This window comes from Devosia soli, assembly GCF_000970455.1.
GTDB lineage: Bacteria > Pseudomonadota > Alphaproteobacteria > Rhizobiales > Devosiaceae > Devosia > Devosia soli.
Map to the genome: position 1 here is coordinate 1 of NZ_LAJG01000025.1, position 112,686 is coordinate 112,686.

A 112,686-nucleotide genomic window follows, 5' to 3' on the forward strand; every position below is an offset into this window, starting at 1 on the left:
TGGTCTCATCGGGCCAATTCCGCCGCGATACCGCAGGACTGCTGTCCATCCGGCCCGGCACCACCTCCAGCAATTGGAAACTTCTATCACTGGGCATAGGAGCAGACATAGAAACTCACACCGTCATAAAATCAGACGTGCAAATAATCCAACTCAAGCCAAAGCGTCAGACGGGGGCGCCTTGGCGCTTACCGCCGGACAGGGTAATCAAGCAGACGAGCGAAACGGCGGGGTATTGGCACGATTGGGCTCGGGGGCTGGGCTCATAGCCAAAACCCCTTGAGCGCCCGGGCGTGATCGGGCTAAGAGGCGGCTTCCTATCCCGCAGTCAGGACAGATCGCCATGAGCCGCAAGGAATTCGACGCTTCGCGCATGCGGCGCATGAAACGTATCGCTGGACGTCATGGCCTCACCATTCTGACCAGCGAAAAGATGAAAGTTCTCGGCCAGCCGGGCGGTCACGCTCTACGCGACGACAAGACTTTTTCAATTGTCTTCGGGGACATACCCAAGCCGTTCTCGGCGAGTCTCGACGATATCGAGGCCTACATTGAAAAGCTTGAGGCGGGGGAAGAGTAAGCGAGCCTGACCTTTCTGGCAACCGCTTCAATGTCCCGGCCTGGGCCATTCCGTTATTTATTCCGTAACGGGAATCGGCACACACTGGTTACGTAGGCACTCGAGAGACGTTCATGGTTCTCTGAAACGCTGAACGGCCATTGATTGCTTGGATCGCGTTTTCGAACCGGGAAGGTGGTTATCACGTTCCCCGGAAACGCTCTAATGGAGGCGCGTACCGTGTTTACCCTGATCAACGCCGACGCCGACGAAGACGACGCTGAAATCACCGATCCCCAAGAAATCGCAGAATTGTTCGCAGCCATCGCTGCTGTAGCAATTGAGACCATTGGTGCCGCCAATGTCCGCGAGCTTTTTGATGCGGTCGTCGAGCAGGAGGGTCGTGATCCCAATTAGAGATTTGATTTTCAAACGACGTGCCGGATTGACGATCTGACACCACCATTCGGCCAAGCGCCGAACCTGCTTCCCGCCTTGACGGAGTGTGTGTGCGCACTTCGCCAGGGCGGCAATGGACGGAAGGCAGATTTGACCGGTCAAGCTCATATCTCGCCCGAACGGCCCATGCTGCAGCCCCTTGGCGATAGCGCACTTCTCGTCCGCTTCGGCAGCCATCTCGATGAAGCTGCCAACAGCCGGGCGATAGCCTTCGCGAAAGCTGCTCAAGCTAAGCCCATCGACGGTGTCGTCGAAATCGTCCCAAGTCTTGTGTCGGTTCTCATCCGATACGACCCAATCATCTCGCGCTATCAGGACATCGCCGGCACGGTTCGGCTGCTTCTCGGCCGCAACCAATCTAGCGCTGATGGTCGCGAGTGGCGGCTCCCAATCCGCTTTGGCGGCGAGAACGGCCCCGATCTTGATGAAGTCGCAGGTCTCCTCAAAATGTCACCCGCGGCTTTCATCAGCCATCATAACGCAACCCCGCTTCGCGTCCTGGCGACCAGCTTCGCGCCGGGCTTTGTCTATTGCGGATTTCATCCAGAGGCGCTGGTGCTGCCGCGTCGCAACTCTGTGCGGCCACTGGTTAAGGCGGGGAGCGTTCTCTTCGCCGCTGGACAAACCGCGATTGCCGCCACCGATATTCCAACCGGCTGGCACGTGATCGGCCACACCGCCTTCAGCAATTTTGACCCCACGGCGGTCCCGCCTACACAGCTCAAAGCTGGCGATCGGCTGATCTTCGAGGCCGTGTGATGGTCGCCAGCATTACCATCGAGCGGGCAGGGCCGCTCACGAGTATCCAGGATGCCGGCCGGTTTGGCCATCTGGCAGACGGCATCAGTGCTTCCGGCCCGATGGATCTTGCAGCGTTCCATCGTGCCGGATTGCTGGCGGGTAGCGGAGGCCAGGCGGGGATCGAATTTTCGATGCTGGGCCTCGATCTCCGCGTGGACGACGGCACGCTCAGCGCCGGCTGGGACGGTGGCCACTTCGATGTTTTTCTCAACGACACGCCGCTTATCTGGCCTGGTCACGCCGACCTGCACCCCGGAGACAGGCTGCGTATTAGTCCGGCCAAGGCAGGCAATTATGGCTATCTCCGCTTCGGCGGCGAGATCGATGTGCCCGAGATCATGGGGAGCCGGTCGACGAGCTTGAGAGCAAAGCTTGGCGGGCTGGATGGACGCGCACTGACCGCTGGCGATCGGCTGCAGATTTTTGGCTCCTGCGCCGAGCCGCAACTGTTGGCGCCAATAATTCGAGAGGATGGCCCGATCCGTTTCATCTGGGGGCTGCACGCCGAACTGTTCCCTTTGGATCTGCGACAGAAATTCGTAACCGAAGCGTTCCGAATTACCTCGATGATGGACCGCATGGGCGTGCGGCTGAAGGACGAGGCCGGCGTCTTCGCCAATAGCCAAATTCTCTCTCTGGTCTCCGATCCGGTTATCTGCGGCGATATCCAGATTCTCGGCGATGGCACGCCGATCGTTCTCGGCCGCGATCATCAGCCGACCGGCGGCTATCCGCGCATCGGCACCATAATTTGGGCTGATCTTGACCGTTTCTTCCAGCTCAGGCCCAATGCACAAGTCATGTTCCAATCGGTTGGACTTGACCATGCGCAGGCGCTGTTGCGGAGCGGAACGCAATGATCACCGTGGATCTCAACGCCGATCTCGGCGAAGGCATGGGTACAGACGATGACCTGCTCGAACTCGTCTCGAGCGCCTCGATCGCCTGTGGCGGTCATGCCGGCGATGCGGCGACCATCCGGCACGTGCTCAAACTGTGCAAGGCGCGCGGCATTCAGGCTGGCGCACATCCGGGATATCCCGATAAGCCGCGCTTCGGTCGCTTTCGTCTTGTTATGCCGCTCGACCAGCTGATCGGTCAGGTTCGTAACCAGATTTTCCTCGTGCGCCATATCGCGAGCGAGGTGGACATGCCGCTGTCCTATGTGAAGCTGCATGGGGCCTTGGCCAATCAAACCGCTGAAGAATTGGCCATGGCCGTCGCGATTTTCGCCGGCATCCAGGCCATGGACCCCAAGCTTGCTGTGCTGGCACTCGACAATTCCGAACAGGTCCGCGCGGCGAAGGCCGTTGGCGTGCCGCTGATCCGCGAGGCCTACGCCGATCGCGCCTACACGGCCAAGGGCCTGCTCGTTCCGCGAAGCGAGGACGGCGCAGTCATTCATGATGTCGACGCTGTGGTCGAGCGCTGCCTGCGGCTGGCTAAAGCCGGAGAGATCGTTGCGATCGATGGGACTGTGCTGAGGTCCGGCGCTCGCTCGATCTGTCTTCATGGCGATACGCCGGGAGCGGTCGAAATGGCGCGTGAGGTGCGCGAGGCGCTTGAAGGTGAGGGGATCGGCATCGCGCCGGCGCCGCTCGAAATGGAGTTACCCTGGGCCTCTCGGGAGGGAGAGGGTGAAATCGGCATCATGCCTTTGGGACCGAAAGACCCAGGGTAATTTTTTGGGCGTTCAGGCCCGTTGTTTGCTCCGGTCGTCACCACCGGGCTTGTCCCGGAGGTCCATTGGATGGCGAGATGGATTATCCGGACAAGCCGGGCAATGACGGCGGTCGGGCAAGGCCGAAGGCCTTAAATTGCCAGATACTCATGCCGTAGTTCGGCGTTATCGAGCACCTCCTTGGCCGTGCCGGCAAAAACCACTTCGCCGGTGTCGAGAATGACGGCCCGATCTGCCAGCTTTAGCGCCGCAACTGCATTTTGTTCGACGATGATTGTCGTGATCCCTAGCGGCTTGATCGAGTGGAGGATGCGCTCGATTTCCTGCACGATGACCGGGGCCAATCCTTCGTAGGGCTCATCGAGCAGCAGCAGCTTGAGGTCCCGCGCCAGAGCACGGGCGATCGCCAGCATCTGCTGCTCGCCGCCCGAAAGGGTGACACCCTCCTGCGTGCGACGCTCGGCAAGGCGCGGAAAACTCTGGTAGATCTGCTCAAGGCTCCAGCCGTTGCCCGGCGCAACCTTGGCGAGCGTCAGGTTTTCCTCGACCGTCAGGCCCTGAATGATCCGGCGATCCTCAGGTACGAGCTGAATACCGGCGCGCGCCGCCTCAAAGCTCTTCATCTGGTGGACCGGCGCGCCATCGAGCCAGATTTCGCCTTGCCGCATTTGCGGGTTATCGGTCCGGGCAATGGTGCGCAGAGTGGACGTTTTGCCCGCGCCGTTGCGGCCGAGCAAAGCGAGGATCTCTCCCCGCCGCACATCGAGCGATACGCCTTGGACGATATAGCTCTCGCCATAATAGGCGTGCATGTCGCGTACCGAAAAGAACGGGCGGGTGGTTTCGATCTCGCTCGCCTGGCGGATGGTCGTATTTGCGGTCATGGCAATAGCGCTCATCAGTGGGCTCCCCCGAGATAGGCTTCCTGCACTTTGGGATTGCCTCGCACCTGATCCGGAGTACCATCGGCGATGATGCGACCCTGCGCGAGAACGGAGATCTTGTCAGCGAGAGAGAAGACGACATGCATGTCGTGCTCGATGATGACCTTGGTCATGCCGCGCGCCTTGATCTTCTTTAAGAGTTCGATCGTCGTATTGGTATCGTGGCGGCTCATGCCGGCCGTCGGCTCGTCGAGCAGCAGCAGGCGCGGATGTTGGATCAGGCACATGGCCAATTCCATGCGCCGCTTGTCGCCACGGCTGAGGCTACCGGCCAGCATGCCACGCCGATTGAGCATGCCGACGTCTTCGAGCATGTGTTCGGCCTCGGCGCGGATGCCAGTTTCGCTCTCGAGCGAGCGCATCATGTTGAGCGTAAACATGCCGTCGCGCTTGGCGAGCGCGGGGATCATCACATTGTGCAGTACCGAAAGGTCGGCAAAGATTTCCGGGGTCTGGAACACGCGGGCAATGCCGAGCTGGTTGATCTGATAGGGCTTTTTGCCTGTAAGAACGTTGCCGTCGAACACCACCTGGCCGCTTGATGGCGCGAGCTTGCCGATGATGACATTGAGCAGTGTCGATTTGCCGGCTCCGTTAGGACCGATGATCGCGTGGGTCTTGCCTTCCTCGATCTGGAGATCAATGTCCGAGAGGGCATGGAGGCCGCCGAAGCGCTTGTGGACGTCGGCAACGTGAAGAACGACGTTTGGATTGGCCATGGTGCGATCCTACTCTGCCGGTTGGGTTTGCGGGGCGGTCTTGGCGCCCGATGAGCCGGAGCGGCGGAAGAGGGCCGCGACACGCCGTACGCCCTCCATGATGCCGCCGGGCAGGAAGATCACGACGATGACGAAGGCGAGCCCCAGCGTCAGGTGCCAGCCATCGCCGACGAACTTGCTCGTGACTTTGACGAGGACGTCGGCAACGCCTTCGGGCAGGAAGCTCCAAAAGCGGGCGAGGATGTTGTCGTTGAGGGCAGACAGGATGTTTTCAAAATATTTGATGATCCAGGCGCCGATGACGGGCCCGACCAGCGTGCCGACGCCGCCGAGAATGGTCATGAGGACGACTTCGCCCGAGGCTGTCCATTGCATGCGCTCGGCGCCTGCCAGTGGATCGGTGACGGCGAGGAGGGCACCGGCTAGACCGGCATACATGCCCGAGATGACGAAGGCCGACAGCGCGTAAGGACGGGTGTTGAAGCCGGTAAACTGCATGCGCGTCTGGTTTGATTTGATGGCCTTGAGCATCATGCCAAAGGGCGAGCCGGCAATGCGCTGGGCGATGAAGAAGCCGAGGATCAGGAAGCTGGCGCAGAAGTAGAAACCGGCATAGCCGGAGAGCTGCTGACCAAGAAGATTGGGCACAGGCTGACCGACAAACCCTTGACCCACGGCTGCGTCGAGCACGCGCGGATCGTTGAGCGTAAGCTGCAGCCCGGTTTCGCCATTGGTGATCGGCGTCAGCACCGAATAGGCGAGATTATAGCTCATCTGCGCAAAGGCGAGCGTGAGGATGGAAAAGTAGATGCCCGAGCGCCGAAGGCACAGAAAGCCGATGACGAGGGCGAAGAGGCCGGAGATTACGACCGCGAAGATCATGGCCGGGATAGCATCGAGCGTCAAAAGCTTGAAGGACCACACGGCGGCATAGGACCCGACGCCGAAGAATGCGGCGTGGCCGAAACTGAGATAGCCGGTGAGCCCAAAAAGGATATTGAAGCCGACGGCAAATATCCCAAAAATCATGAAGCGCTGCAGCAAATCGGGATAGCCGGCGCCAAAAGGCGCCAGCCAGATCGGCATGGCGAGGACGACAAGGGAAAAACCGGCGAAAAGCAGAAGGTCGTTGCGGGACATGAATTTTGGCATGTCAGGCCTCCATTACGCCGCGCCGGCCAAAGAGGCCGCGGGGGCGAACGAGTAGAATGATGACCGCCACTAGGTAGATGATGATCTGGTCGATGCCGGGAAACACGGCTTTCACCTGGTTCATCGAGGCGGAGGACTGGAGAATGCCGAGCAGGAACCCCGCGGCAACGGCGCCGGGCAGGGAGCCCATGCCGCCCACGACGACGACCACGAAGGAGAGGACGAGGAAGTCCATGCCGAGGTGATAATTGGGTGGGAGGAGCGGCGTATACATGACGCCTGCCATGCCTGCGACGACGGCGGCCAACCCGAACATGATGGTGAAGCGCCGGTCGATATTGATGCCGAGAAGCCCGACCGTTTCGCGATCCGCCATTCCGGCACGGACCACCATGCCGAAGGTGGTGAATTGCAGGAAAGCGAAGACCCCGCCGATGACGACCGCGGCGAAGACGAAGTAGACCAGCCTCCAGATCGGATAGGTGATGATATTAGCCTGCATGCCGAGAAAGGCGCCGATATCGGCAGCGCCGCGGAGATCCGTCGGCATCGGTTGCGGGATGGGGTTGGGCCCGTAAACGGACTTGATGACTTCCTGCGCGACGATGGCGAGGCCGAAGGTGACGAGGATCTGCTCGGCATGGCTGCGCTTGTAAAAGTGCTTGATGATGCCGCGCTCAAGCGCGATGCCGACGACCAGCATGATCGGAATGGTGATGATGATCGAGAGCGGCACGGAGTAATTCACCAGCACCGCACCAAAATCGCCGAACCAGGCCTGGACCAGCGGCTCGCGTATTTCGAGCGGCGAGCCCCAAGGCGAGAGCTTTTCGGGATCGACCGTCACGGTTTCCATGGTGAGGAACATGCGCACAGTGACGGCGCAGAAGGCGCCGAGCATGAAGAGCGCGCCATGGGCAAAATTGACGACGCCCAACGTGCCAAACACCAGCGTCAGGCCAAGAGCGATCAGCGCATAAGCTGCGCCCTTATCGAGGCCGTTTAGAAATTGAAGAAAGATGACTTCGAACATCGGATGCTCCAGGTCGACCGATAGGCACTAAATCTCCCGACGTCGTCACCGCCGGGCTTGTCCCGGCGGTCCATGGTCGCGGCGGCATCCCGTGGATTGCCGGGACAAGCCCGGCAATGACGATAGTTGAGAGTGGCTATTGTCTTATGCGCACATCGGTACCGGTTCGGCTTCGCCAAGCTCGCCGCCGAAGATCGCCGGATCATAGGCCACCGTATCCCGATCGATTTCCTGGAACACGTTGAGCACGTCGAACTCGCTCGTCGGGCTTTCATTGCCCTGAACGACCAGCACCGATTTGATGCATTGGTGATCGTCCGCGCGATAAACCGTCGGGCCATTGCCCATGCCGTCGAATTCAAAACCTTCGAGCGCCTTGATGACTTCAGGCGGATAGAAAGTGCCGGCGCGTTCGACGGCATCTGCGTAGAGCAGCGCTTGCACATAGGCCGTGTGCGCGGCCTGCGATGGCGGGGAGCCATATTTGGCGCCGAAGCTTTTGGTGAAGGCGATCGAGCCGGGGTCCTGCAGGTTCCAGTGCCAGTTCGAAGTGCCGAAAATGCCCTTGACGCTTTCGCCGGCGCCTTTTGCCATCAGCTCGGAAATGAGCGGCGTGACGATCTGGAAATCCTTGCCGTTGGCCTGGCGGTCGCGCATGCCGAACTGCACGGCCTGGGTGAGCGAATTCACCATGTCGAGGCCGTAGTGGTTGAGGATGAGGACGTCGGCACCGGAATTGAGGATCGGCGTCAGATATTGCGAATAGTCGGTTGCGCCGAGCGGCGTGCGGACGGCAGCGACGGTTTCCCAGCCGAGACCCTCAGTGGCGTTCTTGATCGATTCTTCCTGCGTCCAACCCCAGGTGTAGTCGGCAGTCAGGTGATAGGCGCGGCGGTCCTTGCCGTAGGCATCCCCGAGAACGGGCGCGAGGCCGATACCGGACTGGTAAGCGTTGAAGAAGTGACGGAAGCCGTAGCGTCGCTTGTCCTTGCCGGTCGTGTCGTTTGAATGGGTGAGGCCCGCCATGAAGATGACGCCCATTTCCTGGCAAAGGCCCTGCACGGCGATTGCTTCGCCCGAGGACGAACCACCGGTAATCATGATGGCGCCATCGCGCTCGATCATGCGGGTGGCGCCGGCGCGGGCCACATCGGACTTGGTCTGGCTGTCGGAAGACACATAGGTGACCTTCTTGCCCAAAATGCCATTGCCCTTGAGCGCCGAAGGCTGGAGCACGTTCAAGAGCCCGCCATCGCCTTCGCCGTTGAGATGGGCGATCGCCAGTTCATAGGCCTTCTGCTCGTCGGCGCCTTCTTCTGCATAGGTGCCAGTCAGCGGCAGGTTGAGCCCGAAGACGACGGTGTCGCCGGTGGGGTTGTTGCAGAACTCCTGGGCCCAGGCGCCCTTGGTGAAAACGAGAGGGGCGACGCCGGAACCGATGATGCCGGCCATGCCGGTCTGCAAGACACGGCGACGGGACAAGCCACGCTTCAAAATAGTCATTGATCTCCTCCTTACGCGCGGGCCACCGGTACATTGCCGGAGCCTCAGCGCTGCCCGATATTGCCCCATTTGAAAACGCTCGCAATATCCCATTGTAATCATTCGATTATTCTGTAAATACTTGTTCTAGATTGACTGTCTTTCAGTCAATTCGTTTGCAAATCGCAGTTTCGGGGAGGGAACAGCGATGCGGGCGCCGATTGGTTTCCGGATATCCAACCGCAGGAAATCGCTGGGCATTTCCCAGGCGGCGCTGGCGCGTCTTGCTGGCATTTCGCCGAGCTATCTCAACCTGATCGAAAACAACAAACGCGACGTCGGCGGCATCTTGCTGCAGCGGATCGCTCAGCAATTGCGCATTGAGCTTTCCGATCTCACGGGCGATGACGAACAAAAGCTGCTGCAGGATCTGGAGGAGGCCTATGCCGATCCGGTGGTCGAGTCGCTGCGCTTCCAGCCCGAGGAACGCCGCCATCTCGTCGCGCAGTATCCGGCGAGTGCAGCTGCTATCGCGCGGCTACACCGAGCCTATACCGGCGCCGTCGCCAATGCCGATACCTATGCCGATCGCTTGCGGTCCGACCCGCTGCTCAGCCAATTGCTGCACCAAATCCTGTCCGGCATCACGGCCGTTCGCTCGAGTGCAGAAATTCTAGAGGACGTTCCCGATCTCGACGATGCCGAGCGCAAACGCTTTGTCGACGCTATTGGCCGTGAGGCACGGGCCTTAAGCGATGTGGCGCGGAGCCTCATCGGACAGTTCGAAAGCAGCAGCAAGGTAATGGGCAAGGCATCAGCCTTGCGGGAGATCGATGATCTCATCATCGAGCAGGAGAACTATTTTCCGATGCTTGAAGCTGTTGCGGCGGACCTGCGGCGGGAGCTGGAGAGCGAAGGTGCATTTGGTCCGGCGCTGTTCGTCGAAACGCTGGAACGCCGTTTTGGCGTCACCACACGGATTGGCGGCGATAGCGGTGTCACCGAATTTCCGGGTCAATATCGCTTCGATGCCAGCGCTCGCGTCATGTGGTTTCAGGGCTCGACCACGCTCGCGACGCGCCAGTTCCAACTTGCTCGACTGCTCGGCGAACTCAGTGCCGCCGACGTGCTGCGCGAAACCCTCGATGCGGCCATGCTCACCCGACCGACCACACGACGCTTGGCGGCGCGGGCGCTGGGCTCCTATCTCGCCGGGGCCATCGTTTTTCCCTATGGCGCGTTCCACGAGGCCGCCGAAACGCTGGCCTACGACATCGACCAGCTGCGCCAGACGTTTAACGGCAGCTTCGAACAGGTCGCCCATCGGCTGGTTTCCTTGCGCAAGCCTGGCCAGGAGGGCGTTCCCTTTGGATTCCTGCGGTCCGATCCCGCGGGGCGCCTCACCAAGCACTTTCCGTTGCCGGGCCTCTTGCTGCCGAACTCGGGCCACGCCTGTCCGCTCTGGCCGATCTACAGTGCCTTCCGTCACCCCGAGACGCTCCAGCGCCAGGTGGTTCAATTCACCGATCGCTCGCGCTATCTCTTTCTCGCGCGCTCTCTGCAGCGCCGCGCGGGCGCATTCCAGGAACCGGCGACGCATATCTCGATCATGCTCGCCTGCGATGTGCTCCACGCCGATCGCACGGTCTATGCGCGTGGCCTCGATCTCGCCGACCAATCAGCCGATTTGCCCGTTGGCCCGACCTGCCGGCTCTGCACGCGAAAGAGCTGTCCGGCGCGGCAGGAGGAAATGCTGACGCCGGGAGAACAGCGCTCAGCTACGCGCCAGCCGTTGATCCCGCAAGAATTCGGCCTTGGCGATTCCGGCTGATTGCGCTTTAGTGACGCAGCTTACGGAGGGGAGGCCGCAGGCGAGGGGGGAGATTTGGCTATCGATATCCTGATTGCCGAGGATGAACCGTCGATTCTCGAATCGCTGGATTTCATCCTGCGTCGTGCCGGATGGAGCATCAGTTCTGTCACCGATGGCGACGCCGTGCTCGATGTCGTGCGGCGGCTGCAGCCACGCATGCTGGTGCTCGATGTGATGCTGCCCAAGCGCAGCGGTTTTGACATTCTGAAGCATCTGCGCGCCGATGCGGATACTGCAAACTTGCCCGTCCTTATCCTGACTGCAAAGGGCCAGCAGCAGGATCGACGCACTGCCGAAGAACTCGGCGCCAATGGTTTTGTGACAAAACCCTATTCCAATGCCGAGGTGGTGGGCGCAGTGCGCAGCCTTCTGGGTGAAGATGCCCGACCGGCATAGGATCGTCGGCGGCATGTTCCTGCTGACGGCAGGCGGGCTGTTGTTGCTCGTGCCGCCGCTGGTGCATGTCTTCAATCACGACATTGCCGTCTTCGGAGTGCCGCAGATCGTTTTCTACCTTTTCGGCGTCTGGTTGGCGCTGATCGCCGGCACTGCCTGGCTGACCAACCGCATCCCCGTTGAGCCGCGGCAAGAGGAGGGCGAGGGGTAATGCTGTCGGCCGATTTCGTCATTGCCACCGCCATCGGCTATGTCTGTCTGCTCTTCGTTCTCGCCTATATCGGCGACCGCCGCGCCCGCATCAATCAGCGCTCCTGGCTTCATTCGCCCGCGGTCTATACGCTCTCGATTTCGGTCTATTGCACCAGTTGGACCTTTTACGGTGCCGTGGGAAATGCTGCCCGTAGCGGCTTGGAATTCCTCACGATTTATCTAGGCCCGACTATCGTCTTTGTCGGCTGGTATTTTCTCCTGCGCCGCCTTGTCCGTATCGGTCATCTCTATCGCATCACCTCGGTCGCGGACCTCTTGTCGTCCCGTTTCGGCAAGTCGAGCCGGCTCGGCGTGCTCGTTACCTGTATCGCGGTTATCGGCATCGCGCCCTATATTGCGCTGCAGTTGAAAGCGGTCACATCGTCGATCCAGGCCGTCGCCGGCTCCTCCGAGTTCGGCCAGGGTAGCCTCCGCGGCATCGACGATGTCGGCCTCGCGCTCGGCGTCGCCGCCGGCATGGCGCTCTTCACCATCCTTTTCGGAACGCGCCACGTCGACGCTAAGGAGCAGCACCATGGCGTCGTCGCCGCCATCGCTTTCGAGGCGGTCGTGAAACTGGCGGCGCTTGTCGCCGTTGGCATTTTCGTCCTCTATATCGGCGGCGGGTTTGAAGGCATTTTCAGCCAGGCGGCAGCGCGTGGCGTCGTGGTTGACACTTCAGCAAGCTTCGACAGTCGCTGGATCACGACGCTGGTCCTCTCCATCGCGGCCATCGTCTGCCTGCCACGCCAGTTTCAGGTCACGGTCGTCGAGAACTCGAACGAAAACCACCTCCGCGTCGCCGGTTGGGCCTTTCCCGCCTACATGTTCCTCATGAGCATCTTTATCCTGCCGATCGCCATCTTTGGGCTCACGGTGATGCCGGCCAACGCCAATCCCGACATGTTCGCGCTGACCCTGCCGCTGGCCGCAGGCCAGAACGGTCTTGCGCTCTTTGCCTTCATCGGCGGTTTTTCCTCGGCCACGTCGATGATCATCCTCGAATCCATCGCTCTATCGATCATGGTCTCAAACCACATCATCATGCCGCTGGTGCTGCGCTTCAGCCGCCCGCAATTCGGCGAGGGGCAGGGCATGAGCCGGACGCTTCTTGTGGCGCGGCGCTTCTCGATCATGCTGATCCTCTCGCTTGGATTTTTCTATTTCTTCTTCACCCGCGATTCCAACGCGCTGGCGCCGATCGGCCTCATCTCCTTCACTGCCATCGCCCAATTCTTCCCCGCGCTCCTCGCCGCCATCTTCTGGCGCGAGGCATCGCTGAAAGCGGTTACGGCCGCTATCCTTGCCGGTTTCGTCACCTGGGCCTGGTGCTGCTTTTTGCCGTCGTTCGAATCCGTTTCGCCCGCCGTCTCCCAGCTTCTCGCCGAGGGTCCCGCAGGCATTTCCTGGCTGCGGCCCGAGGCCATGTTTGGCCTAGACGGTTGGGACCCGCTGGCCCACGCCGCCTTTTGGAGCCTTTCGCTGAATGTGCTGACGCTGACCTTGGGCTCGCTGCTGACGACACCCTCCGCCCTCGAGCGCATCCAGGCCGCCGCCTTTGTGGATGTGTTCAAGCGCCCGAGCCTTGCTTTGCGCGGCGTTGCGCCCGGCTCGGCTACCGCGACCGATCTCTATTTTGTCGCGGAGCGTGTTCTCGGCGAGCGCCGCGCCGCCGCGCTCTTTGAAGTCGCCGCGCGCGAACGTGGTATCGACCCGGTCCTCCTTGAACCAACGCCAGAATTCGTCGGCCGCCTCGAGCGCGAACTGGCCGGTTCGATCGGCGCTGCCTCGGCCCATGTCATGCTCTCAAAAGTCGTCGCGGGTGCCGACGTGTCGCTCGAAGAGATGATGCAGATGGCCGACGAAACTCAACAGGCCATCGAATATTCCCAGGAGTTGGAGCGCACCTCGGCCGAGCTTCGGCTAACCGCCCAAAAACTTGAAGACGCCAACCAGCAACTCCGCCAGCTCGATAGCCAGAAGGATGAGTTTTTGAGCCAGGTGAGCCACGAGGTGCGTACGCCGATGACCTCCATCCGCTCCTTTTCGGAGATCCTGCTCGATGGCGATCAACTCGACGAAACTCAGCGCCAGCGCTTCGTCTCGACGATCCATCAAGAAAGCCTGCGCCTCACAAAGCTCCTCGATGAAATCCTTGATCTCTCGGCGCTTGAGCGCGGGGAAAAGAACTGGACGAGCGAGGCACTGGATGCCGACGCCGTGCTCGATCGCGCGATCTCCGTTTGCGATGCGCTTCTGCGCCAAAATGCTATCAGGCTAGATCATGGCGAGCGGGCGGGCCGGACCATGATCGAGGGCGATCCCGATCGGCTCTGCCAAGTTTTCATCAACCTGATTTCGAACGCTGTGAAATACAATACTTCGCCCGATCCCATGGTTCGCATCACCTCGGCCGTGCGCGCCGGAAATTTTGTCGCGGAAGTGGCTGACAACGGTCCCGGCATCGCCAAGGGCGAGCGCAAGCTGATCTTTGAAAAATTCTCGCGCGGCCGGCGTGGTGCCGCCGATCAGTCAGGAGCGGGCCTTGGTCTCGCTATCAGCCGGCAGATCGTCAAGCGCATGAATGGCACGCTCGATCTCGCCCCTAGCACATTGCCCGGCGCCTGCTTCCGCCTTCGGCTGCCGGTCATCAAGGGCTAGATCACGCGCCGCCCTCGTCAGGGATGTTGAGGATGTGGCCGCAGGCTTTGCAGTGAACCGCGTCGGGCTCGTGTTTCGAAAGGCCGCATTGCGGGCAGGGGAAATGCACTTTGGCGGGCCGGAAGATCAGTTGCGCCAGGCGAACGAAAAGCGAAATGCCCATCAGCATAACCGCGATCGAAACGATTTTGCCGAATGTGCCCGGGAGGGTGATGTCGCCGAAACCGGTCGTCGTCATCGTCGTGACCGTAAAATAAAGCGCATCGACATAGCCCTCTATGCCCGACTCGTCGCTGACGAAGGCGGTGTAGACGAAGCCGGTGACGACGAAGATGAAGACGAGCAGATTGATGACGGCTTGAACCGTGTCCCTATATGCGCCGAGGTGATGCTTGTTGAGCGGACGCCAGACGATTGGCGATTTGCTGAGTGTCCAGAGCCGAAGGATGCGCAAAAAGCCGAGGTTGAACAGCCAGGCAGGCGCCAGAAGCGTTACCAGGATGAAGATGTCGATGATGACCGGGAGTTGCTGCAGCCAGCGCAAGACATGAGTTGACGCCAGAGCCCGCGCGACAAGCTCAAGAAACACCAGCGCCGCGATCGAATAGTCGAGCCACAAGAAGTAGTCGCGATCTTTAAGCAGCGGACTGGCGATAAAGAAGACGATGATGGCGAGATCGACAATCAGCACCGTTGCCTGGAAGCGCAGGGCCCCGGGCTGCTGGCTGTGATAGAGAATGCGAAGGCGTTTGCGCAATCTAGCAAGCCATGCCGGCTGCCTGGTGGTCTCAGGAGGATCGATGGGCGTGGTCGTCAGGGCCGGTACCTCATTGGCCAGGTTAGGCCGCCAGTGCTAATTGCGCGTTGGAGGGCGGATTACAAGCTCATTGCCGCCGCCATTCGTCGGGCTGAGCTGTTGTGCAACGCCTGAATCTTGCGCCGGTTGCGTGCACTGCGACGTGCCGTTCACCCGGAAATTGGGGAAGAGCGGCGATTGAAAACGGGCATAGCGAAACTTCTGGCTGAGCGCCTGGTGTTTTGGGTCAGCTTGATCGATGACGATGCTGTCGCCGCGCTCGGCGATGCCGAGTTCGCAGCGGACGGTGATGTCCGTGTAATTTGAGCCGGCACAGAGACGCACGGCGCCTTCGTAGAGGAGAAGCTCCGTGCGCTGGGGCTGGACGTTGAAATCGAATTTGGTGCCGCGCACGGCGATCGGAGCAGTTGGTGTCTTGATCGAATAGGCAGGCTTGGGGCTTCTGCCGGTGTTGAACCGGAAATTGTGGGCCCAGGCGTTGAGGGCAAACTTATCGGTTGTAGTGCCGATGATCAGTGCGTTGCCCGGCCCGACGACAAGTCGCGTTCTATCGGAGAAAATAATCTGAACCTGACCGGAAGGGCCTGTCACGATCTGCTCGCCAAGCGAGACACCGGCGCCGACAGCGAGAATACGGTCAGTGCCAGAGAAGCGCGCAATCGCGTCTGAATCGACTCCGACAGCCTGGCCATGGGCCGCGCTCGCAGCACCCGACAGGACGAAGCTGACCCCGAAATGCAGAAGTGCCGCAAACCCACGTCGCCGCATGACCCTCTCCCAACAGCTATTTGTGGCGCCAAGCCGGCTGCTTTTACGTGGCCTAGAAAATGGACGAGTCGTTGGAAATGTGCTGCTTCGGCCCTGAACCGGGGCTACAGGTTGCCCGAAAAGTTCTGTCGCGCTATGAGCAGCGCCACCACGCACCCCCGCCGCGATCGGCAGAAGGAGCTCCATGAAGCTGGCATTCGTCATCCCCGCCTATAACGAGGAAGCGCTGATCGGCATGTGCCTGGAATCCGTTCTTGCCGAAATCAATCGCTCGGGCGTCCCTGCCGATATTATTGTGGTCAACAACGCATCGACTGATCGGACCGGGGAGATCGCGCGCAGCTATCCGGGCGTGCGCGTCGTCGATGAGCCCAAGAAGGGTCTTGTAAACGCGCGCGACGCCGGGTTCGCGGCCAGCGAGGGCTATGATCTCATTGCCAATATCGACAGTGATACGATCGTGCCGGAAGGCTGGCTGACGACGGTGATGCGAGAATTCGGCAATGATCCAAAGCTTGTCTGCCTGAGCGGGCCCTACATCTACTATGACATGGCGCCGCACAATCGGTTGCTGATCGACATGTTCTACGGTCTGACCTATCTGATTTACCTCCTCAACCGTTTTGTGCTGCGGGTCGGCTCTGTGGTGCAGGGCGGCAATTTTGTCTTCAAGCGCGATGCGTGGGTCAAGGTCGGTGGCTATGACCGGTCCATCGAGTTCTTTGGCGAAGATACAGACGTCGCCGTGCGTCTGTCGCGGGTTGGCGGCGTCAAGTGGACTTACGGCCTGAAGATGAAGACCTCTGGCCGGCGCCTCGAAAAGGAAGGTGTCTTCCGCACGGCGGCGACCTATACGCTGAACTTCTTCTGGGTCACCTTCCGCGGCAAGCCAGCAACCATGGAATACAAGGACGTCCGTAAGGATTGATCGCCGTTCGTCAGCGTTTTCGTTCGCTTTTTGCGCAATTGCTCCTAGGATAAGTCTTGGCCGCAAGGGGGCGGCCAGAGGCGCGACGGATGACAATCACCTCGCATCTGCCTGTGGTCTCGCCAGCGCACTCGGCGGCAACGCTGCGGGCGCTTGCGCTGTTGCCGGGGCAAACGATTCAGGGCCGCGTGCTTGGACCAGGCCTTGATGGCGCGACGCTGGTCCAAGTTGGCCTGCAGACCATGTCGCTATCTCTTCCCATGACCGCAGCTGACGGCGCTACGCTTACTCTATCGGTACAACAATCCGAGGGGCAGTTGAGGCTGGCTCTTCTAGATGTTCGCCAGCCACCGGTAGGGGTCCAGCAGGCGGCAACGAGCGTTGAGATCTCGCAGCGACCAGCGGTAGCTCAGGGGCCTCTAACCTATGCTCCGCCTGGCGGCTTCTCTAGTGCGGCCCAGGCCGCAACAGGACCGCAGGTAATAGCTGGGCTAGGTGCTGGCGCAACAACGCCTGGTACCGGATTCTCCACTCCAGCGCTTCCTGCCGGCACGCAGGTGACGCCAGCGCTTGCCGCTGCTTCTCCATCAGGCGGTGCTGCGCAACGACCCGGTCTATCGCCATATGGCATGCCTTCGATGCCATTACCGTCGATCAGTTCGCCTCAGTCCCAGGTCAATGCTTTGATGCAAATGGTGCAACAGGCCTTGCCAACGCAATCCAGTATTGGTTCTGTGATGGGAATGCTGAATGCCCTCTCTGCCCAGGCTTTGCCGGAGCCGGTGATGCGCGCCGCGAAGCAGCTCTTCGAAAATCAACTGGTCGCCAAAGATGGCAAGATCAACGCGGCTGCGCTGAAGACCGCCATCGGGATATCCGGGATCTTTCAGGAGGCGAAACTAGGGCAGGGCAAGCCAGAAGCAGCGACGGCTGATACGAAATCCGCGCTGCTCGCCATGCGACAGGGATTGGCCCAGTGGCTTGGCGATCAAACGCCCATTGCCCAAATAAAGCAGCCCCTACCGCCGCTCAAGCATGCCTCTCCGCGGGCTAAACTTCCAGAATTGGCTTTGGAAGAAATGCCAGCCGATGCCGAGGAGTTCGGCCGCCTGCTCCTTGATCGAACCGAAGGTGCGCTAGCGCGATTGCGGCTCCACCAGCACGCTTCGCTGCCCGATGCCAACAAGCCCGGCGACCAGCAGTGGAATCTGGACCTTCCTTTAGCCTATGGCTCGCAGCAGACAGTCCTTTCCCTCCAGATCGAGCATGACGGTGGCGGGGATCCGTCACGAACGGATGATCGGGGCTGGCAAGTGCGCTTTGCCGTTAACCTGAAGGGTCTTGGGGAGATCGGCGCACAGGTTTCGCTGCGCGGCCAGAATGCCGGCGTTCTCCTCTGGGCAGAAGAAGGCGCGACAGCCACCCAGCTCTCCTCAGCTATCGACGAGCTGCGCACCGATCTCGAACGAGCGGGTTTGACGCCTGGCGCTCTTGTGGTCAGGCATGGCGCGCCAGGCGACGCCATGAGGCCTGGTTCGACCGGTCAGTTTCTGGACGCTTCACGATGACTGAAAATCCCAATCCGAACCAGCTCGCGGTCGCACTGCAATACGATCAGGCGCAAGACAGAGCGCCGCGCATTGTCGCCAAAGGCCGGGGGCTGATAGCCGAGCAGATCGTGGCAATCGCCGAGCAAAACGGCATCGTCATCGAAGCTAACCCAGTGCTTGCCGGAGCTTTGAGCCATATTGAACTGGACGACACCATTCCGGTCGAGCTCTACGAGACCGTCGCCGCGGTCATTGGTTTCGTCCTGCGGCAGAGCAGAGCTGCCGGTTGGACAGCAACCGAAAGCGAAACAGACTGAAGCAACTTCCATTGCTTAAGGATGTTGCTTTTCCCATGTCCACTAAGGGCACGGGAGATCATCATGCTAAGGCAGGAAGACCAACAGGCGATCGAGGATCTGTTCGAGCGCTTGCGCAACGTTGAAGGGCAGGGTGGCCCGCGCGACGCGGACGCTGAAGCGCTGATCCGGCAGCGGCTCGAAGAAAACCCTGCAGCGGCCTATTACATGGCGCAGACCGTCGTCGTGCAGGAGGCCGCTTTGCGGCAAGCGCAGGCGCGCATCGAGGCACTCGAAAGCCAGCGGCAACGCAACCACGGCGGGTTTCTCGGTGGCATTTTCGGCAGCGACCGGCCTGCTGCGCAGAGACAGCAAGCACAGCGTGGGCCTTGGGACAGTGGCCCAGATGAGCGCCGACGTGGCAATGAGGGCGGGTTTCTTGCTGGCGCCGCGCAAACTGCGCTCGGCGTAACCAGCGGGGTTCTGCTCGGTAGCGCCATCGCAGGGATGTTCAGCGGCGAAGCAAATGCTGCCGACACCGCAGCGCCGTCAGAGCAAGATCCAGAAGATGCTGGCGACGACACCGGTGGAGATGATTGGGGTGGTGACGATCCCGATGTAGGCGGCGACTTCTAAAGCAGTCGCCCAGTCCTCGGATCGCGCTTTTCGTAAAATTCGTTGCCGCCCGCTTCAAGCACATAATACATGTTGTTGTAGGGGAAGCGCATGCCAGCCGTGTGGAAATGCTGCGCATTCTGCACGCCGGGATGCCGCGCACCGCGCAGCACCTGATCGGCAACCTGTGCAGCCAAAACTGCACCGCTGTCGGTCATAGGCTTGGTCAGCACGCCTTGAGCGAACTGATTTTTCTGTCCGACGACGCCGCAGACGTTTTTGGGATAGCGCGGGTCGTTGAGACGGTTCATGACGACCGTTCCGACCGCCAGCATGCCTTCCGAGCTCGATCGATTGGACTCGAAATACATGGCGCGCATCATGCATTCTTTTTCGCTCATCTGGGCCATGCCAAAGTTGATGCCCAAAAAGCTGCAGCCGCCAAGGTTGGAAGCCAGGACGGCAAGCGCGGTCACTTGAATTGCGAGACGGCCAAGTCGGGCCATGATGCATCTCCGGAGTGTTGCCAAAAAACGGCTCACCCCGAAAATGCACTTTCAGGCTTAAGGAACGCCTGAGAGACTAGGTAAAGAATGTCTTAGCGACGACGGGTCAGCAGGCTGCCGAGCAAAAGTGCGGTTCCGAGGACGGCTATCACCGGGATCGGATCGCGTTGGATTGCCTGAGCGCTGCGCACAGCCTTTCGGCTTGCAACGCCAGCCAGCCAGGCGCCCTGCTTGGCCGCTTCACGGCTCCAGTCGGACACGGCATCGCCAAATTCTTCCGCGATGTCGTTCGCGCCATGGGATACGGCGCGGTTGAGGTGTCGACTCTGCCGACGTAGCTCATGGAGCTGAGCAGCGATCGCTTCAAGGGGGTCTTGGCGGCGGCGCGACACAAAGAGGTCTTCAAGGTGCATGACGGTCTCCCTATTTGTGGAGCGCAACGCCATTGCACAGGCCCAGGTTCCGTGCAGACTGCGGTGCTGCGGGCGGTGGAAAGCCGCAGGATATCAGGGAGAAGGTGAGTACTGCATGAGCAAAAGCGCCCAACGTCTCAACCGGCTGTTTGACAAGCTCGAACGCAAGATCCCGCCAAAGGCCGCGGGACTATTGTCGCGCATCAGACGCCCGGAGGCTCGCTGGATCCGCATTCCGCTTGGCATTTTACTGGTGCTTGGCGGTATTTTCAGCTTCCTGCCGGTGCTCGGGATCTGGATGCTGCCACTCGGCCTGTTGCTGCTCGCAGTCGATCTCATCTTCCTGCAAAGCCCGGTCAATTTCTCGATTCTGCGTGGCAGCCGGTACTGGACGACGTGGCAGCGCAAACGGCGAGACCGCAAGAACGCGCCTAAGTCGTGAGATCGACCTCGCCTCGGGCGAGCAACGTTTCGACGCAATCCACCGCTTGCGCGAGCCGTTCGTCGATGATGTGAAGATACCGCGTCCAGTCCTCGATGCGGCTGACGGCGTCCCGGCCGTCCGAGATGCCACGGAGTCCGAGGAGCGGAACCCCGAAGGCCTGGCAGGCGCGTTTGACCGCGAACGTCTCCATGTCGACCATGTCTTCGACGATCTGATCGAATTGCGGTCCGGTGACGACGTTTCCGCCTGTCGAGAGAGTGGCGGGCGTAAGGCCATTGATAGCGGGCACAAGAGGCAACGTTGGCGGCAAATCGAGAAACGGTGTAGTGCCTCGGGGGAAGCCCAGGGCTGAGGCATCCATGTCTCTATAGGAGACTGATATTGCCTGATAGACGCCGCACTGTTCGAGCCGGTTCGACCCAGCCGAGCCAAGGCATACGACCATTTGCGGCATTGCATCGCGACGCTCTGCGAGCGCCTTGGTTGTGGCAATCGCCGCCTCGACGGGACCGACGCCGATGAAGACCGGATCGATGCGCTGCTTGAGGTGAGCGCCGTACTCTGCGGGTGCGGCCATCAAATATAAAACCGACATGGGTATCCACACATTCTCGCGAGAACGCCGATCGGCATGGCAGCTATGCCGGCTGAACGCTGGTCGTTACCCTTTGCGTAACAGAATGATGACACATTGAGCCAGACCTACAGCTAGAAAAGGCAGGCACGAAAGTGCGGTTCGCGGTGATTCAAGGGTCCAAGGATTGGACCGATGCAAAGCCCTCAAGCTACGCTCCGGTTCGGGGCGTCGATGTCGAAGACGTTCACGCCGAGGCGCGTCGACGCCTCAAGGCGTTGAAGATCGACGAGTGGAAGATGCGAGAGTTCGTCACCGGCGTGTCGATCCCGGACGATATCCGCCATGTGGCTCTCCAGATCGAATTTGCGTCACAGGCGATTTCGCGCTTGTCCCCCATCCCATCGGATTATGCAGACGACATTTACTGGCCGCGCGTCTGGTAAAAGGAAAAAGGGAGCGGCGAGGCGCTCCCAAATGCAGAAATCCCGACCGATCAGGCTGCAATCGCCTTCTTGGCGCGCGGTGCGCGCTTGCGTGACGGGGACTTGATGGTTTTGGCGGCCTCGGCTGCCAGCTGCGAGGCGGCCTTGAACCAGTAAGCCTGATCCTGGCCCTCCGGTCGACCGTCGGCTTCCCACAGTTGATAGGCACGCTGCTGAATTTCTTCCTGCACGACACTCTCCATTGAACTCGAACCGTGCCGGAAGCCTCGCCCTATAAGGTTAAGGTCCTGTTACGGACTGCATCCCGCCGCCAAGGCCGCCTGCAAGTGCGGTCCAGTTGTCATCACTCACTTGGCGCTGCAGCAGGACGCGAAACTGGGCTTCCGGCATCGGGCGGCCGAAGTAATATCCTTGGGCCTCCGTGCAGTTGGCGCCGGCGATGATATCGAGCTGCGCCTTGGTTTCGACGCCCTCTGCCGTCGTCACCATGCGCAGATTGCGGCCAAGCGTGGCGATAGACTGGACGATCGAGAGGCTGTCCGGGCGCGATTCCAGCTCGCGGACGAAGCTCTGGTCAATCTTGAGTTTGTCGAAGGGGAAGCGCTGCAGATAGCTTAACGAGGAGTAGCCGGTGCCAAAATCGTCGAGCGCGATCGTCAGCCCTAGGGCGCGAAGCTGGTGCAATGCCTCGAGATTGACGGCGTTATTCTGTAACAACACGGATTCAGTTATCTCGAGCTCAAGCCGGCGCGGATTGAGCTCGCTCGTTGCGAGCACTGCTTTGACGATGTCGACGAGCCCAGGCTTTCTAAACTGAACAGGCGAGAGGTTGACTGAAACGCGAACATCCTCTGGCCAGCCCAGGGCATCGAGGCAGGCGCGTTGCAGCGCCCATTCTCCGAGCGTTTCGATTGCACCTGTCTCCTCGGCAAGCGGGATGAATTCTCCGGGCGAAATCATACCGTGGTCGGGATGAGTCCAGCGCATCAGTGCTTCGCCAGCCACGATCAAGCCAGTATCGAGACGTACGAGCGGCTGATAGTAAAGTTCGAACTGTCCGAGTTTTATGCCGCGGCGCAGGTCGGTTTCGAGATGACGTCTGTTCTGTAGCGCCTTTTCCATTTGCGGCGAGAAGAAGCGGAACGTGCCTGCGCCATCAGCCTTGGCACTATAAAGCGCAAGGTCAGCATTCTTCATCAACTGGTCGGTGTCGGTGCCATCAGTCGGCGCGAGGGCGATACCAACGCTGGTGCTGATGACGATCTCGTTGCCTTCGATGGAGTAGGGCCGTTCAATGCTATCGATCAGGCGCTGAGCGAGAGCTTGGGAATTATCGATGCTGTCTTCGCCGCCATAATGGAGCAACGCAAATTCGTCGCCTCCGAGCCGGGCGACGATATCGCGCGGCGAGGCTGTCTCGCGCAGGCGTTCCGCGACCTGGCGCAGAAGCGCATCGCCAATCGGGTGGCCGAGCGTATCGTTGACCTCCTTGAAGCGGTCGAGATCGAGGTACAGAACGGCAAAGCGTTCGTTACGGGTCAGGAGGCCACGGACCGCTTGCGCGATGTTCTCCCAAAACAAAAGACGGTTCGGCATGCCGGTCAGTGTGTCATGATGCGCCATGTGGACGACGCGACTTTGAGCACGATGACGCTCTGTCACATCCTCGAATGTGCAGACCCAGCCGCCTTCCGCCATCGGCTCCCGCGAAACCATCAGCACCGTGCCATCCGGCAGGCGATGTATGCGATTGTTGAGAAGCGCGATGTCGCTGCCACCGGTTGTCGGGGACGCGTCGCCAAGGCCATCGGCGAGGAGTTCATCGCCGATCAGATCGAAGATCGAGGTGCCCGGCGCCGCGGAGGCGTGGTCGAGCCTGAAAATTTCGAGGAAGCGCGGATTGCTGACGATCAAACGATGTTGGGCATCGAGCAGGCAGAGCCCAAGCGACATGGCTTCAAGGGCCGCATCGAACCGCGCATTCTGCGTTTCAAGATCACGCTCGTTTTCTTCGAGAACCCGATAGGCGCGGCCGAGAAGGCCGTTATGTATGACGAGCAGTGCGATCAGCGCGCAACCGCAGGCGATCATGCCCAGGGCAACATAGGTAAAAGCCCATTGGAGCGTGATCAGTCCCTGCCGATCGGCATCGATCCGGCCAACGTTCCAGACATTGGCATCAGTCGAGAGGCGGACGAGTTTGGGATAGACCGGCTCGAGGATGTCGATGATTTGGGGCGGGACGTTCGGATCCCAGAGTTGATCGAGCAATGGACGGGCGCGATTGAGCGCGGCTTCGACGTCATTGAGAATCTGCGCAATGCGAGGATCGGACTGGACGAACTTTTCGACCGACTGGCTGCGGAGTGTCTTGATCCGATTGACGACGATATCGAAGCGGAGCCGCACTTCGTCCGGGGTCACCTTGCCGTCGTTCAAGCCAAGCGCGCTGACACGGTGCTGTAGCCGAGCGAATTCGCTCGGCGCCTGCGCCACCATCCAGGTGACGTTGCCGAGACCGACGCTTTCAAGCGCCTGCTGCCGCTGGTAAACCAAAGCGCTGATGTAGACCGCCGAGGCTATGAAGCCCAGGATCACGACGGTCAGCGCTATTCGTAGGAACCGCATGGCGACGGCCGCATCCTGTGCTTCGCCGGCCTGCCCTGTCCCCGGGCAGGATCAGCCTATTGAACGGTGATTTGTTTGACCTGCCAGACGGCGCGCCCATAGTAGGGCTGGCCCTGTAGTACCGGATCGGAATCGAAGGGGTAAATGACGAAGAAAGGGCCTTGGTCGTCGACCGGCATGTAGTCGCCATTCCGCTTGACCGCGAGGATAGTTCCGAATTCGGCAAAGTCCGACGTGGGGATATCGACGCTATAGTCGTTGAGCGCGATGACGGTAACCGTTTTACCTGTGGCGTCTGCTTTTTCGAGCAGAGTTGCAAGCGGGACGCCTTCGAAGTCGATCAGACCTTCGTTCCATGGCGTATGGGTTTTGATCGACACTAGTCCCATCGCTTCGAGCTGATCTCGATCGAAAGTAACCGAGCCGGAAGGACTGGTAATCGTGACGGCCGGCACGTCCTGTGCGAAAGCGGGAGCGACGATGAGAGCCCCTGCTAGTAATAAGACGGAAGTTAGGACGCGCTTGGCAATCATTGGAGTGCTCCATTGTCGCCGTTACTTTGCACCTCTAATTCTTAAGTGGTGTTAACGCACTAGCCGATTATCGCAGGACACTTAACGTACGGTGAGCCGCGAAGATCGCATTTGTGCGAGAGCGTTGGCTAGAGGCTGGCATTTCGGGCGGCGGCACGGAACTCAAGTGGAGCCATATCCCGGCGACGGCGGAACACTTTGGCAAGATAATTGGCGTCGGAAAATCCAGTCGCCTGAGCAATTTCGGCGACGCGCATCTCCGTTGCGAGTAGCAGCCTTTCGGCTCGTTCCAAGCGCTTTTCCAGTACGAAATCGGACGGAGCGGAGCCCGTCGCGCTGGTAAAAATTCGAACGAAGTGGGCTCGGCTGAGATCCGCAACTGCGGCGAGCCGATCGACAGGAAGTGGCGCGGCTATATTGGTTTCAATATGAGCAACAACACGGCCAATGTTAGCGGGGATAAGATTGTCTGACACTTGCCGGCTGGCGAAGGCAGTGTCGTGGAGACATGCCATTGCAGCATAAGCGGAGGTTGATGCCCTGCCCGGGGATAGATTTAACTCAAGCATTTCCAGGCACGCCGCAGCGAGGCGATCGACCTGATCTGTGGTTGGCTCCAGCACAGGGCCAGCACTATCGAGAATTTCACGAGCCAGCCGCAAAGCCTCCCGGCCATTGAGCAGCAGCCAGAAATATTCCCATTCGCCGCCTCGCTCCAACCAATACCGGTGAGCGTGAGGAATGGTGATTATCATTGTTTTTCCGGGGGTTAGCCGGTATCGCGTCCCTGCATAATCGAGCCGGCCTTCGCCCAGCGTCGTGTGCTGGATGACGAGGAAGGGCGCCGTGCCGCGCTTGGTGCCATCCCAAGAATAGACTTCGTTTCGCCGTTGCTCATAGCCGGCGCTGACGCCCATGCAATGGAGTGGCGCGACGCTTCTGGGAAGAGCCAGGCTACGGACGTCGTGACCATGTTCGAGAAGCTGAGAAAGCACAAAATTACCCACGATGGCACAAGCTTTCTCTACACCACCGTCCGGCCAACAGCTAGCTAGTGGTAACATTACGTTACCGTTGAGCGGTGCACGGGAGGGAATATGTCATTCAAGGTTGCTGTGATCGGCGCTGGGTCGGTCGGCTTCACCAAAACGCTGATCTCGGACTTGTTGAAAGTGCCGGAATTCGTCAATTGCGAATTTGCGCTGACCGACATCAATCCGCACAACCTCGACATGGTCAAACAGATCATCGAGACGATCGTGTCGGTAAACAAATTGCCGGCCAAGGTGACGGCGACGACCGATCGCCGCGCGGCGCTGACTGGCGCGCGCTACATCATGTCCTGCGTTCGCGTCGGTGGGCTTGAAGCTTTTGCGACCGACATCTCCATTCCGCTCAAGTATGGTGTTGATCAGTGCGTGGGTGACACCATCTGTGCGGGTGGCATTCTTTATGGCCAACGCAATATTCCGGTGATCCTCGAGTTCTGCAAGGATATCCGCGAAGTCGCTGAGCCCGGCGCGCTGTTCCTCAACTATGCAAACCCGATGGCAATGAACACGTGGGCGGCCGACATGTATGGCGGCGTCAATGTGGTCGGCCTTTGCCACGGCGTGCAGCACGGGGCGCACCAGATCGCGCAGGTGCTTGGCGTTAGCGATGATGAGCTCGACTATGTCTGCTCGGGGATCAATCACCAGACCTGGTATATCGACATCCGTGCCAAGGGCCGGAAGATCGAGAAGGAAGAGCTGATCGAGGGCTTTGAGCTGCATCCGATCTATTCCAAGACGGAGAAGGTGCGCATCGACGTGCTGAAGCGGTTTGGCGTCTATTCGACGGAGTCGAACGGGCACCTTTCCGAATACCTGCCGTGGTACCGGAAGCGTCCGGACGAGATCAATCGCTGGATCGACATGAGCGACTGGATCCATGGCGAGACCGGCGGGTATCTGCGCTATTCGACCGAGCGCCGGAACTGGTTCGAGACCGACTTCCCGATGTTCAAGGAGCAGGCCAACAAGCCGCTTTCCGAACACAAGCGGACGAGCGAACACGCCAGCTATATCATCGAGGCTTTTGAAACCGGCCGCCCCTATCGTGGACACTTCAACCGCCGCAACAATGGCATCATCACCAACCTGCCTGACGATGCGATCATCGAAAGCCCGGGCTATGTCGACCGCTTCGGCATCAACATGATCGAGGGGATCACACTGCCGACGGCCTGTGCGGCGACGTGCTCGGTTTCGGTTTCGGTGCAGCGGCTTTCGGTCGAGGCAGCCATGACTGGCAATATCGATACGCTGAAACTCGCCGTGCTGCATGACCCGCTGGTCGGCGCCATCTGTACGCCGGACGAAGTCTGGGCGATGGTCGACGAGATGGTCGTCGCACAGGCAAAGTGGCTGCCGCAATATGCCGATGCCGTGCCGGCGGCCAAGGAGCGGATTGCCAAGTCGACGGTGAAAACCCGCGACTGGGAAGGCGCTGCGCGCAAGAAGGTTCGCTCGGTTGAAGAACTCCGCGAAATGAGCGGCGCGCACCACTGAGTTTTCGAGTTCGACGCGCCCTCCCAAGCGTCAAGTTGGCCCCGGCGAAAGCTGGGGTCATTTTTGTTTTCGGGAATAGCAGGATATACTATCGTGTCGCGAATGCACTCGCGATGCGATAGTATCTTGCAATGATCATGTCGTTTGGCAACGAAGCTGCGCAATCAGCATGGGAACGTCGCTTTCGGAAGGGCGTCCCCAATGACATCATGAAGGTTGCCAACCGCGAGCTTACCCAGCTGAACGCTGCGGTGGCGCTGGACGACTTGCGCATCCCGCCCGGCAATAGGCTTGAGAGTCTCGCAGGAGATCGGGTGGGCCAACATAGCATCCGGATCAACGATCAATGGCGGCTCTGTTTCGTCTGGCGGGACGGCAATGCCTTCGACGTGGAACTGGTGGATTATCACTGAGGTGGGAAATGGCTGACTTTAATCCGACACATCCCGGCGAGGTTTTGCTTGAGGATTTCATGAAGCCTCTGGGATTGACGCAATATGCCCTCGCCAAGGCTTTGGGTGTCACACAGATGCGTATTGGCGAAATCGTGCAAGGCAAGCGATCGGTTTCGCCCGATACGTCACTGCGACTGGCCCGCTATTTCGGTACCAGCGCCGAATTCTGGATGAACATGCAAGCGACCTATGACCTAGAGCGCGCGCGCGAGAAGTCGGAGGCGGCGATTGCTGATCAGGTATCGCCTCGCGCTACCTGATCCTTTGCTTCTCCAGACATTTATTCCGGTTTTCACAGGAGTGCTTGCCGCCAGTCCTCCGGACAAATAGCCTTCTTGCAGGGGAGGACTAACGCATGGGAAAGCCAGCACATTTTGTCATTGTGGGTGGGGGGACGGCCGGGTGGATCGCGGCTTTTATCATTCAGGATGAGGCGCGGCGGCGCGGGTTTGATTTCAAGATTTCGGTGGTCGAGAGTTCGAAGGTGCCGACGGTTGGGGTGGGCGAGGCGACGACCGCAGCGTTTCGAGTGCTGCTGAAGCATTTTGGGATCGATGAGTTCGAATTTTTCCGCAAGACCGATGCCAGCTTTAAGCTCGGCATTCGGCACGAGGACTGGCGGCGGAAGGGTTTTACCTATTATGGGCCGATCGATGATCCGCATCAGGTGATCCAGGCGCCGCCGGGGGCGCCCTCGGACTATCTTAATGTCTATGCGGTGGCGGCGGGCAGGGCGGTGCAGGAGATGCATATGTTCCAGCCGCTGCTCGAGCAGAAAAAAGCGCCTTATGCGCGCAAGGCCGATGGCTCGCTGATTCCGCTCGGGCCTTTTCACTATGCCTTTCATTTCGACCAGGCGCTGGTCGGCAAGTTTTTTGCCAGCAAGTCCAAGGGTGTCGATAAGGTCGATGCACTGGTCGCCGGGGTTGAGCGGGATGGTGAGACCGGGCATATCACCGCTCTGGTCCTCGACGACAATTCGCGCCTAGAGGGCGATTTCTTCATCGATGCGACGGGCTTTCGCAAGCAGATCATCGTCAAGGCGCTGGAGGCGCCGTGGAAATCCTATGCGCACGAGCTTCCGGTCAATCGGGCACTGCCGTTCTGGATAGAGCTGAAGGACGGGGAGGAACTGGCCAATTACACGCGGGCCTGGGCGCAGAGTTCGGGTTGGATGTGGCAAATTCCGACACGGCAGCGCTATGGCTGCGGTTACGTCTATTCGGATGAGTTCCTGACGCCGGAGCAGGCGAAGGACGAAATCGAGCGCGTACTTGGACACGAGATTGAGGTCAGGAGCGATATCCGCTTTCAGATCGGGCGGCTCGAAAAAGCCTGGATCGGGAATTGCGTGGCGGTGGGGCTCTCATCAAGCTTTCTGGAGCCGCTTGAATCGACCTCGATCCACGGCACCATTGTGCAGATGATGCTGTTTGCGCAGCGGTACATGGATGAGCCAGGCAAGATCACCGACAATGCGCGGGACGATTACAATGCGCGAATAGGGCGGCAGGTCGATGATTTCCGGACTTTCGTCAACACGCACTATATGACCGAGCGGGATGACACGCCATTCTGGCGGGAAGTGCGGGCCAACCGCATTCATCCCGAAACGAAAGAGCGGTTGGCGCGCTGGCAAAAGCGGATGCCGCGGCAGGAGGATTTTCCGAATTATCTGGGCGGGCTCCCGCACATCGAAACGCAGCTCCATTATCCGGTGCTGAATGGATTGGGGCTACTGGACCAGAACCTGGCGCGCAAGGAAATGGAGGCCGACCCGAAACTTCGGCGCTTCGCCCAACAGACGTTCGACAGCCTTGTAAAGGAATATCGAGCGGCGGCCAGCCAAGCGCTGGGGCACCGGGAATTTCTCGACATCGTACAGGGCATAGCGTGAACGACTGGACGGCATTTGTGCTTGCGGTGCTGGGGCTGCTGGCAACGCCCGGACCCACGAACACGCTCATGGCCGCGAGCGGCGCGCAGCGCGGGGTACGGAATTCGCTGCATCTTCTGGCGGGCGAGCTTGGTGGTTATGCGATCGCCATCACGGTTTGGATCGAGATCGTCGGGGCGGTGGCTGCGCGGGAGCCGATGGTCGCGACTGTCGCCAAGCTCGTGGCGGCGGCTTTTCTTTATTGGTCGGCCTGGAAGCTCTGGCGCACTGCGGGGACTGCTGATCTCGGCCAGCGCGGCATTACGCTCAGCCGGGTTTTCGTGACTACGCTGCTCAATCCCAAGGCGCTGGTTTTTGCCTTCGCCATCTTCCCTCAACTTGGCTCCGTTGAACGCTTGCCCTACGACGCGGTCTTCGCGCTGCTCGTCATCGCCACGGCCATCGGCTGGATGATCCTGGGCGCCCTGGCGCAACGCGGCTCGGCTGGGCTCCTTACCTCGGCGCGAGTAGAGCAGATAACTGCGATGGCGCTCACGGTGTTTGCGACGGTGTTGATGGTGCAGACGCTTCAGAGTCTGAGTTGGGACTAGCCCGGAAGACCGCCGGACTTCAGTCCTTCCACACCGAGACAAAAGAAGGCATTGGAGTTTGCCGGAGCTTTGATCTCGCTCGCATCGCATGCTCGATCCAGCCCGGTACGCATTGACATCCACTCCAAACCGACCCAATTGAAACCCAACGATTTCCCGGAGTTTCCCATGGGCTTTAAGATGGGCATCGTCGGCCTGCCGAATGTCGGCAAGTCGACGCTTTTCAATGCGCTGACCCGTACCGCCGCCGCACAGGCGGCGAATTTCCCGTTTTGCACGATCGAGCCCAATGTCGGCGAAGTTTCGGTTCCGGACGCGCGGCTGGAAAAGCTCGCGGCAATCGGCAAATCGGCGACGATCCTGCCGGCGCGCATGAGCTTTGTGGATATCGCGGGCCTTGTGAAGGGCGCTTCGCAGGGCGAAGGACTGGGCAATCAGTTCCTCGCCAATATCCGCGAGACGGACGCGATCGCCTATGTGCTGCGTTGCTTTGAAGACCCCAATGTCATCCACGTGTCCAACCGCGTTGACCCGCTTGCCGACGCCGAGGTCGTCGAAACCGAGCTGATGCTCGCCGATCTCGAAAGCCTCGAAAAGCGTCGCGCTGGCGTCGAGAAGAAGGCCAAGGGCAACGATAAGGACGCCAAGCTGACGCTCGAGCTGATCGACCGCGCGCTCGTACTGCTGCGCGATGGCAAATCGGCGCGGTTCGTCAAGCGCGATCCGGAAGAGGAAAAGGCTTTCAACGAGCTCCAACTGCTGACGAGCAAGCCTGTCCTCTACGTCTGCAATGTCGACGAGGCTTCGGCGGCGACGGGCAATGCGCTTTCCAAGAAGGTCGAAGACTATGCCAAGGCGCATGACGCAGGCATGGTGATCATCTCGGCGGAGATCGAATCGCAGCTGGCGCAGTTGCCTGATGACGAGCAGGCCGAATATCTCTCTTCGCTCGGGCTCGATCAGCCGGGCCTCAATAGGTTGATCCGCGCCGCCTATGATCTTCTCAACCTCCAGACCTACTTCACCGTGGGCCCGAAGGAAACGCGCGCCTGGACGATCCACAAGGGCGACAAGGCTCCGCAGGCGGCAGGCGTGATCCACACCGACTTCGAGCGCGGGTTCATTCGTGCGCAGACGATTGGCTATGATGATTTCGTGACGCTGGGCGGCGAAGTGCCGGCCAAGGAAGCGGGTAAGGCGCGCGACGAAGGCAAGGAATATGTCGTCAAGGATGGCGACGTGATGCTGTTCAAGTTCAATACTTGAGGCTGCTGGAAACGATGAATTCGTTCGGACGCTGTATTAGCTTTGCCGCATCCGGTGTGGATGCGGCTGGCGATCTTGCAAGTCGGGCGCTCGGCTGGTAGGTCCAAGTTTGGCTGGTCTCGTAGCTCAGCAGGATAGAGCACCGGATTCCTAATCCGGGGGTCATGGGTTCGAATCCCGTCGAGATCACCAGCCAAATGTCCTCTTCCGGTCCTTTCATTCGCTATCCCGATCCGCGCTTCGGCGCCGTGGCGACCACCCAAACGGTCGACCCGGCACTGCGTGCTGTTGGCTCGCAGCTGGTGGCGGCGGCGGAGAGTGTTCAGGCTTATGGGCTGGCGGCTGTGCATGTCGGTGTGGTGGCGCCGATTGTCGTTGTCAGTGTGAGCGAACCGGATCGGCGGGATTATCGGGTGTTTTATAACCCTCGCGTGATCTCGGCGGGTTCGGAGACCGCGCTTGGGCGTGAGGGGTCTGTTTCCATGCCGGGGGTGGAGGTGGACATTGCCCGGGCAACGGGCGTGGTCGTGGGCTTTGACGACGAGAACGGGCAGGGGCGGGAGGTGGCGCTGACCGGCTTTGTGGCCCGGGTGGCGCAGCACGAGATCGACCAGGTCAATGGCATCTTCTTTCTCGACCGTCTATCGCGGCTCAAGCGCGAGGCGGCATTGCGGCGTTTTGCTAAACTTGAGCGCCGTTCGGGTTGATCCTTGGCCCCTCGTTCGCTACATGGGGCGCTCAAACAAGGATAATGCAATGCGCACGGAAATCGAAAAGACCGTCGCCGAAATCGAGCAGGTTCTGACCCTGCTGAGGAGGCATCTTTGACTGGGATACAGCACAACTCCGTCTCGACGCGCTGACCGCGCAAACCGAATCTCCCGATTTCTGGAACGACCCGGAAAAGGCCCGCGTCACCATGCGCGAGCGCGATGAACTCGATGTGGCCGTGAAGGCTGTGCGCGAGCTCGAAACCGGGATTGCCGACAATGTCGAACTGATCGAGCTCGGCGAGGCCGAGGGCGACGCCGATATCGTGCGCGACGCCGAGAACGCGCTGCTTGAACTCAAGCAGACCGCGCGCCGCCAGCAGATCGAAACGCTGCTTTCGGGCGAAGTCGACAGCAACGACTGCTATGTCGAAATCCACTCCGGCGCTGGCGGCACCGAGAGCCAGGATTGGGCAAACATGCTTTTGCGCATGTATACCCGCTGGGCCGAGCGACGGAAGATGAAGGTCGAAGTGCTCGAAATGCACGACGGCGAAGAGGCCGGCATCAAATCGGCGACCATCCAGATCAAGGGCCACAATGCCTATGGCTGGCTCAAGACCGAAAGCGGCGTGCATCGCCTGGTGCGCATCAGCCCCTATGACTCGGCCGCGCGCCGGCATACGAGCTTTTCGAGCTGCTGGGTCTATCCGGTGATCGACGATTCCATCGAGATCGAAATCCGCGAGGCCGATCTCAAGGTCGATACCTATCGCGCCTCCGGCGCCGGTGGGCAGCACGTGAACACGACCGACTCCGCCATCCGCATCACCCACGTGCCCTCGGGCATCATCGTGGCGTGCCAGCAGGAGCGCAGCCAGCACAAGAACCGCGCAACGGCCATGGCCATGCTGAAATCCCGTCTCTACGAGATGGAACTGCAAAAGCGGGAAGAGGCGGCTAACGCCCAAGCTGCCAACAAGACCGATATCGGTTGGGGTCACCAGATCCGTTCGTATGTCTTGCAGCCCTACCAGATGGTCAAGGATCTGCGGACCGGGGTCGAAAGCGGGCAGCCTTCGGTGGTGCTCGACGGCGATCTCGACCAGTTCATGGAAGCGGCATTGGCGCAGCGGGTCGGCGTCGCAACGGACGTGGTCAGCGAATAATGCATTTTGGGAGGCTGCGGCCTCCCGATTTGTTTTTGCCTGAGGTCATTCCCTCACGGGTCTCAGCCCAGTAGCGCAACCAGCCGTTTACCGGCATCGAGGAATGCCTTGGGGTTGATCGCCTCGTCGGCCTTGCGAATTTCGAAGTGCAGGTGGGGGCCGGTCGAGCGGCCCGTCGAGCCGACTTTGGCGATCGGCGTGCCGGTGTTTACCGCCTGGCCTTCCTTGGCGAGGTAGCCGCTGAGGTGGGCATAGCGTGTGACGAGACCGCTGGCATGGGTTACCTCGACGACCATCCCATAACCCGAGCGTGTGCCAACATAGGTGACGACGCCGGCGGCAGCGCTGGTCACCACCGTGCCACTCGGGGCGGCGAAGTCCATGCCGGAATGAAAGGCGCGGGAGCCGGTGAAGGGGTCCTGGCGATTGCCGAAATTGGAGCTCTGGCGAAAGTTGCCGGAGATGGGCATGTGTACGGGCGCCGCATCAAGGCTCTCGCGCGCGGCCTTATAGCGGATCAGCGCAGACATCACCGCATTGGCGTCATCGAGCATGGGCGTGCCGTTGAGTTCATCGACCGCCGGTAGCAACGGACCACCGATGCCATCTTCGGTTTCTTCGGGCAGAGACACGGGAATCCCGAGCTTGCGCATTTCCGTGGCGATGCCGTCGGCGCGGGTTGTGGCGGCCTGGGCAATGCCGTGCATGGCCATCTGGGTTTCGCCCATCATCTGTTCAATGCTCAGGGCCGTCGCGTCAACATCGGGATTGCCGGTGAGCGCGGCGAGCGGCGCGACGTCGGGCGCGGGCGCTGGCGCTGGCGTCACGTCAACCGCAGCGATGCCGAGCGCGTCGGCCTTATCGACAAGGGCGCGCACCAGCTGGTGCTGCTCGAACAGCATTTCCTGCTGCTGGGCGAGATCCTGAAGCTGCAGATTGATATCGCCGGCCTGGGCAAAGCCGCGGGAATGGAGCCGGTCGATTTCGACACGCATCTGGGCGATACGGTCTTCATAGGCGCCGATGACTTCCTCGGTGCGGCCATTGAAGATGCGGGCGAGGTCGGGGGAGAGGTAGAGTGTCATGCCGGCGAACACATTGCCGGCGAACAGAATCGCGAACATGCCATAAAAAATTGCGGGGTGGATGCCGCGCATTGCTGGCTTTGCGTGCGTTTTCCGGCGCCCATTCCCCGCTTTACCGACCACAGCCACGCCCCCACATCGCTTACAAATAAGGTAAGCGGACTATGAGCTTGCATGGTTAAAAAAGCTGAAAGTCGGGGTTACGGATGTTGCCCTAGCACCTCGTCCAGCGCCGCAAGCATCTTTGCGGCATGGCCTTTGATACGCGTTGCCCGGACGATGCTGGCGACATTGCCAGTCGCGTCGATGATGAAGCTCGTTCGCACGAGGCCCATGAATTCTCGGCCATAGAGCTTCTTCATCTGCCATAGACCGAAAGCCCCTATCGCCTGGCGATCCGGATCTGCTGCGAGGGGGATCTTGAGGCCGTACTTGGCCCGGAACTTCCGATGCGACTCGAGATCCTGAGGCGAAATTCCGACCAGGGCGGCGCCGCGGGCAGAAAACTGCTCGGAAAGGTTCGAAAACTCAACGTTTTCATCGACGCAGCCACCGGAATCATCTTCAGGATAAAAGAACAGGACGACAGGCCGGCCACGCATCTGGGAGAGGGTGAAGATGCTGCCGTCGTCAAGGGGTAGGGAGAAGTCTGGCGCGGGCGCGCCGACGGTCAGTTGGGTCATGTTGGACTCGCTCTCGGATGGCGACTCAATAGTGGGTGTCGGCGCCACAATACAGCCGGTATCATTGGGCATTGCAGCCCACCGAAGTGAATGATTCTTTGGGGATTATGCTCTGGTGCGGGCGGCCACGACCTGGATAGATGTAAGCGAGTGACAGTTTCCGCAGACCAGTCCGCGCCACCGCCATCAGCTTCTCCTCCGGCGCGTCGGAAGCGGCGGATTTTGCGCTGGATATTGGGCCTCCCGCTCGCGTTTCTGGTCATCGTCTATCTCATACTTCTGATCACGCCGATCCGGCTGCCTTTTTCCGGCGAAACGGTTCGCGGAGTAGTGCAGTCTCTCTTGCCGCCAACGGCGAAGCTCGAAATGGGCGATTTGGCCATTGCCGTCGAAAACGGCGTGTGGCCGGTCATCCAGTTCTCGCCTGTGGTGCTCAACGATACCCAGACCGGCGCCCGGATCGCCATGGATGCGCTGGAGGTCGGGTTTTCACCGGTGCGTGCCTTGCTTGGCCAGCCCGGCGCGACGGTCACGGTCGTGCGGCCGCATCTGCAGCTGGTGCAGGACCTCTATGGCCCGCGGCTGGCGCGCATGGAAATTGTCGAGGATCCCGATGGCGGCGTGCCAACGCTGCGCGTTCTCGAAGGCGACCAGGCCTATTCGCCCGTCAATATCCGCGCCAACGGGGTCGAAGTGCCGACAGCCGGCGCCGCACTACGTTCGGACAACGATTGGCTGGTCTATAATTTCGAAGCGATGGAAGTCTCGCTCAATGACTTCGTCGAGCTGAGACAGCAGGGGCGGTTTTCAAAGCTCGTAGTGCGAGACGCAACGATCGACATGACCGATTCCGTTTATGGACTTTACCGGCGCTTCGAGAGTGCGAGCGTCGAGATCGGCGCGTCGGATGATGGCAAAGGCACATCGGGCTCGTTCTCAGCGCTGATCGGCGGACGAACGGTGACCGGCACCATCGAAAGAGTTGTGGAAGACAGCGGCGCCTCGCGGCTCAAGGTCGACGCGATCAATCTCGATTTTTCGGCCATGCTTCCATTCATCGACGATGCCACGAGCATGGCGGCGATGCGCGGGGCAGGGGCTGTATCGCTCGATCTTGGCTTCGACCCGGCAGGCGGCAAACTCGTCGATGGCACCTTTCGCATCGACTTGACCGGTATCGACCTGCGCATCGGCAAGGACTATTTCCCGGTCGCCAGCTCCATCATGGAAATCGACTGGAAGCCCGATGTCGGCCAGTTCGAACTGGCGGATTCGGCAATCCAGATCGGACAGAGCGAAGCGCGCATTTCGGGCACTTTCGCCCTGGGGCTCGATAAGGCCTATGGCCCGACGATCGGCATTTCGCTCCGGGCAACCGATGTTTCGCTGCACCCCAACGATATGGCCGCCCCCGAGCAGCCTTTTGAATCCATGGATTTTTCGGGTTGGTCAGCGCCGCTCTATGGCGCACTCGGCATAGACCGCTTTGTCGCCAAGAAAGGCGATGCCGTCATTGAGACGACTGGGCGGATGGACATGCTGCAGACTGGGCTCGGCACCGAAATGACGGTGGCGGGAAAAGGCGTCACCGCAGATGATATCAAGCGGATCTGGCCCTATTTCATGGGTGGGGAAAGTCGCGACTGGTTCGTCGCCAATGTTACGGAGGGCCACGTCGTCGACGGGCGGCTGGAGTTCAATTTCCCGGTCGGCTCGCTATCTGTCGACGGCAAGGCGGCCGCGACACTGCCGCCGGATGCCATGAACATCAATATCGTGGGCGAGGGCGTGACCATCAAAGCGACCGAACAGATGGATCCCATTCGCATCGAAGGGCTCACGCGGCTGCAGGTCAAAGGCACGACGACGACCATCTCGGGCGACGGCGGGCAGATCGAGACGGCGGACGGCACGATTGCCGTGCGGCGCCCGGCCATGATCTTCGATACGTCAGACCCGGCAAAGAGCATTTTCGAAGTTTCCGGCAACCTCGGCGCGCCGATACCGGCGCTGCTCGCTATCGCGAAACAGTTGCAGCCGGACGCCATCAACCAGGCCCAGTTGCCGCTCGATCTCAACAGCCTCGAAGGCAATATTGACCTGGGACTCGTTGCTACTATCGGGCTGCCCGAGGAAGACACCGGCGAGGCGATGGATGTCGATTACGTCGTGACGGGCTCGGTCGCCGATTTCGCCAGCTCGGCGCCAATCCAGGACCGCACCATCGGCAATGGCCAGCTCAGCTTCTCGGCGACGCAGGACGGATACCATCTCGGCGGCACGGCGGAGATCGATGGCATGGAAGCCGAGGTCACCGTGGATGGCACGCCGACGACCGACCCGACGCTGCGACTAGGCTCGACTGTCGATGTCGCCGATCTCGCCAAGCTTGGCTTCGACGCCTCGGAATTTCTTTCGGGACGGGTCAGGTTCATTGCCGAGCCCGCTGCCGACGGCACCATGAAGATGTCAGTCGACCTTGCCGATGCCGGGCTGACCATCAAGGACCTGGGCATCAAGAAATCGGCGGGCACGGCAGGAAGCCTGACGGCCAGCATCCGGCCGGAAGGCGACATCACGCATCTTGAAGATATTTCGCTCGGATTTGGCACTGTTCAGCTTGGCGGCAAGCTTGATTTCAGCGCCGAGAAGGGGCTCGTCTCAGCAGAATTCGATAGGGTGGCACTGAGCGAAGGCGACAACGCCCAAGTGAGCCTCAAGCCGATCGACGGTGGTTTCGATGTGCAGATCCGCGGCAAGCAACTGGACCTCAAGCCCGTTCTGAGCCGGTTCTTCAGCCTCGAAGAAGGCAGCGGCGGGGTTCAGAGCACGCAGATCGACGATGCAATCAACCTCAGCGTCAAGCTCGATCGCGCCATTGGCTATTATGCCACGACGGCCTTCAACGTCGACCTTGCGCTGAGCCTGCGTGGCACGGACATTCGCCGCGCGACGCTTTCGACCCAATTCAGCGAAGGCAATGCCGTTTCGATCACCACCAACCCGGCGCCGCGCGGACGCACCATGTCTGTGGCCTTCAATGATGCCGGGACGCTCCTGCGCTTTCTCGGCGTCTATTCCCAGCTTGCCGGGGGCAGCGGTAGCCTGGTTCTAACCACCGACCGCGACGCCGATGCGGAAGGCGGTCGGCTGCTCATGCATAATTTTGCGATCGTCGATGAGGCCAATGTGGCGCAGGTGCTGGGCAATCACTCCGATTCCCGCGCGGCGATCGCACGGAGCAACCGGCTCGATTTTGCGGCAGGCGAGGTGGACTTCATCCGCCGCAGCGATCGGGTCGAAGTGACGCGCGGCGTGCTTTCCGGGGACACCGTAGGGGGAACGATGCGCGGGTTTATCTATACCAGCAATCGCACCTACGACCTGACCGGCACCTATGTGCCGCTATTCGGGCTAAACAATGCGTTCCAGCAGATTCCGCTCCTCGGACCGTTGCTGGGCGGACGCGATGGCGAGGGGCTGGTCGGCGTGACCTTTGCCGTGCGTGGTCCGCTCGATAATCCGCAGTTCCAGATCAACCCGCTCTCGCTGCTGGTGCCCGGGGCGTTCCGCGAACTGTTCGAGTTCCGGGCGCGGGAATTGCCGCAGCAATAAAAAGGCGCCGCACAGATCTGCGACGCCTTTGAACTCAAATCCCATATCGTCTTCATTGCCGGGCTTGTCCCGGCAATCCATTTCGGGCCCACAGGGACCACCGGGACGAGCCCGGTGGTGACGATGGCTGGGAGGGTAATATGCTTCAGATCGGCTTGATCAACGCGTGGCGCTTCTTGCCGACCGAGAGTTTGATGACGCCTTCGTCGAGAAGGGCATTGTCGCCAAGGCTGAGCTTGTCGTCATCGACCGCTGCGTCGTTGACCTTGACGGCACCGGAAGCGACGTGGCGGCGGGCTTCGCCGTTAGATGCGGCGAGACCGGCCTTCACGAGCGCATTGAGGATGCCTATGCCGGAGGCGAGCTCGGCATGGGTGACCTCGGCCGTCGGGAGGGAGAGATCGATGGCGCCCGATTCGAAGGTCGCGAGCGCTGTGGCTGCAGCCTGGATGGCAGCATCGCGGCCATGGACGATGGCGGTGACTTCCGTCGCAAGGATCTTCTTGGCCTCGTTGATCTCGTTGCCGCCGAGTGCGCCGATGCGCTCGATTTCCGAGATCGGCAGGCGTGTAAAAATCTTGAGGAATTTCACGACGTCGGCGTCTTCGGTGTTGCGGAAATACTGCCAGAAATCATAGGGCGAAAAGAGATCGCCATTGAGCCAGACGGCGCCAGACGCCGACTTGCCCATCTTTTCGCCGGACGACTTGGTCAGGAGCGGCGTTGTCAGCGCATAGAGCTGCGGCCCGCCCATACGATGGCTGAGGTCGACACCGTTGATGATGTTGCCCCACTGGTCCGAACCACCCATTTGCAACACGGTGCCATAGCGCCGGTTGAGTTCGGTGAAATCGTAGCCCTGCATGATCATATAGTTGAATTCGAGGAAGCTCAGCGACTGCTCGCGATCGAGCCGCAGCTTTACCGAATCGAACGAGAGCATGCGATTGACCGAGAAATGGCGGCCGACATCGCGCAGGAACTCGATGTAATTGAGCTTCAGCAGCCAATCGGCATTGTTCACCATCATGGCGGGGTTGGAGCCGCCATAATTGAGGATGTTGCCGTAGACGCGCTTGATGCTCTCGATATTGGTTTCGATCTGCTCGACCGTAAGGAGCTTGCGCTGGTCGTCGCGGAAGGACGGATCGCCGACCATGGAGGTGCCGCCGCCCATCAGGCTGATCGCCTGGTGGCCCGTTTCCTGCAGCCAGTAGAGCATGGTGACGGTGATCAGATTGCCGATATGGATCGAAGTCGCCGTCGCGTCATAGCCGACATAGCCGGTGATCTTCTGCGACGAAGCGAGCTGATCGAGGCTTTCGGGATCGGAAATCTGGTGTATGAAGCCGCGCTCATCGAGGACGCGGAGGAAATCGGATTTGAATTTGGTCATTGGTGCGATCCAGGTGTCGCCCCTCTCACAGTGTCACCGCCACGGGGGCGAGACGATCGAATGAGAGGACGGCGGTAGGAGACGGAGGTCCCCGCTTTCGCGGGGATGACAACGCAGTGGGTAACCGCCTTCTTCTGCGCTCTAACTCAGCGCCCGCCGCCGTCCGCGATCTCCTGACGGCGACGGTCCAGATACTCGGCGCAGGCCGTCGTCAGTTCATCGATCTTGCCTTCGTAGAAGTGGTTGGCCCCTTCCACGATCTGCTGTTCGATGGTGATGCCCTTCTGGGTCTTGAGCTTGTCCACGAGCTTCTGGACCGATTGCGGCGGCGCCACGCGGTCCTTGTCGCCATGGATGATCAGCCCGGAAGACGGGCAGGGGGCGAGGAAGGAGAAGTCGTAGAGGTTTTCCGGCGGGGAAACCGAGATGAAGCCTTCGACCTCCGGACGGCGCATTAGAAGCTGCATGCCGATCCAGGCGCCGAAGGAGAAGCCGGCGATCCAGCAGCCGCGGGATTCGCGATTGATGATCTGCAGCCAATCGAGTGCCGCAGCGGCGTCCGAGAGTTCGCCGATGCCGTGATCGAAGACGCCCTGCGAACGCCCGACGCCGCGCGAGTTGAAGCGCAGCACGGAAAAGCCGCGTTCGGCGAACATGTAGAAGAGATTGTAGACGATCTGGTTGTTCATCGTCCCGCCGAACTGCGGGTGCGGATGCAAAACGATGGCGATCGGTGCGTTCGGTTCCTTGCCCGGCTGGTACCGGCCTTCGAGGCGCCCCTCGGGGCCATTGAAGATAACTTCAGGCATGGTGTTTTCTGGCCTTTTTCGGCTCTGTCACTAAGCTGATCCGACTGGTCATGAAATCGTCTGCGCCGCTTGACTAAGGACGGAGCGATCCCTAAAACATGGGTCGAAAAAACCAGTTTAGAATGGTTCGAAATTCGGTTTTGGCCGCGAGCGGCGGTGTTGAGCGCCCCTTGTAATGAAAGTGGGCGACAAATTTCAAGAAGTGTTTGGTTTGCGGGCCTTTCCATTGGCTCATTCCAGACATGCGGTTCTTTCGGGCAGTGGGCCCAAGAAGGCAGATGGCGAAAGAGAGCATCTATCTCGATCATAACGCCACCGCCCCGCTTCGTCCCGAAGCGCGCGCGGCGCTTCTGGCTGCGCTCGATCTGACGGGCAATCCATCTTCCGTTCATGCCCATGGCCGCAAGCAGCGCGATCTCATTGAAACCGGACGCGCTCAAGTCGCGCGCCTTGCTGGAGCCGAAACCCGCCAGGTTGTCTTTACCGGCTCGGCAACGGAAGCCTTGACTCAGGCTATCGTTGGGGGTGCGAAGGCCTTTTCGGCAGGCGCCGTTGCCATCAGCGCGGGGGAGCATGCTGCGGTCGCCAAGGCGGCCGAGGCCACGGGCCTGCCGGTGCACACCATCGGTCTTTTGCCGAACGGCTGCATTGATCTTGATCAACTTCGTGCCATGCTCGCACGGGCGGACGAAGACGGCACGACGCTGCTTGTCGCGGTCCACTGGGTAAATAATGAAACGGGCGTCGTCCAGCCGATCGGCGCCATCTCGGTGCTGGTCGGCCCGACGCGTCACACACTTGTGGTCGATGCCGTCCAGGCGCTAGGCAAGCTCGATCTGGAATTTGCTGCCTCGGCTGCCGATATGGTTGCAGTGAGTGGGCACAAGATCGGAGCTCCGGCTGGGATCGGCGCGCTCTTGGCCAAGGGTCATGCCGACACGGTTCGCCTAATCCCAGGCGGTGGCCAGGAGCAGGGGCGTCGCGGCGGTACGGAATCGGCGGCGCTGATTTCGGCCTTTGGCGCGGCAGCCGCGGCAGAGCGTATGGATATGCGCGCGCTAACGGCTTTGACCAAGCGCGTCGAGGACAGGCTCAAGGCGATGGCGCCTGATGTCGTTATCTTCGGTGACGGCGCTGATCGCGTCGGCAATGTCGTCAATTTCGCCGTACCGGGTGTTCGCAATGCGACGGCGATGATGGCGCTGGACCTCGCCGGACTCTCGGTGTCATCGGGTTCAGCGTGTTCTTCGGGCAAGGTCGGCGCGAGCCATGTGCTTCTTGCCATGGGCGTCTCGCGCGATCTCGCCGAATGCGCTTTGCGCGTCAGCTTTGGCTGGAATTCCACGCTGGCGGATGCCGATGCATTCCTTGCCGGTTTTGAAACAATTCTCGTTCGCCAGCGGCGCGCGGGGAAAGCGGCCTAGCCGCTAGATAGAGACTTCGTTCGCGGCGGCCTTGAACCGCCGATGGGCACAAAGGAGAAGCCTGATGGCGGACTACGATATTCCGACGCTCAAGGAAGAGATCGATCGCGAAACGGTTGAGCAGGTGCTCGCCCTCGACGTCGACAAATATAAGTATGGCTTCGAGTCCGATATCGAATCCGACGTGCTGCCGCCGGGCCTCACCGAAGAAACCGTTCGCTTCATCTCGGCCAAGAAGGAAGAGCCGGAATGGATGCTCGAGTGGCGCCTTGACGCTTTCCGCCGCTTCCAGACCCTCGAAGAGCCAACCTGGGCGAAGCTCCACTATCCCAAAATCGATCTGCAGGAAGTCAGCTTTTACGCTGCCCCCAAGTCGTTCAAGGGTCCGAAGAGCCTTGCCGATGTGGATCCGGAACTGCTCAAGACCTATGAGAAGCTCGGCATTCCACTTAAGGAACAGGCTATCCTTGCCGGTGTGGAAGGCGCAGCTGAATCCGTCGGTACCCCGTTTGGCGCCAATGTGGCCGTCGATGCTGTGTTCGACTCGGTCTCCGTCGTCACCACCTTCCGCGAAGAACTGGCAAAGGTCGGCATCATCTTCTGTTCGATCTCCGAAGCCGTGCGCGAGCATCCCGAGCTGGTGAAGAAATACCTCGGTTCGGTGGTTCCGGTTTCGGATAACTACTACGCCACGCTCAACTCCGCCGTCTTCACCGATGGGTCCTTCGTTTACATCCCCAAGGGCGTTCGCTGCCCGATGGAGCTGTCGACCTATTTCCGCATCAATGAAAAGAAAACCGGCCAGTTCGAGCGCACACTGATCATTGCCGACGATGACAGCTATGTCTCCTATCTCGAAGGCTGCACCGCGCCGTCGCGCGACGAGAACCAGCTGCATGCTGCCGTGGTCGAGCTGGTTGCTCTCGACAATGCAGAGATTAAATATTCGACCGTCCAGAACTGGTATCCAGGCGATAAGGACGGCAAGGGCGGCATCTACAACTTTGTCACCAAGCGTGGCGATTGCCGCGGCGTCAATTCGCACATTTCCTGGACCCAGGTCGAAACCGGTTCGGCCATCACCTGGAAATATCCGAGCTGCATCCTGCGCGGCGACGGTTCGCGCGGCGAGTTCTACTCCATCGCCATTTCGAACGGCTACCAGCAGGTCGATAGCGGCACCAAGATGATCCATCTCGGCAAGAACACGTCGAGCCGCATCATCTCCAAGGGTATCGCCGCCGGCTTCTCGGACAATACCTATCGTGGCCAAGTCTCGGCGCACGCCAAGGCCAAGAACGCCCGCAACTTCACCCAGTGCGACTCGCTGCTGATCGGCGACAAGTGCGGCGCCCACACGGTTCCCTACATCGAGAGCCGTAACGGAACCGCTGTCTTCGAGCACGAAGCGACGACGTCTAAAATTTCCGACGACCAGATGTTCTATTGCCTCCAGCGCGGCCTCAATGAGGAAGAAGCTGTGGCCCTGATCGTTAATGGCTTTGTCCGCGACGTGCTCCAGCACCTGCCGATGGAATTCATGGTCGAAACCCAGAAACTGATCTCGATCAGCCTCGAAGGCTCAGTCGGCTAACCCGTAACCAAAAACTCACCGGGCGGCGCCAACGGCGACCCCGGCTTTGGAGAAAACATATGACCACTCCCGTTCTTGAAATCCGCAACCTGCACGCTCGCATCGAGGAGCGCGAAATCCTCAAGGGGGTCAATCTTGTCATTCCGCAAGGCGAGGTTCACGCCATCATGGGCCGCAATGGCTCGGGCAAGTCGACGTTGAGCTATGTGCTCGCCGGCAAGGAAGACTATGAGGTGACCGAGGGCGAAATTCTGCTCAACGGTGTAAGCATCCTCGAGATGGAGCCGGACGAACGCGCCGCTGCCGGGCTGTTTCTCGCTTTCCAGTACCCTATCGAAATTCCGGGTGTTGCGACCATGACTTTCCTCAAGGCCGCCATCAACGCGCAGCGCAAGGCGCGCGGCGAGGGCGAACTTTCAACCCCGGATTTTATGCGCGCTGTCAAAGAAGCTGGTGCCCAGCTCAACGTTGACTCGGAAATGCTCAAGCGCCCGCTCAATGTCGGTTTCTCCGGCGGCGAAAAGAAACGCGCCGAAATTATGCAGATGGCGCTGCTGAAGCCATCGCTGGCCGTGCTCGACGAAACCGATTCCGGTCTCGACATCGACGCGCTGCAGGTCGTTTCCAAGGGCGTCAATGCGCTTCGCGATGGCAAGCGCTCAATGCTCGTCATCACGCACTACCAGCGCCTGCTCAACCACATCGTTCCCGATGTTGTGCACGTCTTCTCCGATGGCCGGATCGTCGAAAGTGGCGACAAGGACCTGGCGCTGCAGCTTGAAGCCAAGGGCTATGCTGACTACGACGGTCAGGCGGCGTAACCAACCATGCGCCCAGCTTTTCCAGTTCGTCTCGGCGCTGCCGAGGAAACCCTGATCGCCCAGCTCAAGGCTGCCGGCGCTGACCAGGTCGCCGAGCGTGTTACTGTGGCCGGCCTGCCGACCCGCCGCGTCGAGGCTTATCACTATACCGATCTCAAGACGCTGCTGCGGACAGTTCCGCCGCTGGCTCAGCCGGCCAATGAAGCGACGGGCACGGCGATCCGCGTACCAGGCGCCTATGCGCTTTCGATCGTCAACGGCGTCGTCCAGCACGCTGCGACTGCACCTGAAGGCGTCATCGTCGGCAAGACTCACGGCGGCGTGCTGACCCATCGCGACGATACGCTGGTCGGCATCAGCAATGGCCTGACCAAAGAGGCGCTGAGCCTCGATCTCAGGGGCACCATCGACCAGGTGATCCAGATCGACCATCGCATCGAGGGCGAGGCGGGCCATGTTGCCGACGCGACGAAGATTTTCGTTGCGGACGATAGCTCTGTCGTCATCCTCGAGACATTTTCGGGTTCGGATGCAGCCCATGTCGGCAACCATGCCAGCTATCTCGCGCTCGGCAAGAATGCCATCGTGACCCACGTCACGGTGGACCTTGGCAGCCGCGCGACCGCGCACTTCGCGACCAATGAATATCATCTGGCCGAGGGCGCTCAGCTCCGCACGCTGGTGGTTCATGCCGGTTCGGGCTTGGCGCGGACGCATCTCTTCCCGCGTATGGAAGGGGCGGGGGCACATGCCGATGTGACGGGGCTCAATCTCGTCTCAGAGGGCCAACACTCCGACATCACCATGGAAACAACGCATGCGGTGCCGCATACTTCGTCGCAGCCGCTGTTCAAGTCCATTACGCGTGGCCGCTCGAAGGCCGTGGTGCAGGGCAAGCTGATCGTTGCACGCGATGCGCAGAAGACAGATGCGAAATTCATGCATCAGGGTTTGATGCTGTCCGACGATGCGGAAATTCTCTCGAAGCCTGAACTGGAAATCTATGCCGACGACGTCGTTTGCGGCCATGGCTCGACCTGCGGCAAGCTCGATGAGGATAGCCTGTTCTACCTCCTCAGCCGCGGTATTCCCAAGGCCGAGGCGGAAACCATGTTGGTCCGCGGATTCATCGCCGAGCTGATCGACCCGATCGAAGATGAAGCGCTCAACGAGGCCTTGCAGGGCATCGTGGACGGATGGCTGCTGGGCCAGTGAGCCACGAGATGGCACCTCCCCCTCAATGGGGAGTGTCACGGGAGCCACCATATTGAGGCTGCCAGCCCCCCACCCTTGATCCCTCCCCACAAGGGGGAGGGTGACGACTGAAACATCGCGGTTCACTAGGACCAAAAAGATGACCCTCGACCTCGAAAAAGTGCGCGCCGATTTTCCGATCCTGTCGGAAGTCATCCATGGCCATCGCCTGGTCTATCTCGATAGCGGCGCATCGGCGCAGAAGCCGGTGCAGGTTTTGGAGCGGATGGACCATGCGTTCAGGCATGAATATGCCAATGTTCACCGTGGCTTGCACACGCTCGCCAATCGCGCGACCGAGGCCTATGAGGGCGGGCGCGCGGCTGTTCGCCGGTTTCTCAACGCCAGCCGGGTCGAAGAAATCATCTTCACGCGCTCCGCGACGGAAGCGATCAATCTTGTCGCCCAGTCCTTTGCCGGTCCGCGCATTGGCGCAGGGGATGAGATCGTCACGACGATCATGGAGCATCACTCCAATATCGTGCCCTGGCATTTCCATCGCGAGCGCAAGGGCGCGGTCATCAAATGGGTCGATGTCGGCGATGATGGCAGCTTCAGTCTCGATGCGTTCGAAGCGGCGCTGACGGACAGGACGCGTATCGTTGCGGTTACGCATATGTCGAATGTCCTCGGCACCGTGACGCCGATCAAGAGAATCGTCGAGATCGCTCATGCGCGTGGTATTCCTGTGCTGGTCGATGGTTCGCAGGGCGCGGTTCATACCAAAGTCGACGTTCAGGATCTCGGCGCCGATTTCTACATCATGACCGGCCACAAGCTCTATGGGCCGACTGGCATCGGCGTGCTTTATGGCCGCTACGATCTGCTCGCCGAAATGCAGCCCTATCAGGGCGGCGGCGAGATGATCGAGACGGTGACGCTCGAAGGTGTCACTTATAACCAGCCGCCGCATAGGTTCGAAGCCGGCACGCCGCCGATCGTCCAGGCCATCGGGCTTGGCGCGGCGCTGACCTATATGGAAGAGCTTGGGCGCGAAAATATCGCAGCGCATGAGCATGCCGTGGCTGAATATGCTCACGAAAAACTCAGCCGCATCAATTCGTTGCGCCTCATCGGCACTGCGCCCGGCAAGGGCGGGATATTCTCCTTCGAGATCGAAGGCGCCCATGCCCATGATGTCGCGACCATTCTCGACCGCTACGGCATCGCCGTCCGCGCCGGTACGCATTGCGCGCAGCCGCTGCTCAAACGGTTTGGCGTGACCTCTACCTGCCGGGCGTCCTTCGCCCTATATAACGGCAAAGACGATGTCGACGCGCTGGTCGATGGCATCGAGCGCGCCCGTAAATTTTTCGCCTGAGAGACTTTTAGATGAGCGAAGACACGACACAAGCCGCCGACGAACAGATCGATGTGCGCATCCAGCCGACCATGCCGGAGAACCTTGGCGAAGGCGAGGTTCAGCGCATCACCACCGATCTGATCGGCGCGCTCAAAACCGTTTATGACCCCGAAATTCCGGTCGATATCTACGAGCTGGGGCTGATCTATAAGGTCGACCTCGACGACGACAGGAACCTGACCATCGACATGACCCTAACAGCGCCCGGCTGTCCCGTTGCGGGCGAAATGCCTGCCTGGGTGGAGAATGCAGCTCGCGGCGTCGAAGGCATTCAGGATGTCACCGTCAACATGGTCTTCGATCCGCCGTGGGACGCAAGCCGCATGAGCGAAGAAGCACAAGTTGCGTTGAACTGGTGGTAGGATCGCGCGTTCACTGCTATATATCGTGAACTACCGATAAAGGCGGACGACATCATGGCCTTCAAGATCATGTCCCTGACCGATGCTGCTGCCGAGCGCATCCGCGAAATCATGGAAGATTCGGATAAGCCGGTCATTGGCCTTCGCGTCGGCATCAAGAATGCCGGCTGCGCAGGCGTGTCCTATACGATGGACTATGTCAGCGAGCCGCTGAAGGGCGACGACCACGTAACGGATCATGGCGTCGATGTCTGGGTCGATCCGAAAGCCACCATGTACCTTCTCGGCACTGTCATGGATTTTGAAGAAACCAAGATGTCCTCGGGTTTTACCTTCAAGAACCCAAACCAGACCGGGGCCTGCGGCTGCGGGGAGAGCGTGACGCTCAAGGCGGCCGACCTCAAGGCGATCGCGGAAGCACGCGCGACGGCCTGATCACGATTGCCTCTTGGGACGCTTTGTCCTAACACCACGGCACCATGCCGAAAACGCTCCCTGCCGCCTATACCATCGTCCCGCCCGGCCGCCCGCTCTCCGGGCGTGTATCGCCGCCGGGCAGCAAATCCATCACCAATCGCGTCTTGCTGCTCGCCGCGCTTGCGGATGGCACGAGCCGGCTGACGGGTGCGCTTAAGAGCAAGGATACGGTGCTGATGGCGCAAGCCTTGCGGCAGATGGGCGTGACGGTGGAGGAGCCGGATGCGACCACTTTTCTGGTCACCAGCTCCGGCAGGCTACGTGTGCCGGATGCACCGCTGTTTCTTGGTAATGCCGGCACGGCGACGCGATTTCTGACGGCTGCGGTCGCAATTATTGACGGCACTGTCGTGGTTGATGGCGACGAGGATATGCATCTGCGGCCGATCAAGCCGCTGGTCGATGCGCTCAACTCGCTGGGGATCGACGCGACGGCGCCCACCGGATGTCCGCCGGTCACGATCCACGGTGCGGGACGCTTCGGTAAGGGGAGGGTGGAGATCGACGCCTCGCTCTCGAGCCAATACGTCTCGGCACTGCTGATGGCGGCGCCTTTTGGCGATGGGCCGATCGAAGTGGCTCTCGCTGGCCAGGACATCGGTGCCCGCGGCTATGTCGACCTGACGCTGGCCGCAATGCGGGCTTTCGGCGCAAAGGTCGATGAAACCGCGCCTGGCACATGGCAGGTCGAGCCGACGGGCTATGCTGCGACGGATTTCCATATCGAGCCCGACGCCTCTGCTGCTACCTATCTCTGGGGTATCGAAGCACTCACGGGCGGCAAGATAGATCTTGGTGTGGCGGCAGATGCGTTCACACAGCCGGATGCTGCAGCGCAGGCAGTCATCGCGCAGTTCCCTGACATGCCGGCCGTCATCGATGGTTCGCAGATGCAGGATGCGGTGCCGACGATGGCCGTGGTCGCTGCATTCAACAAGTCGACCGTGCGTTTTGTCGGGATCGCAAATCTCCGCGTCAAGGAAACTGACCGGATCCGGGCCGTGGCCAATGAGCTCAATCGGATCAAGCCGGGCCTTGCGGTCGAGGAGGGCGACGAACTAGTGGTTCATTCCGACCCTGACCTGCTTAACGCGGCTCAACGCAATGCCACGTCGCGGATCGAGACCTATCACGATCATCGCATCGCCATGAGCTTTGCACTCGCCGGCCTGCGGGTCGGCGGCGTGACGATCCTGGACCCGGCATGTACGGGAAAGACGTATCCCGACTATTGGGACATGCTGCAGTCGCTCGGCGTTACCATGGTGCCGACTGCCTGATCAGGCGGCGGTCACCCCGGCGCGAGTCTGCTCAGTAATTTCCGCGAGATTATCTTCGGTCACCACACGGTTTCGGCCAGCGTGCTTTGCTGCGTAAAGGCAGCGATCAGCGCGCTCGATCAGCGAACCGGCGGTGTCGGCGGGGTGAAAGCACGCAATACCAAACGAGGCGGTGATGCGGCCCAATTTTTCATTGGTCGAGCGCTTTAGCAGTTCCTTGCCGTGAATTGCCTGGCGAACGTTTTCGGCGACGATCGAAGCGCCATTGATGTCGGTGTTCGGCAGGATGGCCACGAACTCTTCGCCACCATAGCGAGCCGCAAGGTCTCGGCCCTTGATGTTGGATTTGATCGTCATGGCGACGAGGCGCAAGACCTGGTCGCCAGTCTGGTGGCCGTAGGTGTCGTTGAAACTCTTGAAGTGGTCGATATCGACGAGGATCAGGCAGAGCGAATTGCCGGTCTGGCGCGCTTCGGCTATGGCCGTGCGCAGGCCCTCGTCAAAGCTCTTGCGATTGGCGATCTTAGTCAAGGGATCGAGCAGCGACTCCCGCCGAACGTCGTCGAGATCGCGCTGGAGCGCGGCGATATCCTCGCGCGAGGCTTCGAGCTTTTGCTCTAAACTCCGATTGGTATCCTGCATGCGACGCGTTTCGGCCAGTAGGCGGGTCGCAAGAGCCTTAAGCGCTTCGGGAGAAATGTCGCGCTCGAGATCACCCTGTGCCGACTGAAGCGAGCCGGAATAGGCATTGGCAGTGGTCATCGCCTGATCGATCGCGGAATGAACCGCTTCGATGCGAGCCTGCATGCGTTCCGACACGGTCGACATGCGATCGTTGACGTCGGACTTCAGGAATTCGTTGTAGAGGGTTTCGGCAAGGCTCGTTGTCGGAGAATCGCCCGACGAAAAGAGCGCATTGATGCGGTGATTGAGCGACGGATTTACGCCGGTCGCGTAAGTATAGAGGAGCTCATAAAACTGCGGATAAGGCGGGATGCCGCTTTTCTTGAGCAGATCGAGCGCTGCGTTCGCATAGCCTAAAGCTCGCGTGAATTCGTGATCCGACACCGTTTCCCCGCGCCCCACAACGCGCTCACTATTGTCACCGTATTCTGACATCGAAGTCATTTACAAGCTATAACGAGCGCCGAAGCAACAGTCGTCAAAACGGCTTTTTACGCCTTTCCGCTGAAATACTTCGCAGTTTTTATTCAGAAATACGCGTCGGCCGCAAAAGAAACGCCGGAATTGGCCCGGCATCGCCAAAAGGCGAATCGGGGACGATATCCGACTGGGGTGCCGTGCTTTCCTTCTTCGGACGCCTGGACCGCCGAGGTGTTTCGGCGCTCTCCTCCATCGAAGCCTGCGGACTCGCCTCTGCCTCGCTCGGCCGCGTGCGCGACGACTGTCGGCGACGGCTGGTGCGGGCTGGCTTTGCCGAAGCGTCCTCTTCGCTATCTTCGCTCGACATGACGGGAGCGACATCGAGATAATCGATCGGCTTCTGGATGAGCTTCAGGATGGCATCGAGATGCTTTTCATCGCCAGGGCCCACAAGCGTGTAGGCTGTGCCGAGGCGACCTGCACGTCCGGTACGGCCGATGCGGTGCACATAGTCTTCGGCGTGAACCGGCACGTCGAAATTGAAAACGTGGCTGACGGCGGGAATGTCGAGGCCACGCGCTGCCACGTCGCTGGCAACCAGCAGTTTGAGATTTCCCGACTTGAACGCATCCAGCGTTTCCATCCGGCTCTTCTGGTCCATATCCCCATGAAGCGAGCCGGCGCTGTAGCCGTGCCGCTCAAGCGAGCGGGCAAGGGTCGCAACGTCGCGCTTGCGGTTGCAGAAGATGATGGCGTTGGTCAGGCCCTCTGCTGCGTCGATCCGGGCGCGAAGCATGGCCCGCTTTTGATCGGGACGCGAGGACACCTTGACGAGCTTCTGGTCGATGGTGTCGGCGGTCGATGCTGTGCGCGAGACCTGCACATGCACCGGATCCTTGAGAAATTTCTTGGTCAGGCGCTCAATCTGCGGGTCCATCGTGGCCGAGAAGAGCATGGTCTGGCGGCGCGGGGGCAGGCGCGAGGCGATCTTTTCGATGTCGTCGATGAAGCCCATGTCGAGCATGCGATCTGCTTCGTCGATGACCAGGATTTCAACGCCGGTCAGGAGAATCTTGCCGCGATCGAACTGATCGAGAAGGCGGCCGGGAGTTGCGATCAGCACGTCGACGCCGCGATCGAGCTTCTTGTTCTGATCTTCGAAGGACACACCGCCGATGATGAGCGCCATCGAGAGCCGATGATTCTTGCCGTACTTCTCGAAATTCTCGGAGACCTGCGCCGCGAGTTCGCGCGTCGGCTCGAGGATGAGCGTGCGGGGCATGCGGGCGCGGGCCCGGCCGGCCTCAAGCAGGGTCAGCATGGGCAGCACGAAAGATGCGGTCTTGCCGGTGCCTGTCTGGGCAATGCCGATCAGGTCCTTCTTTTCCAGAAGGTGCGGGATGGCCTGCGCCTGAATTTCCGTCGGCTTGGTGTAGCCGGCAGCGGCTACGGCTTCGGTAACTTTGCTTGAAAGGCCAAGGCCAGAAAAATCATCGGTCAACGTCAGAGATTCCACTCAGCGGCTTTTCCGGACTGACCACCGTCCCGACTATCCGGTGCGGCTCATCTCGGAAATCTTTGCAAGACTCGTGGTCCGGGGCAGTGGCGGAGGCCGAAAGTCGGATCGAGCGCGGGATTGCTTGTCTTCTTGCGCGGGAAGGCGGGCAGCAGGCGCAATGAGTAAAAACAGTCAATCCGGCAGACCTTGCGGCGCGGACCATAGCGCAAACCCTTAGCGTGTCAACGGTCTTGGCCGGATTTAGAGGTTCGGGAAGACTTAGCTGAGCTGGCGCGGGCGACAATTCTGGGCGTGACGACGAAATGCTCGGGCGCGGTCCGGCCCTCAATACGCTCTACAAGCAGACGCGCCGCCTGAATACCGAGGAGCTCGCCCGACTGATCGACGCTGGTCAGCCGGTGCTGCGCGAAATCGCAATACATGGTGTTGTCATAGCCGACGATGGCAACATCGTGCGGTATGGATACTCCGAGTTCCGTCGCCACACTGATCGCCTCGATGGCGATGAGGTCGGTCCAGCAGAAGATGGCGTCCGGCCGATTGTCCGATTCCAGAAGGCGGCGGACGGCAAGCTGCACGTCGCGCAGCACCTGGGTCGAGCGAATGATCAAGGTATCACTGCCCAGACCGTGGTCGACCATTTCAAGACGGTATCCCAGCTCGCGCTGGGAAACCACGGTCGACGCCCGCGCGAGACTGATCATGGCGATACGGCGATAGCCATTGGCATGAAGATGCCGAACGACAAGACGCGCACCGAGTTGATCGTCGTTGTTGACGGTATCAAAACTCTCGTCGCCGGGCTCGTGATGGCCAATGAGGACGAGTGGCACGCGATGGGCGATTTCGCTGATGCGCTCTGCCATTTCATTGGGGCCGATAAGGATCAGGCCATCCATCTGGCGATCGATCATGGCGTCGACCAGTTCGCTCGCCGTCACCGAAATCCCCTGCATTGCCTGGTATTGCGTCCGCGCGAGCGCTGAGGTCACGCCATCGAAAATGTCGGCAAAAAACGGGTTGCGCAGATCTGGCAGCAGCAGGCCGATGGTGTAGGTGCGCCCACGCAGCCCTCGGGCGGAAGCTAGGGGACGATAATTGAGCTTTTCCATCGACGCCTGCACTTTGGCGCGCAGGGCTTCGCTGACCCCATAGGCATCGCGCAGAACTTTCGAGACAGCGGCCACGGACACACCGGCATCGCTCGCTACCTCGCGGATCGTGATGCGTGGCGTTCTCGGCCCGGTCTTTTTCTGCATGATGGTCCTCTGCGCTTCTTTTCGCACCTAACCGATAAAAAGCCTATTGCGAAGATCGCAAAAATGTAGAACGCTACACGTAGAACAGTTTACGGCCGCAAAAGTGGCCTGAGGAGACTACGCCGTGTTGAATGAAACTGCCGCAGAGCTGGCTTCCAGCTCCCGAGCGTCTACGCGTGCCTGGACCGCCAAGATGGTGCGTCCCTTGGCCGACAGGGGAGTAGGGACCGCAGCCAGTTTCATCGCGAAATCCTTTTCACTCGATACCGTTTCCGGCAGCGAAATTCTCGATATATCGGCGCTCGGCCTCTACATCTGCTTCATTAACGGGAAGCGCGTTGGCCGCGATATCCTTACGCCCGGCTGGACGGCTTACGACGCGCGTCTCAGCTACCAGACTTATGAAATCGGCTCGTTGTTGGTGCCGGGTGAAAACCGCATCGAAATCTGGCTTGGCGATGGCTGGCTACGCTCGCAGCTGATGTGGGGCCAATTTCCGATCTACAACACCTGGGGCAGTCAGATTGCCGCCCTGATCGAGCTGCGCGCCAAGGCTGGCGACGCCGAACCGGTGCTCGTGACAGACGCGTCCTGGGAAAGCGGCGAGCTGCCGATCCGCAAGTCGGGCATTTATTTCGGCGAGACCTTCGACGCACGCATCGCGCCGACGGTCTCCGCCGGAACAGAAGAGATTTCCTTTGACGCCGCTCGTCTCGTCGCTCACGAGACAACGCCGGTTCGCGAGCTCGACGCGCTGGCCGTGACCAAAGCCTGGACCGATGCGGAGGGCCGGCAGGTTTTCGACTTTGCCCAGAATATCGGCGGATATGTCGCCATTGCTGTCACTGGCGCCGCGGGCGCGACGGTCGTCATCGAACATGCCGAAGTGCTCGATAAGGACGGCAATTTCTACAACGTCAATTACCGTACTGCGGAGGCCACGCTGACCTACACGCTGGCGGGTCAGGGGACGGAAGACTATCGCCCGCATTTCACCTTCCAGGGTTTCCGCTATGCTCGCATCACCATTACGGGTGATGCCAAGCTGATCGACATCAAGGCGATCCCGATCAGTTCGGTGACGGAGCAGAAGGCGACGTTCACCTCGGGTAATCCGCTCGTCAATCGTCTGTTCCTCAATACGCTCTGGAGCCAGCGCGGCAATTTCATCGAAGTGCCGACCGATTGCCCGCAGCGTGACGAACGCCTCGGCTGGACCGGCGACGCGCAGGTTTTTGCCGGTACCGCCGCCTATCTCGGCGACGTGCACAATTTCTTCCAAAAGTGGGTGCGTGACCTGATGGTCGATCAGCGCGAAGATGGCGCCGTTCCCCATGTTTGTCCTGATCCGACCCGGCTGCAGCCCGAGCACTATCCCGGCTTTTTCGGCTCGACCGGCTGGGGCGATGCCATTCACGAAGTGCCGTGGCAGGTGTATCTGCACTATGGCGACACGGCCTTCCTCAAGGAAGTGCTGCCGAATATGGTGCGCTGGGTCGATTTCGTCTGGTCGATCAGCGATGGGCCGATCGTATCGCCGCCGCGCGAATGGGGCGCGCGTGGTTTCTCCTTCGGGGATTGGCTGCAGCCCAAGGGGCCGAGTGCAAAGCCGCTGCCGACGATCGGCGACGACGCTGCGGCAACGATCTATCTCCATATTGCGGCCAAGCAGGTCGCCAAGATTGCTGGCATCGTTGGCGACACCGCGACCGAGCAGCGCCTTGCCAAGATGGCGGACGCCGTCAAGGCAGCATTCGCCAGCGAATTCATCACGGCATCCGGACGGCTGGCCTATGACGACCAGACCTCCTATGCGCTGGCGATCGTGCATGACCTGATCCCGGCCGATAAGTATGAAGCGACCAAGGGCTATTTCAAGCACACGATCGATCGTGCCGACCGCCGTATCGGGACGGGCTTCATCGGTACGCCAGCGCTGCTGCCGGCCCTGATCAAGATCGGGGAATGGGGTCTTGCCAGCGAAGTTTTCCTCCAGGAAGAGGTCCCGGGCTGGCTCTACCAGGTGAAGATGGGCGCGACGACGATCTGGGAGCGCTGGGACGCGATCCAGGCTGACGGATCGATCTACAACCCGCAGATGAATTCATACAATCACTATGCCTATGGCGCCGTGTGCCAGTGGCTCCTGGAAAGCGTGGCCGGTTTCCGGCCGGAACAGAACGATCCGGCATTCAAGACCGTCGTCTTCGAGCCGGTCATCCTGCCGGAATTGTCGCCTGTGGCAGCCGAGCACGACAGCCCCGCCGGCAAGATCACCGCCGCCTGGACCATCACGGGCGAGGCTGTGCGCTACGAGATCGAAGTGCCGGCACAAAGCCGCGGCGTGCTGCGCCTTGCGAACAGCTATCGCGATGCGATGCTCGATGGCGCTCCGGTGGGGCAGGTGGATGTGGCCCTGAGCCCCGGCAAGCACACCATCTCATTCAACTACACCCCGCCTCAGCGCACGGCGCGCGAGAAGTCGCGGGTGAATGCCAACACGCCATAAGGCGTTCGATTTCAACCGGGCCTGCAAAGGCAGGTCCACAGGGAGGTAGACCATGACCAAGACCAAACTTTTCGCCCTGATGGGTGCCAGTACGCTGGGACTGATGATGACGGCCAACGCCGTCTATGCGCAGCAGTCCGGCTATTTGTCGTTTCTCATCGACAACGGCCCGCAATCGGTTGCCGTGGCGGAAGCCTGGGTGGCCGCTTATACCGAGAAGAACCCGGATGTGACCATCGACATCGAAGTGCGCCCCGGTGGCGGTGAAGGCGACAATATCGTCAAGACCCGCCTTGCCACGGGCGCCATGGCCGACGTGTTCTTCTACAATTCGGGCTCGCTGTTTCAGGCGCTGAACCCGGCGCAGAACCTTCTGCCGCTGACAGGCGAAGCCTTCCAGGCAAACGTGCAGGACAGCTTCAAGTCGGTCGTTTCGGCGGGTGGCGAAGTCTATGGCGCGCCCTTCGCTCCGGCCATGGGCGGCGGCATCTTCTACAACAAGCCGATCTATGAAGAGCTTGGCCTCGAAATTCCCAAGACCTGGGACGAGTTCATGGCCAATAACGAAAAGATCAAGGCTGCCGGCAAAACCGCCGTCATCCAGACCTATGGCGAAACCTGGACCAGCCAGGTGATCGTGCTCGCCGACTTCTTCAACGTGCTGGCCGAAGACCCGCAGTTTGCCGAGCAGTTCACGGCGAACGAGGCCAAGTTCGCGACCACGCCGGCCGCGCTGCGCAGCTTCGAAAAGCTGCAGGAAGTCCATGATGCCGATCTCTTCAACGCCGATTTCGGCGCGGCAACCTATCCCGATGGTCTGCGCATGGTCGCCATGGGCGAGGGTGCGCACTATCCGATGCTGACCTTTGGCATCGGCGCGATTGCCGAAACCGTTCCGGATCACATCCAGGACGTCGGCTTCTTCGCGCTGCCCGGCGACAGCGCCGACAAGAACGGCCTCACCACCTGGATGCCGGACTCGATCTATGTCGCCAAGACCACGGCCAGCCCGGACCTCGCCAAGGATTTCGTGTCCTTCGTTGCTTCGCCCGAAGGATGCGACATCCGCAATGAAGCCGTCGGCGCCACCGGTCCTTACATGATCGCCGGCTGCGAACTGCCCGCCGACGTGCCGCCGGCCGTTTCGGACATGCTGCCCTACTTCCAGGAAGGCGGCCAGAACGCTCCGGCGCTCGAGTTCCTCTCGCCCGTCAAGGGTCCGGCGCTCGAGCAGATCACCGTCGAAGTGGGCTCGGGCATTCGTCCGGCTGCCGAGGGCGCTGCCCTTTATGACGAAGACGTGCGCAAGCAGGCCCAGCAGCTTGGCCTTGCCGGCTGGTAATCATTCCTGAGCATGCTCTGGCTCCGGAGGAAAACCCTCCGGAGCCGCAACGCATTACGAGGTTTCCATGACGGCAGCGGCTGCTCCTGCGCTCAAAATGCAGCGGAGGTCCCTTTACCCAGGCTGGTTTTATCTACCGGCTGCAGTGGTCTATTCCGTGCTGTTCCTGGCGCCGACCTTCGCCTCGCTCTATTTCAGCCTGACGCGCTGGACATTGTTCGACGCGACGTTCATCGGTTTCGACAATTTCGCGCAGTTTTTTCGCGAGCCCTTCCTTATCCAGGGCCTCGTCAACACCGTTATCTATGCCGTTGTCACATCGGGCTTGAAGGTGGTCATCGGCATGGCACTGGCCGTGATGCTCACGAGCCAGATCATGGCGCGCGGTTACCTCCGCTCCGTCATCTTCTTTCCGGTTCTCGTCTCGACCATCGGCGTCGGCATGACCTTCACCGTGCTGATGCATCCTACGCAGGGCATGATCAATCAGGCGCTGGCGCTGTTTGGCATCGCCGGTCCGGGCTGGCTCGTTGACCCGAAACTCGCGCTGTTCTCGGTGGCGCTTGTCGACGTCTGGAAAGGCGTGGGCCTTGCTACAGTTATTTACATCGCCGGTCTCGTGGCCATTCCCAAAGACTACTACGAGGCCGCGCGCATCGATGGCGCGACCAGGCTGCAGAATTTCATTTATGTCACGCTGCCGCTGAGCCGGCCGGCAACTGCGACCGTGATTACGCTCAGCTTCATCGGTGGCCTTCGCACCTTCGACCTGATCTGGGCCATGACAAAGGGCGGGCCGGGCTTTGCCTCCGACACCGTCGCCTCGGTGATCTACAAGCAATATCAGGCGGGCTTTTATGGCCTTTCGACCGCAGGCAATGTGGTGCTCTTCATTCTCATCGCCGTGCTTGTCGTGCCGCTGACCATGTTCCTTAACCGCAAGCAGGGTCACGAATGAGATCGCGCGGCTCCATCATCGGCGGCGTTGCCGCCATCGCGGCCACTTTCGTGGTCTTCGTGATCCCGTTCCTGTTCATCATCCTGATGGCTTTCAAGGACAAGCAGCAGTCCGCGCTGCGTGACTTTTCCTGGCCAAACGGTTTCCACCTCTGGGACAACCTCTATGAGGTGGTCAAGACCCGCAATTGGATGATGATCACGGCGTTTATCAACTCCTCGCTCATCACCGTGGTCAGCGTGACACTGCTGATCGTGCTCGCAGCGATGGTCGGCTTCGTCCTCGCGCGGCGCAAGACCAGGTGGAATGGACTGATTGAGTTCCTGATCCTTGCCGGTCTCATGATCCCACCAGCCGTGGTGCCGACGATCTGGTTGCTGCAGGGTCTGAAACTGTTCGGCACGCTCCATGGCATGATCCTGATCCAGGTAGCCTACAACCTGCCGTTTTCGATCATCCTCTATCGCGCCTTTATCGCTACCATTCCGCGCGAGCTCGACGAAGCGGCGGTGATCGACGGCGCGCGACCGCTCGATGTGTTCTTCCGCATCATCCTGCCGCTGCTCTGGCCGGTGACGGTGACCAATATCGTGGTCCAATCGGTCGGCATATTCAACGATTTCACCAATCCGCTCTATTATCTGCCGGGCAATCAGAACGCTACCGTGCAACTGACGCTCTATAATTTCCAGAGCCAGTTCAGCACCGCCTACAATCTCTTGTTCACCAATATCATGCTCATCACCATCCCGCCGCTGATCGTCTTCATGTTCTTCAACCGGCAGATCGTGGCCGGCATGACGGCTGGCGCGGTCAAGGGATAGGGCGATGACTATCAAAACTCTCAGCGAGGCGACCTGACCATGGCCGGTTTGGAACTGAAAAACATCCAGAAGACCTATGGCAAGGTCGAGGTCATCAAGGGCGTGGACCTCGATATCGAGGATGGCGAATTCGTCGTCTTCGTCGGCCCCTCGGGCTGCGGCAAGTCCACCCTCTTGCGGATGATCGCCGGTCTCGAGGACATCACCGGCGGCGAGCTTTATATCGGGGACAAGCTCTGCAACGACGTCGAGCCGCGCGACCGCTCGATCGCCATGGTCTTCCAGTCCTATGCGCTCTATCCGCATATGACGGTCTACGACAATGTCGGCTTTGGCCTCAAACTCGCCAAGACGCCCAAGGATGTCCGCGACCAAAAGATCCGCGAAGCGGCGCGCATCCTGAAAATGGAGCACCTGCTCGATCGCAAACCCGGCCAATTGTCGGGCGGCCAGCGCCAGCGCGTCGCTATCGGCCGTGCCATTGTGCGGCAGCCCGAAGTCTTCCTGTTCGACGAGCCGCTGTCCAATCTCGACGCGGCCCTGCGTGTCGACACGCGCATGGAAATCGCCAAGCTCCATGCCGACCTTGGCGCGACCATGATCTATGTGACCCACGACCAGGTCGAAGCCATGACCTTGGCCGACAAGATCGTCGTGCTCGATGCCGGCGTCGTGCAGCAGGTCGGCAGCCCGATCGAACTTTATCAGCGGCCGCAGAACCGCTTTGTCGCCGGCTTCATCGGCTCGCCGAAGATGAACTTTGTCGAGGTGGCGGTTGAAGCCATCGGGCCCGATGCCATTACCGTCGGCAGCAAGGACGTGGCCAGTCTTCGGGTCCCGGCGGCGACGGCGGGTATCAGTGTCGGTGATACCCTGACCCTCGGCATTCGCCCGCATGATCTGAGCCCAGCCAATACCGGCGCCATCGTCGGACGCGTTGCGATCGTCGAGCGGCTCGGCAACGAAACTATCGTCAATATTGAATTGGCATCGGGCACTGCCTGGCTCGCCGTGCTCGATGGCGACCAAGCGTTACGCATCGGCGAAAGCCTCGCTCTCGCTGCAGAGCCGGCAAAGGCGATCCTGTTCGACGCGGCCGGCAAGGCACTGCTGCCGACACCCGCCTGAGCTGAAACAATCCTCCCGACTGGCCCCGGCATTGCCGGGGCCTTTTTTTTATGTCGAAACGCTTCCCTCTCATTCGTCGCTGACATGCACTGTCGTTGGCTGGCGTAAAATTAGGCCGGAAAGACTGGGTAACCACGCTGACCGGAGCAAAGACGTTTCCGCTCGGCCGACAGCGAAGTAGATTGAGGTTGGAGGAAAGTTCGATGACGCCATTTCACCAGATCCTTGCCAACAATCTCGTGGCCAATGTCACGAATTTTACTGTGTGGTTCGCTGTGACCTTCTGGGTCTTCATCGAAACCGAGTCGGTTTTCGCGACCGGCATGATTGCCGGTATTTTCCTCGTGTTTACCGCCAGCTTCGGTATTTGGTTCGGCTCGATCGTCGATCATAATTCCAAGAAGATCGCGATGCTCGGCTCCAGCGTTGCGTCTGGGCTCTGCTATGCGATCGGCGTCGTCATGGTGCTGCTGGAGCCCGAAGGCGCCTTCACAAATCCATACGGGCCCTATCTCTGGATCTTTATCCTCATCGTCATGCTCGGCGTCATCGCCGGCAATATCCGGTCGATCGCCCTGCCGACGCTCGTGACCATGCTCATTGCCGAAGACAATCGCGATAAGGCCAACGGGCTCGTCGGCATGGTGACCGGTATCGGCTTTCTGACCACTTCGGTCATCTCCGGTTTCCTTGTCGCATATACCGGAATGCTGGGCGTGCAAATCATGGCCCTCAGCGCAACCGTCCTGGCGTTTCTGCACCTTCTTTGGGTCAAGCTGGATGAGGGCAGGGCGGTCGAAGATCCTGAACAGCCGATGGAGCCGAAGCGCGTTGATCTGGCCGGGACGATCCGCGTCGTCGCCGCTGTGCCGGGCCTTTTTGCGCTTATTTTCTTTGCCACCTTCAACAATTTCCTGGGCGGCATCTTCATGGCACTGCTCGACGCCTATGGACTATCCATGGTTTCAGTCGAGACCTGGGGGCTGTTGTTCGGCTTTCTCTCTACTGCCTTCATCGTCAGCGGCATCGTCATTTCAAAGACAGGGCTCGGCAAAAACCCGCTGCGCACGCTGCTGCTCGTCAACGTTATGACCTGGTCGGTATGCTGCGTATTCACGTTTCAAACCTCGATCTGGCTGTTGGCCGCCGGATGTTTTGTCTGGATGCTGCTTGGGCCCTATGCGGAAGCGGCTGAACATACGACGCTGCAGAAAGTGGTGCCGCTCGAACGGCAGGGGCGCGTCTTTGGCTTTGCGCAATCGGTCGAACAAGCCGCTTCGCCACTGACGGCGTTTCTGATTGGCCCACTCACGCAGTTCGTCGTGATTCCATTCATGACGGACGGGGCAGGGGCCCAGACCATAGGATCTTGGTTCGGCACAGGACCAGCGCGTGGCATCGCTCTCGTGTTCACCGTTGCCGGCTTCATCGGCCTGACGGTCACCATCCTTGCCTTCAACTCACGCTATTATCGTGAACTGTCGGCGGCTTATGCCAGCAACAAGGACGACGACGGAAATGGCGGGACGGCGGTTGCCGACCCCGCCTGACCGTCACGCCGGCAGAGCTTCTGCCGGCGTGACGTCGCGGCGCTTGGGCGGAAAGGCCAGCGCCAGCGCGGCACCCGCGAGGCCCACGCCCGCCGAGGCAACATAGAGCCAGTGATAATCGCCGAAAGTATCGAAAAGCCAGCCGCCGCCGACTGGTCCAAAAGCCATGCCGATCGAGGAAGTCATGGTGATGCCGCCCAGCACCGTGCCCATCACCTTCGGGCCGAAATAATCCCGGGCCAACACCGAATAGAGCGGCATCACGCCGCCATAGACCATGCCGAGCACGACGGCGAGCATATAAAAATGCTGAAGCTCACTGACATAGATATAGCAATAAATGCCGACTGCCTGCAGCGCGAGGCCGCCCACGATGATGCGCTTGACCCCGATGCGATCGGCAAGGACGCCGAAAATCAGGCGGCCGAATAGCCCTGCAACGCCTTCGACGCTATAGATGCTCGCCGCCGCCAGTGCGGAAGCCCCACAGAGCATGGCATAGCTGACCGTGTGAAAAATCGGTCCGGAATGAGCGGCGCAGCAGAGGAAGAACACGCCCGCCAGAATGAAGAATTGCGGCTTGCGAAACACGGCCGTCATGTTTGACGGCGCCGGCTCGGCCGGAGCGAGATCGCTTGCGGGACTTGGTGCAGCCTCGATTGCTTCCGGAGCGCGCCGGATCAGGAAGGCCGCCGGGAAGATTAATACCGCGGCGGTAATCGCAGTCATCGTCATGGCGTCGCGCCAGCCATAGGTCTCGATCAGGATAGTCGCGAGCGGCGTGACGACCATCGGGGCAATGCCGCCGCCAAGCGAAACCAGCGATACGGCAAGGCTGCGGTTCTTGTCGAACCATCCAAGCGTCGTCGCGATCAAAGGTGCAAAGAACGCACCGCCGGACGCGCCGACAAGACCGCCATAAGCGAACTGGAAAACGAGCAAATCATGGGCGCGGCTGGCGATAAACAGCCCGAGGCCGAGCATCAATGCCGCTATCAACACGACCGGCCGCGCGCCGATCCGGTCGGTCAGCGTGCCCCAGATAAAGCCCGCAACGCCCATCACAACAAAACCAATCGTCATGGCGCCGGAAATGCCGGCCCGAGTCCAACCTGTATCGTCTGCCATCGGCTGGAGATAGACCGGCAAGGCGAACATGGCGCCCATGGCGATGCAAGTGATCAATGCGCCGGCAGCGACGATGACCCATCCGTAATGTCGTTCCATTCGAAGGTTCCTCCAAAAGTTGTACCTCCGCGACGATTGGAACGCGCCCAAACAGACAGTCGCAAGAAAAAACTCTGGCGGATAAGCGATGGAAGATGATTGTTTGGCGTGGCCGCTGCTGGAGGGCGTTGTCGTCAGCGCCATCACACCGATATGGCAAAAGGCGTGCGCAAAATGGGGATTCGTGTGTCCGACATCATAAGTTGTCGTCGTAGATGGCTGAGACGCCCGGAAATCGGCAACGCTCTACGTCATAAAGTGTCAGCGACTACATCATAAAATGTCTACCGCGATGATTTCTTCACGTAGAAGTTGTCATCAATATTTCGGTAACCATATTTTCCCGTTCGAAATCTAGAGACGACGCCCGAGTCTAGCAACAGCGGGATCGTCTGTGCGCATAGGCGCGATTTGGACGGAGCCACTTTCGATGTCGGTTACCAGAAACAACCACTACGTTCCCCAATGGCACCAGCGCCGGTTTCTACTCGCTGGGCAAAATGAGCTCGCCTACCTCGACCTGACCCCCGCGATGCATCGGAAGGGGAATGGCACCCAGGTCCCCGGCCGATCGTTGCATCGAACACCGACGGTGCGAGCCTTCGTCGAGAAGGATCTCTACTCCACCTTCTTCGGCACGGCCGTGAGCGATGAGATCGAACGTAGGCTCTTCGGTGATATTGACACCAGGGGTGCCGAAGCCATCCGCGCATTTGAGGGCGTCGACCAGGCGGCCTGGCACAGCAACTTCGAAACTCTCTTCGAGTACCTCGACGTCCAAAAGCTGCGTACGCCCAAAGGGCTTGCCTGGCTACGCAAGCAGTATCCCGAGCTTTCCCAAAATCAGCTGATGATGGAAATGCAGAGCATCAGAATGCTCAACTGCACCACTTGGACGACAGGTGTCCGGGAGATCGTTTCTGCCGAACAAGCGACCACCAAATTCATCCTGACCGATCATCCGGTCACAGTTTACAACCACGCTGCACCGCCTCGAGACCGTCTAAACAAGTACCCGGACGACCCCTCGATCGCATTGAAATGTTCGCAGACGATCTTCCCGCTCAGCCAGAACCACTGCCTGGTCCTCACCAACCTCGAGTACGCAAAGGATCACGCGGCCAGTCCACTTGAGAAACGGACGTTTGCGCGACGCTTCCACAACGCTCTCGTGAACACGATCAACTTTATCCGCACTCGCCACCTCACTGACGAGCAGGTGACCGAGATCAACTTCATTGCGAAGGCCAGAGCGCACAGGTACATCGCGGCCGGGCGAAGGGAGTGGTTGTACCCAGAGGAAACGGTAACCAAGCCGTGGCGGGACCTCCGGTCTACCCTCCTTCCGCCGGAGGATGGGCTCTTCCATTTTGGGGGGGAGATATATGTCGGATATGAAGATGGGCGGGTGGATTATCAGGATGAGTTTGGCCGGCGCGAAGGTCCTCGCCCCTGGCTGGTTAAGGCTGCGCCATCTCAACCGATTGGGAACCGCGAGCCTTGCCCATGCGGGTCCGGCTTACCCTTTTCTTCGTGCTGTAAGAGCAGACCGCAGCACTTAAGGACCAGTTGGACAGAAAAGAGCATCCGCGAACGGAACCTGATGTTCTTGACCGGCATCGAGAACTTCCTTGAGCTCGACGGCAAGGATTGGGACGAGATACGCCGCAGTATGACCGACGAAAAGATCGCGACGTTGTACGATATGTATTCGTCGCTCTGGCCACGGGAAACCGATCTTCTGGCATTGTTGCCGAAGCCGGACGGGACGTTCCGGTCGGTTTTTACGGGGTCGTTGCATCCGAAGCTCATCGCCGAATTTGCCTTGGGCGCACCTCTATATTTCGGCGAAATCATCATTCAGCACCCGTTCGTCAATCCTGCTTCCCTGAAGAAGGAAATGCGCCCCACGGAAGACCCGCACGCGTATCGGGGAGAGGTGCTCAAATCCCTCATGACCTTCTTTAACTTCGCTCCCTTGGTGCAGGCCGGCCTCGTCCAACTTATTCCTGACCCATGGGACTTCGATTTACATCTGCGAGACCAGACCATGAGGATGGCGGAGGCCCGGCGACCGTGGATGAAGTTGGACCTCAAAGACGATGCCCGGCTGAATGAGATCCTTGACGAAGATGTGCGTCGGATGATGCTGGGCCTGCCGGACGAGGCACACCTGTCGCGCTTAGCAGAACTACCGGAGGCCGACCTTCCGGCCGACACTGCTGTGCTGCTGCGGTACTTGGAGCAGGAGAGGCTTGATGATCCGCTGGCTGTTCTGCAAGAGCGCAGCCTTGGCGCCGGCGGACAGTTGAACGCCATGCAAATGGCGCCGAATTTCGAAATGACAATGTACCTAGCCCAGGCGACAGGTGCGCAAATCCTGACCGACAGCCCGTTTCGGTGGCGGGAATTGCAGCTGGCTCTCAACAGAAGGTATCTGGGCACCGCCGCAGCGCTCAATGAATTACGGGCAATGGTCCATGCGTCTCCTCTCCGCTTTCCCATTGGTTTCGAGCCGCTCATCACGCTCAAGGATGAGCGCGCCTTCACAGATATCACGGCTGTGTTTGACGGCGCGTATCGATATCTGCGCACGACCACGCCGGACACGACAAGACCGAACTATGAGGCGCAACTGGCGGCCCGTTTCAATCGAAACAAATCAGTTGCGGACGCGTTTTTCGACAAGAACGGAGTACCCCATAGCTTGGGCAAGGTCACGAGCATGTTCCGGCTGGGTGGACTTCAGGACAATCACATCAATCGATTGCTACTGATGTCGAGTGCGGAGCATCACCTTGACGGTGTACCCATGGCGACGTTTGTCGAACGCTGGCCTAACGGAGGGCTGGTATGACGTCTACCGCTGGACATCGAAATTGCTTAGCTACTGCGGCCTTGATGAGCCGGCATATCACGGGGTGGATGGCGTTCGGGACCGACCTGATACTTCATTCGGTATTGAACATTTCGGGACGATGGATCTGCCTCACGCCTCAACTCGTTCCAGCAAATCCTCGCTTTGAGTTCACCCCCGACCCACAACTCAGTTGGGTCATCTAAGCCGGCATAGGCATGCAGTTCCGCCCTCAAAACATGTGCTGATGGCGGATTGGGTGCGTGACTAGCCAATCAATAAGCTCGTTCTGAAGCTCCTGATCATAGATCGAGTGGAATACCTCAGCCGCCTTGGCCGCCGTTTGCCTGCCAGAGCGCGAGGCCGCCAATCTCAGCGGGGATGTCGGATAGTCGAGGTAGCCGGCGGCGGCGCCTCCGTAGAAACTAGCCCTGTCTGGCTTGCCCACTATTCTGGCGAAGGCATCCGACGTGAATGGGATTAGCGATAAACTGATGGCCGGAAGCGGCCCCTCGATCAGGCCATCTGCCACCAGATGGACTACCCGTACCCACATCATGACGCTGGCAAGAATGATACTGCCAGGGTGAGCCTGGCGGAACGTGCCGAGGAACCAATAGGAAGCGGGCATCGCGGCACGACGGGCGGGTCTACCGTCGAGGGGAGAGCAAAACTCTCACGTCAAAGGCCAATGTAGGCGTTGACAAAGGTTCCTGTTTTGTTCCTTATGACGTAGCTCACGTATGCAGCGCGTGACCTTCACACCCGTCGGCCGAGCGGCCGTCACCAGAAGGAATAACGCAATGAGCGAAACCGAGAATGCCGCGGCATCCGCCGCGGACCTGCTTGCGCGCGCCTATATCGACGCGCTCGCAGCAGCCGAAAACGTCAAAATCAAATCCATGGTCCGGGGACCGGATTCCAAGGATTCGCTGTCGACGATCCTTGACGAGCTTGAGGACGATCCCCACGAGGATGACCCGCACCTGCGGGTCGACCTCGTGATGGCGGCCGTGCTGACCGCCAAAGCGGTCGCGTCGGAGCCGGGCCTCGCGCGCCGCCTGCGCAAGGAGGCACCCATCGTCACCATCGAGACCCATACTGCCGATATGGTGCCGCTCGTCCGCGCGATCGTCGACGAGTGTGCCGCCGCGACCAACAAGGGGCGGCACATCGTGGCCCGGGATGGGTCGGAGAAGTCACATGCGCCCGACAGGAACAACGCCGAGGTCATCGCGGCGTTGAACCGACGCAAGCTGACCGTAGGCATCGCTCCGGATGTCCGCCGCTACCTTCCTTCGACATTGATGCGCATGACCGAATACCGGCTCGTGTTACCCGCGATCGACGACTGGGCGATAAAGCTGGTGATCGAAGCGGTGACCGGCGAGGCTTGCTCACACCCGATTGACCCGCGGCTCGTCCGCAACGCCGACATGAGCGACCTTTCCCTCGCGATCCGTTCCGGACTTTCTCCCGCCGAATGTGTCGCGCGCCTCGTCAAGATCGTACACGAAAAATCCCAATATGGCGGTGAAGGACCCGCGCTTGGCGACCTTCACGGATATGGCGAAGCCATGGAATGGGCGCTCGATCTCGTCGAGGACCTGCGGGAATACCGCGCCGGTCGCCTCGACTGGGAGCTGGTCGACAATCGCGCGCTGCTACTCGCGGGCGCACCCGGTTTGGGGAAGACGACCTTCGCAGCGGCTCTCGCCAAGTCGGCGGGGGTGCCGCTCATCTCCACGTCGGTTGCGGAATGGAACGCCTCCTCGTACTTGAGCGGCACCTTGCAGATGATCCGCGATGCGTTCGGCCGGGCCCGGCGCAACGCGCCGAGTGTCCTGCTCATTGACGAACTCGACGGGATTTCCGACCGCGCCAGTCTGACCGGCGACTACGTCGAGTATTGGTCGCAAATCGTCAATTATCTCCTTGAGCATTTATCGAGTGGCGCCGAGAACGTCGGCGTGGTCGTAATCGGAACGACGAACTTTGCTTCCAAAATCGACCCCGCCATTCTTCGCTCGGGTCGACTGGACCGGCAGATAATCTTGACCGCACCCGGGGCGGAAGACCTCGCGAAGATCTTCGGCCATTACCTTACCGACACGATCGTCAAGGGGGATGACCTGATGCCTCTGGCTTTGGCTGCGGAGGGTAAGACCGGCGCTGACGTCGAAGCCTACGTCAAACGAGCCAAGGCCGCGGCACGCCGCGCGCGTCGCGAATTGCGCATTTCGGACGTTCTCGACCAGATCCAGAAAGGCGGACCGAAAATGCGTCAATCCGTGCGCCGTCGCGTGGCAACCCATGAAGCGGGGCACGTCATCGTCGGACGCGCGCTAAACGTCGGTGAGTTTCTGGTGGCATCCATCGGGGAGGGTGGCGGACAGGCCTCGTTCGAGGACGCTATCGATACGGCGTCGACGCCCGGGGAAATCGAGAACGTGATATGTCTCTTCATGGCCGGGCGTGCTGCCGAGCGGCTGACGTTCGGTGATTGCGCGATCGGGTCGGGTCTGGAGGAACGCTCTGACCTCGCTCGTGCGACCAGTCTTGCGGAGATGCTGGAAACCAAAGGCGCTGCGGGCAACCTTTATCTGCCGGACGACCCGGCCCGCAATATGTTGCACTTGCCCGGCCTTATTTCCGCAGTGAAGACCAGGCTCGACAAAGGCGAGGCGCGCGCCGCGGAAATCCTCGAAGCCAACCGTGCGCTCCTCGACGGCATTGCCGCGCGTCTCGACGCCGACGGGTACCTGTCGGCCACCGAGATCGACAAGATCGAAATCGTCGCACGCGTACGGGAGGCGGCGGAATGAGGATGGGCAGGTTCGACGGCCCTCGTGCCGGTTCCGCGGGTGCGGACGCGGCCGATTTGATCGATACGATCGATGCCCTGGAAAGCGATATGGACTTGGAGGAGGGGACCTTGATCCGCGCGTTGACCGCGATCATCGAGCGCCGGCGTCGCTTCGCGGCGTTGAGGCGCGATCATGATTTCCGCTTCCGTTGACCGGGGCAGGGGCAATGCCATGACGGTTCTCAACCGTAAAACTGTCCTCGATGGACTTCGGGTGGCCGCGGTCATTCGGGCTGGCGAGTTACCTACAGAGGCGGACCTTGCGAACGCACCCACTCTTACGCTTTGGACCTATGAACCGCTGTCGGGTGAATTTTACCGTCTCGCAGGGATTGTCGCGGGGCACCCGCGACTGCCGGATGGATCATGCTTCACCAGCGCGGTACTGGCAATCGATCCCTGCCTCAAATGGGCGAGGACTGTCAGTAGATTCTACAAGCTTGGTCCTTCCATTTTTGAGGTCACGAAACGCGAAAACTCCTCGGGTGCTTAAGACCGCGTCTGATGGGCCGTAACCTCGATGTTGGCGGGGTGGGGGGCCTCCGCAAGGAGGCCCTCTCAGGTCAGCCTTCGTCGATGAGCCGACGAATCTTGGCGAGCCGCACGTCGAAGCTCTCTTCGGCCGCGAGAGTTCCGAAGAACCGTCCCTCGGCGTCAACGAGCTGGATGGAGGCTTGGTGCTCCATCTGGTAGTCGCCATCTTCCATCGGCACCTTCTCGAAGAAGATGTACCGGTCCTGAGCCATGGTGCTCACCTGCGCCAGATCGCCCGTAAGGCCGTCGATCCGGGCATCGAAGTACTCGACGTAGTCCTTCATGATCTCCGGCGTATCGCGTTCAGGATCGACCGACACGAAGACGACCTGCAGCTTGTCGGCATCTGGGCCAAGCGCTTCGAGGATGGCCGACATCTCGGCCAACGCTGTGGGACAAACGTCGGGGCAGTGGGTGAAGCCGTAGAACCACGCCGAAGGCTTGCCGAGGAAGTCGGCCTGCGTTACCGGAGCACCATCTTGGTTCACGAGGGAGAAGGGCTTGGCATAAATGGCTTCCCCAGCATTAGCAGGCGCGAACCGGGGTCCAAAAGCGAGGAAGGCAGCTCCGGCAGCCGCGATCGCCACCAGCACCCACAGGACCACCCGAAGCCTGCGCAATCCGGTCATTGCCCGTGTCCCTCATGGCTGGCGCCGGCTCCCGCAGTGCGCTCCTCCACCTTGAAGGTGACGTCGATCCTTCCCGCCTTCTCGAAAACAAGAGTAGCCGGCACTTCGTCGCCGACGCGATAACGTTGCGCCGGCTTGACGAACATGGCGTGCATGCCGTCGTCGAGCCAGACCGTCTGCCCAGCGGGAACGAGCAGTCCTTCGGCCATCGGTTGCATGCGAGCGATCCCGTCGGTCACGGTGGACCGGTGCATCTCCACCTTTTCGGCGGCAGGGCTCTCGATGGCAATCAGTCGGTCGTCGACATCGCCCATGTTCTGGATGGACAGATACCCGCCAAGCACGGGGGCATTCGGCGGCGCCTCCTCGATCATCGGGTGGTCGAGGTAGATCGACACCTGAGTGAAGTCGTGGGCAACAGCCGGTGAGGCGGCGAGGATGCCGATCAAGGCAAGGCCGAGAGCTATCTTCATGATGATTCCGTTCGTTCGCCCGATGCTTACCGGCGATGCTGGTCAAATGGAATGCGACCGGCTGCCCCGCCAGGCCAAGAGCCGCATGGCGTTGGCCGTCACGAGGACGGTAGCGCCGGTATCTGCAAGAATCGCTGGCCATAAGCCCGTAATGCCGACCACCGTCGTCACCAGGAACACAGCCTTCAAACCCAACGCCAGGGTGATGTTCTGCCCAATGTTGGCCATGGTGGCCTTGGACAGAGCGATCATGTCGGCGATGTCGGTGACGCGCCCGTGCAGGACGGCTGCGTCGGCCGTCTCGAGCGCCACGTCGGTGCCGCCGCCCATTGCGATGCCAATGTCAGCGGCCGCCAGGGCAGGGGCGTCGTTGATGCCATCGCCCACCTTAGCCACGACACTGCCCTGACCCTGCAGTTCCCGGACGATCCGCTGCTTGTCCTGGGGCAGGAGGCCGGCGCGCACGTCCATGCCAAGCGAGGCACCGATAGCGCTGGCGGTGCGCTGGTTGTCGCCGGTGAGCATCACCGTTCCCACTCCGGCATCCCTCAGCGCCTGCAAGCCGGCTTTGGCATCGGCACGCGGCTCATCCCGAATGGCGAAGATGCCCGCGAGGGAGTCGTTTGCGAGGAGCACGGAGACGGTCTTGCCCTCGTCGTTTAAGGCGGCAATGCGGGTGCGTACGTCTTCCGTAATGGTGGTGCGCTCCGCGGCTGCCTCAACCGAACCGAGGAAGGCCTTGTCGGTGCCGATGCTGCCTGTCACGCCCTTGCCCGGAACTGCCTGCAGGTCGAAGCCCGGCGGGATCGGAGCCTTGTCGGCTTTCGCCTTCGCCAGGATGGCTAGGGCAAGGGGATGACTGGATCCGGTCTCAAGAGCTGCGGCCATGGAGAGCACCTGCGCGTCGCTACGTCCCACCGCAACGACGTCAGTTACCTTCGGCTTGCCCTCGGTCAGGGTGCCGGTCTTGTCCATGGCGACCATGGTGATGGTGCGCAGCTGCTCGAGCACGGCGCCGCCCTTGAGCAGCAGGCCGCGCCGGGCGCCGGCTGAGAGGGCAGCTGCAATCGCGGCAGGCGTCGAAATCACCAGCGCGCAGGGGCAACCGACGAGGAGGATCGCCAAGCCCTTGTAGACCCACTCGCTCCAGGACTGGCCTAGCAGCAGAGGCGGCAGGATGGCAACGAGCGCGCCGACCAATAGAACGCCCGGCGTGTAGTATTTCGAGAACTTGTCGATGAAGCGTTCGGTGGGTGCCTTGCTCTCTTGAGCTTCCTCCACCAGAGCGATGACTCGCGAGATGGTGTTGTCGGCGGCCGCGGCGGTGACGCGCACCTTGATGACGGTGTCAGTATTGATGGTGCCGGCGAACACGGCATCGCCCACGCCCTTGCTCTTGGGCACGCTCTCGCCGGTCACCGGCGCTTCGTCTATAGCCCCGCGACCCTCGACGATCTCGCCATCGGCCGGGACACGGTCGCCCGGGCGCACCAGCACCACTTGCTTGAGCGCGAGGCTGGAGGCAGGCACTTCGCGGACGTCGTCGCCGTCGACCAGCAGCGCCGTCTTGGGCACCAGATCGGCAAGCCCCTTGATGCTGGCGCGGGCGCGGCTGGCGGCGAAGCCCTCCAGCATCTCGCCGACCAGGAACAGCAGGACGACCGTTGCGGCTTCCTCCGTCGCGCCGATGATGACGGCGCCGATGGCGGCGATGGACATCAAGGTCTCGATCGAGAACGGTGAGCCCGCCAGCGCACCGGCGATGGCACGCCGGCCAATCGGCAAAAGGCCAACTAGCAGGGCGATGAGGAATGCCCAGTGGCCAACGTCCGGCATTACCCGGCCTACAAGGTAGGCGGCGACCAATGCACCGCCGCAGGCCGTGGTCAGGATCGCTTTGCGGGTTCGCCACCACGGCGTCCCATCATCGGCATCATCATCGTCATCGCCATGCATGTGAATGCGATCGTCGCCGGCCGGATGCTGATGATCACCATCATCGGCATCCGGCACTTTAGACGATCGTGCGGCAGAGCCATCGGTCTGCAGCTGGCGAGTCGGATAGCCAAGATTGGAGACGCGACGCGCAAGATCGGTGAGGTCGACGTTGTCGGTGTGCTTAACCGACATCGTGCCGGAGACGACCGACACGGAAACATCTTCCACGCCCTGAATACGTCGGGCCGCCGTGTCGACCTTGGAAGCACAACTGGCGCAATCCATGCCTTCAACGCGGAAGCGTGTGGTTCCAATCCTTGCATCCATTGGCGGCGACTCCTTGAATTCGTCACCATCTGCGTACATCCTCCAGCGACTATAGGAGCAAGCGGAAATGAATCACGGCATCGCGATTGGAAAAGTCTCGCAAGCGAGTGGGGTCAAGGTCACCACTGTTCGCTTCTATGAGCAGATCGGGCTGCTGGCCGCGCCGCCGCGCACGGATGGCGGGCGCCGCACATATGATCGCAAGGACATCGAGCGGCTAACCTTTATCCGGCACTCGCGAGAGCTCGGCTTCGAAATCGACCAGATTCGAACGCTGCTCGAACTCCAAGACCGTCCCGACCAGTCTTGCGCAGATGCCGACACGATCGCCAAGGCTCGCCTGGTGGAGGTGAAAGCGAAGATCGCGAGCTTGACGGCGTTGCAGGCCGAACTCGAGCGGATGGTCGATGGCTGCAGCCATGGTCGGGTCGAGAGCTGTCGGGTGATCGAGATCCTCGCCGATCACGGGAAGTGCAAGCACCATCTGCACGACGCTTGATCCGAAGCCAGATGGATCGACCACTACCTTCGATGTGGATCACGTTGGAAACCGGTCAGTCAGTGAGATTGGAACACCAATGACCTCTCAAGTCCAAATCATCGCCGAGCTCGGTGTCGCGCCATCGTTCTAAGCCTCCGTCGAGGTGGACCGGCGGGTCTCGTTCCTCAGGGACTACTTGGTGCGCTCCGGCCTGACGACCTATGTCTTGGGCATCAGCGGCGGCGTCGATTCGACCACAGCGGCCATGCTGGCACAGCGAGCCGTGAGGGACCTGCGGGCCGAGGGCCGCGAAGCGCGTTTCATCGCGGTACGGCTGCCCTATGGAGTTCAGGCCGACGAGAAGGACGCCCAGGCGGCATTGTCGGCGATCGAACCGGATCAGACCTTCACCGTGAACATCAAGCCTGCCGCTGACGCCATGTGGCGGCAGATCCGGGCAGCCGGCTTCGAGCCCGAGAATGAGGGACAGGAGGACTTCCTGCTCGGCAACGTCAAGGCGAGGCAGCGGATGATCGCCCAGTTCGCCCTGGCGGGAGGTCTAAAGGGCCTCGTCATCGGCACCGACCATGCCGCCGAGGCGGTCATGGGCTTCTTCACCAAGTTCGGCGACGGCGCAGCCGACATCCTGCCGCTCGCCGGCCTGACCAAGCGGAGGGTCCGCGCCATAGCAGCCCACCTCGGTGTACCGTCGGAGCTGGTGTTCAAGGTGCCTACAGCGAATCTCGAGGACAATGCCCCTTTGCGGCCAGACGAGGACGCCTATGGGGTGACCTACGACCAGATCGACGATTTCCTCGAAGGCAGGGCGGTTCCCGATTTCGCCCGCGATCGGATCGTGAACGCCTATCGCGCGACCGCCCACAAGCGAGCCCTTCCGGTCGCCGCCAACGCCGCGGCCTGACGGCTTCGTCTATGGTTGGAGCGGGTCCGAAGCAGACTTGGCGGCCTGCACGTCGCGCTGGCGTTCGGGCCAGGTGCTCTTGATGTAGTCGAGCACGGCTGCGATCTCGCCGTCGTCGAGCACCGCACCGAAGCCCGGCATGTCGGTCTCGTAGCCGGACATCATGGCCGCCGGCCCTTCCTTGACGATCCGGAATAATTGCCGGTCGGAATGATGCCAGGTGTGGCCGGTCGCGTCGTGGGGCGGTGCCGGCAGGCGCCCGGTCGGCAGCCGCTGCTTCCAGTTCGGCTGACCTTCGAGGTTCGCGCCATGGCAGCTTGCGCAATTGTCCAGATAGACCTGCCTGCCGGAGATGTCTTCGGAAAGGACCGCCCCCGAGGCACCCACCAGCACGACCGCGATCAGAAGGGCGAGGTATTGAGCGCTTCGATGACACGACATTCCGCGACTACCCCTTTCTGGCATTCGTCGACCATCCGCGACAATTCTGCTCGCAGGCTCTGCAACTTCGACAGGCGGCGTTCGACCTCGTCCAGTTGAGCCTGGGCGATTCGGCTGGCATCGGTGCAGGAGGCCTCGGGCTGTTCCTGCAAGGCCAGTAAGGTGCGAATGGACTGCAGGTCGAAGCCCAGGTCCCGGGCGTGGCGAATGAAACCGAGGCGGCGGACGTCGGCTTCGCCATAGATGCGGCGCCCGTTGCCCTGTCTGGCCGGGACGGGCAGCACGCCCGCCCGTTCGTAGTAGCGGATGGTCTCGACATTGACCCCCGCGTTGCGGGATAGATCCCCTATCTGCATTTCCTGCTTGCTCCTGTAGTGACTACAGGTTGTAGCCTCTGCACCAAATCGTCTCAAGAAGGAGCAAGGGCATGAGCGCTGCTGCCGAAACCGTACGCTACCAAGTCACCGGCATGGACTGCTCGTCCTGCGCCGCCAAGATCGAAGGGGCCGCCCGCAAGGTGGACGGTATCCAGGACGTCAAGGTATCCATCGCCTCCCAGATCATGACGCTCGAGGTGGACGATCCTGGTCGGCGCTTGCCGCTGCTCGAGACCGCAGTAACGGACCTCGGTTACCAACTCGACCGGATCGGCGGGCAGAAGGGGGCGAACTCCGAGCACGACCACGACGAGGAGGGCGACGACGATCACATTCCGGACCTCTCGCACGTCACGCCGGCCTACAAGCGGGCTCTCTGGATCGTCGTGCTGCTCAATGTCGGCTACGGCATCGTCGAGATCGCCGGCAGCTTCATCGCCGGCTCCCAGGCGCTGCAGGCCGACTCGCTCGACTTCCTTGGCGACGGACTCATTTCGTTCCTGGGCCTGATCGCCGTTGGCTGGGGACTTGCCGCCCGGGCGAAGGCGGCCCTGCTGCAAGGCATCTTCCTTGGCCTTCTGGGACTGGGCGTGGTCGCGTCCACCGTCTACCGAGTCTTCATCGAGCACCAGCCCGAGAGCCTGGTGATGGGCGTCTTCGCGCTGATTGCGTTCGTGGTCAACGTGCTGGCCGCAGTGGTGCTTATCCCGCACCGCAAGGGCGACGCCAACATGCGAGCGGTTTGGCTGTTCTCCCGCAACGACGCCATCGGCAACCTCGCCGTGGTTGCCGCCGCGGGTGCGGTCTGGTGGACCGGGTCGCAGTGGCCTGACCTGATCGTCGCCTTCGCGGTGGCCGGCCTGTTCCTGCAGTCCGCTTGGTCGATCATCCGTGATGCGAGGTCTGACCTACGGCAGGCTGGCCGATGAGCAATCGCGACTCCTCGCTCTTCCTCGTTCTGGGCGTCATCGGCGTGGACGCCTCCACCAAGGAGGCCGCCCTGATGTACCTCGACGGGGCTGGCGTGCCGGTGCTGCCGGTGTTGGACCTTACCCTGGGATTCAATACCGGCGTGAGCTTTGGCATGTTCGCCGCGGACAGGCCCGGGGGCTGGTGGGCCATCGTCCTCGTGACCCTCGTGGTGTCCGCGGTGGTCGCCTGGCTGTGGCACAGGAGCCGTGGACGACTCGAGCGCTTTGGCTACGCCGCCATCCTGGGCGGGGCACTGGGCAATCTCGTCGACCGCATTCCCGATGGCGCGGTCACCGACTTCATCGACCTGCACGCGGGCGGCTGGCACTTTCCCACCTTCAACCTGGCCGACGTCGGCATCACCGCCGGCGTCGTCATGCTTCTGATGGCGACCATTACCGGCGCCTTCGCGGGCCGTACCGCATCCGGTTCCGGGCGCCCTTAGCCCATCAAAGGGCGGCCATGGTCGAGAGCGGCGCGACGGGGCAGGTTCCGTTGGGATCGAGCAGAGCGGCGCCCGTGCGGTTGAACACGTAACGCTTCTCGCACACGTCAACCGCCGGCAACTGCAGCGTGCGGTCGAAGATGTCCGCGCCCTCCTTGAGGTTGCGCCAGAAGGGGGCATGGGGGCTGGCGGCGTGCCGTGCGAGGTTTGCCTCCGTCATGCGGAACGGCAGCAGCTGCAGCTGCACGGACTGGTTGCCGCCCCGGAAGCTCTCGCGAACCATGGCGTAGAGTTCCTTGATGCCGTCGTCGGTCATGGCGTAGCAACCCACCGACTTGCAGTCGCCGTGGATCATCAGGTAGCTGCCGGTGCGTCCCCAAGCCTGGTCGAACTTGTTGGGGAAGCCTACGTTGAACGACAGGAAGTAGTTCGACTTCGGGTTCATCAGGGCTGGGGTCACGTCGTAGAAGCCTTCCGGCGATTGGTAGTCGCCTTCCTGGATCTTGGGTCCGAGCGCGCCCGACCATTTGCAGATCGGGTAGGTCTTGAGCAGGGCGTACCGGCCGGTGTGGGTGCGCTTCCACACCTCGAGCTCGGAACTCTCCTTGAACACCCGGATCATCATCGGTTCGGTAGGCGAGGACCCGATCGCCGCCATCTGGTCCACCAGCCCCTTCGGCAATGGGACGTTGTGACGATTGTCGCCGACGAACTGGCTGCAGCCGGCCAGAGCGACAGCTGCGATCACGAGGGCGACGGTGTGAAGGAGGCGAGAGAGCATGAAGAGGTCCAGTTCAGTTCCTGGCAACCATATCCCCGGAGGGTTACCCCTTCGTGAGCCTTACCCTTAGGTCATGGGAACGATGTCGCGATCGTGTTCGACCATGCCGGCCAACTCCATCTCGATGGTGGCGTGCTCCACGTTGAACTGGTCGTGCATGCTCTTCTTGAGTCCCTCCTTGAGGTCCGTGGCAGCGGCGAGGTCATTGCGATCGGTGACCAGATGCACCTCGACCGCTGTTCGACCCTCGCTGATCTGCCAGACATGAAGATGATGAACGTCCACGACGCCGTCCGCGGCCTCGAGATGCCGCACCAGGCCGGCGTGATCGAAGCTCTTGGGAGCACTGTCCATCAGGACCGCTATCGATTCCCGGATCTCCGTGGAACCGTGGACCAGGACGTAGATGGCGATCAGGGCGGTTACGGCAGGGTCGACCCAGGAAGCCGATGGTCCCCAGATCATGATGGCGATGCCGCTGGCGATCACCGCGACGGTGCCCAGCGCATCGGCGATCATGTGGAGGAAGGTGCTGCGAACGTTGAGGCTGCCGAGATCCTTGCGCAGCACCCACGCTGCGAGCAGGTCCTCGACCAAGGCGATGACGCCTACGATCAGGACCGTCGTGGGGACGACTTCCACCGGTTCCAGGAAACGGGTGCCGGCTTCCCACAGCAGATAGAGGCCGATCATGATCAACGTGGTGAGATTGATGAGGGCGCCAACGGTTTCTGCCCGGGCATAGCCGAAGGTTCGTCTTTCGTTTGCGGCCCGCTGGGCAATGCGCCAGGCAATATAGGACACCAGAACCGAGCCGGCGTCCGATAGGTTGTGCGCTGCGTCCGCGATCAGGGCGAGTGAGCCGGAGATGGCCCCGCCCACCACCTCGGCGACAGCAATGCCGAGGTTGAGCGCCAAGGCGATGAGCAGCCGGCGGCCTTGTCCTGGGCTACGATTGGCTGCGGATCCGTGCGAATGGGACATGCAAACCTCCTTGCGTCGAGGTCAACCTAACTCCTCCAGTGGCTAGAGGAGCAAGCGCATTGTCGCAGCCTGTCCTAGCCCAGTTGCTGTGGAGGCACCGGAATGTCAGGCTAGGACGATGAAGAATCTAATCCTTGCAGCCCTCGTTGGCGGATGGGCCACTACAGTATTCGGTGCGGAACTGCCGATGATGCTGGTTGACGACCTCATGGTCGAGGAGGCTTGGGCAAGAGTGAAGCCGGACGGCGTGGAAGTCTACCTCGTTATCAACAACCGCAACCTTACCGGCGTAGGCCCGCTTGGCATCGAAGTTCCAGGCGCAACCATGACGCAGGTGGTAAGATCGGATGGGGGACCTTCGAGCCCACGTTGCCACCGCATGCCGAACTCTACATGCAGCCCGGGGGAGTACGTGTCGAAGTCACAGGTATATCTGTAGGGGGCAAAGTGCCGGTCAGCGTGTCATTGGGCGAGGCGCGGGTGACGTTCAATGCCCGTATCCTTGGTGCAGGAGAGCCTCCTCCCGACCACCACGACTATGATCACAGCTGATAGAGCTGTTGCTGGACAGAGTTCACCACCACTTCGGAATCTCTACTGGCACCCAGGATCAGCGCCGATGCCCGGTTCCGCTGCCACGGTCGTCCCAGGTAATGCAGACCTGGCGTTCCTGCGGGCACTGCGTTCCAGTCGGCGACGTTCCGGTATCCAACCGCCCAGATGACTGAAGCGACCTCAGCGTGGCCGCCATCCGAGAACTTTGCAGTGCGGTCGGACGCATCAACGAGGCGTGGCCGGATGCTAATGCCTCGGCCACGAAGCGCGGCAAGGCTTCTGCCGCGGTCCGGGAAAGGATCCGCCTTCTGCATCATCCTGCCGACTGGCGATCCGGCAGACGCGGACAAGAGCCCCAGCCGGTCCATCACCGTCCAGGTGCTGACGCCGAACAGGCGCTGCGGGAACAGGCGGCGGGGTTTGCCAGTGGCGAGCAGGACCTCGTGTGTGGCAGCGAGTTCGATCGCCATGTCCCGGCCCGAAGCGCCATCGCCGACTACCAGCACCGGACCCTTCCCCACGCTCAGCGGCGACCGGTACGTGGACATGGTGAGCTGGGCGACGCCGGGTCCGAACCGCGACGCCACCTCCGGTACGATCGGCTGCTGGAAACCGCCCGTGCAGACCAGCACGGCTTGGCTGCGCACGGTGGCGTCGTTGCCCAACTCGGCGACGAACGTGCCGGCAGTGTCACACTCCAATCGAACCACCCGGGTTCCGCTCATCAGCGGGATGCGGTTCGTTTCGGCGTAGGACCGAAGGTAGTCGGCGAATTCGAGTCGTCCGGCATAGCCTTCGGCGTTGCCATCGAGCGGCACGCCTGGGAGCGAGCTCAGGCACCGCGGCGTGAACAGGGTCAGGCTATGATAGCGGTGTCGCCAGCTATCACCGACTTGGGCAGATGCATCGACCACCAGGTGCGACACGCCAGCCTGGTCGAGACGGTAGGAAGCCGCCAAACCAGCTTGGCCGCCCCCGACGACCAAGACGTCGACCTGCTCCGTCATTGCGCAGCTGCGACCTCGCTCGCGACCAAATCGGCAAGGGCTTGCGGATCAGTGCTGGCTGGCGCCTTGCCGTTGACGAAGAAGGTGGGCGTCTGCCGAACGCCGAGGCGCTCGACGTCGGCCATGTCGGCGTTGAGAACGCCCACCATGCCTGGCCTGAGAACGTCCTGCCGGGCCTGTTCCACATCGAGACCAGCCTCGCCTGCAATCTGCCATGCCAGATCGAGGTCAGGTGCACCATGCACCGCCCATTCCGGCTGGCGGGCAAGGAGCGCTTCGAGCACCGGGATGAAGAGGTCCTGGAGACGAGAAGCCTCGATGATCTTCACCGCGGTGTCTGAACCTTCGTGAAAAGCTGCATAGCGCAGCACCAGCTTCACCTGGTTGGGATGACGATCCATAATCTGCTTCACGATCGGGTAGAATGCCCGGCAGGCTTCGCAGCTGGGGTCGAAGAATTCGGTGATGGTGACTGGAGCGTCTGCAGGGCCGATCACCGGTGAGTGGGGCCGTACGAATCCTGCTTCCTCGACGGTGGCGACGACGGGCGACGCGCTTGGCGTCGGGGCGGGCCGGTAGAACCAGGCTGCGAGGCCGAATGCGGCGACGGCGATGACTGCGACCGCCACGACGGCAAGGCGCTTATTCATGATTGTTTCCTCGCGAGGGGCAAGAGCAAGAGGGTGATGCCGGCAAAGGCAGCGGTGGAGAGATAAGGAATGGGAATGCCCATTATCAGCATGCCGGCTCCGGAACAGGAGGGCCCTGATGCCGAGCACGGGACAATCGGTGCTGGCAGCAGTCCGGCATACTGGAGGAAATGGTAGGCAGCGATGACCAGGCCGACCGACGAAAGCGGCAGGGCATATCGCCAAGTGTCCATATCGCCGCGGAAGGCGCCGACACCTAGGATCACGACCAGCGGGAACATGGCGATACGCTGATACCAGCACAGGGTGCATGGCATCTGTCCCATGACCTCGCCGATGAAAAGGGCGCCGAGCGTGGCGACCAACGCGATGAACCAGCCGGCTATGAGCAGGGTCCACTGATGCGTTTCGCGAGGCATGCAAACTCCTTGGTTGGGAAGGATTCTTACGATCTATAGCCGCTAGAGGAGCAAGGGCAATTTCGCCGCACCCCGACTGCTCGTATGCGCGCTTGCACGGAGCTGCCTTATAAATCGAATTATTATAAACGAGATTGTGCTGTGCAGCTTCGCTGCCCGGTCTGGTGCAGGTCTAGCCCGAGTGTCCCTGCCATCGATGACGTAGTCTCGCCAGATTTAACCTTAGGCTAAGGATGATGGGCTGGAATGATCCGGACCGTGTGGTGAGGAATGACCATCTCAATCCATCGTTGGCTGTTGCCCGTTATGTTCGCGCTGCTCGCACTGATGCTGTCCATACATCAGGCAGGTGCTGCCGTTCATGTGGCCGAGCACGGGATCGGTGCGGTCGCGGTGGGTTCCGACAGGCACGATACGCCCGATCCTCTCCACGCCACGACATGCTGCACGATCGCCTTCGGGGTTGCGGCACCCGATGCCGTCTCGGCCTTCTCGCCGGCAAGCACCATTCGTTTCGCCGTCGATCCAGGGCGCACCAACGGCTATTCCTATCCGAGATCCAAACATTTCCGTCCGCCTCGTCTCGTCTGATCCAGCAGTCCGGCACTGCCAACGCAGCGCCGATCCATGGAACACCGACCGGACCGAATGATGAAAAGACGCGATTTACTTCGGCTGCTTCCCATGAGCGCAGTCGCAACCTTGCCTATGATGCAGCCTGCACGGGCGCAGTCCCTATGGGACATGATGAACCAGACCCGCACCCTGACCGATGCAGAGCGGGAAGCGAACAGTGCCGCCGCGATCCAGGCCATCGATACGGTCGAGCCGATCCTCAGCTACGACACGGCCAACAACCTTCAGATGGCGATCGCCCAGTACGAGCCCTTCGTCGCCCGCGGCGGCTGGGAGCAGGTGCCGCAGGAAACATACGGCGTCACCATGGGCGTTAACCGTGATGGTGTCGTCCAGCTCAAGCGTCGCCTGATCTCGTCGGCAGACATGGCCATGGTGGAGCGGGTCGATGAGGCCATGGACGCTCCGACCGACGCCGCCTTGCGACGCTTCCAGGCCCGTCATGGCCTTGTTGTCAACGGTCAGGTGGACGAAGCGACCTGGTACGCCCTCAATGTTCCGGCCGAGACCCGACTGCACCAGCTTCGCCTCAATCTGCTGCGGGTGCAGAACATGGCGTCGGCGTTGGCGGACCGCTACGTCGTGGTGAATATTCCCGCGGCCTTCATCGAGGTTGTCGAGGGCGGGATGGTGCAGCGCCGGCACACCGCCGTGGTCGGACGCATCGACCGCCAGACGCCCATCCTCAAGAGCCGTATCCACCAGATCAACTTCAACCCGTACTGGAACGTGCCGGTCTCGATCATCCGCCGGGACTTGATCAAGTACATGAACGAGAACCCGAACTACCTTACCGAGCAGAAGATCCGCATTCTCGATGGCAACGGCCAGGAGCTCCAGCCCAGCCAGATCAACTGGCAGACCGAGGAAGCGGTGAACTACCGGTTCCGCCAGGATCCGGGACCGCAGAACTCGATGGGGAACGTCAAGATCAACTTCCACAACCCCCATGCGGTCTATCTGCACGACACGCCGACCAAGGGCCTGTTCGGGGAGAACGCCCGGTTCTATTCGTCAGGATGCGTCCGCGTCGACCAGGTCCAGGACTTCGTCGGCTGGGTGCTGCGCGACAACGGCGACTGGGGGCCCGGAGAGGTCGCCAATCTGTTCGCCACCGGCGAGCGGAAGGACGTCGAGGTAACCAACCCTCCGGAGATCCACACGACTTACATCTCGGCGTGGGCGAACCGGAACGGGGTCGTCAGTTTCCGGGACGATGTCTACGAGTTCGACATGGCCGGCAAGGTCAGCTTCGATGCATGACGTCCTGGGGGTCGGGGAGAAGCTGACGATCGGGATCGCCGGGATGGCCTGCGACGGCTGCGTCCATGTCCTGGAGAACGCGGTCAATCGGCTCCCAGGCATCGCCTATGTCGGAGTTTCGCTGAGCGGCGCAAGCATGACCGTCCGCAGTGGCGAGGGGTTCGACCTCGCCAACTTGTTTGGTTGCGTGAAGGCTCTCGGCTACGAAGTGTCGGAGGCCGGGAAGGCGTTTCCCAGCACCTCGATGGACTGCCCCTGTCGAGCACGCGCCAAAGCGTGATGACGTGACCAGATCTATAGAGCGGTTGCGAGATAGGTAAATTGCAGAACGTGATCTTCTTTCACTAACGAGCTGGCATCACTGCTCTTGACGGACAGCAGCGACGCCACACTTCGGCGAATACCGCGACGCAGCAGGTGCCGGCGCCAGCTAAGACCCAGAGCGATGGCTCCGGTCCGATAGTGCCGAGGGAGATCGACAAGGCGAATGGCGCCAATGCGGACAGCCCCAGCCTTCCCATGCCGATCCAGCCCAGCCGTTTCCCGAAACCTGCCTTGCCGAAGATCGCCAATGGCAGCGTCCCGGAGACGATGCTGAAGAGCCCGCTGCCGATACCGAAAACCACCGCGAAGGCAATGGCGCCAGTAGTTGAGGGGGCGGATAGCGCTAACGCACCCAACGCCAGCGGCATTGTGACTGCCGAGACCACTGCCAAGACCGTAGCAGGAAGGTTCTGGCCGAAGGCCATGTTGATCAATCGACTTGCCACCTGGGCAGGCCCGAGCAGCGACGCGACCCACACGCCGGCAGTGCCCAGCCCCAGCAGGCCAAGCATGGGCACCATATGGAACAATGTCGCCGCCGAAACGAAGCCGGCGAGCGAGAACCCCAGGACGATGAGGACGAACAAGAGGTTTCCGTTCTCGACCGATATCGGCATCGGGGCAGCGACCGTTTCGGGCGGACGACCGGCTGCGATGCGCGCGAAGCGAGATAGCCAGAGGTGAAGCGGGAGACAGACCGCGAGGTTCAGGCCGGCGAAGAGGAAGTAGACCTCTTGCCAGTTCGCGGCTTCCAGCAACCAGGTGGTAAGCGGCCAGAAGATCGTCGAGGCAAAGCCGGCGATGAGGGTCAGGTAGGTTATGCTGCGTTGGGCGCGGGAGCCCGTCGTCTGGGCGAGGAAGGCGAACGCCGTGGAATAGAGCACGAAGGCAGATGCCAGTTCGACAAGGATCACGCCAGTTAAGAAGGCCATGGCGTTCCCCGCCAGCCCGCAAGTCGCCAGCGCCGCAGCGGCACCAACCGAGCCGGCCGACATTACCCTGCCAGCACCGACCCGATCTGCCAGCCCGCCCGCCCATGGCGAGACGAGCCCACCGGCAAGCAGTGCGAGGGAGATGCAGCCGTAGATCCACTCCACTGGCACCTGCAGGTCGCCGGCGACGTTCGGGGCAAGAATGCTGAAGCTGTAATAGAGGGTGCCATACCCGATGATCTGGGTGATGCCGAGAGCCCAGATGGCGCCGGCGTTGGATTGGGTATCGGCCATCGTATTCTAGATCGACTTGAGGCCGACCCGCTCCTCGAGCTTGGCTGCCGCTTCCTTGCGCTCGCTATAGCGGGAGGTCAGGTAGCCGGATACGCCGCGGTTGATCAGCGTGAACTTCACCAGCTCCTCCATAACGTCGATGACCCTATCGTAGTAGGATGACGGTTTCATGCGACCGTCCTCATCGAATTCTTGGAAGGCCTTTGCCACCGAGGACTGGTTGGGGATGGTCACCATCCGCATCCAGCGTCCGAGAATGCGCATTTGGTTGACGGCGTTGAAGGACTGGGAGCCACCCGACACCTGCATGACCGCCAGAGTCCGACCCTGCGTGGGCCGAATGGCGCCGCCAGGAAGCGGTATCCAGTCGATCTGCGACTTCAACACCGCGCTCATCGCGCCATGCCGTTCCGGCGATGTCCAAACCTGGCCTTCAGACCACAGCATGGCCTCGCGCAGTTCCTGCACCTTGGGGTGCGTTTCTGGAGCATCGTTGGGCAGCGGTAGGCCATTTGCGTGGAAGATCCGGACTTCGGCACCGAATGCCTCAAGGAGGCGTGCGGCTTCCAGGGTCAGGAATCGGCTGTAGGAGCGTTCCCGCAGCGACCCGTAGAGCATCAGAATGCGTGGTTTGTGGTCGAGGGCAGGAGCGACGAGCTGGCCGAAGTCGGGAACCTGGAAGGCTGCAGGCAGGACGTTTGGCAAGTCAGACAAGCCGCTTCCCTTCGGCATCGATGATGACCTCGCCGTCCTCCTTGGTGAACGGCCCGATATCGGGTTCTCGAGGATATCGAGCACGACTTCGGATGGCCGGCAGAGGCGGGTGCCCACCGGGGTCTCCACGAACGGACGGTTGAGCAGGATCGGCTGCGCTTCTATGGCTTCGAGCAGGTCCTCGTCGGTCTTGGCCGGGTCACCCAAGCCCAGTTCCTCGTACGGGGTATCCTTCTTGCGGAGGGCATCACGCAGGCTGATGCCGGCGGCGGAGACCAGTTCCAAGATGCGTTCGCGGCTTGGCGGCGTCTTGAGGTATTCGATCACCGTCGCTTCGACGCCGCTTTGACGGATCATGGCCAAGGTGTTGCGGGACGTGCCGCAATCGGGGTTGTGGTAGATGGTGACGCTCATTCGGCGGCCCTCGTTTCTGTGTTGTGTCGAACGGCTGCGCCGCGCTCGTACCAGCCCTTGCTACGGTTCACGATCCAGACCACCGACAGCATGACCGGCACTTCGACCAGCACGCCGACCACGGTGGCCAACGCAGCCCCGGAGTTGAAGCCGAAGAGTGCAATCGCAGCCGCAACCGCGAGTTCGAAGAAATTGGAAGCGCCAATCAGAGCCGAGGGCCCGGCGACGCAGTGCTGCTCCCCGGAGACCCTGTTCAGGAAGTAAGCCAAGCCCGAATTGAGGTAGACCTGGATCAGGATTGGCACGGCCAGCAGTAGGATAACCGTGGGCTGGGCGATGATCTGCTCGCCCTGGAAGCCGAAGAGCATGATAAGTGTTAACAGCAGCGCCGCGATCGAAATCGGCTGCAGGACGGCCAGCACCCGGTTAATGGCGTCGATGCCGCCATTGGCAAGCAGCCAACGACGATAGAGCTGGGCGGCGATGACGGGCACGACGATATAGAGGCCGACCGACAGCAGCAGCGTGTCCCAGGGAACGGTTATCGCCGATAGCCCTAGCAGCAGTCCGACGATAGGCGCGAAGGCGACGACCATGATGGCGTCGTTCAGGGCGACTTGAGAAAGGGTGAAGTGCGGTTCGCCCCTGACCAGGTTGGACCAGACAAACACCATGGCGGTGCACGGTGCCGCGGCCAGGATGATCAGGCCGGCGATGTAGCTGTCGATCTGCATCTCCGGCAGCATCGGGCGAAACAGCCAACCGATGAAGAGCCACCCCAGCAGCGCCATCGAGAAGGGCTTGATCGCCCAGTTGATGAAGACGGTGACGCCGATGCCGCGCCAGTGGGAACCGACCTGCCGCAGGCTCATGAAGTCGATGCGGACCAGCATGGGCACGACCATCAGCCAGATGAGCACTGCCATAGGGATGTTGACCTGAGCGTACTCAAAGGATCCCAGACCCTGGAAGACGGCAGGGAAGAAGTGGCCGGCGGCGATGCCAACGACGATGCAGATGGCGACCCAAATGGTCAGGTAGCGTTCGAAGATGGACATGGCAGACCTAGATTGTGCGGGACAGAAGCGCGGCGCTTGAGCAGATGGATGATGCCTGTCGCGTGCCAAGGATCGCTGCTGGCGCATCCAGGCGATCAGTACGGACAAAGCCGAGGTGCTCGAAGAACGCTGCCGCCGACGTCGTCAGGAGGTAGACCCGCTTCCCGCCGGCATTGCCTATTTCCCGCAGCATGACCTCGACAACCGCACGCCCCGCGCCAGTGCCGCGGCTCTCCTGCGGCACGGCGACCGAGCGAAGCAGCGCGTCCTGACCGTAGAGCTCGTAGCCACCAAAGCCGAGCAGTTGGCCGTCACGCTCGATGCGGAAGAAGGATCGTCCTGCGTCGTCGAGATCGTCGATCGGCAGATGGGCATCGAGTAGAGCCCGGCGAAAGCGTTCATCCTCGCCGGGAATGGGTGTGGACGCGATCATGCTGCGCCCTTGCTCGGGCCAGTAGTGCCCTCAAGCGCGCTGATCCCTTGCAGCTTCGATGTGAGTGTCATTCGGTCGATGGTCGCCAGCGGCAGGCTCATAAAGGCGGCAATTCGGTTGCGTAAATACTTCAAGGCGTCCTCGAAGGCGGCTTCCTTCTTGAACTGGGGCCCGTCCACCGCAGCAGGATCCTCAATGCCCCAATGCGCTGTCATCGGCTGGCCAGGCCAGACGGGGCAAGCTTCGCCGGCGGCGTTGTCGCAGACCGTGAATACGAAATCCATCTTCGGTGCATCCGGCGTTGCGAACTCGTCCCATGGCTTTGAGCGCAGACCCTCCGTTGAGATGCCGGCCTTGCGAAGGGTTTCTAGAGTAATCGGATGCACTGCGCCCTTGGGGGTGGAGCCGGCCGAGAAGCCGTGGAAGCGACCATCGCCGATGTGATTGATCAAGGCCTCGCCGAGGATCGAGCGAGCGGAGTTCCCGGTGCACAGGAACAGGACGTTGTAGACGCGGTCAGCAGGCACAAGCGTTCTCCTTCGTGGCAGCGGTGCAGCATTCGGCGGCGACGGCAGCGGCGGGCAGGCACACCTCAGGGTGTCCCGAGCAGCAGTCGCGCATGAGGAACTCGACCAGTCCCGACAGACCTTCGAAATTGGCGCTGTAGATAATGGACCGGCTCTCGCGGCGGGACTGGATCAGACCGGCACGTTCGAGATGGGCGAGATGGAAGGATGCCCCGGACGACGAGGCATCGACGGCTTCTCCGATGGCGCCGGCCGACATGCCTTTCGGTCCAGCCTGCACCAGAATTCGTATCATGCGGAGGCGTGTCTCCTGGCTGAGGGCACCGAATGCATTGAGGGCTTGCGGTTCTTCCAAAATCATCTCAATATCTCAAGGATCGTTGAAACACGGATAACCCAACATGAACGCACGCGCAACCATCCCGTACGTTGAAGTCCAATCCACGCTTGGAGCCGTGCTGGCGGGCCTTGACGGTCACGGGGAGAAAACGCTGGCCATCATCTATGGCGATCGCGAAGTGCAGCAGGGCTTCCACGTCACCGAAGTGAAGGCCGGGTCGTTTACGACGCTCGATTGCGGCGGCAATCCCGATGCCTGGCAGGAAACCGTGTTGCAGGTCGAGGACATCCCGAGCGAGGGCAAACCGCAGATGACAGCGGCAAAGTTCGCTTCGATTCTCGCGCAGGTGGACAGCAAGGTGCCGCTCAACCATGAGGCTCGCTTCACGATCGAGATCGGCCGACCCGGGGAGCCCATGTGCGTGTTCGACGTGGCCGACCTGTCCATCGAGGACGATCGCGCAATTCTGACTCTCGGAATACGTGCCGCGATCTGCAAGCCGCGCCATCGCGCCGCGCAATTCGAGGCAGCATCGTGTGGCGGGCCGGCGGCGACGTCGAACTGCTGTTAGCGCTGGCGATCGCGTCTGCTCTAGGTTCTTTTATCGGCTGCCTTCGACGACTGAAATGGGGTCGCAATCAGCCATCTAAGGAACAATCAGGTGCGCGCATGCCGGTCGGTACACGCTGGGGAGCCAGCGCTCGCCGACATACGCAGGAATGCCGAGCCTCTACAGTAGACGCCTCCGCGATGTTTGGGTTGGCTCCGGACGTCAGTGGCAGCAGGACGGTCATAAGGGGAGACGAGATGATGTGCATCAGTTCACCCTCGTGTAGGTCTCACCATCGAGCACCCGCTGGACCTGCTCCTTGTTGATCGCACCGATCCTCTCCGCGATTACCTCGGCGGAGTGCTCGTCCGCGAGCCGCCGAATGCTTCGGACCTGATCGACCTACAAGCGACCATCGCGCCCGCAGATCTGCGCCACGGCCCATTCGTCGTCCTTCCACTTCTCGGATACCCAGGGGGCTGGCAAACCTCTTCGGGGGTTCTCGCGCAGCCACTCCGCGCCACAACTCGTGACCGTCGTAATCCTTTACCCGGAAATGTAGCCAATCATTTACGAAGTCTTCGAGCCTGTCCGCTGGAAGAGCCTTGATCTGGGCGGCGTAGTTTGGAAGCACATTCGATCTCCGAAGGTGACGCAATAATCCTTCGAGCTTGCGGATTCTGAAATGCGGACTTTGACCGCCGGGTGGGATACCCGCTCGTTGCTCTTTTGCAAGGGACTATTCTCACGACTGCCTCGAAGAATCGATCCATACAAGTAGCGACCTGACCACATCGTGTTCAGCCATGAGCTTCCGCGGAACAAATATGACCCGTATCCGGCATGTCAGCATCAAGAACTTCCGGTCAATCAAGGATCTGTCGTGGTTTCCGGGTCCAGGCCTGAATTGCCTTATCGGCCCGGGGGACGGCGGCAAGTCGACCGTGCTGGACGCGATCGACCTTTGCCTTAGCGGACGACGTACCGCCACTTTCACCGATGCCGACTTCCATGGTCTCGACGTCAGTCAGCCCATTGCGATCGAGATAACCGTCGGCGCGTTGCCCGATCGCCTGAAAAGCATGGAAACGTACGGCAACTACCTTCGGAATTTCGACGCCGCAGCGTTGAGGATAGACGACGAGCCGGAGGCGTCCGGCGAGACGGTGCTGACGCTATCGCTGACGGTGACGGCCGACCTGGAGCCGAACTGGACTCTCGTATCAGACAGGGCGCCCACGGACACACAGAAACTCTTGTCGTGGTCCGACAGGAATTCGATCGCGCCCACCCGGTTGGGCAGCAACGGTGGGCAGCACCTCGGCTGGCGGCGGGGGTCGGTGTTGAACAGACTGTCGGAGGAGAAGGCGGATACCTCGGCGGCCCTGGCGTCCGCCGCCCGCCTTGCCCGACAGACCTTCGGCGACCATGCTGAAAAGCAGCTCGGCGCCACTTTGACCAAGGTTGCCGAAGCCGCTCGAGCTCTTGGCGTGCCCGCAGGCGAGGATCTAAGGGCACTCCTTGACGCCCATTCCGTATCGGTTGGCACGGGCACCGTTACCCTGCACGACAAGGCCGGGATACCGCTCGATGCGATGGGAACCGGTTCGACGCGACTCCTTTCGGTTGGCCTGCAACGCGCGGCCGCGGAAAGCGCCTCGATCGTCATAGTGGACGAGTTGGAATATGGACTGGAGCCGCATCGCATCATGCGCCTCCTGGGGTCCCTGGGCGCGAAGGAAAACCCGTCTCCGATGCAGGGGTTTCTAACTACCCACTCGCCGGTTGCAGTGCGTGAACTGTCTTCCGCTCAATTGCATGTCATGCGGCGCCGGGACGGCAAGTATGTTCCGGTCGCGCTGTCCGCCGAGGCGCAGGGGACCGCCCGCTCGTTTCCGGAAGCGTTTCTGGCGACTTCGGTCATTATTTGCGAGGGCGCCAGTGAAGTCGGATTTGTGAGAGGCATGGACCGGTTTGCGGCCGGCACGCCGAAGGGATCCCTGTTCGCGGCCGGACTCGCTCTCATTGATGCGGGCGGGTGCGACAAGATCTATGGCAGGGCGCTGCCGATGGCCGGCCTCGGATATCGTACCGCGGTCTTCCGCGACGATGACAAACAGCCCGATGCGGGCCAGGAAAAGGCATTCACGGAATTGAGTGGTACCGTGTTCAAGTGGAGGGCCGGCAAGGCACTTGAGCAGGAGATTTTCGAAAACGTCTCGGACCACGCTGTCTTGCAGCTTCTCGAACGGGCTGTTGCTCTACACGGCGAAGAATATATCGCCGACCAACTTTCCTCGGCCAGTGGCGGAGAAATAAAAATTGAAGACTGCCGCGCGGGGCAGGGGACAGAGGTGCGCGACCTGCTTGCCGGAAGAGCCAAGTCCAAAGCGGCGTGGTTCAAAAACGTCGGGTACTTTGAAGACATCACGTACGATATCCTGCTCCCCGATGCGCCGAACTGGAAACCCGAATTCAAGGCGATGGTCAACGACATGGCAAAGTGGGTGCGCCGTGGCGATTGAACTCGACCTGGCAACGATCACCAGCGGGTCGGTCAGCGCACCCGCAGGATGCGGAAAGACCCATCTCATTGCCAAGCTCATTGCCGAAGGCACGCGCGACAAGCCGTTGCTTGTGTTGACGCACACCAATGCCGGCGTCGCCGCGATGAGAGGTCGCGTTCGACGCAAGACTTCAGGGTATCGGATGTCCACAATCGACGGCTGGGCCATGCGCTTGATCGCCATGTTTCCGGAACGCTCAGGCCATGACGGTGCTATCCTTGATCTCGACAATCCGCGAAGCGATTATCCCAGTATTCGTGAGGCGGCGGCGGCCCTCCTCGAGTCTGGCAATCTCGACGACGTCCTTGCATCGACCTATTCGCGGGTGATCGTCGACGAGTATCAGGACTGCAATGAGGTCCAGCATCGCATCGTCTCGCGACTGGCGGCAGTCTTGCCTACGGTTGTCCTCGGAGATCCGCTGCAGTCCATTTTCGGCTTCGGCCGCAACCCCGTGGTGGATTGGGACGCGGACGTCTTGTCGGTTTTTCCCTTGGCCGGCGAACTTGCCACCCCGCACCGCTGGATCAACGCCGGCGAGGAAAGCCTGGGCCGTTGGCTTTTAGACGTACGAAAAGAACTGGTCGCCGGCCGCCAAATCGACCTTCGGGGCATACACGAAAGGGTCAGCTGGGTCGAGTTGGACGGAAGCGGTAACGACCGAAAAAACCGCCTGGCCGCCGGAATGACCGCTCCGCCGGCGAAGGGTGGAAAAGTACTCATTATCGCGGACTCCATGAACAAGGCCGGCCAGTACGACTACGCCCGACAACTTCCCGGAGCTGTTGTCGCTGAAGCCGTCGATATGGGTGACCTTGTGAGCTTCTGCGCCAGCTTCACCGTGGATGGCGCCGATGCGTTGGCGCAGTTGGTATCGTTCGCGGCTCAACTGATGACTAATGTCGGTCCTGATGACCTCCTGAAACGTGTGGCAACGCTCAAATCCGGGCGGGAGAAGAAGCCCCCGAGCCAGGCGGAGACGGCAGCTCTTGCCTTTGAAGCGAAGCCGAGCTTCGAGACTGCAGCAAATCTGGTTGAAGCCATCGCCGCCACTGGCGGGGTCAGGGTTCATCGGCCTACAATCTTGGCATCCTTCTACGAGGCCTTAAGACAATGTCGCGCGAATCCGGGGCTCCAACTGACGGATGCAGCAATCGCGACACGCGAGCGCGGGCGCCTGATCGGTCGTCCCCTTGCGACCCGTACCGTCGGCAGCACACTGTTGCTCAAGGGGCTTGAAGCTGAAGTTTCGGTCATCCTCGATGTCGATAGGATGGATGCAAGCCACCTCTATGTCGCGATGACCCGCGGCTCTTGCCGTTTGGTGATCTGCTCGCAGTCGGCACAGCTTCCAATGGGTTGAGTCGACGAAAGCAGTGCAGGCGATGAAGCGCTTGCCCTCTATGAACGCAACTGGCGGTTTGTCGATACCGAACATCTCACTCCTCGCGAGGCCAAGCTCATCAACGAGTTGGTTGATGAATTCGGTCATGGGATGATGCTGGCATAGTACGATTTCCGATTTCACGCCCACTGGTGGCCCATAAGCCCACAGAGCTCGAGATTATGTTGCTGGCCTTTCCCGCGCCCATGGCGTGGAAAGGCTATTGTAAGCATTGGCATGGTAGTTTCGTATCATGCGTTTGACGACCGATTGGCTGATCCCCATTCTCGTTGCCCTCATGATAGGAGCGGCGATTTTCGTCGTGCTGATTGGCTCCGGCGCTATACTCCAGTTGATGATCAAGTAGCGGCCGAACACCGTCCGCCCCAGGGGCTTGACCTTGCCACCGTGGAAGGGTGCAGCATCATGTCAAGCAGGAGGTCGACATGGCAGCCGATAACGATCACGCGCACCACCATCTTCATCACGCCGCCGCGCATCCCCGGACACTTGAAGCGGGGCAAAAGACGTCCAGGCCGTCGGTTAAGGACCCGGTCTGCGGCATGGAGGTCGATCCCGCGACTGCCCAGCATCGGGCCATGTTCGAAGGCAAAACGTACTACTTCTGCTCGGAGAGCTGCCGCTCGAAATTCATGGCGGAGCCGGCGAAGTACGTTTCGGGAGGCTCGGCGAAAGAACAACGTGCACCCACAGGCACGATCTGGACGTGCCCGATGCATCCCGAAATCCGGAGGAGCGAGCCCGGCGCGTGCCCGATCTGCGGCATGGCTCTGGAACCGGAACTCCCTACGGAAAAGTCCGGGCCAAGCCCCGAACTCAAGGATATGGCGCTTCGCTTCTGGATAGGGAGCGCTCTGGCCATACCGGTCTTTATCATGGAGATGGCCGCACACCTGGTCGACCTCCATCACTGGATTTCGCCGCACGCTCTAAATTGGACCCAGCTTGTTCTGGCAACGCCGGTCGTCCTTTGGGCCGGCTGGCCTTTCTTTGAACGAGGATTCGCCTCGATTAGGAACCGCAGCCTAAACATGTTCACCTTGATCGCCATGGGCATCGGGGTGGCTTGGATCTATTCGGTTGTCGCAACGCTGATGCCCGGCATTTTCCCTCACACCATGCGGGAGATGGACGGCGCCGTCCCGGTCTATTTCGAGGCGGCTGCCGTGATCACAGCCCTGGCGCTTCTGGGCCAGGTTCTGGAGCTCAGGGCACGCGAGAAGACATCTGGTGCCATCAAGGCACTCCTCGGCCTCGCCCCCAAAACGGCGCGTCGTATCCGTGAGGACGGGTCCGACGAGGAAGTGGAGGTCGATGCCGTTGTGGTCGGCGATCGGCTACGCGTACGCCCGGGCGAGAAGATCCCGGTGGACGGAACGGTCGTCGAAGGTCGCAGCGCCGTCGACGAGTCCATGGTGACCGGCGAGTCCATGCCCGTTACCAAATCGCAAGGCTCGGGCCTTGTCGCCGGCACCATCAATCAGTCGGGTGGTCTGGTCATGGAAGCGACAGGCATCGGACGCGACACCATGCTTTCGCGCATCGTGCAGATGGTTGCCGCGGCCCAGCGATCACGCGCTCCGATACAACGCCTCGCCGATCAGGTCTCGGGCTGGTTTGTGCCTCTGGTGATTGTCATCGCACTGGTTGCGTTTGCTGCCTGGATGATCTGGGGACCAGAGCCAACATTTCCCCATGCACTCGTGGCTGCCGTTTCAGTCCTGATCATCGCCTGTCCTTGCGCTTTGGGTTTGGCAACCCCGATGTCCATCATGGTAGGCGTGGGCAAAGGCGCTCAACTGGGGCTTCTGGTCAAGAACGCCGAAGCGCTTGAGCAGCTTGAAAAAATCGACACGATCGTTGTCGACAAGACGGGCACGCTGACCGAAGGTAAGCCCAAGCTCACCCACATTATCGCAGCCGAGGATTTCGACGAGGCCGATGTCCTCAAGCTTGCTGCGAGCCTGGAAAGAGCAAGTGAGCACCCACTCGGCGTTGCGATCGTGGCGGAGGCCGAAAACCGCAAACTGGCCCTTTCGCAGCCGAGCAACGTCGACTCCCCCGTCGGCAAGGGACTGACCGGTTTGGTCGAGGGGAAGAAGGTCCTTATCGGCAGTGCGAAATACCTCGAGGCAGAAGGCATCTCCAGTGCCGCATGGAAAGAACGAGGCGATGCGGTCCGAGCCGAAGGGGCGACAGTAGTTCTCGTGGCAATCGACGGCCGGGTGACGGGTGCACTGGGGATCGCCGATCCGATCCGGAAGACAACGCCCGAGGCGCTTGCTGCCCTACGCTCGGATGGCATTCGGGTCGTCATGATGACGGGCGACAATGCCGTCACCGCTGCAGCGGTCGCGCGCACGCTCGGTATCGACGACGTCGAGGCCGACGTATTGCCCGAGCGAAAGAGCGAAGTGGTCGAACGCCTCCGGTCCGAAGGGCGGGTTGTCGCGATGGCAGGAGACGGGGTGAACGACGCGCCCGCCTTGGCGGCGGCCGATGTCGGCATCGCCATGGGCACAGGTACCGACGTCGCCATGGAAAGCGCCGGCGTTACCCTTCTTAACGGGGATCTGATCGGCATCGCTCGAGCCCGGCGTCTGTCGCGAGCAACAATGGGTAATATCCGGCAGAACCTCTTTCTCGCGTTCGTTTACAATGCCGCCGGCGTTCCGGTGGCTGCCGGAGTGCTCTACCCGTTCTTCGGTCTGACGCTGTCGCCGGCCATCGCTGCCGCAGCCATGGCGTTGTCATCGGTCAGCGTCATCGGCAATTCGCTGCGGCTACGATCCGCAAGGATAGTCTGACCGCGGGTGTACCTTCTCACGCAAACTTAGCACTTGGGCAGGCCTTATCGAGCTGCCCGAGTGCTTTCATCTCGATGTGATAGGACGCGACTTGATCCATGCCATGGTTAGATCGCAATTTTGGGGTCGAAGAATGCGTCACATCGAGATTCGCGCTTTGAAGCTGATCTGCAACATCGTCAATCTGGCAGCGATGATCATGGTTCTGTTCCTGGGAGCCGTTTCTGTGGAAGCCGGCGACGGCGCTCCAAGTCACGGCCTATCCATCGAGATGCAGGCAGCCGATCATCATGCGGTTGAGGAGGAAGCCAGCGTGCATCATCACGGTGGAGGAGCTGCCGTGCATTGCGGCGCACCTATTCTCGGCGCCGAAAATCCCGAGTTCGAGTGCGTCATCCACGTTGCTGAAGTGACCTATTCGCACCCCACGGTCATCGCTTGGCATGAGCCGCAATTCGAAGACCTGAAGCCCCCACGTCGCTGAACCGTCGCACCAGCCGCCTTCGCACGGCAATCAGCAACCTGGAAATCAGATCAATGTATCGGAAAATCAATTACCTCGGGCCTCTGGCCTGCGGGGTCTTGCTTGCGGGCGCCATGACGGCGTTCGGGCACAACGGCGCGACGGGCATTATCGGCGAGCGCATGATGGGCATGATGATGCTCAGCGACCAGATCAAGGAACTGGCGCCTATCGCCGACGCCCCAACCCCCGCGGATGCCGAGACAGTCATCGCAGCTGCCGAAATGATCGCCATGCACGCAGGGCCTGCCATGACCGACCTCTTTCCCGAAGGCAGCATAGAAGCGCCATCGGAAGCGCGACCAGAAATATGGGAGCGTTGGCAAGAATTCAGCGCTCATGCCGAGCGGCTCGGCGGGCTGGGTGAAGAGCTTGGGCTCGCCGGCGAGAGCCTGCTGGCGCGGACCCCGGCTACCAACGACGTCGCCGCTGCGCCTGCGGCACCTCCATTGTCGGAATGGGAAAGGATGGACTTCGCCTGGTTGATGGGGCTCAGTGCCGAACGTGCCATAGTCGTCGACACGGTGACGACGGCGTCGATCGTCGCGGCCACACCCGCCGAACCTGCCGTACGGCCGGTTGCGACCATCTATGCGGACATCGCGGCCACCTGTTCGTCCTGCCATGCCGCATTCCGCCGGTGAAGCATGAAACGACTTTCCGCAGTCCTCGTGACGCTCGCCTTGCTGGCGAGCCTCGGCGTCCTGACGCTGCAGTTTTGGCCCTTGCCGCCACCGGGCCCGATTGCCCAAGCGAACGGCGATGTGAAAAGAGGCGCCTATCTCGCCCGACTTTCGGGCTGCATCACCTGCCATACCGCACCTGGCGCAGAACCGCTGTCGGGCGGTGCGGCCTTGGTCTCGCGCTTCGGCTCGTTCTATGCTCCCAACATCACGCCGGATCCGGAAAGCGGAATCGGTTCATGGACCTTCGAGCAGTTTGTGCGGGCTGTCCGGCAGGGTGTCTCGCCATCGGGCGAGCCATATTATCCCGCGTTCCCATACGAGTTCTACGCCACGCTCACGGACCAGGACATGGCGGACCTTTGGGCAGCTCTTCAGGCGACGCCCGCCGTCGATCGGCCGTCGACCACGCATGCCGTTCCATTCCCGTTCAGCGTTCGGGCTGGCGTGAAACTATGGCGGACCTTCTTCGAAAGACCGGCCACCTACGTCACCAATATCACGCGTTCGGCGGGGTGGAACCGCGGCCGATATCTCGTGTGGGGCCCCGCCCATTGCGCTGCCTGCCATACGCCGAGGAACATCGTTGGCGGGCTTCCGGACGGTCAGGTTTTGAGCGGTGATCCGTCCATGCAGGATGGCCAGGCGTCGCCGCCTTTGACGGTGCAGGCGTTGACCGCGAGGGGATACACGAAAGAGGGAATGATCCAGGCCCTGCGAACCGGCATCACGCCTGACGGGGACGCCTTCGGCGGGTCCATGGCGGAGGTCGTGCACCAGAGCACCAAATTCCTTCTCAACCAGCACTTGGAGGATATGGCGACCTACCTTTTGGATTTGGACGACAACTGATGCTACCGCCTGAGCTGTTTGCGGAACTCCAACGGCCATGGTGAGTTTTGTATCGATGGTACGAAGGACAGCGATATCCACTTTCCGCGCACATGCGCGTCTGGTTCTCGTAATCATGTTGGCGGTTGTCGCCAGCATGACGATCCATCATGGCGCCATGGCTTCGGTCATCAGCACCAGTCAGTCCGAACATGCCCATCATGAACATCATGGAACGTGCGCCGGCGAGTGTGAGCCACGCACGCATTCCATGCCCGTCTGTTGCGCCATGGGTCTGTGCCTGTCCGCGTTGATCGGGAACGATTGTTCCGAGCCTTTCGCAATGCGCCAGGACGACGTCAGCGGCCTGGTCGCATCCGTAGTGCCGCGACAGACCTCCGATCGGATCGATCGACCGCCGAAATATTTCGTTCGAGCGTAGCCCACAATCAACTCGAACAAGGATTTACCAAATGACTTTCCTCAAGATCTCCCTCGCAATCGGCACCGTTCTGATGTTGTCGGCATCACCGTCATTCGCACAAGACGCCATGGCGGGCCACAACATGGCAGCTTCCGGTGACGCAGGCGTCGAATTGCCCGAAATCTGCAAGTCGGCGGGCAACATGGCCGGCGACATGCAGATGAGCATGGACCATAAGATGGACCAAGCTCACATGGACCTCATGGCGGGAATGAACGAGACCAATAGGGCGATGATGAACTCGATGATGGTCGAGGACATCGACGTCGCCTTCGTCTGTTCCATGATCCCGCACCACCAAGGTGCCATCAACATGGCCAAAGCCGAGCTCGCCCATGGCGACAATCAGTGGGCCAAGGACATGGCTCAGAAGGTGATCGACGCTCAGGAGAAGGAAATCGCCGAGATGATTTCCTGGCTCGAAGGCGAAGGCGCCAACGAGTAAAGCCTACGGGGCGGGCCAAGGCCTGCCCCGAACCCTCAAGCATCGCGAAACCTTTGGCCGCTAGAATGCGAGCCGGAGGAAACGATGCTGAACAAGATCAAGACCGAGCTGACGGAGCTCTTCTTTCTGAGCAGGGATGCGCTTCACATCCATCTCGGTATTGCGATCTACCTGGTCGCCATGCTGATCTTTAGGCGCGGCCCGGCAAGCATGGTTCCCTGGCTCGTGCTTCTTGCCTTCGAGCTGGTCAACGAAGTGCTGGACGTCTTCCACGGCAATCACATCGAACTCGACATCTCCGGAGCGCTCAGGGACATCGGCAACACCATGCTCTGGCCGACCGTCGCCCTGATCGTGGCGCGTGTCATCGCCCGCCGCCAGCGCAGTGCAGCGACGGCACAGGCCTGAATCCCAGCGTCCAAAGTGAGGATCGCAAGACAATCCTACAGCTCACTCGGTGTCGGCTGCCGTCCGTTTCGCTTGCAGTTCCCGCTCGCGGTCCGGCCATGTGCTCTTGATGTACTCGAGCACCGCCAGGATCTCGCCGTCGGAAAGCGTATCGCCAAAAGCGGGCATGTCGGTCTCGTAGCCCGGTGCAATTACAGCCAGCCCCTCCTTGATGATCCGAAGAAGCTGGCGGTCCGAGTGGTGCCAGGTGTGCCCCGATGCGTCATGCGGAGGGGCGGGCATCCGGCCGTTGGGCATACGCCGCATCCAGTCCGGCTGACCTTCGAGGTTCACTCCGTGACATCCCGCGCAGCGATCGAGGTAGATCGCCGCGCCGGGATGATCCTGCGCCAAGCAAGCAGGAGCGAGCGCCGCACCAACGACGGTGACGATCAAGGCGCGAGCGGTGACCATGATTTCCCGCCGTCGAGGCTTGAGAGGACGGCGCTTTCGGTGGTCACTGCCACTACACGGTTCTGGTCATCGGGATCGAACCCGAGATGGAGCAAGACCATGTCGGTGACTTCGCCGACCGCGACGAGCTCTTCGGCCTCAAGACGCATCAGGCCGCGACCAGCAACAAAGGCATAAAGGTTGCCGTCGGCTCTGGTCTCGAGCGCAGTCACTGGTCCGCCGGCAGCCGTCACCTCCGACCAGGTGCGTCCGAAGTCCTCGCTTTCGAAAAGACCTGCCATAGTTCCGGCATAGACATGCCCGGGTGCGTCGGGGGCGGCAGCGAGATCGATGAGCTCTGCTGGACCCGGCCCCGACACTTCCCAGGTACCGCCGCCATCACGGCTTACCTGAATTCCGCGGAATGAGCCATAAAGCGTTTGACCGTCGGCTGGGCTGACCGACATCGCATGAAAATCGACCGGCCCGTTCTGCCCATCGGAAAGATGCCGCCATGCTCCATCGGCGTTGGCTGCGCCGATCACACCGATATTGCCGCCTGTAGCAGGATGCCCGCTGGCAAAGAGCCGACCATCTGTGGCGGCGGTGAAGCCCATGAAATCGTCGGGCTCGGCCGATACCATCGTCGTGTTGCCCGCCGGATCGACCGAATAGAGCCCATGGTGGGTTGCGAGGAGGATCGTATCACTGCCCGCTGGCAGAACGACCCCATGAATGTGCGTCAGTTCGGAAAGGGCAACCGGCTGCGCGTGTTCGGAGCCCAGAACCGGGCTTGCCAGAACGGCGGACAGGAGGAGCAGGGTGTGGGTCTTCATATATTCCGCCGAAGAAAGCGATGAATTGGCGAACGGCAGGCCTGGGCCTGCCGTCGGGTTACTGCTGCAATTCGCCGGTATAGCCGGCTTCGGTAATCGCTGCAGCGAAAGCCTCTACCGGTTTGGTGCTGGCGATCTCGACCTTATGGGTCGTGAGGTCGATCTTGACCTGGGCGGCAGCGTCGACGCCCTTGACGGCCTTCTCGACCGTCGAAGCGCAATGGCCGCAAGTCATGTCGTTCACCTGGAAGTTGTACATGGAAATCTCCTTTTTCGTCAGGGGTACAGGGAAGGTGGGGTATACAACTGTGGGAAGGTCAACAGGTCATTTCGGCTCTCATGCCCGGACACGATCGGGAGCGATATCCGTTACCCCGAAGCGCGGCTTGCGAGCCTTGGGGCCCTCGGGCTCTCCCTGAGCAAATCCCTCGAGGATCGGACAGTCCGGACGATCATCACCATGGCAATGGGCTGCGAGGTTTCGCAGGGTATCGCTCATTGCCTTGAGTGCCTTTGCCTTCTCGTCGAGGATGCGTACGTGCTCGAGGGCGATCGCCTTCACATCGGCACTTGCTCGCGAGCGGTCGCGCCAGAGTGCGAGGAGATCGCCCATCTGATCGATGGAGAAGCCAAGGTCGCGTGCCCGGCTGATGAAGCGCAGGGCATGGATGTCGTTTTGCGAATAGACGCGATATCCGGCCTCTGTCCGCGAAGGTGCGGTGATGAGACCGATCGACTCGTAGTAGCGGATCATCTTGCTCGACACGCCGCTGGCTTTGGACGCTTGCCCGATATTCATGATGCGGACTCCTGAAGTTGGAAGCTAGTTTGATCCGAAGCCGGGCGGGCAGCGCTATAACGCACACCCGGTGCCGTGAACCGGCGGAGGCGTAGCGCATTGCCCAGCACGAAGACGCTGCTGAGGGCCATTGCGCCGGCAGCAAGGATTGGCGAAAGCAGGGCTCCATTGATCGGATAGAGCACGCCGGCAGCAACCGGAATCAGGACCACGTTGTAGGCAAAGGCCCAGAAGAGGTTCTGCTTGATGTTGCCGATCGTGGCGCGCGAGATCGCGATCGCGTTGACGATGCCCGAGACGTCGCCCGACATCAGCACGACATCCGCGCTTTCGATGGCGATATCGGTGCCCGTGCCGACTGCCAACCCGACGTCGGCTTCGGCAAGGGCCGGAGCATCATTGATGCCGTCTCCAACGAAGGCCACCTTGCGATCTCCAGCCCGAAGCTTTCGGACGGCGTCTACCTTGCCGTCGGGAAGAACCTCCGAAACGACTTCGTCGATACCGAGAGCAGCGGCGACTGCGCGGGCGGTTCTCGAATTGTCGCCGGTAATCATCGCAACCCGCAGACCGAGGTCATGGAGGGCCCTGACAGCCGCAGCCGAGGTTTGCTTGACAGGATCGGACACCGCGATGATGGCAGCGAGCCGACCATCGATTGCGGCATAGAGCGGGCTCTTGCCCTGGTCGGCCAGTCGAACCGAGACCGACGCAAAGCCCGATGTGTCAATGCCGGCCTTGGCAAGGGCACGGTCGGCGCCGACCAAAACCTGGCGCTCATCGATCACGCCCGATACGCCGAAGCCCGGGTCCGCGGAGAACTGGGTGACAGCTGAGGTTGAAAGACCCTTTTTACCTGCCGCGGTCACGAGAGCTTCGGCGATGGGGTGTTCGGACCGCGTTTCGAGACTGGCGACAAGGCGCAGCACTTCAGAAGCGTCGAAGCCGTCAGTCACCTCGAGATCGGTAAGCTCCGGCTTGCCCTTTGTGAGGGTTCCGGTTTTGTCGAAAGCCACCACATCGGCGGACCGCAAGGTCTGCAAGGCCTCGCCCTTGCGGAAGAGGATGCCCATTTCCGCAGCACGGCCGGTCCCGACCATGATCGAGGTCGGCGTGGCAAGACCCATGGCGCATGGGCAGGCGATGATCAGGACGGCAACCGCATTGACGAGGGCAAAGCTTAGGGCAGGGGACGGGCCCCAGGTGAGCCAGATGCCAAAGGTGACCAATGCGGCCGCAATCACTGCCGGGACGAACCAGGCGGTCACCTTATCGACAAGGGCCTGAATCGGCAGTTTCGAGCCCTGCGCCGCTTCCACCATGCGGATGATGTTGGCGAGCACTGTTTCGCCCCCGACCTTAGTGGCCGTGAAGCGGATGGCGCCGTTCTTGTTGATCGTTCCCCCGACCACGTCGGCTCCCGCGGCCTTGTGCACGGGGATGGGCTCGCCGGTGATCATGGATTCGTCGATATAGGTTTCGCCTTCCGCGACGACACCGTCGACGGGAATGCGATCGCCGGGCCGAATATCGAGGACATCCCCCGACACCACGGTTTCGAGCGGCACCTCGACGACGGTGCCTGCCCGGATGACGCGCGCTGTCTTGGGCTGCAATCCGATCAGCCGCTTGATCGCCTGGCCGGTGCGCCCCTTGGCCCGCGCCTCGAGGAAGCGGCCCAGAAGGATCAGGGTGACGATGACCGCGGCGGCCTCGAAGTAGACGTTGGCGGTTCCGCTCGGAAGCAGACCCGGAAGGAAGGTTGCAACGACCGAGTAAGACCACGCCGCGGCCGTGCCCAGAACGACAAGCGAGTTCATGTCGGGGGCAAGCCGCCCAAGGGCGGGAATGCCTTTGCGGTAGAAACGCAGGCCCGGCCCGAAGAGCACAACGGTCGCCAGAACGAACTGGATATAAAGGCTGTTGGCATGGCCAAGCTCGGTCATGATCCAGTCGTGGATCGCTGGAACGAAATGCGACCCCATCTCCATGACGAAGAGAGGAATGGTGAGGATTGCTGCAATCCCCAATGAATTGCGCAGATGCCTGATCTCGGCATCGCGACGGTCTTCAGGATCCTCGACCGCCGTCGAGACATCAGTCTTGACGACGCCATAGCCTGCCTTGCCGACGGCGTCTTCGAGGGCAGCTCGAGAGACAGTGGCGGTAGGCAGGGTGATCGTAGCCTTTTCGGTCGCGAGATTGACCGAAGCGTCGATGACGCCGGGAACCTTGCGCAGCGCCTTTTCGACCCGCGACACGCAGGATGCGCATGTCATCCCTTCGATTTGCAGCTCGACCGTTTCGCGGCGGGCGCTATACCCGACCTTCTCGATGGCTTGGATGACGCCGGTGACATCCGGCGCGCCCGAAAAACTGATGGACGCCTTCTCGGTCGCCAGGTTGACGTTTGCGGCTTCCACCGATGGCAAGGCGCGAATGGCTTTTTCGACGCGCCCCACGCATGAAGCGCATGTCATGCCTTCAACCGTGAGATCGAAGCTGAAGGCCTTCGTCTGAGGCGCGGATGGTTCAGCTGATACTGACATTTTGGACAGTCCTATGCTTGACTGTCCATGTAGGTAGTCCTTCCAACAATGGGAAGGTCAAGGGGCTAATGTCGTACCATCGCAGATTTCAGCGCGCCCTTGGTTTTTCGCCAACCGTAGGGCGTGAGGCCCTTCGGCTTGAAGATCGAGAGCACGAGGCAAAGAGCGAGCGGCACCAGTCCTGTCCCGGCATGAAGAACAAGGGACAAGCGTTGAGACGCATTCTGCGGCAGGGCGATCTCCGACACCGTCATACTTCCCAGCGCGGTTATTCCGGGCAGTTGGAGAACGAGGACGGCAAGGACGAATGCAGTGGCGACGAGTTTGACGATCACCCAGTAGTGCTGAACGAGGCCCCAGGGACTGACAAGCGACTGCACTATGCCGATGGCCAAGGCGGCAGAAGCAAGGGGCAGGACGATCAACCTGGCGATGAGGTCGGCGGCCGCATAGAGGTTGGTGCCGCCGGTGAGCCCTGCCACGGCGAGGACAAGGAAGCAGAGGACGCCGCCGATCAGCCCCGCGGATGTCGCGACATGGAGAATCATGATGATCTTGCGAAGCGACGGCATGGGGCGTCAGTTCTGGTCGGTCGAGAAATGTCGCCATGGACCATGGTCGCCGCCACCGACGAGCGCCAGCAGCGCGGCTGCCAGGATTACGGCAAGGAATATTGCGCCCAGCCATTTGACCCAACCCGGCATTGGCGGCGGATGACTTTCGCTCATGTTGTCTGCATCAGCTCCTCGGAAACATCCCGATCGACCTTACGCCTCTGGGCTTGCCGCGTCGACAATGTGCAGAAACTGACAAGCTGAGGAAGTCTCGTGTCGGAAGGAAAGTCAACAGGCCGATTTCTGCGAAAACGAAAACCCTGTGACAATTGCGCACTGGCGAATCCGTTCGGCTTCGGTATTTATTCCGCTTCATGCTCTCGTTCGTCCGCTCCATCGTAGCTGTCGTCGCTCTTGTCGCGTTCCTCGTGACGAACGCGGGCATTGCCATGGCAAGCGTAGCGCCGGTTGCCGCCGCCGATCCCGTGGCGTGCGCAGCTCCCATGGTACTACATGGTGATCATTCTCGGGCCCTCGATCTTCATGACGACGGCTGCGCAGCCTCGACGGAAAAGAGCCCGTTCGATCACCACAATGCCGGCGCCGGCTCACCTTGCTGTGCGCTGAATTGCCATGCGGCGATTTCCGTCGCTTGCCCTGACACTCTGGTCACGCTCGCCATTGGCAAGGCCATATTTCCCGGACTCCACCCGCAACCGCTTGGTTCGGTCGCCAGGGGTCTGGAACGCCCTCCCCGCACCATCCTCGGCTGATCGAAGCGCTTCCCGGCGACAGGTTTAGCGACGCGTTTCGGCGCGCCCTCGAACCTGCCACCCAGACGCCTCGGTCGCTTCGGCACTCTTGTCCCGCCGAAGCTTGTCACTCTTCGTCCTTTCACGAGGGACGATCGACTTGCCTTGATCCCGAGGATCACAATGAAAATCTTTGCTCTGGTGGCTGTCGCCGCCAGCCTGTCCGCGTGCTCGGCCATGCCCGTGCAGCGAACCGGTTTCAATCCTGCCGATCCGAACACGCCCGTTCCCCAATTGCGCTATGTCCCGGTGACCGCCGGCACACGGCACTTCGTTCCGGTCGAACCCAAGCCATGGCTCGAAAGCAATCAAGCGGTTGGCCCGCAGGCGGGTAGCCAATGATCGGCCCGGTTACGCTTTTCGGGCTAACGCAGCCCTTGATCCGCCATGTCGGCCGCTTCGCCGTTCTCGGTGTCTCCGCCTTCAGTCTTGCGGCGTGCGCAAGCTTCTCGCCCAATGGCGGGATGACGCCGGTGGCGTCTCGCGTTGGCCAAGAACTCGGCCAGACGGCCGCCAAGATCGTCACCGCCGCCGATGAAGTGTCAGCCATGGCGAAGGTCGAGGCACTGCTCGCCAAGCCCTTGACCGCCGACAGCGCCGTGCAGATCGCGCTCCTCAAGAACCGCGGCCTTCAGGCCGAATACAATGCTCTTGGGATTTCTGAAGCCGATTATGTCGAGGCCAGTCTGCCGATGAGCCCGGCGTTCTCCATCGGCAAGCTTATCGGCGGGGGAGAGCTGGAGATCGAGCGCCGCCTCGTAGGCAGCATCCTTTCGCTCTTTACGCTGCCTGCACGCCGTGCCGTTGCGGAAGCCGAATTCAAGGCGGCAAGCTTCCGGGCGGTCGATGCCACGTTCCGCCTCGCGGCCGAGACACGGCGCGCCTACTACAATGCCGTCGCTTCCAGGCAACTCGTCGCTCTTCTCGAGAAAGGCCAGAATTCGGCAGAGGCAGCAGCGGACTTAACGGTGAAGCTCGGCGAAACCGGGGCCGCAACGAAGCTGGAACAAGCCCGCGCCAGTGCATTCTACGCCGAGGTATCCGCCGAGCTTGCCGAAGCCAAAATGCGCGCAGGCGTCGACCGGGAGACCTTGACCCGACTTATGGGCCTGTGGGGCATGGAGCTGAACTTCAAACTTCCCGGGCAGCTTCCACCCTTGCCGGACCGGGTGCCCAGTTCGGAGCGTCTTGAGGCGGATGCCGTCACTCGTCGGGTCGACCTCATGGTTGCCCGTCTCGAGCTTGAAGCGATGGAAAAGTCGCTGGGATTGACCAAAGCCAGCCGCTACGTCACGGCACTCGACCTCGCCGGCATGGCGAACACGACCATCGAAACCGGCGAAGACGGCACGTCGACGGCCGACGCATATGGTTTCGAGATCGAACTCGAAATCCCGATCTTCGACCTGGGGGAGACCGGGGTGCGGCGGTCGACGGAAACCTATATGCAGGCCGTCAACCTCCTGGCCGAAAGGGCGATCAATATCCGATCCGAGGTTCGGTCGGCTTACATCGCCTACCGGGCGACCTATGACATCTCCTGGCAGTATCGCAACCGCATCCTGCCGTTGCGCGAGACCATCGATGAACAGGCTCTGCTCGAATACAGCGGCATGATCACCGACGTCTTCGACCTGCTCACGACGGCGAGCGAAAGCATCGACAGCAATGTCGCTGCCATCGAGGCCAAACGCGACTTCTTCCTTGCTGCCGTGGATTTCCAGGCTGCCCTTATCGGCGGCTCCGGAGAGGCTGCAGCAGGCGAAGCCGAAGAATAGTCATCAGGAAAGTCTGCAATCATGACCTTCTCGCGTCGCTCGTTCCTGAGCGCATCCGGGGCCGCATTGCTGGGAGCCGGTTTCGTGTCGGGCCGCGTGCAAGCCGCCTCCATCCCCGAGGCCGCAACCATGACGGAAGCCGTCATGCAGCCGCCCCTCATCCCGACTAGCGGGCCTGACTACAATCCTGTCGTAACCCTCAACGGTTGGACCCTTCCGCCCCGCATCAAGGGCAACTGGAAGGAATATCATCTCGTGGCCGAACCCGTGATCCGTGAGATCGCGCCCGGCATGGTGGCTCACCTCTGGGGCTACAACGGTCAATCCCCCGGCCCGACCATCGAGGCGGTCGAAGGCGACTTCGTCCGCATCTTCGTCACCAACAAGCTGCCCGAGCATACGACCATTCATTGGCATGGTCAGCTGTTGCCGAGCGGCATGGACGGGGTTGGGGGCCTGACCCAACCCCACATCCCGCCGGGCAAAACCTTCGTCTACGAGTTCCAGCTGAGGAAGAGCGGTACCTTCATGTACCACCCCCATGCCGATGAAATGGTCCAAATGGCTATGGGCATGATGGGGTTCTTCGTCGTCCATCCGCGGGACCCCGACTTCCGCAGGGTCGACCGCGATTTCGTCTTTCTTCTCAATGCTTATGACATCGAGCCAGGCGCATACGTGCCTAAGGTGATGACCATGACCGACTTCAATCTCTGGACATGGAACAGCCGGGCTTTTCCAGGCATCGATCCGCTCGTCGTCAACAAAGGCGACAAGGTCCGCGTCCGGTTCGGCAACCTGACGATGACCAACCACCCGATCCACATGCATGGGTACGACTTCAAGGTCTCGTGCACGGACGGGGGATGGGTGCCGGAAGAGGCGGCATGGCCCGAGGTCACCATCGACTGCGCCGTCGGACAGATGCGCGCGTTCGATTTTGTTGCCGACGAACCTGGCGACTGGGCGATCCACTGCCACAAGTCCCACCACACCATGAACGCCATGGGGCACGACGTTGCTACTTGGATCGGCGTGGATCGCAACGCGGTCACCGAGAAGATCCAGGCGCTCGTGCCCGACTACATGTCGATGGGCGCCTCCGGCATGGCCGAGATGGGCGAGATGGAAATGATGATCCCCGACAACACGCTGCCGATGATGACGGGCTGGGCCCAGTTCGGCGCCGTGGAAATGGGCGGGATGTTCTCCGTCGTGAAGGTGCGCGAGGGCATCGCCACCCACGACTACTCCGATCCGGGTTGGTTCGAACACCCGGCCGGGACCGTCTCCTACGAATGGACGGGCGAGTCCCAGGCGATCGAACGAGCGGCCTCACCGCAGTTTGATGCTTCGACAACGACAGAAGTCCAGGTGGTCAAGCCTGGCACCGACCACACCAACCATTAGTCATGGAAGTGCACATGAAGAAATACCTCACGCTCGCCATCATGGCGTTCCTCGCCGCCGCCAACCCGGTCCTTGCCGACTCCGGCCACGATCACGACGAGGCCCTCGTCTACGGCGAACCCGGGGATCCGTCCAAGCCCGCCAGGATGATCCTGATCGCCATGCGCGAAACGGACGACGGCATGGCTTTCGTTCCTAACCAGATCAAAATCAAGGCCGGCGAACAAGTCAAGTTCGTGATCCGCAACAATGGCGAATTCGACCATGAGCTCGTCTTTGCCGATCTCGAATCCAACCTCAAGCACGCCGTCGAAATGGCGAAAAACCCGGACATGGAACACGACGACCCGAACGCGGCTCGCGTGGCGCCCAAGAAGGTCGGCGAGCTCGTCTGGAAGTTCACCAATGCCGGCGAGTTCGACTTCTCCTGCCTCATCCCGGGGCATCGAGATGCCGGCATGTTCGGCACCATCATCGTCCAATAATCAGCCCAAAGGAAACAAACAGATGCGCAAATTCCTCACCGCCGCCGCCTTCGCTATTCTACCCACCTTCGCAATGGCTGCCACTGTGCCGGTCCAGGGCGAGATCAAGAAGATCAATGAAGCTCAGGGCAAGATCACCCTCAAGCACGGCCCGATCACAAATCTCGACATGGACGGGATGACCATGGTCTTCACGATGGCAGATCCCAGCCTCCTCAAATCCCTTGCCGTGGGCGACCAGGTGGTTTTCGAGGCCGATCGTGTCAACGGTAAGATCACCGTGGTCAAGATCGAGGCTGCGAACTGAACGAATGAGGAGGTCGGACTTCCGGCCTCCTTCTCTCCATGTCGGAACGAAACCCGCACGCGGGGACTTATACCCCCACGGGGTATTTCGGAGCGGCCATGTGCAACGAACATTCGATCGCGATCCGGAACAGGTTGAACCGGATCGCAGGACAGGTCGGGGGCGTCTCGCGAATGGTGGAAGAGGGTTCCTATTGCATCGACATCCTCACCCAGCTGCAGGCGATCAAGTCCGCACTCGGCAAGGCCGAGGACGAGATTCTCAAGCAGCACGCGGATTCCTGCGTCGCCGAGGCAATCGCATCGGGCGATCCAGAAGCCCAGCGGCGCAAATTTCAGGAGCTGGTCGACCTGATCGGAAGATCGAAGCGATGATGAGAGCTTAAGGCTTTTTGCTAAGCGCGGCCTCAAGCGGGCCAGCGTAGAGGGCGAGGCAGATGTCCCGCTTGGCCTCGTTCCTCCAGACCTGATGATGGCCGCTGTGGCGATCTGGATGGCTCTCAAACCCGTGGGCTTGAACCACCAAGGAGAAAGACTATGACGGATCATTCTCATCACGGCGCAACCGCCGGCCGACATGACGAAGTCGGGCACGCCGACCACAAAGATCACAGACGGCCATATGTGCTTTTCTGGGTCAACATGATCCTCGGCCTCATTGTCATGTACGTTGTCATGTTCTCGATGATCGATGGCTGGATCGACTTCAGAAACAATCTCAACATGTTCTATATGGCCGTCACGATGTGGGCGCCGATGGGCATCTTCATGTTGGCGACCATGCCCGGGATGTTCCCAGACAAACGCATGAACGTCGTCCTTTACGTCGCCTTCGCGCTCCTGACCGTGGGTTCATTCTGGGCTACGCGTTCGCAAGCCATGATCGACGATTCCCAGTTCATCAGTTCGATGATTCCACATCATTCCGGGGCGATCCTGATGTGCCGGGAAGCGGATCTGGAGGATGCCGAGCTGATCGCGCTCTGCGGAGAGATTATCGAGGCGCAACGCCAAGAAATCGACCAGATGAAGGTCATCGGCGATCGGCTTTAAGACGTCTCATTTGAGCAACAGGTGATCGGATTGTGCGGCCTTTTCGGTCGCATTTCCAATTGTCGCCCGAATTGTTCATAAAATAGAATTCTCGCGAGCCACGATCTCGCTGCCCGGAAACCAATGTCGATCGTCCGCTCAATCCGAGGGCTACTGCCCATCCTGTTTGCTACGGTGATGCTGGCGCTTTCGACGCCTCAGGCAGCTATTGCCGAGGTCGGTTCGGTCGCACCCAACTGGACCGAGCAGGCGCACGACCATCATGGAGATTGCAGCAAGGAGCCCATGCACGCCATCGGCTGCTGTGCCCTTGCCTTGGTTCTTCCTGCTGCGGCTCCGGCGCATCCGAAAATCGACGGTTTGGGCAGTTCGCACGGACTCGCTAAGGGAATAGACGGTCCGGCTACGCTTTTTTACAACGATCTCTTCCGTCCGCCGCGCCTCGCATAGTTCGATGGCCGAGTGAACCAGCCGGGCAATGCCCGCTGCCGACCGCTCGTCGACTACGAATTCGAGACAAGAGCTACGGACGATAATCATGAAAAGAAGAGACTTTCTCAGGCTGCTGCCGATGGGCGCGGCCGTAACCTTGCCATTTATTCAAGGCGCTCAAGCCCAGTCCCTGTGGGACATGATGAATAAGAGTCGCACCCTGAGCGATGCCGAGCGTGAAGCCAACAGCGCCGCCGCCATTCAGGCGATCGACACCAACGAGCCGATCCTTTCTTACGACACGGCGAACAATCTACAGCTCGCCATTGCCCAGTACGAGCCTTTCGTCCTAGCGGGCGGCTGGGAGCCGGTGCCGCAGGAGACCTACGGCGTGCGGATGGGTGTCAACCGCGCCGGTGTGGTGGAGCTTAAGCGTCGGCTGTTGTCGTCGGCCGACATGCCGATGGTCGAACGCGTCGACGAAACCTTCGACGCGCCGACCGACGCTGCCCTCCGCCGCTTCCAGGCCCGCCATGGCCTTCAGGTCAGCGGCGAGGTCGACGAAGCCACCTGGTACGCTCTCAATGTGCCGGCGGAGACCCGCCTCCACCAGCTTCGTCTTAATCTCCTCCGCGTCCAGGCCATGGCGCCGGCTCTCGCGGAACGGTACGTGGTGGTCAATATCCCGGCTGCCTTCATCGAGACGGTGGAAGGCGGCATGGTGCAGCGTCGGCACACCGCCGTCGTCGGTCGCATCGATCGACAAACGCCGATCCTGAAGAGCCGCATTCATCAGATCAACTTCAATCCGTTCTGGAACGTGCCGGTCTCGATCATTCGTCGGGACCTCATCAAGTACATGAACGAGAACCCGAACTATCTAACCGAACAGAAGATCCGCATCTACGACGGCAGCGGCAAGGAGCTGCAGCCCACCGATATCAACTGGCAGACCGAGGAGGCGGTGAACTACAACTTCCGCCAGGACCCGGGGCCGCAAAATTCCATGGGGAACGTGAAGATCAACTTCCACAATCCTCACGCGGTTTATCTGCACGACACGCCGACCAAAGGGCTCTTCGGCGAGAACGCCCGCTTCTATTCCTCGGGATGCGTCCGCGTGGATCAGGTGCAGGACTTCGTCGGCTGGGTGCTTCGCGATAATGGCGACTGGGGGCCAGCCGAGGTCGGCAATGTCTTTGCAACCGGCGAACGCAAGGACGTCGACGTCCGCAATCCGGTCGAACTGCACACCACCTACATATCGGCATGGGCCAATCGGCAGGGCGTCGTCAGCTTCCGTGACGATGTTTACGAGTTCGACATGGCCGGAAAGGTCAATTTCGAAGCCTGACCGAATGACCCTGTCACGGGTGCCGGCCTATTCGTCCGTCAGGCCGGCACCCGCGAGCCGTTCCTCAAAGTCCTGCGGCATTCGAACCATGATCCGTCGAAATGCATGGATTGCCTTAGCCAGGGTTCAACCCGGGTAGGGCATTGTGGGGCCATCTCGGACACGGAGCTTGAGATGGTTGGGATGAAGAAGCTTTCGGTGGCATTGGCGGTCATGCTGGTGTGTGCCGACCCGGCACTTGCTGTTCCCAAGGCAAGTCCGGAGGGCGAAGCGGGGGAGGGCGCCTCTGTCTCGGTCGGCGGCCCGACACTCGGTGATGCAGCTCCCGTGTTGCAGGACGGCTCACCTACCCTGGAATTGTCTGCGCCCGCGACATCGGTATCGCCAGGGCAATCACTCAATCCCCTCGTTGGCGCAGCGGCACTTTCCCCGGATCGCTGTGCCGTCGAGGTCGAGCTTCCGTCGGATGGCGCTGAGGTCACGATACCCAAACCGGTGGCGGAGGGCTCGGAAAAGGATTGCGTGGCACTCGTCGATGCTCAGCCGACGATGATGACCAACACGGGTCCCCAGCCCATTTTGGGCGACGGCACTGGATCGACCACGGAAGGCGAGCTTCTCCTGCGGCTCGGCGAGCGGAAATCCGGCCTCGATCAGGAGAAGGCCAGCCTTGATCAGCAGGCACGCCTCCTAGATGCCGCGGAAAAGCGCATCGCCGAACGTACGGCAGCCTTGACGGCACTCGAGGCCAGCATCAATCAGCTGGTCGGCGCGCGTGATCAACAGAGCGAGGAGCAGGTCGCTGAAATGGTTTCGCTCTATCAGAACATGAAGCCTAAGGAAGCAGCGTGGGTCTTGGGCGGTCTGCCCGATCCAGTGCTCCTCAAGATTGCCTCGGCCATGTCCCCGCGGAAGATGTCGGCGATCATGGCTGAGCTAGAACCGGCGCGAGCTCAGGTACTGACGATCATGATGATGGATCAGGCGACGAAACTCCCCGATTGACCGTGCCCACGTCCGTGCCGACACACGCCAGGTCCTGGCGCGAGGACCACGTGGTCATGGGTGGGCAGCATGATGCGCCGTCATCGGCCCTGACCGGCGAGAAGTGCGTCGGCGCAAGTATCGACTGCCATCAACGAAAAAACCCGTCCAGCACGTCGACGCTCTGTTCGTAGGCGAGGTCGTCGGCGATAGACAGATCCAGCAGCACCAAGTGCTTGCTTCGGTCATCCCTGCGGAATTCGAAGCTATCCGTCCTGGAATCGAGCGGACATGAATAGGTGAAGGTGTCGTCACCCGACGCCGTCCGCTTGCAGAGGTCGGTGGGGTAGAACGAGAAAAACTCGTCTGCACCGACGATGTCCGCCGACGAAGGCCCCCGGGTGACGATGCGATACTCCGCATCCTGAGCGAGTGTCCCTATCGTGCTCACGAGCAACGCAAGACCTGCGGCCAAGGCCAGTTTCTGCATACTAAGAAGTCCGATGGGCATACGGGTTGAGTGTTTGGGGAAGCTTATGCTCAGGACGGAGTTGCGCCAAGTGCACAAGGGAGACACCATGAGCTTCCGGACCGCACGCAAGATTCAATCATGCTGTCGGCTGTAGTCTTCGTGTGGGGATTGCGACGAACCGCAAGTCCGGTGGCACGCCATCGGTTTTCCCTGGCCCTATGACCCGGACACTTCGCATCGGGCCTGCCGAAACGCTCATTGAGCGAGGCCGGTCGATGCTAAAGATGGGCCAACCGCGCATTGAACCATTGCACCCTGATTGCCGTCGCAACCGACGTCGGGACGGCGTAGTCATCACCCACAGGTCGGCATTGACCGAAA

At 60.8% G+C, this 112,686-nt stretch carries 115 protein-coding genes, 1 tRNA gene and 3 pseudogenes (1 of these 119 only partly in view); 70 read left to right on the top strand and 49 right to left on the bottom strand.

From position 1 onward, the window contains the following. Positions 1–343 precede the first annotated feature (343 nt). The 5 genes from VW35_RS14675 to VW35_RS14695 all read left to right on the top strand — a co-directional run bounded on the left by VW35_RS14675 (position 344) and on the right by VW35_RS14695 (position 3,500). Positions 344–580, top strand: a complete 237-nt coding sequence (locus tag VW35_RS14675) for a hypothetical protein (RefSeq protein ID WP_046143848.1) — start codon at positions 344–346, stop codon at positions 578–580. A 219-nt stretch (positions 581–799) separates the two neighbouring features. Further along, complete coding sequence (locus tag VW35_RS14680; protein WP_156385712.1) at positions 800–976, top strand: hypothetical protein; 177 nt, start codon at positions 800–802, stop codon at positions 974–976. 132 nt (positions 977–1,108) lie between these two features. Next, positions 1,109–1,777: a 5-oxoprolinase subunit B family protein gene (locus VW35_RS14685; RefSeq protein ID WP_152662609.1), complete on the top strand. Its 669-nt coding sequence runs from the start codon at positions 1,109–1,111 to the stop codon at positions 1,775–1,777. Further along, positions 1,777–2,679, top strand: coding sequence for a 5-oxoprolinase subunit C family protein (locus tag VW35_RS14690; protein WP_052951760.1), 903 nt, complete (start codon positions 1,777–1,779; stop codon positions 2,677–2,679). The genes VW35_RS14685 and VW35_RS14690 overlap by 1 nt, the downstream gene beginning before the upstream one ends. Next, positions 2,676–3,500, top strand: a complete 825-nt coding sequence (locus VW35_RS14695) for a 5-oxoprolinase subunit PxpA (RefSeq protein WP_052951761.1) — start codon at positions 2,676–2,678, stop codon at positions 3,498–3,500. Before VW35_RS14690 ends, VW35_RS14695 begins: the two co-directional genes overlap by 4 nt. Positions 3,501–3,631: 131 nt before the next feature. Here the strand turns inward: VW35_RS14695 and VW35_RS14700 are convergent, their stop codons facing one another. The 5 genes from VW35_RS14700 to VW35_RS14720 all read right to left on the bottom strand — a co-directional run bounded on the left by VW35_RS14700 (position 3,632) and on the right by VW35_RS14720 (position 8,851). Then, positions 3,632–4,384 carry an ABC transporter ATP-binding protein gene (locus tag VW35_RS14700; protein WP_046143949.1) on the bottom strand — a complete coding sequence of 251 codons (753 nt, stop codon included), beginning with the start codon at positions 4,382–4,384 and terminating at the stop codon, positions 3,632–3,634. A 14-nt stretch (positions 4,385–4,398) separates the two neighbouring features. After that, positions 4,399–5,163: an ABC transporter ATP-binding protein gene (locus tag VW35_RS14705; RefSeq protein ID WP_046143851.1), complete on the bottom strand. Its 765-nt coding sequence runs from the start codon at positions 5,161–5,163 to the stop codon at positions 4,399–4,401. A gap of 9 nt (positions 5,164–5,172) precedes the next feature. After that, positions 5,173–6,315, bottom strand: a complete 1,143-nt coding sequence (locus tag VW35_RS14710) for a branched-chain amino acid ABC transporter permease (RefSeq protein WP_046143852.1) — start codon at positions 6,313–6,315, stop codon at positions 5,173–5,175. 1 nt (position 6,316) lies between these two features. Then, the gene (locus VW35_RS14715) at positions 6,317–7,348 is read right to left on the bottom strand and encodes a branched-chain amino acid ABC transporter permease (RefSeq protein WP_046143853.1); all 1,032 of its coding nucleotides are present in this window, start codon (positions 7,346–7,348) and stop codon (positions 6,317–6,319) included. Between the two features lie 144 nt (positions 7,349–7,492). After that, the gene (locus VW35_RS14720; protein WP_046143854.1) at positions 7,493–8,851 is read right to left on the bottom strand and encodes a substrate-binding protein; all 1,359 of its coding nucleotides are present in this window, start codon (positions 8,849–8,851) and stop codon (positions 7,493–7,495) included. Between the two features lie 187 nt (positions 8,852–9,038). On the opposite strand from VW35_RS14720, the gene VW35_RS14725 reads away from it, so the two are divergent. Genes VW35_RS14725 through VW35_RS14740 form a run of 4 tightly spaced genes read left to right on the top strand, consistent with a single transcriptional unit; the run spans position 9,039 to position 14,012 of the window. Beyond that, positions 9,039–10,661 (top strand): helix-turn-helix domain-containing protein, encoded by a 1,623-nt coding sequence (locus tag VW35_RS14725; protein WP_046143855.1) that lies wholly within the window; start codon positions 9,039–9,041, stop codon positions 10,659–10,661. 54 nt (positions 10,662–10,715) lie between these two features. Beyond that, positions 10,716–11,099 carry a response regulator transcription factor gene (locus tag VW35_RS14730; protein ID WP_046143856.1) on the top strand — a complete coding sequence of 128 codons (384 nt, stop codon included), beginning with the start codon at positions 10,716–10,718 and terminating at the stop codon, positions 11,097–11,099. 13 nt (positions 11,100–11,112) lie between these two features. Next, on the top strand, positions 11,113–11,310 hold the full coding sequence (locus VW35_RS14735) for a hypothetical protein (RefSeq protein WP_152662610.1): 198 nt from the start codon (positions 11,113–11,115) through the stop codon (positions 11,308–11,310). Then, the gene (locus VW35_RS14740) at positions 11,310–14,012 is read left to right on the top strand and encodes a sensor histidine kinase (protein WP_046143858.1); all 2,703 of its coding nucleotides are present in this window, start codon (positions 11,310–11,312) and stop codon (positions 14,010–14,012) included. Before VW35_RS14735 ends, VW35_RS14740 begins: the two co-directional genes overlap by 1 nt. A gap of 1 nt (position 14,013) precedes the next feature. On the opposite strand, the gene VW35_RS14745 is transcribed toward VW35_RS14740, so the two are convergent. Together VW35_RS14745 and VW35_RS20705 are read right to left on the bottom strand one after the other, a co-directional pair. Continuing rightward, complete coding sequence (locus tag VW35_RS14745; protein WP_342017418.1) at positions 14,014–14,769, bottom strand: ion channel; 756 nt, start codon at positions 14,767–14,769, stop codon at positions 14,014–14,016. Between the two features lie 96 nt (positions 14,770–14,865). Continuing rightward, positions 14,866–15,597 (bottom strand): FecR family protein, encoded by a 732-nt coding sequence (locus VW35_RS20705; RefSeq protein ID WP_052951762.1) that lies wholly within the window; start codon positions 15,595–15,597, stop codon positions 14,866–14,868. 184 nt (positions 15,598–15,781) lie between these two features. Between VW35_RS20705 and VW35_RS14755 the strand changes: the two genes are divergently transcribed. From VW35_RS14755 to VW35_RS14775, 4 genes are all read left to right on the top strand, one after another. After that, on the top strand, positions 15,782–16,525 hold the full coding sequence (locus VW35_RS14755; protein WP_046143860.1) for a glycosyltransferase family 2 protein: 744 nt from the start codon (positions 15,782–15,784) through the stop codon (positions 16,523–16,525). 629 nt (positions 16,526–17,154) lie between these two features. Continuing rightward, a complete protein-coding gene (gene fliK / locus VW35_RS21595) occupies positions 17,155–18,093 on the top strand; it encodes a flagellar hook-length control protein FliK (protein WP_161796919.1) in 939 nt (312 codons plus the stop codon). Next, the gene (locus tag VW35_RS14770; RefSeq protein WP_046143863.1) at positions 18,090–18,392 is read left to right on the top strand and encodes an EscU/YscU/HrcU family type III secretion system export apparatus switch protein; all 303 of its coding nucleotides are present in this window, start codon (positions 18,090–18,092) and stop codon (positions 18,390–18,392) included. The genes fliK and VW35_RS14770 overlap by 4 nt, the downstream gene beginning before the upstream one ends. Positions 18,393–18,455: 63 nt before the next feature. Continuing rightward, positions 18,456–19,007, top strand: a complete 552-nt coding sequence (locus VW35_RS14775) for a DUF2076 domain-containing protein (protein ID WP_046143864.1) — start codon at positions 18,456–18,458, stop codon at positions 19,005–19,007. Between the two features lie 20 nt (positions 19,008–19,027). Here the strand turns inward: VW35_RS14775 and VW35_RS14780 are convergent. Further along, positions 19,028–19,381: pseudogene (locus tag VW35_RS14780) on the bottom strand (cell wall hydrolase); the annotation flags it as partial. 203 nt (positions 19,382–19,584) lie between these two features. After that, positions 19,585–19,905: a hypothetical protein gene (locus VW35_RS14785; RefSeq protein WP_046143866.1), complete on the bottom strand. Its 321-nt coding sequence runs from the start codon at positions 19,903–19,905 to the stop codon at positions 19,585–19,587. Between VW35_RS14785 and VW35_RS14790 the strand changes: the two genes are divergently transcribed. Beyond that, complete coding sequence (locus VW35_RS14790) at positions 19,904–20,347, top strand: hypothetical protein (RefSeq protein ID WP_244465912.1); 444 nt, start codon at positions 19,904–19,906, stop codon at positions 20,345–20,347. The genes VW35_RS14785 and VW35_RS14790 overlap by 2 nt on opposite strands. Here the strand turns inward: VW35_RS14790 and VW35_RS14795 are convergent. Further along, positions 20,337–20,945, bottom strand: coding sequence for a 5'-methylthioadenosine/S-adenosylhomocysteine nucleosidase (locus tag VW35_RS14795; RefSeq protein WP_046143868.1), 609 nt, complete (start codon positions 20,943–20,945; stop codon positions 20,337–20,339). The genes VW35_RS14790 and VW35_RS14795 overlap by 11 nt on opposite strands. Positions 20,946–21,079: 134 nt before the next feature. On the opposite strand from VW35_RS14795, the gene VW35_RS14800 reads away from it, so the two are divergent. Further along, positions 21,080–21,370 carry a hypothetical protein gene (locus VW35_RS14800; RefSeq protein WP_152662611.1) on the top strand — a complete coding sequence of 97 codons (291 nt, stop codon included), beginning with the start codon at positions 21,080–21,082 and terminating at the stop codon, positions 21,368–21,370. Between the two features lie 50 nt (positions 21,371–21,420). Here the strand turns inward: VW35_RS14800 and VW35_RS14805 are convergent, their stop codons facing one another. The 4 genes from VW35_RS14805 to VW35_RS14820 all read right to left on the bottom strand — a co-directional run bounded on the left by VW35_RS14805 (position 21,421) and on the right by VW35_RS14820 (position 25,448). Beyond that, on the bottom strand, positions 21,421–21,600 hold the full coding sequence (locus VW35_RS14805; protein WP_244465913.1) for a DUF2934 domain-containing protein: 180 nt from the start codon (positions 21,598–21,600) through the stop codon (positions 21,421–21,423). A 49-nt stretch (positions 21,601–21,649) separates the two neighbouring features. Further along, positions 21,650–23,998 carry a putative bifunctional diguanylate cyclase/phosphodiesterase gene (locus VW35_RS14810; RefSeq protein ID WP_083982843.1) on the bottom strand — a complete coding sequence of 783 codons (2,349 nt, stop codon included), beginning with the start codon at positions 23,996–23,998 and terminating at the stop codon, positions 21,650–21,652. Between the two features lie 56 nt (positions 23,999–24,054). After that, complete coding sequence (locus tag VW35_RS14815; RefSeq protein WP_046143871.1) at positions 24,055–24,531, bottom strand: putative pterin-binding protein; 477 nt, start codon at positions 24,529–24,531, stop codon at positions 24,055–24,057. Between the two features lie 128 nt (positions 24,532–24,659). Beyond that, on the bottom strand, positions 24,660–25,448 hold the full coding sequence (locus tag VW35_RS14820; protein WP_052951765.1) for an AraC family transcriptional regulator: 789 nt from the start codon (positions 25,446–25,448) through the stop codon (positions 24,660–24,662). A 180-nt stretch (positions 25,449–25,628) separates the two neighbouring features. On the opposite strand from VW35_RS14820, the gene melA reads away from it, so the two are divergent. From melA to prfB, 9 genes are all read left to right on the top strand, one after another. After that, a complete protein-coding gene (melA, locus tag VW35_RS14825) occupies positions 25,629–27,083 on the top strand; it encodes an alpha-glucosidase/alpha-galactosidase (RefSeq protein ID WP_046143873.1) in 1,455 nt (484 codons plus the stop codon). 131 nt (positions 27,084–27,214) lie between these two features. Continuing rightward, positions 27,215–27,496 (top strand): type II toxin-antitoxin system RelE/ParE family toxin, encoded by a 282-nt coding sequence (locus tag VW35_RS14830; protein WP_046143874.1) that lies wholly within the window; start codon positions 27,215–27,217, stop codon positions 27,494–27,496. An 8-nt stretch (positions 27,497–27,504) separates the two neighbouring features. Continuing rightward, a complete protein-coding gene (locus tag VW35_RS14835) occupies positions 27,505–27,798 on the top strand; it encodes a HigA family addiction module antitoxin (RefSeq protein WP_046143875.1) in 294 nt (97 codons plus the stop codon). 95 nt (positions 27,799–27,893) lie between these two features. After that, positions 27,894–29,435 (top strand): tryptophan halogenase family protein, encoded by a 1,542-nt coding sequence (locus VW35_RS14840; RefSeq protein WP_046143876.1) that lies wholly within the window; start codon positions 27,894–27,896, stop codon positions 29,433–29,435. After that, positions 29,432–30,025 carry a LysE family translocator gene (locus VW35_RS14845; protein ID WP_046143877.1) on the top strand — a complete coding sequence of 198 codons (594 nt, stop codon included), beginning with the start codon at positions 29,432–29,434 and terminating at the stop codon, positions 30,023–30,025. The genes VW35_RS14840 and VW35_RS14845 overlap by 4 nt, the downstream gene beginning before the upstream one ends. Before the next feature lie 168 nt (positions 30,026–30,193). Then, positions 30,194–31,291 carry a redox-regulated ATPase YchF gene (gene ychF / locus VW35_RS14850; protein ID WP_046143878.1) on the top strand — a complete coding sequence of 366 codons (1,098 nt, stop codon included), beginning with the start codon at positions 30,194–30,196 and terminating at the stop codon, positions 31,289–31,291. A 115-nt stretch (positions 31,292–31,406) separates the two neighbouring features. After that, positions 31,407–31,483 (top strand) — tRNA-Arg (locus VW35_RS14855). Next, positions 31,456–31,998 (top strand): peptide deformylase, encoded by a 543-nt coding sequence (locus VW35_RS14860; protein WP_083982847.1) that lies wholly within the window; start codon positions 31,456–31,458, stop codon positions 31,996–31,998. The genes VW35_RS14855 and VW35_RS14860 overlap by 28 nt, the downstream gene beginning before the upstream one ends. Positions 31,999–32,047: 49 nt before the next feature. After that, a protein-coding gene (prfB, locus tag VW35_RS14865; RefSeq protein ID WP_200896902.1) for a peptide chain release factor 2 occupies positions 32,048–33,170 on the top strand; the annotation gives its coding sequence in 2 pieces (ribosomal slippage) (positions 32,048–32,116 and positions 32,118–33,170; 1,122 coding nt in all). 62 nt (positions 33,171–33,232) lie between these two features. On the opposite strand, the gene VW35_RS20710 is transcribed toward prfB, so the two are convergent. After that, the gene (locus VW35_RS20710; RefSeq protein WP_161796920.1) at positions 33,233–34,294 is read right to left on the bottom strand and encodes a M23 family metallopeptidase; all 1,062 of its coding nucleotides are present in this window, start codon (positions 34,292–34,294) and stop codon (positions 33,233–33,235) included. Between the two features lie 161 nt (positions 34,295–34,455). Further along, entirely contained in the window at positions 34,456–34,938 is a 483-nt protein-coding gene (locus VW35_RS14875) for a peroxiredoxin (RefSeq protein WP_046143881.1), read from the bottom strand. A gap of 222 nt (positions 34,939–35,160) precedes the next feature. On the opposite strand from VW35_RS14875, the gene VW35_RS14880 reads away from it, so the two are divergent. Next, positions 35,161–38,553, top strand: a complete 3,393-nt coding sequence (locus tag VW35_RS14880; protein WP_161796921.1) for an AsmA-like C-terminal domain-containing protein — start codon at positions 35,161–35,163, stop codon at positions 38,551–38,553. Between the two features lie 145 nt (positions 38,554–38,698). Here the strand turns inward: VW35_RS14880 and tyrS are convergent, their stop codons facing one another. Both tyrS and VW35_RS14890 read right to left on the bottom strand, forming a co-directional pair. Next, entirely contained in the window at positions 38,699–39,949 is a 1,251-nt protein-coding gene (tyrS, locus tag VW35_RS14885) for a tyrosine--tRNA ligase (RefSeq protein WP_046143883.1), read from the bottom strand. 146 nt (positions 39,950–40,095) lie between these two features. After that, positions 40,096–40,758 carry an alpha/beta hydrolase gene (locus tag VW35_RS14890; RefSeq protein ID WP_046143884.1) on the bottom strand — a complete coding sequence of 221 codons (663 nt, stop codon included), beginning with the start codon at positions 40,756–40,758 and terminating at the stop codon, positions 40,096–40,098. Between the two features lie 278 nt (positions 40,759–41,036). On the opposite strand from VW35_RS14890, the gene VW35_RS14895 reads away from it, so the two are divergent. The 8 genes from VW35_RS14895 to VW35_RS14930 all read left to right on the top strand — a co-directional run bounded on the left by VW35_RS14895 (position 41,037) and on the right by VW35_RS14930 (position 49,333). Further along, positions 41,037–42,182 (top strand): cysteine desulfurase family protein, encoded by a 1,146-nt coding sequence (locus tag VW35_RS14895; protein WP_046143885.1) that lies wholly within the window; start codon positions 41,037–41,039, stop codon positions 42,180–42,182. A gap of 64 nt (positions 42,183–42,246) precedes the next feature. Further along, positions 42,247–43,776 (top strand): Fe-S cluster assembly protein SufB, encoded by a 1,530-nt coding sequence (gene sufB / locus VW35_RS14900; protein WP_152662614.1) that lies wholly within the window; start codon positions 42,247–42,249, stop codon positions 43,774–43,776. Between the two features lie 59 nt (positions 43,777–43,835). Next, positions 43,836–44,597, top strand: a complete 762-nt coding sequence (sufC, locus tag VW35_RS14905) for a Fe-S cluster assembly ATPase SufC (protein ID WP_046143886.1) — start codon at positions 43,836–43,838, stop codon at positions 44,595–44,597. A gap of 6 nt (positions 44,598–44,603) precedes the next feature. Then, a complete protein-coding gene (sufD, locus tag VW35_RS14910) occupies positions 44,604–45,812 on the top strand; it encodes a Fe-S cluster assembly protein SufD (protein WP_046143887.1) in 1,209 nt (402 codons plus the stop codon). A 139-nt stretch (positions 45,813–45,951) separates the two neighbouring features. Further along, the gene (locus VW35_RS14915; protein ID WP_046143888.1) at positions 45,952–47,172 is read left to right on the top strand and encodes a cysteine desulfurase; all 1,221 of its coding nucleotides are present in this window, start codon (positions 45,952–45,954) and stop codon (positions 47,170–47,172) included. A 71-nt stretch (positions 47,173–47,243) separates the two neighbouring features. Then, positions 47,244–47,576, top strand: coding sequence for an SUF system Fe-S cluster assembly protein (locus VW35_RS14920; protein ID WP_046143954.1), 333 nt, complete (start codon positions 47,244–47,246; stop codon positions 47,574–47,576). A 54-nt stretch (positions 47,577–47,630) separates the two neighbouring features. Beyond that, positions 47,631–48,011: a HesB/IscA family protein gene (locus tag VW35_RS14925; protein ID WP_046143889.1), complete on the top strand. Its 381-nt coding sequence runs from the start codon at positions 47,631–47,633 to the stop codon at positions 48,009–48,011. A 44-nt stretch (positions 48,012–48,055) separates the two neighbouring features. After that, positions 48,056–49,333 (top strand): 3-phosphoshikimate 1-carboxyvinyltransferase, encoded by a 1,278-nt coding sequence (locus tag VW35_RS14930; protein ID WP_046143890.1) that lies wholly within the window; start codon positions 48,056–48,058, stop codon positions 49,331–49,333. Here the strand turns inward: VW35_RS14930 and VW35_RS14935 are convergent, their stop codons facing one another. From VW35_RS14935 to VW35_RS14945, 3 genes are all read right to left on the bottom strand, one after another. Next, entirely contained in the window at positions 49,334–50,452 is a 1,119-nt protein-coding gene (locus VW35_RS14935; protein ID WP_046143891.1) for a GGDEF domain-containing protein, read from the bottom strand. It lies immediately after the preceding gene. 88 nt (positions 50,453–50,540) lie between these two features. Continuing rightward, positions 50,541–51,953 carry a DEAD/DEAH box helicase gene (locus tag VW35_RS14940; RefSeq protein ID WP_244465914.1) on the bottom strand — a complete coding sequence of 471 codons (1,413 nt, stop codon included), beginning with the start codon at positions 51,951–51,953 and terminating at the stop codon, positions 50,541–50,543. A 224-nt stretch (positions 51,954–52,177) separates the two neighbouring features. Further along, positions 52,178–53,215: a LacI family DNA-binding transcriptional regulator gene (locus VW35_RS14945; protein WP_046143955.1), complete on the bottom strand. Its 1,038-nt coding sequence runs from the start codon at positions 53,213–53,215 to the stop codon at positions 52,178–52,180. A gap of 193 nt (positions 53,216–53,408) precedes the next feature. On the opposite strand from VW35_RS14945, the gene VW35_RS14950 reads away from it, so the two are divergent. From VW35_RS14950 to VW35_RS14975, 6 genes are all read left to right on the top strand, one after another. Beyond that, entirely contained in the window at positions 53,409–55,724 is a 2,316-nt protein-coding gene (locus VW35_RS14950) for an alpha-L-rhamnosidase (RefSeq protein WP_046143956.1), read from the top strand. Positions 55,725–55,776: 52 nt separating this feature from the next. Further along, positions 55,777–57,066 carry an ABC transporter substrate-binding protein gene (locus VW35_RS14955; RefSeq protein ID WP_046143893.1) on the top strand — a complete coding sequence of 430 codons (1,290 nt, stop codon included), beginning with the start codon at positions 55,777–55,779 and terminating at the stop codon, positions 57,064–57,066. Positions 57,067–57,133: 67 nt separating this feature from the next. Next, a complete protein-coding gene (locus tag VW35_RS14960) occupies positions 57,134–58,024 on the top strand; it encodes a carbohydrate ABC transporter permease (RefSeq protein ID WP_046143894.1) in 891 nt (296 codons plus the stop codon). After that, on the top strand, positions 58,021–58,848 hold the full coding sequence (locus tag VW35_RS14965; RefSeq protein ID WP_046143895.1) for a carbohydrate ABC transporter permease: 828 nt from the start codon (positions 58,021–58,023) through the stop codon (positions 58,846–58,848). Before VW35_RS14960 ends, VW35_RS14965 begins: the two co-directional genes overlap by 4 nt. 39 nt (positions 58,849–58,887) lie before the next feature. Beyond that, the gene (locus tag VW35_RS14970; RefSeq protein ID WP_046143896.1) at positions 58,888–59,976 is read left to right on the top strand and encodes an ABC transporter ATP-binding protein; all 1,089 of its coding nucleotides are present in this window, start codon (positions 58,888–58,890) and stop codon (positions 59,974–59,976) included. A gap of 203 nt (positions 59,977–60,179) precedes the next feature. Continuing rightward, positions 60,180–61,526 (top strand): MFS transporter, encoded by a 1,347-nt coding sequence (locus VW35_RS14975; RefSeq protein WP_046143897.1) that lies wholly within the window; start codon positions 60,180–60,182, stop codon positions 61,524–61,526. 3 nt (positions 61,527–61,529) lie between these two features. Here the strand turns inward: VW35_RS14975 and VW35_RS14980 are convergent, their stop codons facing one another. Then, a complete protein-coding gene (locus tag VW35_RS14980; protein ID WP_046143898.1) occupies positions 61,530–62,753 on the bottom strand; it encodes an MFS transporter in 1,224 nt (407 codons plus the stop codon). A 430-nt stretch (positions 62,754–63,183) separates the two neighbouring features. Here VW35_RS14980 and VW35_RS14985 point away from each other — a divergent pair, with 430 nt between their 5' ends. Continuing rightward, complete coding sequence (locus VW35_RS14985; protein WP_046143899.1) at positions 63,184–65,610, top strand: DUF4238 domain-containing protein; 2,427 nt, start codon at positions 63,184–63,186, stop codon at positions 65,608–65,610. 232 nt (positions 65,611–65,842) lie between these two features. On the opposite strand, the gene VW35_RS14990 is transcribed toward VW35_RS14985, so the two are convergent. Continuing rightward, complete coding sequence (locus tag VW35_RS14990; protein ID WP_046143900.1) at positions 65,843–66,241, bottom strand: beta/alpha barrel domain-containing protein; 399 nt, start codon at positions 66,239–66,241, stop codon at positions 65,843–65,845. Positions 66,242–66,413: 172 nt separating this feature from the next. On the opposite strand from VW35_RS14990, the gene VW35_RS14995 reads away from it, so the two are divergent. Genes VW35_RS14995 through VW35_RS22295 form a run of 3 tightly spaced genes read left to right on the top strand, consistent with a single transcriptional unit; the run spans position 66,414 to position 68,969 of the window. After that, entirely contained in the window at positions 66,414–68,435 is a 2,022-nt protein-coding gene (locus VW35_RS14995) for an AAA family ATPase (protein WP_046143957.1), read from the top strand. Positions 68,436–68,437: 2 nt separating this feature from the next. Further along, on the top strand, positions 68,438–68,629 hold the full coding sequence (locus VW35_RS15000; RefSeq protein ID WP_046143901.1) for a hypothetical protein: 192 nt from the start codon (positions 68,438–68,440) through the stop codon (positions 68,627–68,629). Between the two features lie 19 nt (positions 68,630–68,648). After that, entirely contained in the window at positions 68,649–68,969 is a 321-nt protein-coding gene (locus VW35_RS22295) for a DUF6634 family protein (protein WP_052951768.1), read from the top strand. 70 nt (positions 68,970–69,039) lie between these two features. Here the strand turns inward: VW35_RS22295 and VW35_RS15010 are convergent, their stop codons facing one another. The 3 genes from VW35_RS15010 to VW35_RS15020 are packed head-to-tail and all read right to left on the bottom strand — an operon-like array spanning position 69,040 to position 72,377. Continuing rightward, positions 69,040–69,639 (bottom strand): SCO family protein, encoded by a 600-nt coding sequence (locus VW35_RS15010; RefSeq protein ID WP_052951769.1) that lies wholly within the window; start codon positions 69,637–69,639, stop codon positions 69,040–69,042. Beyond that, positions 69,636–70,112, bottom strand: coding sequence for a copper chaperone PCu(A)C (locus VW35_RS15015; RefSeq protein WP_052951770.1), 477 nt, complete (start codon positions 70,110–70,112; stop codon positions 69,636–69,638). Before VW35_RS15015 ends, VW35_RS15010 begins: the two co-directional genes overlap by 4 nt. Before the next feature lie 42 nt (positions 70,113–70,154). Beyond that, a complete protein-coding gene (locus VW35_RS15020; RefSeq protein ID WP_046143959.1) occupies positions 70,155–72,377 on the bottom strand; it encodes a heavy metal translocating P-type ATPase in 2,223 nt (740 codons plus the stop codon). A gap of 67 nt (positions 72,378–72,444) precedes the next feature. On the opposite strand from VW35_RS15020, the gene VW35_RS15025 reads away from it, so the two are divergent. Further along, a complete protein-coding gene (locus tag VW35_RS15025; protein WP_046143904.1) occupies positions 72,445–72,876 on the top strand; it encodes a MerR family transcriptional regulator in 432 nt (143 codons plus the stop codon). A 79-nt stretch (positions 72,877–72,955) separates the two neighbouring features. Continuing rightward, positions 72,956–73,780, top strand: a pseudogene (gene nadE, locus VW35_RS15030) (ammonia-dependent NAD(+) synthetase). A 9-nt stretch (positions 73,781–73,789) separates the two neighbouring features. On the opposite strand, the gene VW35_RS15035 reads toward nadE, so the two are convergent. Continuing rightward, on the bottom strand, positions 73,790–74,221 hold the full coding sequence (locus tag VW35_RS15035) for a c-type cytochrome (protein ID WP_052951771.1): 432 nt from the start codon (positions 74,219–74,221) through the stop codon (positions 73,790–73,792). Continuing rightward, entirely contained in the window at positions 74,182–74,577 is a 396-nt protein-coding gene (locus VW35_RS15040) for a MerR family transcriptional regulator (RefSeq protein WP_046143905.1), read from the bottom strand. The genes VW35_RS15035 and VW35_RS15040 overlap by 40 nt, the downstream gene beginning before the upstream one ends. Before the next feature lie 71 nt (positions 74,578–74,648). Between VW35_RS15040 and VW35_RS15045 the strand changes: the two genes are divergently transcribed. Further along, entirely contained in the window at positions 74,649–75,527 is an 879-nt protein-coding gene (locus VW35_RS15045; protein ID WP_244465915.1) for a cation efflux transmembrane domain-containing protein, read from the top strand. Beyond that, entirely contained in the window at positions 75,524–76,015 is a 492-nt protein-coding gene (gene lspA / locus VW35_RS15050; RefSeq protein WP_046143907.1) for a signal peptidase II, read from the top strand. Before VW35_RS15045 ends, lspA begins: the two co-directional genes overlap by 4 nt. Positions 76,016–76,019: 4 nt before the next feature. On the opposite strand, the gene VW35_RS15055 is transcribed toward lspA, so the two are convergent. The 5 genes from VW35_RS15055 to VW35_RS15080 form a co-directional block, all read right to left on the bottom strand. Continuing rightward, complete coding sequence (locus tag VW35_RS15055; RefSeq protein WP_046143908.1) at positions 76,020–76,796, bottom strand: L,D-transpeptidase family protein; 777 nt, start codon at positions 76,794–76,796, stop codon at positions 76,020–76,022. A 66-nt stretch (positions 76,797–76,862) separates the two neighbouring features. Next, positions 76,863–77,780, bottom strand: a complete 918-nt coding sequence (locus VW35_RS15060) for a cation diffusion facilitator family transporter (RefSeq protein ID WP_046143909.1) — start codon at positions 77,778–77,780, stop codon at positions 76,863–76,865. Positions 77,781–78,322: 542 nt separating this feature from the next. Continuing rightward, the gene (locus VW35_RS15070) at positions 78,323–79,342 is read right to left on the bottom strand and encodes a flavin-containing monooxygenase (RefSeq protein ID WP_046143911.1); all 1,020 of its coding nucleotides are present in this window, start codon (positions 79,340–79,342) and stop codon (positions 78,323–78,325) included. Continuing rightward, positions 79,339–79,992 (bottom strand): DsbA family protein, encoded by a 654-nt coding sequence (locus tag VW35_RS15075; protein WP_046143912.1) that lies wholly within the window; start codon positions 79,990–79,992, stop codon positions 79,339–79,341. Before VW35_RS15075 ends, VW35_RS15070 begins: the two co-directional genes overlap by 4 nt. Continuing rightward, positions 79,989–80,411 (bottom strand): disulfide bond formation protein B, encoded by a 423-nt coding sequence (locus VW35_RS15080; protein WP_046143913.1) that lies wholly within the window; start codon positions 80,409–80,411, stop codon positions 79,989–79,991. Before VW35_RS15080 ends, VW35_RS15075 begins: the two co-directional genes overlap by 4 nt. Positions 80,412–80,681: 270 nt before the next feature. Here VW35_RS15080 and VW35_RS15085 point away from each other — a divergent pair, with 270 nt between their 5' ends. The 3 genes from VW35_RS15085 (at position 80,682) to VW35_RS15095 (ending at position 82,590) form a co-directional block, all read left to right on the top strand. Continuing rightward, the gene (locus VW35_RS15085; protein WP_046143914.1) at positions 80,682–81,002 is read left to right on the top strand and encodes a hypothetical protein; all 321 of its coding nucleotides are present in this window, start codon (positions 80,682–80,684) and stop codon (positions 81,000–81,002) included. 156 nt (positions 81,003–81,158) lie between these two features. Continuing rightward, positions 81,159–82,310: a L,D-transpeptidase family protein gene (locus VW35_RS15090; protein ID WP_161796922.1), complete on the top strand. Its 1,152-nt coding sequence runs from the start codon at positions 81,159–81,161 to the stop codon at positions 82,308–82,310. Continuing rightward, positions 82,303–82,590, top strand: coding sequence for a heavy-metal-associated domain-containing protein (locus VW35_RS15095; RefSeq protein ID WP_046143916.1), 288 nt, complete (start codon positions 82,303–82,305; stop codon positions 82,588–82,590). Before VW35_RS15090 ends, VW35_RS15095 begins: the two co-directional genes overlap by 8 nt. 64 nt (positions 82,591–82,654) lie before the next feature. Here VW35_RS15095 and arsK read toward each other — a convergent pair whose 3' ends face one another. The 7 genes and pseudogenes from arsK to VW35_RS15125 all read right to left on the bottom strand — a co-directional run bounded on the left by arsK (position 82,655) and on the right by VW35_RS15125 (position 87,361). Beyond that, positions 82,655–83,860: an arsenite efflux MFS transporter ArsK gene (arsK, locus tag VW35_RS15100; protein ID WP_046143917.1), complete on the bottom strand. Its 1,206-nt coding sequence runs from the start codon at positions 83,858–83,860 to the stop codon at positions 82,655–82,657. Between the two features lie 6 nt (positions 83,861–83,866). Next, entirely contained in the window at positions 83,867–84,592 is a 726-nt protein-coding gene (gene arsH, locus VW35_RS15105) for an arsenical resistance protein ArsH (RefSeq protein WP_046143961.1), read from the bottom strand. Continuing rightward, a pseudogene (arsC, locus tag VW35_RS21045) lies at positions 84,567–84,988 on the bottom strand (arsenate reductase (glutaredoxin)). The gene arsH and the pseudogene arsC overlap by 26 nt, the downstream one beginning before the upstream one ends. After that, positions 84,985–86,046: an ACR3 family arsenite efflux transporter gene (gene arsB / locus VW35_RS15110; protein WP_046143918.1), complete on the bottom strand. Its 1,062-nt coding sequence runs from the start codon at positions 86,044–86,046 to the stop codon at positions 84,985–84,987. Before arsB ends, arsC begins: the two are co-directional and overlap by 4 nt. Before the next feature lie 7 nt (positions 86,047–86,053). Further along, the gene (gene arsN2 / locus VW35_RS15115; protein WP_046143919.1) at positions 86,054–86,479 is read right to left on the bottom strand and encodes an arsenic resistance N-acetyltransferase ArsN2; all 426 of its coding nucleotides are present in this window, start codon (positions 86,477–86,479) and stop codon (positions 86,054–86,056) included. Next, positions 86,476–87,006 carry an arsenate reductase ArsC gene (locus VW35_RS15120; RefSeq protein ID WP_046143920.1) on the bottom strand — a complete coding sequence of 177 codons (531 nt, stop codon included), beginning with the start codon at positions 87,004–87,006 and terminating at the stop codon, positions 86,476–86,478. The genes arsN2 and VW35_RS15120 overlap by 4 nt, the downstream gene beginning before the upstream one ends. Further along, on the bottom strand, positions 86,996–87,361 hold the full coding sequence (locus tag VW35_RS15125; protein WP_046143962.1) for an ArsR/SmtB family transcription factor: 366 nt from the start codon (positions 87,359–87,361) through the stop codon (positions 86,996–86,998). The genes VW35_RS15120 and VW35_RS15125 overlap by 11 nt, the downstream gene beginning before the upstream one ends. Positions 87,362–87,407: 46 nt before the next feature. On the opposite strand from VW35_RS15125, the gene VW35_RS15130 reads away from it, so the two are divergent. The 9 genes from VW35_RS15130 (at position 87,408) to VW35_RS15170 (ending at position 98,049) form a co-directional block, all read left to right on the top strand. Next, positions 87,408–87,917 (top strand): DUF6428 family protein, encoded by a 510-nt coding sequence (locus VW35_RS15130; RefSeq protein ID WP_046143921.1) that lies wholly within the window; start codon positions 87,408–87,410, stop codon positions 87,915–87,917. 806 nt (positions 87,918–88,723) lie between these two features. Beyond that, on the top strand, positions 88,724–90,421 hold the full coding sequence (locus tag VW35_RS15135; protein ID WP_046143922.1) for an ATP-dependent nuclease: 1,698 nt from the start codon (positions 88,724–88,726) through the stop codon (positions 90,419–90,421). Further along, positions 90,411–91,826: a UvrD-helicase domain-containing protein gene (locus VW35_RS15140; protein ID WP_046143923.1), complete on the top strand. Its 1,416-nt coding sequence runs from the start codon at positions 90,411–90,413 to the stop codon at positions 91,824–91,826. The genes VW35_RS15135 and VW35_RS15140 overlap by 11 nt, the downstream gene beginning before the upstream one ends. A gap of 467 nt (positions 91,827–92,293) precedes the next feature. Further along, complete coding sequence (locus tag VW35_RS15145; RefSeq protein WP_083982875.1) at positions 92,294–94,675, top strand: heavy metal translocating P-type ATPase; 2,382 nt, start codon at positions 92,294–92,296, stop codon at positions 94,673–94,675. Positions 94,676–94,808: 133 nt separating this feature from the next. Then, on the top strand, positions 94,809–95,159 hold the full coding sequence (locus VW35_RS15150) for a hypothetical protein (protein ID WP_046143924.1): 351 nt from the start codon (positions 94,809–94,811) through the stop codon (positions 95,157–95,159). A 53-nt stretch (positions 95,160–95,212) separates the two neighbouring features. Further along, positions 95,213–95,842: a c-type cytochrome gene (locus VW35_RS20715; protein WP_052951773.1), complete on the top strand. Its 630-nt coding sequence runs from the start codon at positions 95,213–95,215 to the stop codon at positions 95,840–95,842. Between the two features lie 3 nt (positions 95,843–95,845). Next, on the top strand, positions 95,846–96,733 hold the full coding sequence (locus VW35_RS15160) for a c-type cytochrome (RefSeq protein ID WP_046143925.1): 888 nt from the start codon (positions 95,846–95,848) through the stop codon (positions 96,731–96,733). 452 nt (positions 96,734–97,185) lie between these two features. Beyond that, complete coding sequence (locus VW35_RS15165; RefSeq protein WP_052951774.1) at positions 97,186–97,641, top strand: DUF305 domain-containing protein; 456 nt, start codon at positions 97,186–97,188, stop codon at positions 97,639–97,641. 84 nt (positions 97,642–97,725) lie between these two features. Then, positions 97,726–98,049, top strand: a complete 324-nt coding sequence (locus VW35_RS15170) for a hypothetical protein (RefSeq protein WP_046143926.1) — start codon at positions 97,726–97,728, stop codon at positions 98,047–98,049. Positions 98,050–98,091: 42 nt separating this feature from the next. Here the strand turns inward: VW35_RS15170 and VW35_RS15175 are convergent, their stop codons facing one another. The 7 genes from VW35_RS15175 to VW35_RS21600 form a co-directional block, all read right to left on the bottom strand. Next, positions 98,092–98,502: a c-type cytochrome gene (locus VW35_RS15175; protein ID WP_046143927.1), complete on the bottom strand. Its 411-nt coding sequence runs from the start codon at positions 98,500–98,502 to the stop codon at positions 98,092–98,094. Then, positions 98,481–99,317: a WD40/YVTN/BNR-like repeat-containing protein gene (locus VW35_RS15180; RefSeq protein ID WP_052951775.1), complete on the bottom strand. Its 837-nt coding sequence runs from the start codon at positions 99,315–99,317 to the stop codon at positions 98,481–98,483. The genes VW35_RS15175 and VW35_RS15180 overlap by 22 nt, the downstream gene beginning before the upstream one ends. A gap of 58 nt (positions 99,318–99,375) precedes the next feature. Then, complete coding sequence (locus tag VW35_RS15185) at positions 99,376–99,576, bottom strand: heavy-metal-associated domain-containing protein (protein WP_046143928.1); 201 nt, start codon at positions 99,574–99,576, stop codon at positions 99,376–99,378. A gap of 78 nt (positions 99,577–99,654) precedes the next feature. After that, positions 99,655–100,116 carry a Cu(I)-responsive transcriptional regulator gene (gene cueR, locus VW35_RS15190; protein WP_046143929.1) on the bottom strand — a complete coding sequence of 154 codons (462 nt, stop codon included), beginning with the start codon at positions 100,114–100,116 and terminating at the stop codon, positions 99,655–99,657. Continuing rightward, positions 100,113–102,665, bottom strand: a complete 2,553-nt coding sequence (locus VW35_RS15195; RefSeq protein WP_083982865.1) for a heavy metal translocating P-type ATPase — start codon at positions 102,663–102,665, stop codon at positions 100,113–100,115. Before VW35_RS15195 ends, cueR begins: the two co-directional genes overlap by 4 nt. 65 nt (positions 102,666–102,730) lie before the next feature. Next, positions 102,731–103,237 (bottom strand): hypothetical protein, encoded by a 507-nt coding sequence (locus VW35_RS15200; RefSeq protein ID WP_046143930.1) that lies wholly within the window; start codon positions 103,235–103,237, stop codon positions 102,731–102,733. A gap of 6 nt (positions 103,238–103,243) precedes the next feature. Continuing rightward, entirely contained in the window at positions 103,244–103,393 is a 150-nt protein-coding gene (locus VW35_RS21600) for a hypothetical protein (RefSeq protein ID WP_161796923.1), read from the bottom strand. 200 nt (positions 103,394–103,593) lie between these two features. Between VW35_RS21600 and VW35_RS15205 the strand changes: the two genes are divergently transcribed. The 11 genes from VW35_RS15205 to VW35_RS20720 all read left to right on the top strand — a co-directional run bounded on the left by VW35_RS15205 (position 103,594) and on the right by VW35_RS20720 (position 111,854). Then, positions 103,594–103,992, top strand: a complete 399-nt coding sequence (locus tag VW35_RS15205; protein WP_046143931.1) for a hypothetical protein — start codon at positions 103,594–103,596, stop codon at positions 103,990–103,992. 162 nt (positions 103,993–104,154) lie between these two features. Beyond that, positions 104,155–104,373, top strand: coding sequence for a hypothetical protein (locus VW35_RS15210; RefSeq protein ID WP_046143932.1), 219 nt, complete (start codon positions 104,155–104,157; stop codon positions 104,371–104,373). Further along, the gene (locus VW35_RS15215) at positions 104,370–105,809 is read left to right on the top strand and encodes a TolC family protein (RefSeq protein WP_052951776.1); all 1,440 of its coding nucleotides are present in this window, start codon (positions 104,370–104,372) and stop codon (positions 105,807–105,809) included. The genes VW35_RS15210 and VW35_RS15215 overlap by 4 nt, the downstream gene beginning before the upstream one ends. 21 nt (positions 105,810–105,830) lie before the next feature. Then, complete coding sequence (locus VW35_RS15220) at positions 105,831–107,219, top strand: multicopper oxidase family protein (protein ID WP_046143933.1); 1,389 nt, start codon at positions 105,831–105,833, stop codon at positions 107,217–107,219. A gap of 14 nt (positions 107,220–107,233) precedes the next feature. Beyond that, the gene (locus VW35_RS15225; protein ID WP_052951780.1) at positions 107,234–107,704 is read left to right on the top strand and encodes a cupredoxin domain-containing protein; all 471 of its coding nucleotides are present in this window, start codon (positions 107,234–107,236) and stop codon (positions 107,702–107,704) included. A gap of 22 nt (positions 107,705–107,726) precedes the next feature. Further along, the gene (locus tag VW35_RS15230; RefSeq protein WP_046143934.1) at positions 107,727–108,011 is read left to right on the top strand and encodes a copper-binding protein; all 285 of its coding nucleotides are present in this window, start codon (positions 107,727–107,729) and stop codon (positions 108,009–108,011) included. Between the two features lie 98 nt (positions 108,012–108,109). Then, a complete protein-coding gene (locus tag VW35_RS15235; protein WP_046143935.1) occupies positions 108,110–108,385 on the top strand; it encodes a metal-sensitive transcriptional regulator in 276 nt (91 codons plus the stop codon). 162 nt (positions 108,386–108,547) lie between these two features. Then, positions 108,548–109,063, top strand: a complete 516-nt coding sequence (locus VW35_RS15240) for a DUF305 domain-containing protein (protein WP_046143936.1) — start codon at positions 108,548–108,550, stop codon at positions 109,061–109,063. A gap of 123 nt (positions 109,064–109,186) precedes the next feature. Then, on the top strand, positions 109,187–109,513 hold the full coding sequence (locus VW35_RS15245) for a hypothetical protein (RefSeq protein WP_046143937.1): 327 nt from the start codon (positions 109,187–109,189) through the stop codon (positions 109,511–109,513). A gap of 88 nt (positions 109,514–109,601) precedes the next feature. Then, a complete protein-coding gene (locus tag VW35_RS15250) occupies positions 109,602–110,849 on the top strand; it encodes a L,D-transpeptidase family protein (protein ID WP_046143938.1) in 1,248 nt (415 codons plus the stop codon). A 183-nt stretch (positions 110,850–111,032) separates the two neighbouring features. Further along, entirely contained in the window at positions 111,033–111,854 is an 822-nt protein-coding gene (locus VW35_RS20720; RefSeq protein WP_052951778.1) for a MotE family protein, read from the top strand. A 130-nt stretch (positions 111,855–111,984) separates the two neighbouring features. On the opposite strand, the gene VW35_RS15260 is transcribed toward VW35_RS20720, so the two are convergent. Both VW35_RS15260 and VW35_RS15265 read right to left on the bottom strand, forming a co-directional pair. Beyond that, the gene (locus VW35_RS15260) at positions 111,985–112,323 is read right to left on the bottom strand and encodes a hypothetical protein (protein WP_046143939.1); all 339 of its coding nucleotides are present in this window, start codon (positions 112,321–112,323) and stop codon (positions 111,985–111,987) included. A 260-nt stretch (positions 112,324–112,583) separates the two neighbouring features. Next, positions 112,584–112,686, bottom strand: the end of a protein-coding gene (locus VW35_RS15265) for a TniQ family protein (RefSeq protein WP_046143940.1). The gene runs 1,031 nt beyond the window's last position; the window shows 103 of its 1,134 coding nt (coding positions 1,032–1,134); the start codon falls outside the window, past its right edge; the stop codon is at positions 112,584–112,586.

Bases quoted from the DNA above. Each gene is read 5' to 3' on its own strand.
- VW35_RS15205 (WP_046143931.1), top strand. From the start codon at position 103,594: ATGCTCTCGTTCGTCCGCTCCATCGTAGCTGTCGTCGCTCTTGTCGCG.
- VW35_RS15135 (WP_046143922.1), top strand. From the start codon at position 88,724: ATGACCCGTATCCGGCATGTCAGCATCAAGAACTTCCGGTCAATCAAG.
- VW35_RS14955 (WP_046143893.1), top strand. From the start codon at position 55,777: ATGACCAAGACCAAACTTTTCGCCCTGATGGGTGCCAGTACGCTGGGA.
- VW35_RS15175 (WP_046143927.1), bottom strand. From the start codon at position 98,502: ATGGTCACCGCTCGCGCCTTGATCGTCACCGTCGTTGGTGCGGCGCTC.
- VW35_RS15250 (WP_046143938.1), top strand. From the start codon at position 109,602: ATGAAAAGAAGAGACTTTCTCAGGCTGCTGCCGATGGGCGCGGCCGTA.
- VW35_RS14690 (WP_052951760.1), top strand. From the start codon at position 1,777: ATGGTCGCCAGCATTACCATCGAGCGGGCAGGGCCGCTCACGAGTATC.
- VW35_RS15170 (WP_046143926.1), top strand. From the start codon at position 97,726: ATGCTGAACAAGATCAAGACCGAGCTGACGGAGCTCTTCTTTCTGAGC.
- VW35_RS15165 (WP_052951774.1), top strand. From the start codon at position 97,186: ATGACTTTCCTCAAGATCTCCCTCGCAATCGGCACCGTTCTGATGTTG.
- VW35_RS14915 (WP_046143888.1), top strand. From the start codon at position 45,952: ATGACCCTCGACCTCGAAAAAGTGCGCGCCGATTTTCCGATCCTGTCG.
- VW35_RS22295 (WP_052951768.1), top strand. From the start codon at position 68,649: ATGACGGTTCTCAACCGTAAAACTGTCCTCGATGGACTTCGGGTGGCC.
- VW35_RS14725 (WP_046143855.1), top strand. From the start codon at position 9,039: ATGCGGGCGCCGATTGGTTTCCGGATATCCAACCGCAGGAAATCGCTG.
- arsK (WP_046143917.1), bottom strand. From the start codon at position 83,860: ATGGCCGATACCCAATCCAACGCCGGCGCCATCTGGGCTCTCGGCATC.
- sufC (WP_046143886.1), top strand. From the start codon at position 43,836: ATGACCACTCCCGTTCTTGAAATCCGCAACCTGCACGCTCGCATCGAG.
- VW35_RS14740 (WP_046143858.1), top strand. From the start codon at position 11,310: ATGCTGTCGGCCGATTTCGTCATTGCCACCGCCATCGGCTATGTCTGT.
- VW35_RS14830 (WP_046143874.1), top strand. From the start codon at position 27,215: ATGATCATGTCGTTTGGCAACGAAGCTGCGCAATCAGCATGGGAACGT.
- VW35_RS15080 (WP_046143913.1), bottom strand. From the start codon at position 80,411: ATGCCTCGCGAAACGCATCAGTGGACCCTGCTCATAGCCGGCTGGTTC.
- VW35_RS14945 (WP_046143955.1), bottom strand. From the start codon at position 53,215: ATGCAGAAAAAGACCGGGCCGAGAACGCCACGCATCACGATCCGCGAG.
- cueR (WP_046143929.1), bottom strand. From the start codon at position 100,116: ATGAATATCGGGCAAGCGTCCAAAGCCAGCGGCGTGTCGAGCAAGATG.
- VW35_RS15245 (WP_046143937.1), top strand. From the start codon at position 109,187: ATGTCGATCGTCCGCTCAATCCGAGGGCTACTGCCCATCCTGTTTGCT.
- VW35_RS14950 (WP_046143956.1), top strand. From the start codon at position 53,409: ATGGTGCGTCCCTTGGCCGACAGGGGAGTAGGGACCGCAGCCAGTTTC.
- VW35_RS14875 (WP_046143881.1), bottom strand. From the start codon at position 34,938: ATGACCCAACTGACCGTCGGCGCGCCCGCGCCAGACTTCTCCCTACCC.
- arsH (WP_046143961.1), bottom strand. From the start codon at position 84,592: ATGCCGAAGGGAAGCGGCTTGTCTGACTTGCCAAACGTCCTGCCTGCA.
- VW35_RS15075 (WP_046143912.1), bottom strand. From the start codon at position 79,992: ATGAATAAGCGCCTTGCCGTCGTGGCGGTCGCAGTCATCGCCGTCGCC.
- sufD (WP_046143887.1), top strand. From the start codon at position 44,604: ATGCGCCCAGCTTTTCCAGTTCGTCTCGGCGCTGCCGAGGAAACCCTG.
- VW35_RS14755 (WP_046143860.1), top strand. From the start codon at position 15,782: ATGAAGCTGGCATTCGTCATCCCCGCCTATAACGAGGAAGCGCTGATC.
- VW35_RS14790 (WP_244465912.1), top strand. From the start codon at position 19,904: ATGACGGTCTCCCTATTTGTGGAGCGCAACGCCATTGCACAGGCCCAG.
- VW35_RS14965 (WP_046143895.1), top strand. From the start codon at position 58,021: ATGAGATCGCGCGGCTCCATCATCGGCGGCGTTGCCGCCATCGCGGCC.
- VW35_RS15215 (WP_052951776.1), top strand. From the start codon at position 104,370: ATGATCGGCCCGGTTACGCTTTTCGGGCTAACGCAGCCCTTGATCCGC.
- VW35_RS15055 (WP_046143908.1), bottom strand. From the start codon at position 76,796: ATGCTCTCTCGCCTCCTTCACACCGTCGCCCTCGTGATCGCAGCTGTC.
- VW35_RS15045 (WP_244465915.1), top strand. From the start codon at position 74,649: ATGAGCGCTGCTGCCGAAACCGTACGCTACCAAGTCACCGGCATGGAC.
- VW35_RS15000 (WP_046143901.1), top strand. From the start codon at position 68,438: ATGGGCAGGTTCGACGGCCCTCGTGCCGGTTCCGCGGGTGCGGACGCG.
- VW35_RS15180 (WP_052951775.1), bottom strand. From the start codon at position 99,317: ATGAAGACCCACACCCTGCTCCTCCTGTCCGCCGTTCTGGCAAGCCCG.
- VW35_RS20715 (WP_052951773.1), top strand. From the start codon at position 95,213: ATGTATCGGAAAATCAATTACCTCGGGCCTCTGGCCTGCGGGGTCTTG.
- VW35_RS15235 (WP_046143935.1), top strand. From the start codon at position 108,110: ATGTGCAACGAACATTCGATCGCGATCCGGAACAGGTTGAACCGGATC.
- lspA (WP_046143907.1), top strand. From the start codon at position 75,524: ATGAGCAATCGCGACTCCTCGCTCTTCCTCGTTCTGGGCGTCATCGGC.
- VW35_RS15195 (WP_083982865.1), bottom strand. From the start codon at position 102,665: ATGTCAGTATCAGCTGAACCATCCGCGCCTCAGACGAAGGCCTTCAGC.
- VW35_RS14995 (WP_046143957.1), top strand. From the start codon at position 66,414: ATGAGCGAAACCGAGAATGCCGCGGCATCCGCCGCGGACCTGCTTGCG.
- VW35_RS14975 (WP_046143897.1), top strand. From the start codon at position 60,180: ATGACGCCATTTCACCAGATCCTTGCCAACAATCTCGTGGCCAATGTC.
- VW35_RS15130 (WP_046143921.1), top strand. From the start codon at position 87,408: ATGAACGCACGCGCAACCATCCCGTACGTTGAAGTCCAATCCACGCTT.
- VW35_RS15210 (WP_046143932.1), top strand. From the start codon at position 104,155: ATGAAAATCTTTGCTCTGGTGGCTGTCGCCGCCAGCCTGTCCGCGTGC.
- VW35_RS14985 (WP_046143899.1), top strand. From the start codon at position 63,184: ATGTCGGTTACCAGAAACAACCACTACGTTCCCCAATGGCACCAGCGC.
- VW35_RS15240 (WP_046143936.1), top strand. From the start codon at position 108,548: ATGACGGATCATTCTCATCACGGCGCAACCGCCGGCCGACATGACGAA.
- VW35_RS14720 (WP_046143854.1), bottom strand. From the start codon at position 8,851: ATGACTATTTTGAAGCGTGGCTTGTCCCGTCGCCGTGTCTTGCAGACC.
- VW35_RS14810 (WP_083982843.1), bottom strand. From the start codon at position 23,998: ATGCGGTTCCTACGAATAGCGCTGACCGTCGTGATCCTGGGCTTCATA.
- VW35_RS15085 (WP_046143914.1), top strand. From the start codon at position 80,682: ATGACCATCTCAATCCATCGTTGGCTGTTGCCCGTTATGTTCGCGCTG.
- VW35_RS15040 (WP_046143905.1), bottom strand. From the start codon at position 74,577: ATGCAGATAGGGGATCTATCCCGCAACGCGGGGGTCAATGTCGAGACC.
- VW35_RS20705 (WP_052951762.1), bottom strand. From the start codon at position 15,597: ATGCGGCGACGTGGGTTTGCGGCACTTCTGCATTTCGGGGTCAGCTTC.
- VW35_RS15070 (WP_046143911.1), bottom strand. From the start codon at position 79,342: ATGACGGAGCAGGTCGACGTCTTGGTCGTCGGGGGCGGCCAAGCTGGT.
- VW35_RS14920 (WP_046143954.1), top strand. From the start codon at position 47,244: ATGCCGGAGAACCTTGGCGAAGGCGAGGTTCAGCGCATCACCACCGAT.
- VW35_RS14770 (WP_046143863.1), top strand. From the start codon at position 18,090: ATGACTGAAAATCCCAATCCGAACCAGCTCGCGGTCGCACTGCAATAC.
- sufB (WP_152662614.1), top strand. From the start codon at position 42,247: ATGGCGGACTACGATATTCCGACGCTCAAGGAAGAGATCGATCGCGAA.
- melA (WP_046143873.1), top strand. From the start codon at position 25,629: ATGTCATTCAAGGTTGCTGTGATCGGCGCTGGGTCGGTCGGCTTCACC.
- VW35_RS15035 (WP_052951771.1), bottom strand. From the start codon at position 74,221: ATGTCGTGTCATCGAAGCGCTCAATACCTCGCCCTTCTGATCGCGGTC.
- VW35_RS21600 (WP_161796923.1), bottom strand. From the start codon at position 103,393: ATGAGCGAAAGTCATCCGCCGCCAATGCCGGGTTGGGTCAAATGGCTG.
- VW35_RS15200 (WP_046143930.1), bottom strand. From the start codon at position 103,237: ATGCCGTCGCTTCGCAAGATCATCATGATTCTCCATGTCGCGACATCC.
- tyrS (WP_046143883.1), bottom strand. From the start codon at position 39,949: ATGACCAAATTCAAATCCGATTTCCTCCGCGTCCTCGATGAGCGCGGC.
- VW35_RS15185 (WP_046143928.1), bottom strand. From the start codon at position 99,576: ATGTACAACTTCCAGGTGAACGACATGACTTGCGGCCATTGCGCTTCG.
- VW35_RS14835 (WP_046143875.1), top strand. From the start codon at position 27,505: ATGGCTGACTTTAATCCGACACATCCCGGCGAGGTTTTGCTTGAGGAT.
- VW35_RS14990 (WP_046143900.1), bottom strand. From the start codon at position 66,241: ATGCCCGCTTCCTATTGGTTCCTCGGCACGTTCCGCCAGGCTCACCCT.
- VW35_RS15095 (WP_046143916.1), top strand. From the start codon at position 82,303: ATGCATGACGTCCTGGGGGTCGGGGAGAAGCTGACGATCGGGATCGCC.
- VW35_RS15025 (WP_046143904.1), top strand. From the start codon at position 72,445: ATGAATCACGGCATCGCGATTGGAAAAGTCTCGCAAGCGAGTGGGGTC.
- VW35_RS15010 (WP_052951769.1), bottom strand. From the start codon at position 69,639: ATGACCGGATTGCGCAGGCTTCGGGTGGTCCTGTGGGTGCTGGTGGCG.
- VW35_RS15060 (WP_046143909.1), bottom strand. From the start codon at position 77,780: ATGTCCCATTCGCACGGATCCGCAGCCAATCGTAGCCCAGGACAAGGC.
- VW35_RS14795 (WP_046143868.1), bottom strand. From the start codon at position 20,945: ATGTCGGTTTTATATTTGATGGCCGCACCCGCAGAGTACGGCGCTCAC.
- VW35_RS14930 (WP_046143890.1), top strand. From the start codon at position 48,056: ATGCCGAAAACGCTCCCTGCCGCCTATACCATCGTCCCGCCCGGCCGC.
- VW35_RS15230 (WP_046143934.1), top strand. From the start codon at position 107,727: ATGCGCAAATTCCTCACCGCCGCCGCCTTCGCTATTCTACCCACCTTC.
- VW35_RS15225 (WP_052951780.1), top strand. From the start codon at position 107,234: ATGAAGAAATACCTCACGCTCGCCATCATGGCGTTCCTCGCCGCCGCC.
- VW35_RS14695 (WP_052951761.1), top strand. From the start codon at position 2,676: ATGATCACCGTGGATCTCAACGCCGATCTCGGCGAAGGCATGGGTACA.
- VW35_RS15220 (WP_046143933.1), top strand. From the start codon at position 105,831: ATGACCTTCTCGCGTCGCTCGTTCCTGAGCGCATCCGGGGCCGCATTG.
- VW35_RS14775 (WP_046143864.1), top strand. From the start codon at position 18,456: ATGCTAAGGCAGGAAGACCAACAGGCGATCGAGGATCTGTTCGAGCGC.
- VW35_RS14935 (WP_046143891.1), bottom strand. From the start codon at position 50,452: ATGTCAGAATACGGTGACAATAGTGAGCGCGTTGTGGGGCGCGGGGAA.
- VW35_RS15020 (WP_046143959.1), bottom strand. From the start codon at position 72,377: ATGGATGCAAGGATTGGAACCACACGCTTCCGCGTTGAAGGCATGGAT.
- VW35_RS14700 (WP_046143949.1), bottom strand. From the start codon at position 4,384: ATGACCGCAAATACGACCATCCGCCAGGCGAGCGAGATCGAAACCACC.
- VW35_RS14705 (WP_046143851.1), bottom strand. From the start codon at position 5,163: ATGGCCAATCCAAACGTCGTTCTTCACGTTGCCGACGTCCACAAGCGC.
- VW35_RS14890 (WP_046143884.1), bottom strand. From the start codon at position 40,758: ATGCCTGAAGTTATCTTCAATGGCCCCGAGGGGCGCCTCGAAGGCCGG.
- VW35_RS14735 (WP_152662610.1), top strand. From the start codon at position 11,113: ATGTTCCTGCTGACGGCAGGCGGGCTGTTGTTGCTCGTGCCGCCGCTG.
- VW35_RS15260 (WP_046143939.1), bottom strand. From the start codon at position 112,323: ATGCAGAAACTGGCCTTGGCCGCAGGTCTTGCGTTGCTCGTGAGCACG.
- VW35_RS15090 (WP_161796922.1), top strand. From the start codon at position 81,159: ATGAACCAGACCCGCACCCTGACCGATGCAGAGCGGGAAGCGAACAGT.
- VW35_RS14860 (WP_083982847.1), top strand. From the start codon at position 31,456: ATGGGTTCGAATCCCGTCGAGATCACCAGCCAAATGTCCTCTTCCGGT.
- VW35_RS15145 (WP_083982875.1), top strand. From the start codon at position 92,294: ATGGCAGCCGATAACGATCACGCGCACCACCATCTTCATCACGCCGCC.
- VW35_RS14815 (WP_046143871.1), bottom strand. From the start codon at position 24,531: ATGATTGCCAAGCGCGTCCTAACTTCCGTCTTATTACTAGCAGGGGCT.
- VW35_RS15160 (WP_046143925.1), top strand. From the start codon at position 95,846: ATGAAACGACTTTCCGCAGTCCTCGTGACGCTCGCCTTGCTGGCGAGC.
- VW35_RS14785 (WP_046143866.1), bottom strand. From the start codon at position 19,905: ATGCACCTTGAAGACCTCTTTGTGTCGCGCCGCCGCCAAGACCCCCTT.
- fliK (WP_161796919.1), top strand. From the start codon at position 17,155: ATGCCTTCGATGCCATTACCGTCGATCAGTTCGCCTCAGTCCCAGGTC.
- VW35_RS14895 (WP_046143885.1), top strand. From the start codon at position 41,037: ATGGCGAAAGAGAGCATCTATCTCGATCATAACGCCACCGCCCCGCTT.
- VW35_RS14715 (WP_046143853.1), bottom strand. From the start codon at position 7,348: ATGTTCGAAGTCATCTTTCTTCAATTTCTAAACGGCCTCGATAAGGGC.
- VW35_RS14980 (WP_046143898.1), bottom strand. From the start codon at position 62,753: ATGGAACGACATTACGGATGGGTCATCGTCGCTGCCGGCGCATTGATC.
- VW35_RS20720 (WP_052951778.1), top strand. From the start codon at position 111,033: ATGAAGAAGCTTTCGGTGGCATTGGCGGTCATGCTGGTGTGTGCCGAC.
- VW35_RS14840 (WP_046143876.1), top strand. From the start codon at position 27,894: ATGGGAAAGCCAGCACATTTTGTCATTGTGGGTGGGGGGACGGCCGGG.
- VW35_RS14970 (WP_046143896.1), top strand. From the start codon at position 58,888: ATGGCCGGTTTGGAACTGAAAAACATCCAGAAGACCTATGGCAAGGTC.
- VW35_RS15150 (WP_046143924.1), top strand. From the start codon at position 94,809: ATGCGTCACATCGAGATTCGCGCTTTGAAGCTGATCTGCAACATCGTC.
- ychF (WP_046143878.1), top strand. From the start codon at position 30,194: ATGGGCTTTAAGATGGGCATCGTCGGCCTGCCGAATGTCGGCAAGTCG.
- VW35_RS14820 (WP_052951765.1), bottom strand. From the start codon at position 25,448: ATGGGCGTCAGCGCCGGCTATGAGCAACGGCGAAACGAAGTCTATTCT.
- VW35_RS14925 (WP_046143889.1), top strand. From the start codon at position 47,631: ATGGCCTTCAAGATCATGTCCCTGACCGATGCTGCTGCCGAGCGCATC.
- arsN2 (WP_046143919.1), bottom strand. From the start codon at position 86,479: ATGATCGCGTCCACACCCATTCCCGGCGAGGATGAACGCTTTCGCCGG.
- VW35_RS14675 (WP_046143848.1), top strand. From the start codon at position 344: ATGAGCCGCAAGGAATTCGACGCTTCGCGCATGCGGCGCATGAAACGT.
- VW35_RS15015 (WP_052951770.1), bottom strand. From the start codon at position 70,112: ATGAAGATAGCTCTCGGCCTTGCCTTGATCGGCATCCTCGCCGCCTCA.
- VW35_RS14960 (WP_046143894.1), top strand. From the start codon at position 57,134: ATGACGGCAGCGGCTGCTCCTGCGCTCAAAATGCAGCGGAGGTCCCTT.
- arsB (WP_046143918.1), bottom strand. From the start codon at position 86,046: ATGTCCATCTTCGAACGCTACCTGACCATTTGGGTCGCCATCTGCATC.
- VW35_RS14710 (WP_046143852.1), bottom strand. From the start codon at position 6,315: ATGCCAAAATTCATGTCCCGCAACGACCTTCTGCTTTTCGCCGGTTTT.
- VW35_RS20710 (WP_161796920.1), bottom strand. From the start codon at position 34,294: ATGTTCGCGATTCTGTTCGCCGGCAATGTGTTCGCCGGCATGACACTC.